The organism is Neorhizobium sp. 05N33, from assembly GCF_056397445.1.
The window spans coordinates 452,880-568,222 of the sequence record NZ_JBFTNK010000001.1; the positions used below are offsets into that span (position 1 = coordinate 452,880).

General features: G+C 60.3%; 93 protein-coding genes and 2 pseudogenes (2 of these 95 cut by a window edge). 42 read left to right on the top strand and 53 right to left on the bottom strand.

Translation table 11 applies throughout. The features are described 5' to 3' along the window. The 4 genes in view from AC1DLT_RS02210 to AC1DLT_RS02225 are tightly spaced (at most 44 nt apart) and all read right to left on the bottom strand, a layout consistent with a single transcriptional unit that may run on beyond the window. On the bottom strand, positions 1–458 hold the 5' portion of the coding sequence (locus AC1DLT_RS02210) for a 3-methyl-2-oxobutanoate hydroxymethyltransferase (protein WP_477485752.1). Its footprint begins 337 nt before the window's first position; only the first 458 of its 795 coding nucleotides appear in the window; it begins with the start codon at positions 456–458; its stop codon lies off the left edge, out of view. A gap of 25 nt (positions 459–483) precedes the next feature. Beyond that, on the bottom strand, positions 484–1,704 hold the full coding sequence (locus tag AC1DLT_RS02215) for an NAD(P)/FAD-dependent oxidoreductase (RefSeq protein WP_247032539.1): 1,221 nt from the start codon (positions 1,702–1,704) through the stop codon (positions 484–486). Between the two features lies 1 nt (position 1,705). After that, positions 1,706–2,020, bottom strand: a complete 315-nt coding sequence (locus AC1DLT_RS02220) for a MocE family 2Fe-2S type ferredoxin (RefSeq protein ID WP_046638479.1) — start codon at positions 2,018–2,020, stop codon at positions 1,706–1,708. A gap of 44 nt (positions 2,021–2,064) precedes the next feature. Next, entirely contained in the window at positions 2,065–3,156 is a 1,092-nt protein-coding gene (locus AC1DLT_RS02225; RefSeq protein ID WP_247032541.1) for a fatty acid desaturase family protein, read from the bottom strand. Positions 3,157–3,327: 171 nt separating this feature from the next. Here AC1DLT_RS02225 and AC1DLT_RS02230 point away from each other — a divergent pair, with 171 nt between their 5' ends. The 6 genes from AC1DLT_RS02230 to purU all read left to right on the top strand — a co-directional run bounded on the left by AC1DLT_RS02230 (position 3,328) and on the right by purU (position 10,085). Further along, the gene (locus tag AC1DLT_RS02230) at positions 3,328–4,359 is read left to right on the top strand and encodes a LacI family DNA-binding transcriptional regulator (protein WP_247032543.1); all 1,032 of its coding nucleotides are present in this window, start codon (positions 3,328–3,330) and stop codon (positions 4,357–4,359) included. A gap of 157 nt (positions 4,360–4,516) precedes the next feature. Then, a complete protein-coding gene (locus AC1DLT_RS02235) occupies positions 4,517–5,329 on the top strand; it encodes a TIM barrel protein (RefSeq protein ID WP_247032545.1) in 813 nt (270 codons plus the stop codon). A gap of 113 nt (positions 5,330–5,442) precedes the next feature. Then, positions 5,443–6,366 (top strand): sugar ABC transporter substrate-binding protein, encoded by a 924-nt coding sequence (locus AC1DLT_RS02240; RefSeq protein ID WP_247032547.1) that lies wholly within the window; start codon positions 5,443–5,445, stop codon positions 6,364–6,366. A gap of 63 nt (positions 6,367–6,429) precedes the next feature. Then, positions 6,430–7,983 carry a sugar ABC transporter ATP-binding protein gene (locus tag AC1DLT_RS02245; protein ID WP_247032549.1) on the top strand — a complete coding sequence of 518 codons (1,554 nt, stop codon included), beginning with the start codon at positions 6,430–6,432 and terminating at the stop codon, positions 7,981–7,983. A gap of 21 nt (positions 7,984–8,004) precedes the next feature. Then, the gene (locus tag AC1DLT_RS02250) at positions 8,005–9,087 is read left to right on the top strand and encodes an ABC transporter permease (protein WP_247032551.1); all 1,083 of its coding nucleotides are present in this window, start codon (positions 8,005–8,007) and stop codon (positions 9,085–9,087) included. Positions 9,088–9,200: 113 nt separating this feature from the next. After that, complete coding sequence (gene purU / locus AC1DLT_RS02255; RefSeq protein ID WP_247032568.1) at positions 9,201–10,085, top strand: formyltetrahydrofolate deformylase; 885 nt, start codon at positions 9,201–9,203, stop codon at positions 10,083–10,085. Between the two features lie 371 nt (positions 10,086–10,456). On the opposite strand, the pseudogene AC1DLT_RS02260 reads toward purU, so the two are convergent. The 3 genes and pseudogenes from AC1DLT_RS02260 to AC1DLT_RS02270 all read right to left on the bottom strand — a co-directional run. Continuing rightward, a pseudogene (locus AC1DLT_RS02260) lies at positions 10,457–10,684 on the bottom strand (PIN domain-containing protein); the annotation flags it as partial. Positions 10,685–11,580: 896 nt separating this feature from the next. Then, positions 11,581–12,963: an MFS transporter gene (locus tag AC1DLT_RS02265; protein ID WP_247032570.1), complete on the bottom strand. Its 1,383-nt coding sequence runs from the start codon at positions 12,961–12,963 to the stop codon at positions 11,581–11,583. A gap of 237 nt (positions 12,964–13,200) precedes the next feature. Beyond that, positions 13,201–14,148 (bottom strand): dihydrodipicolinate synthase family protein, encoded by a 948-nt coding sequence (locus AC1DLT_RS02270; RefSeq protein ID WP_247032572.1) that lies wholly within the window; start codon positions 14,146–14,148, stop codon positions 13,201–13,203. Positions 14,149–14,312: 164 nt separating this feature from the next. On the opposite strand from AC1DLT_RS02270, the gene AC1DLT_RS02275 reads away from it, so the two are divergent. Both AC1DLT_RS02275 and AC1DLT_RS02280 read left to right on the top strand, forming a co-directional pair. Continuing rightward, positions 14,313–15,344 (top strand): LacI family DNA-binding transcriptional regulator, encoded by a 1,032-nt coding sequence (locus AC1DLT_RS02275; protein ID WP_247032721.1) that lies wholly within the window; start codon positions 14,313–14,315, stop codon positions 15,342–15,344. Next, positions 15,229–15,507: pseudogene (locus AC1DLT_RS02280) on the top strand (transposase); the annotation flags it as partial. The gene AC1DLT_RS02275 and the pseudogene AC1DLT_RS02280, both read left to right, overlap by 116 nt. 272 nt (positions 15,508–15,779) lie before the next feature. On the opposite strand, the gene AC1DLT_RS02285 reads toward AC1DLT_RS02280, so the two are convergent. Genes AC1DLT_RS02285 through AC1DLT_RS02320 form a run of 8 tightly spaced genes read right to left on the bottom strand, consistent with a single transcriptional unit; the run spans position 15,780 to position 25,233 of the window. Beyond that, positions 15,780–18,134 (bottom strand): penicillin acylase family protein, encoded by a 2,355-nt coding sequence (locus AC1DLT_RS02285; RefSeq protein ID WP_247032575.1) that lies wholly within the window; start codon positions 18,132–18,134, stop codon positions 15,780–15,782. A gap of 26 nt (positions 18,135–18,160) precedes the next feature. After that, complete coding sequence (locus AC1DLT_RS02290) at positions 18,161–19,138, bottom strand: ABC transporter ATP-binding protein (RefSeq protein ID WP_040125367.1); 978 nt, start codon at positions 19,136–19,138, stop codon at positions 18,161–18,163. After that, positions 19,135–20,127: an ABC transporter ATP-binding protein gene (locus AC1DLT_RS02295; protein WP_477485753.1), complete on the bottom strand. Its 993-nt coding sequence runs from the start codon at positions 20,125–20,127 to the stop codon at positions 19,135–19,137. Before AC1DLT_RS02295 ends, AC1DLT_RS02290 begins: the two co-directional genes overlap by 4 nt. Before the next feature lie 9 nt (positions 20,128–20,136). Beyond that, entirely contained in the window at positions 20,137–20,919 is a 783-nt protein-coding gene (locus tag AC1DLT_RS02300) for an SDR family NAD(P)-dependent oxidoreductase (protein ID WP_477485754.1), read from the bottom strand. Positions 20,920–20,947: 28 nt separating this feature from the next. Then, positions 20,948–21,811, bottom strand: a complete 864-nt coding sequence (locus tag AC1DLT_RS02305) for an ABC transporter permease (RefSeq protein ID WP_477485755.1) — start codon at positions 21,809–21,811, stop codon at positions 20,948–20,950. Between the two features lie 10 nt (positions 21,812–21,821). Then, positions 21,822–22,742, bottom strand: a complete 921-nt coding sequence (locus AC1DLT_RS02310; protein WP_477485756.1) for an ABC transporter permease — start codon at positions 22,740–22,742, stop codon at positions 21,822–21,824. 18 nt (positions 22,743–22,760) lie between these two features. After that, complete coding sequence (locus tag AC1DLT_RS02315; RefSeq protein ID WP_477485757.1) at positions 22,761–24,254, bottom strand: ABC transporter substrate-binding protein; 1,494 nt, start codon at positions 24,252–24,254, stop codon at positions 22,761–22,763. 43 nt (positions 24,255–24,297) lie between these two features. Next, positions 24,298–25,233: a polysaccharide deacetylase family protein gene (locus tag AC1DLT_RS02320; RefSeq protein ID WP_477485758.1), complete on the bottom strand. Its 936-nt coding sequence runs from the start codon at positions 25,231–25,233 to the stop codon at positions 24,298–24,300. 111 nt (positions 25,234–25,344) lie between these two features. On the opposite strand from AC1DLT_RS02320, the gene AC1DLT_RS02325 reads away from it, so the two are divergent. Then, a complete protein-coding gene (locus AC1DLT_RS02325; RefSeq protein ID WP_040125876.1) occupies positions 25,345–26,103 on the top strand; it encodes an IclR family transcriptional regulator in 759 nt (252 codons plus the stop codon). A gap of 181 nt (positions 26,104–26,284) precedes the next feature. Here the strand turns inward: AC1DLT_RS02325 and AC1DLT_RS02330 are convergent, their stop codons facing one another. From AC1DLT_RS02330 to AC1DLT_RS02365, 8 genes are all read right to left on the bottom strand, one after another. Further along, on the bottom strand, positions 26,285–26,698 hold the full coding sequence (locus AC1DLT_RS02330; RefSeq protein ID WP_040125380.1) for a type II toxin-antitoxin system VapC family toxin: 414 nt from the start codon (positions 26,696–26,698) through the stop codon (positions 26,285–26,287). Further along, positions 26,695–26,943, bottom strand: coding sequence for a type II toxin-antitoxin system VapB family antitoxin (locus AC1DLT_RS02335; RefSeq protein ID WP_477485759.1), 249 nt, complete (start codon positions 26,941–26,943; stop codon positions 26,695–26,697). The genes AC1DLT_RS02330 and AC1DLT_RS02335 overlap by 4 nt, the downstream gene beginning before the upstream one ends. Before the next feature lie 410 nt (positions 26,944–27,353). Further along, on the bottom strand, positions 27,354–28,424 hold the full coding sequence (locus AC1DLT_RS02340; RefSeq protein WP_477485760.1) for an ABC transporter ATP-binding protein: 1,071 nt from the start codon (positions 28,422–28,424) through the stop codon (positions 27,354–27,356). Beyond that, positions 28,421–29,248, bottom strand: coding sequence for a carbohydrate ABC transporter permease (locus AC1DLT_RS02345; protein WP_477485761.1), 828 nt, complete (start codon positions 29,246–29,248; stop codon positions 28,421–28,423). Before AC1DLT_RS02345 ends, AC1DLT_RS02340 begins: the two co-directional genes overlap by 4 nt. Then, a complete protein-coding gene (locus AC1DLT_RS02350; protein ID WP_477485762.1) occupies positions 29,245–30,147 on the bottom strand; it encodes a carbohydrate ABC transporter permease in 903 nt (300 codons plus the stop codon). The genes AC1DLT_RS02345 and AC1DLT_RS02350 overlap by 4 nt, the downstream gene beginning before the upstream one ends. A gap of 73 nt (positions 30,148–30,220) precedes the next feature. Beyond that, positions 30,221–31,453 carry an ABC transporter substrate-binding protein gene (locus tag AC1DLT_RS02355; RefSeq protein WP_477485763.1) on the bottom strand — a complete coding sequence of 411 codons (1,233 nt, stop codon included), beginning with the start codon at positions 31,451–31,453 and terminating at the stop codon, positions 30,221–30,223. Positions 31,454–31,531: 78 nt separating this feature from the next. Next, a complete protein-coding gene (locus AC1DLT_RS02360) occupies positions 31,532–32,437 on the bottom strand; it encodes a sugar phosphate isomerase/epimerase family protein (protein WP_477485764.1) in 906 nt (301 codons plus the stop codon). An 11-nt stretch (positions 32,438–32,448) separates the two neighbouring features. Beyond that, positions 32,449–33,483, bottom strand: coding sequence for a Gfo/Idh/MocA family protein (locus AC1DLT_RS02365; protein WP_477485765.1), 1,035 nt, complete (start codon positions 33,481–33,483; stop codon positions 32,449–32,451). A 145-nt stretch (positions 33,484–33,628) separates the two neighbouring features. Here AC1DLT_RS02365 and AC1DLT_RS02370 point away from each other — a divergent pair, with 145 nt between their 5' ends. After that, entirely contained in the window at positions 33,629–34,645 is a 1,017-nt protein-coding gene (locus AC1DLT_RS02370; protein ID WP_477485766.1) for a LacI family DNA-binding transcriptional regulator, read from the top strand. A gap of 68 nt (positions 34,646–34,713) precedes the next feature. Here the strand turns inward: AC1DLT_RS02370 and AC1DLT_RS02375 are convergent, their stop codons facing one another. Then, complete coding sequence (locus tag AC1DLT_RS02375; RefSeq protein ID WP_040125877.1) at positions 34,714–35,157, bottom strand: MarR family winged helix-turn-helix transcriptional regulator; 444 nt, start codon at positions 35,155–35,157, stop codon at positions 34,714–34,716. Positions 35,158–35,180: 23 nt separating this feature from the next. Further along, positions 35,181–35,636 (bottom strand): MarR family transcriptional regulator, encoded by a 456-nt coding sequence (locus tag AC1DLT_RS02380; protein WP_477485767.1) that lies wholly within the window; start codon positions 35,634–35,636, stop codon positions 35,181–35,183. A gap of 94 nt (positions 35,637–35,730) precedes the next feature. Here AC1DLT_RS02380 and AC1DLT_RS02385 point away from each other — a divergent pair, with 94 nt between their 5' ends. The 4 genes from AC1DLT_RS02385 (at position 35,731) to AC1DLT_RS02400 (ending at position 42,083) form a co-directional block, all read left to right on the top strand. Further along, positions 35,731–37,596, top strand: a complete 1,866-nt coding sequence (locus AC1DLT_RS02385; RefSeq protein WP_477485768.1) for a chloride channel protein — start codon at positions 35,731–35,733, stop codon at positions 37,594–37,596. A 165-nt stretch (positions 37,597–37,761) separates the two neighbouring features. Next, the gene (locus AC1DLT_RS02390; RefSeq protein ID WP_247135151.1) at positions 37,762–38,019 is read left to right on the top strand and encodes a hypothetical protein; all 258 of its coding nucleotides are present in this window, start codon (positions 37,762–37,764) and stop codon (positions 38,017–38,019) included. A 273-nt stretch (positions 38,020–38,292) separates the two neighbouring features. Then, positions 38,293–40,719, top strand: coding sequence for a PAS-domain containing protein (locus tag AC1DLT_RS02395; protein ID WP_477485769.1), 2,427 nt, complete (start codon positions 38,293–38,295; stop codon positions 40,717–40,719). Positions 40,720–40,865: 146 nt separating this feature from the next. Beyond that, the gene (locus AC1DLT_RS02400) at positions 40,866–42,083 is read left to right on the top strand and encodes a GGDEF domain-containing protein (protein ID WP_477485989.1); all 1,218 of its coding nucleotides are present in this window, start codon (positions 40,866–40,868) and stop codon (positions 42,081–42,083) included. 90 nt (positions 42,084–42,173) lie between these two features. Here the strand turns inward: AC1DLT_RS02400 and AC1DLT_RS02405 are convergent, their stop codons facing one another. Together AC1DLT_RS02405 and AC1DLT_RS02410 are read right to left on the bottom strand one after the other, a co-directional pair. Then, positions 42,174–44,372, bottom strand: coding sequence for an alpha-amylase family protein (locus AC1DLT_RS02405; protein WP_477485770.1), 2,199 nt, complete (start codon positions 44,370–44,372; stop codon positions 42,174–42,176). A 131-nt stretch (positions 44,373–44,503) separates the two neighbouring features. Beyond that, a complete protein-coding gene (locus AC1DLT_RS02410; protein ID WP_247032645.1) occupies positions 44,504–45,634 on the bottom strand; it encodes a LacI family DNA-binding transcriptional regulator in 1,131 nt (376 codons plus the stop codon). A 277-nt stretch (positions 45,635–45,911) separates the two neighbouring features. Here AC1DLT_RS02410 and AC1DLT_RS02415 point away from each other — a divergent pair, with 277 nt between their 5' ends. From AC1DLT_RS02415 to AC1DLT_RS02440, 6 genes are all read left to right on the top strand, one after another. After that, entirely contained in the window at positions 45,912–47,528 is a 1,617-nt protein-coding gene (locus AC1DLT_RS02415) for an ABC transporter substrate-binding protein (RefSeq protein WP_477485771.1), read from the top strand. A gap of 169 nt (positions 47,529–47,697) precedes the next feature. Then, positions 47,698–50,277, top strand: a complete 2,580-nt coding sequence (locus AC1DLT_RS02420) for a hypothetical protein (protein ID WP_247032649.1) — start codon at positions 47,698–47,700, stop codon at positions 50,275–50,277. Between the two features lie 93 nt (positions 50,278–50,370). Next, on the top strand, positions 50,371–51,306 hold the full coding sequence (locus AC1DLT_RS02425; protein WP_040125405.1) for an ABC transporter permease: 936 nt from the start codon (positions 50,371–50,373) through the stop codon (positions 51,304–51,306). Further along, positions 51,307–52,200 carry an ABC transporter permease gene (locus AC1DLT_RS02430; protein ID WP_477485772.1) on the top strand — a complete coding sequence of 298 codons (894 nt, stop codon included), beginning with the start codon at positions 51,307–51,309 and terminating at the stop codon, positions 52,198–52,200. It abuts the gene before it with no gap. Then, positions 52,197–53,204 carry an ABC transporter ATP-binding protein gene (locus AC1DLT_RS02435; RefSeq protein WP_258719124.1) on the top strand — a complete coding sequence of 336 codons (1,008 nt, stop codon included), beginning with the start codon at positions 52,197–52,199 and terminating at the stop codon, positions 53,202–53,204. Before AC1DLT_RS02430 ends, AC1DLT_RS02435 begins: the two co-directional genes overlap by 4 nt. Continuing rightward, entirely contained in the window at positions 53,201–54,220 is a 1,020-nt protein-coding gene (locus tag AC1DLT_RS02440) for an ABC transporter ATP-binding protein (RefSeq protein ID WP_247032662.1), read from the top strand. Before AC1DLT_RS02435 ends, AC1DLT_RS02440 begins: the two co-directional genes overlap by 4 nt. A gap of 119 nt (positions 54,221–54,339) precedes the next feature. Here AC1DLT_RS02440 and AC1DLT_RS02445 read toward each other — a convergent pair whose 3' ends face one another. From AC1DLT_RS02445 to AC1DLT_RS02460, 4 genes are all read right to left on the bottom strand, one after another. Next, positions 54,340–55,935, bottom strand: a complete 1,596-nt coding sequence (locus AC1DLT_RS02445; RefSeq protein ID WP_247032664.1) for an ABC transporter substrate-binding protein — start codon at positions 55,933–55,935, stop codon at positions 54,340–54,342. Between the two features lie 35 nt (positions 55,936–55,970). Then, positions 55,971–57,083 carry a mandelate racemase/muconate lactonizing enzyme family protein gene (locus AC1DLT_RS02450; protein ID WP_040125415.1) on the bottom strand — a complete coding sequence of 371 codons (1,113 nt, stop codon included), beginning with the start codon at positions 57,081–57,083 and terminating at the stop codon, positions 55,971–55,973. 244 nt (positions 57,084–57,327) lie between these two features. Then, entirely contained in the window at positions 57,328–58,167 is an 840-nt protein-coding gene (locus AC1DLT_RS02455) for a MaoC family dehydratase (RefSeq protein WP_247032666.1), read from the bottom strand. A gap of 3 nt (positions 58,168–58,170) precedes the next feature. Further along, a complete protein-coding gene (locus tag AC1DLT_RS02460; protein WP_247032668.1) occupies positions 58,171–60,555 on the bottom strand; it encodes a CaiB/BaiF CoA transferase family protein in 2,385 nt (794 codons plus the stop codon). A gap of 178 nt (positions 60,556–60,733) precedes the next feature. On the opposite strand from AC1DLT_RS02460, the gene AC1DLT_RS02465 reads away from it, so the two are divergent. From AC1DLT_RS02465 to arfA, 7 genes are all read left to right on the top strand, one after another. Beyond that, complete coding sequence (locus AC1DLT_RS02465; protein ID WP_247032670.1) at positions 60,734–61,765, top strand: LacI family DNA-binding transcriptional regulator; 1,032 nt, start codon at positions 60,734–60,736, stop codon at positions 61,763–61,765. A gap of 249 nt (positions 61,766–62,014) precedes the next feature. Further along, positions 62,015–63,913 carry an ABC transporter substrate-binding protein gene (locus tag AC1DLT_RS02470; RefSeq protein ID WP_405029303.1) on the top strand — a complete coding sequence of 633 codons (1,899 nt, stop codon included), beginning with the start codon at positions 62,015–62,017 and terminating at the stop codon, positions 63,911–63,913. Positions 63,914–63,977: 64 nt separating this feature from the next. Beyond that, positions 63,978–64,985, top strand: a complete 1,008-nt coding sequence (locus AC1DLT_RS02475; protein ID WP_247032672.1) for an ABC transporter permease — start codon at positions 63,978–63,980, stop codon at positions 64,983–64,985. Further along, positions 64,982–65,842, top strand: coding sequence for an ABC transporter permease (locus AC1DLT_RS02480; RefSeq protein WP_247032673.1), 861 nt, complete (start codon positions 64,982–64,984; stop codon positions 65,840–65,842). The genes AC1DLT_RS02475 and AC1DLT_RS02480 overlap by 4 nt, the downstream gene beginning before the upstream one ends. Next, positions 65,842–66,909, top strand: a complete 1,068-nt coding sequence (locus AC1DLT_RS02485) for an ABC transporter ATP-binding protein (RefSeq protein WP_247032674.1) — start codon at positions 65,842–65,844, stop codon at positions 66,907–66,909. The genes AC1DLT_RS02480 and AC1DLT_RS02485 overlap by 1 nt, the downstream gene beginning before the upstream one ends. After that, a complete protein-coding gene (locus AC1DLT_RS02490) occupies positions 66,906–67,802 on the top strand; it encodes an ABC transporter ATP-binding protein (RefSeq protein ID WP_477485773.1) in 897 nt (298 codons plus the stop codon). Before AC1DLT_RS02485 ends, AC1DLT_RS02490 begins: the two co-directional genes overlap by 4 nt. 44 nt (positions 67,803–67,846) lie before the next feature. Next, positions 67,847–69,394, top strand: coding sequence for an arabinosylfuranosidase ArfA (gene arfA, locus AC1DLT_RS02495; RefSeq protein ID WP_405029304.1), 1,548 nt, complete (start codon positions 67,847–67,849; stop codon positions 69,392–69,394). A gap of 40 nt (positions 69,395–69,434) precedes the next feature. On the opposite strand, the gene AC1DLT_RS02500 is transcribed toward arfA, so the two are convergent. After that, entirely contained in the window at positions 69,435–70,361 is a 927-nt protein-coding gene (locus AC1DLT_RS02500) for an ArsR/SmtB family transcription factor (RefSeq protein ID WP_477485774.1), read from the bottom strand. A gap of 766 nt (positions 70,362–71,127) precedes the next feature. Between AC1DLT_RS02500 and AC1DLT_RS02505 the strand changes: the two genes are divergently transcribed. After that, the gene (locus tag AC1DLT_RS02505) at positions 71,128–72,045 is read left to right on the top strand and encodes a sterol desaturase family protein (RefSeq protein ID WP_247032677.1); all 918 of its coding nucleotides are present in this window, start codon (positions 71,128–71,130) and stop codon (positions 72,043–72,045) included. Positions 72,046–72,073: 28 nt separating this feature from the next. After that, complete coding sequence (locus AC1DLT_RS02510) at positions 72,074–73,477, top strand: hypothetical protein (protein WP_477485775.1); 1,404 nt, start codon at positions 72,074–72,076, stop codon at positions 73,475–73,477. Between the two features lie 22 nt (positions 73,478–73,499). On the opposite strand, the gene AC1DLT_RS02515 is transcribed toward AC1DLT_RS02510, so the two are convergent. Next, positions 73,500–74,429 (bottom strand): glycoside hydrolase family 16 protein, encoded by a 930-nt coding sequence (locus tag AC1DLT_RS02515; protein ID WP_040125433.1) that lies wholly within the window; start codon positions 74,427–74,429, stop codon positions 73,500–73,502. Between the two features lie 42 nt (positions 74,430–74,471). Further along, on the bottom strand, positions 74,472–75,611 hold the full coding sequence (locus AC1DLT_RS02520; protein WP_247032687.1) for a glycosyltransferase: 1,140 nt from the start codon (positions 75,609–75,611) through the stop codon (positions 74,472–74,474). 185 nt (positions 75,612–75,796) lie between these two features. Here AC1DLT_RS02520 and AC1DLT_RS02525 point away from each other — a divergent pair, with 185 nt between their 5' ends. Then, a complete protein-coding gene (locus tag AC1DLT_RS02525; RefSeq protein ID WP_477485776.1) occupies positions 75,797–77,443 on the top strand; it encodes a GMC oxidoreductase in 1,647 nt (548 codons plus the stop codon). After that, on the top strand, positions 77,427–78,440 hold the full coding sequence (locus AC1DLT_RS02530; protein ID WP_477485777.1) for an NAD-dependent epimerase/dehydratase family protein: 1,014 nt from the start codon (positions 77,427–77,429) through the stop codon (positions 78,438–78,440). The genes AC1DLT_RS02525 and AC1DLT_RS02530 overlap by 17 nt, the downstream gene beginning before the upstream one ends. A 44-nt stretch (positions 78,441–78,484) precedes the next feature. Here AC1DLT_RS02530 and AC1DLT_RS02535 read toward each other — a convergent pair whose 3' ends face one another. From AC1DLT_RS02535 to AC1DLT_RS02545, 3 genes are all read right to left on the bottom strand, one after another. Next, a complete protein-coding gene (locus AC1DLT_RS02535) occupies positions 78,485–78,778 on the bottom strand; it encodes a hypothetical protein (RefSeq protein ID WP_046607754.1) in 294 nt (97 codons plus the stop codon). A 140-nt stretch (positions 78,779–78,918) separates the two neighbouring features. Continuing rightward, the gene (locus AC1DLT_RS02540) at positions 78,919–80,253 is read right to left on the bottom strand and encodes a polysaccharide biosynthesis/export family protein (protein WP_309500813.1); all 1,335 of its coding nucleotides are present in this window, start codon (positions 80,251–80,253) and stop codon (positions 78,919–78,921) included. Positions 80,254–80,280: 27 nt separating this feature from the next. Beyond that, positions 80,281–81,399, bottom strand: coding sequence for a glycosyltransferase (locus tag AC1DLT_RS02545; RefSeq protein ID WP_247032701.1), 1,119 nt, complete (start codon positions 81,397–81,399; stop codon positions 80,281–80,283). 285 nt (positions 81,400–81,684) lie between these two features. On the opposite strand from AC1DLT_RS02545, the gene AC1DLT_RS02550 reads away from it, so the two are divergent. The 4 genes from AC1DLT_RS02550 to AC1DLT_RS02565 all read left to right on the top strand — a co-directional run bounded on the left by AC1DLT_RS02550 (position 81,685) and on the right by AC1DLT_RS02565 (position 87,479). Then, entirely contained in the window at positions 81,685–82,404 is a 720-nt protein-coding gene (locus AC1DLT_RS02550) for a sugar transferase (protein ID WP_477485778.1), read from the top strand. A gap of 289 nt (positions 82,405–82,693) precedes the next feature. Then, complete coding sequence (locus AC1DLT_RS02555; protein WP_477485779.1) at positions 82,694–84,724, top strand: glycosyltransferase; 2,031 nt, start codon at positions 82,694–82,696, stop codon at positions 84,722–84,724. Continuing rightward, positions 84,721–86,394: a Wzz/FepE/Etk N-terminal domain-containing protein gene (locus AC1DLT_RS02560; protein ID WP_477485780.1), complete on the top strand. Its 1,674-nt coding sequence runs from the start codon at positions 84,721–84,723 to the stop codon at positions 86,392–86,394. Before AC1DLT_RS02555 ends, AC1DLT_RS02560 begins: the two co-directional genes overlap by 4 nt. Continuing rightward, positions 86,391–87,479, top strand: coding sequence for a glycosyltransferase family 2 protein (locus AC1DLT_RS02565; protein ID WP_477485781.1), 1,089 nt, complete (start codon positions 86,391–86,393; stop codon positions 87,477–87,479). Before AC1DLT_RS02560 ends, AC1DLT_RS02565 begins: the two co-directional genes overlap by 4 nt. A 5-nt stretch (positions 87,480–87,484) precedes the next feature. Here AC1DLT_RS02565 and AC1DLT_RS02570 read toward each other — a convergent pair whose 3' ends face one another. Continuing rightward, positions 87,485–88,921: a lipopolysaccharide biosynthesis protein gene (locus AC1DLT_RS02570; protein WP_477485782.1), complete on the bottom strand. Its 1,437-nt coding sequence runs from the start codon at positions 88,919–88,921 to the stop codon at positions 87,485–87,487. 86 nt (positions 88,922–89,007) lie between these two features. Further along, positions 89,008–90,906, bottom strand: a complete 1,899-nt coding sequence (locus AC1DLT_RS02575; protein ID WP_477485783.1) for a hydrolase — start codon at positions 90,904–90,906, stop codon at positions 89,008–89,010. Between the two features lie 367 nt (positions 90,907–91,273). Between AC1DLT_RS02575 and AC1DLT_RS02580 the strand changes: the two genes are divergently transcribed. Continuing rightward, positions 91,274–92,692 carry an NAD(P)-binding protein gene (locus tag AC1DLT_RS02580; RefSeq protein WP_477481511.1) on the top strand — a complete coding sequence of 473 codons (1,419 nt, stop codon included), beginning with the start codon at positions 91,274–91,276 and terminating at the stop codon, positions 92,690–92,692. 7 nt (positions 92,693–92,699) lie between these two features. Then, positions 92,700–93,776, top strand: a complete 1,077-nt coding sequence (locus tag AC1DLT_RS02585) for a glycosyltransferase family 4 protein (RefSeq protein ID WP_477485784.1) — start codon at positions 92,700–92,702, stop codon at positions 93,774–93,776. A 21-nt stretch (positions 93,777–93,797) separates the two neighbouring features. Here the strand turns inward: AC1DLT_RS02585 and AC1DLT_RS02590 are convergent, their stop codons facing one another. From AC1DLT_RS02590 to AC1DLT_RS02635, 10 genes are all read right to left on the bottom strand, one after another. Then, positions 93,798–94,529 carry a hypothetical protein gene (locus AC1DLT_RS02590; protein ID WP_477485785.1) on the bottom strand — a complete coding sequence of 244 codons (732 nt, stop codon included), beginning with the start codon at positions 94,527–94,529 and terminating at the stop codon, positions 93,798–93,800. Between the two features lie 166 nt (positions 94,530–94,695). Next, positions 94,696–94,857 (bottom strand): hypothetical protein, encoded by a 162-nt coding sequence (locus AC1DLT_RS02595; RefSeq protein ID WP_157885335.1) that lies wholly within the window; start codon positions 94,855–94,857, stop codon positions 94,696–94,698. Between the two features lie 48 nt (positions 94,858–94,905). Beyond that, on the bottom strand, positions 94,906–95,127 hold the full coding sequence (locus AC1DLT_RS02600; protein WP_477485786.1) for an exopolysaccharide production repressor protein: 222 nt from the start codon (positions 95,125–95,127) through the stop codon (positions 94,906–94,908). A 287-nt stretch (positions 95,128–95,414) separates the two neighbouring features. Continuing rightward, positions 95,415–96,383, bottom strand: a complete 969-nt coding sequence (locus tag AC1DLT_RS02605) for an ABC transporter ATP-binding protein (protein ID WP_247035760.1) — start codon at positions 96,381–96,383, stop codon at positions 95,415–95,417. A 3-nt stretch (positions 96,384–96,386) separates the two neighbouring features. Further along, positions 96,387–97,397 carry an ABC transporter ATP-binding protein gene (locus tag AC1DLT_RS02610; protein ID WP_477485787.1) on the bottom strand — a complete coding sequence of 337 codons (1,011 nt, stop codon included), beginning with the start codon at positions 97,395–97,397 and terminating at the stop codon, positions 96,387–96,389. Between the two features lie 2 nt (positions 97,398–97,399). Next, positions 97,400–98,317, bottom strand: coding sequence for a dihydrodipicolinate synthase family protein (locus AC1DLT_RS02615; protein WP_477485788.1), 918 nt, complete (start codon positions 98,315–98,317; stop codon positions 97,400–97,402). A 10-nt stretch (positions 98,318–98,327) separates the two neighbouring features. Further along, positions 98,328–99,239: an ABC transporter permease gene (locus AC1DLT_RS02620; RefSeq protein WP_477485789.1), complete on the bottom strand. Its 912-nt coding sequence runs from the start codon at positions 99,237–99,239 to the stop codon at positions 98,328–98,330. Continuing rightward, complete coding sequence (locus AC1DLT_RS02625; RefSeq protein ID WP_477485790.1) at positions 99,205–100,164, bottom strand: ABC transporter permease; 960 nt, start codon at positions 100,162–100,164, stop codon at positions 99,205–99,207. Before AC1DLT_RS02625 ends, AC1DLT_RS02620 begins: the two co-directional genes overlap by 35 nt. A 73-nt stretch (positions 100,165–100,237) precedes the next feature. Continuing rightward, complete coding sequence (locus tag AC1DLT_RS02630; RefSeq protein WP_477485791.1) at positions 100,238–101,824, bottom strand: ABC transporter substrate-binding protein; 1,587 nt, start codon at positions 101,822–101,824, stop codon at positions 100,238–100,240. A gap of 31 nt (positions 101,825–101,855) precedes the next feature. Then, a complete protein-coding gene (locus AC1DLT_RS02635; RefSeq protein WP_040125455.1) occupies positions 101,856–102,578 on the bottom strand; it encodes a FadR/GntR family transcriptional regulator in 723 nt (240 codons plus the stop codon). A 131-nt stretch (positions 102,579–102,709) separates the two neighbouring features. Here AC1DLT_RS02635 and AC1DLT_RS02640 point away from each other — a divergent pair, with 131 nt between their 5' ends. Beyond that, a complete protein-coding gene (locus AC1DLT_RS02640) occupies positions 102,710–103,663 on the top strand; it encodes a dihydrodipicolinate synthase family protein (protein WP_247035778.1) in 954 nt (317 codons plus the stop codon). Positions 103,664–103,680: 17 nt separating this feature from the next. Further along, positions 103,681–105,144 carry a sulfatase family protein gene (locus tag AC1DLT_RS02645; protein ID WP_477485792.1) on the top strand — a complete coding sequence of 488 codons (1,464 nt, stop codon included), beginning with the start codon at positions 103,681–103,683 and terminating at the stop codon, positions 105,142–105,144. 1 nt (position 105,145) lies between these two features. Here the strand turns inward: AC1DLT_RS02645 and AC1DLT_RS02650 are convergent, their stop codons facing one another. The 3 genes from AC1DLT_RS02650 to AC1DLT_RS02660 are packed head-to-tail and all read right to left on the bottom strand — an operon-like array spanning position 105,146 to position 107,944. Next, a complete protein-coding gene (locus AC1DLT_RS02650; protein ID WP_247035782.1) occupies positions 105,146–105,505 on the bottom strand; it encodes a hypothetical protein in 360 nt (119 codons plus the stop codon). Between the two features lie 10 nt (positions 105,506–105,515). Continuing rightward, entirely contained in the window at positions 105,516–106,745 is a 1,230-nt protein-coding gene (locus tag AC1DLT_RS02655; protein ID WP_247035783.1) for a flavin-dependent oxidoreductase, read from the bottom strand. A gap of 53 nt (positions 106,746–106,798) precedes the next feature. Further along, positions 106,799–107,944 carry a DJ-1/PfpI family protein gene (locus AC1DLT_RS02660; protein ID WP_477485793.1) on the bottom strand — a complete coding sequence of 382 codons (1,146 nt, stop codon included), beginning with the start codon at positions 107,942–107,944 and terminating at the stop codon, positions 106,799–106,801. Positions 107,945–108,039: 95 nt separating this feature from the next. Here AC1DLT_RS02660 and AC1DLT_RS02665 point away from each other — a divergent pair, with 95 nt between their 5' ends. Then, positions 108,040–108,972, top strand: a complete 933-nt coding sequence (locus AC1DLT_RS02665; RefSeq protein WP_477485794.1) for a GlxA family transcriptional regulator — start codon at positions 108,040–108,042, stop codon at positions 108,970–108,972. 32 nt (positions 108,973–109,004) lie between these two features. On the opposite strand, the gene AC1DLT_RS02670 is transcribed toward AC1DLT_RS02665, so the two are convergent. Continuing rightward, entirely contained in the window at positions 109,005–110,927 is a 1,923-nt protein-coding gene (locus tag AC1DLT_RS02670) for a methyl-accepting chemotaxis protein (protein WP_477485795.1), read from the bottom strand. A 347-nt stretch (positions 110,928–111,274) separates the two neighbouring features. Between AC1DLT_RS02670 and AC1DLT_RS02675 the strand changes: the two genes are divergently transcribed. Continuing rightward, positions 111,275–112,315 carry an SMP-30/gluconolactonase/LRE family protein gene (locus AC1DLT_RS02675; RefSeq protein WP_477485796.1) on the top strand — a complete coding sequence of 347 codons (1,041 nt, stop codon included), beginning with the start codon at positions 111,275–111,277 and terminating at the stop codon, positions 112,313–112,315. A gap of 714 nt (positions 112,316–113,029) precedes the next feature. Next, on the top strand, positions 113,030–115,343 hold the 5' portion of the coding sequence (locus tag AC1DLT_RS02680; RefSeq protein WP_477485797.1) for an autotransporter family protein. Its footprint extends 44 nt past the window's final position; 2,314 of the gene's 2,358 nt are visible here — the first part of the coding sequence; the start codon lies at positions 113,030–113,032; the stop codon falls past the right edge of the window.

Sequence of the window (115,343 nt, forward strand, 5' to 3'; positions counted from 1 at the left end):
GCACCGGCCTCCTCGATGGCCTTGACGGCATTCCAGATCGCCATCGCGCTGTCGGCCGTCTTGCCGACCGCCTTGAAGCCACCGGTCCAGGTTGCCTTCGAGGGAATGAGGCCGACATGGCTGCAGACGGGAATACCCTCTTCCCTGAGCCCCCGGATGATCCGGAGGCTCGCCGCGCAATAGACGGCGTCGCCACCGGCGCGCATCGCTTTGAAGGCCGCCCGCAGATATTCCTCCGTGGTGACGAAGTCGCCATATTCGAGCCCCGGCACGGCAAAGACGCTTGGCGCCACCTCCCGGAAGGCAGGCCCAAGGAGCGCCGGCGGCACGGAGACCATTTCAATCCCGGCCTTGTCGGCGGCTTCCGCCTCCTCGAGCGTGACGACACGAAGCATGCTGAGCTGGCGCTTGCCCTTGAGCGCCAGGATATCGGCAACGGTGGGACGGTTGGATTTCATCGGTGCATCCTTTGGCGCCAGGCGCTCACAGAAGGGATTTCAGTTTGACCGAAGGATCGGCGAGTGCAGCGCGATCGGGGCGCGTGCCCCTGGCGATCAGCATCTCGGCCAGTCGAATGTCGCGGGCGACGGCACCGCCTGGGCCAAGTCCGCTGGCTGCCAGCAATCCCCCATCCGCATCGAGGTGAAACAGGATCTCGGCCTCCGGCGACAGCGTCCGGCCGACGGTCGATGTCGCGCCGTCGGACAGGCCGGCTACCTGCAGCGTCAGGTCGTATTGGTCCGACCAGAACCACGGCACCGCATCGAAAGGTTCTGCCTCTCCCAGCATGTTGGCCGCCGCGACGCTGCCCTGTTCCTGCGCGTTGCGCCAGGATTCGAGCCTGACGCGCCGGCCGCCATAGGCGGCGACTGGAAAGGAGCAACAGTCGCCGGCGGCGAAGATGTGCGGGTCGCTGGTCGTCAGATAGCGGTCGACGGTGATGCCGTTGTCGATCGCAAGCCCTGCTTCTGCGGCAACGCGGGTGTTGGGCTGGGCGCCGATCCCGACCACGAGCGCATCGACCTTGATGTGGCGACCATCGGCGAACCCGATGGTGACGCCGCTCCGGCCATCGGCGATGGTCTCGATCCCCACGCCGCAGAGCAGTTCCACGCCTTCTGCCGTATGCCGTGCCTGCAAGGCGAGTGCGAGCTTTTCGGGAACGCCGCGCATCAACACACGCGGTTGCGCCTCAATCAGGGAGATGGCCGTGCCGAGTTTCCGGCCCATCGCGGCCAGTTCGAGCCCGATGAAGCCACCGCCGAGAATGGCCAGGCGGCCATCCTCCCGCATGTGGCGACGAATGGCGGATGCGTCCTCGAGGGTCCGCAGCACATGGACGCGATCGCTTGTGGCAAGGCCTGGGAATTGGCGCGGAGCGGCGCCGGTTGCGAGCAGCAGTCGTTCGTAGGATAGCATTTCGCCGGTTTCCAGCAGCAGCGCATGGCGTGCTGGGTCGATCAAGATAGCTCGCCGCCCTCGCAGGAAGGTGATCCCCGCCTCAGCAAAACGTTCGCTTGCGACAATCGCCCGGACGGTCCCGGCTTCCTCGCCCGCTTTCGACAGGGGTGGACGCTCGTAGGGGAGATGCGGCTCATCACCGATCAGCGTGACGGTCCCCCGGTAGCCTCGCTCCCGCAGGGCAAAGGCCGCCCGAACGCCCGCTTCGCCGGCGCCGACGATCACCATGCCTTTGTCACCCATCTCAGCCGACCTGGATGAAGACGCGGCCACCGTCGACCTTGACCGCATAAGTCTTGAGGTTGACGCAGACGGGGGCGCCCTTGGCTTGGCCGGTCTTGTAGTTGAAGCGGCCGTTGTGCTTCGGACATTCGATAATGTCGTCCATCACCAGTCCATCGGCCAGATGGACATTCTCGTGCGTGCAATGTCCATCGGTCGCGTGGAAACTGTCTTCCGGGCTGCGATAGACGGCGTAGCTCTTGCCGTCGTGATCGAAGCGGATGACGTCCTCTTCGTCGATCTCGTCCTTGTCGCAGACGTCGATCCAGGTGCTCATCGGGTTCTCCTCCCCTTTATGACTTGTCTTCTCGGACGCCGGTGTCACTCCGCCGCCGGCGCCATGGCGTCGCTGTGGAAGTCTTCGCGATAGGGCTTTGCCGTCGGCGGCAACTCGCGCTTCAGGAAGTAATCCTCGTTCCGGAGCTGGCGTAGGAAGGCCGGGATCATCTCTCGATAACCGTCGAGGATCGACGGGTTCGGTGCCGGCAGATCGTCCTTGATCATCGCGTGCAGCTTCGGCAGCGCGTGATAGGGCACCATCGGGAACATGTGGTGCTCCACGTGATAGTTCATGTTCCAGTAGATGAAGCGGCTGATTGGGTTCATGTAGACTGTGCGGCTGTTTAGCCGGTGGTCGGTGACGTTGTCGGCAAGGCCACCATGCTGCAGCAGGCCGGTCATGACATGGTGCCAGGCACCATAAAGGCGCGGCATGCCGATCAGCATCAACGGCAGGATCGAATTCACGGCGATCGAAAGCGCAACGGTCGCCACATAGATCGCGAGCCAGATGCGTGCGACGCGGATCGCCTTCGGCTGCTCCGTCTCCGGAATGACGATCTTCTCTTCGGCGCTGATGACCCCAAACGCATTGCGGACCATGTCGATCACCGCATGCCAGGCATCCAGCAGGCCGAACAGATTGAGGATCAGCCGCAGGAGATCCGGCGGACGCATCACCGCGATTTCCGGATCCCGGCCGACAATGACCGTATCGGTGTGGTGCCGAGTATGGCTCCAGCGCCAGGTCACCGGATTGCGCATGATCATGAAACAGGCGATCTGGTAGACAACGTTGTTCATCCACATCGTCTTGAACGCCGTGCCATGACCACATTCATGCCAGCGGCTATCCGAGGCGGACCCGTAGAACACGCCGTAGGCGAGGAAGAAAGGGATCGCCCAGAGGCTGCCCCAGAAATAGATGCCAAGCCCTGCAAAGACGACCATGCAGCCGAGCCAGATCGCCGTGTCCCGGAGGGCTGGCCCATCCTCCCGCTTCATCAATTCCTTCATCTGCTTGCGCGGGACCTCGGTATGATACCACTGCGCCGCCGCGAGCCCATTGGCCACCGCTGCCTGCGCATCGCGTCCAAGCAGGCTATAGTCACGCTTTGCCGCTGTCCTCGCCATTGATCTCCTCCATCGGTTTCGATGCGGTCGCCATCAAAGGCGCCGCATGGAATCTGATCTTGAGGATTATCGTTGTTCTGACGGATCACAATCCACGGATGATATATTCTATCAAAGTCTATCATTTTTGATTTATTCCATGATAGAAAGATCTCACTTGAGGAGGAACAGATGGGATCAAGACCAACGATCACGGATCTGGCCAAGGCTGCGGGAGTGAGTGTCGCAACCGTGGACCGCGTGTTGAACGGGCGCCACAAGGTGCGCGAGGACACGGCGCGGCGCGTCTATGACGCGGCAAACGAGATCGGCTTCCATGCCGTCGGATTGCTGCGGCAGCGCGTGTTCGAGGGCCTGCCGCAATACCGGTTGGGCTTCATCCTGCAGAAGCCCAACCACCATTTCTACCAGAGCTTCAAGCGGGAGCTGGAGATCGCCGTCCAAAACCATCCCGGCATTCGCGGCGTGGCGCAGATCGAATTCTGCGCCAACCAGACGCCGAGCGAACTGGCCGACAAGCTGAAAGAGGTTGGCGCCAGGAATCAGGCGGTCGCCATGACATCCCCGGACTATCCGGCCCTGACGGTGGCGGCGGAAGAACTGAAGGCAAGAGGCATCCCGGTATTCTCACTCCTGTCTGATTTCGCCTCCGGCATCCGCGAGGGCTATGTCGGCCTCAACAACCGCAAGGCCGGTCGGACGGCCGCCTGGATGATCACGAAGGCTGCGAAAAGCCCCGGGAAGGTGGCTGTTTTCGTCGGCAGTCACCGCTTTCACGGTCACGAACTGCGCGAGATCGGCTTTCGGTCCTACTTTCGCGAACACGCTCCCGATTTCGAGGTTCTGGACACGCTGGTGAACCTGGAAACGGTCGAAATCACCCACGAAGCAACGCTGGATCTGCTGCACCGCCATCCGGATCTTGTGGGTTTCTATGTTGCCGGAGGCGGAATGGAAGGCGCCATTTCCGCCATCCGAGAAGAAAAACTCGGCGGCAAGCATGTTATCGTCGTCAACGAACTGACGCCAATTTCCCGCGCAGCGCTGGCTGATGAGATCGTGACCATGGCGATCGCGACACCGCTTGCCAATCTGTGCCGCGAACTGGTCCAGCTAATGGTCGAGGCGGTGGATACCGGTCCCGCGACGGCGCCAGGCCAGACTTTCCTGCCGCTCGAAATTTACGTGCCGGAAAACATCTGAGCTGCGATGATGGAAATCCATCATATCAATCCGCAAATTCTTTCATGAATGAAACGGAATATTGCTATTTCCTCTTTGACCAACGCCACGAAACCTGATGACTTCATTCAGCGGGACGGAGGAGGAAAGCCGGCCGCGCCAAACTTCGGGAGAACTCATGGCCGCGCTTACCTTCGCGCTCAACCACATGGTTGCGCCACACATGCCGCTCGGCGTTTTTTTCGAACTGGGCATATCGCTCGGTGTTCGGCAGTTCGAAATCCGCAACGATCTTGCGGGTAATGCCATTCTCGACGGGACTTCGCCCGAGACGGTCAACGACCTGGCAAAGGCGCACGGAACCGAAATCATTTCGATCAATGCCCTGCAGCGCTTCAACGAATGGACGCCGGAGCGGGAAGCGGAGGCCACGGAATTGGCCGCTTATGCCGCTGCCTGCGGCGCAAAAGCCCTGGTCCTCGTGCCTGTCAACGATGGAAGCGGCAAGCTGGAGGGAGAACGTCAGGGGAATTTGCGCGTTGCGCTCAAGGCGCTGAAACCTATCCTGCGGGCCAATAACCTCATCGGCCTCGTGGAGCCGCTCGGCTTCCAGATCTGCTCGCTTCGCTCCAAGAAAGAAGCAGCGGAAGCGATTGTCGCGATCGATGGCCGCGAGAGCTTCAAGCTGGTTCATGACACGTTTCACCACGTGCTCGCTGGCGAGCCGGACATATTTCCGGACTTGACGGGGCTGGTCCACATTTCAGGCGTCGATGATCAGGAAGTCAGCATCGACGCCATGCGAGACCCGCATCGCGTGATGGTGACGGCACGGGACCGGCTGGACAATATCGGTCAAATCCGTGCGCTCATCGACGCTGGTTATTCCGGCCCGCTGTCGTTCGAACCGTTCGCGTCATCCGTTCACGCATCGAGCGATCCGCAAACGATGATCCGCAGCAGCATGGAGCTGATCCGGGACAGACTTTGACGTCTTCACCGATCCGGTGGGAGTGACCGGATTGGTTCGTGAGATTGCCTTCGGGGAGGAGGCGACCGGCATTTTTAAGGTGTTCGCCGGGCACCGTTTCAGAGGAGGAAGAGATGAAGAAACTTTTGGCGAGTGCCGTGTTCGGCGTCCTGATGGCATCGAGTGCTTATGCAGGCAATATTGGCGTGTCCATGGCCAATTCCGACACGTTCCTGACGGTTCTGCGCAAGGGCATCGAGAAGTCTGCAGCCGATGCGAAGCAGCCTGTCCAGATCGAAATCGCCGATGATGACGTTCAGAAGCAGCTTTCCCAGATCCAGAACTTCATCGCCTCCAAAGTCGATGCGATCATCGTCAATGCAGTCGACACCACGGCAACGGCGCCGATGACGAAGCTGGCGAACGATGCCGGCATCCCGATCGTCTACGTCAACCGGATGCCGGCAGACGTGGACAAGCTTGGCGCCAAGGGAGCATTCGTCGCCTCTGACGAAGTTCAGTCAGGCACGCTGCAGACCAAGGAAGTATGTCGCATCCTGGGCGGCAAGGGCGATATCCTTGTCATGGTCGGTGATCTTGCCAACCAGGCTGCCGTCCAGCGCACCAAGGACGTCCACGACGTGATCGCGACGCCGGACTGCAAGGGCATCAAGATTCTCGACGAGCAGACCGCGGTATGGGATCCGGTCAAGGCGCAGGACCTGATGACCAACTGGATCGCGGCCGGTCGCAAGCCGGCGGCTGTCATCGCCAACAACGACAACATGGCGATCGGTGCGATCAACGCCATGAAATCTGCCGGCTGGGATATGAAGGACGTGGTCGTTGCGGGCATCGATGCCACCCAGGAAGCACTCGCCTACATGAAGGCGGGCAATCTGGATGTATCCGTCTTCCAGGATGCCTTCGGCCAGGGCTCGGGTGCCGTCGCCGCGGCCATAAAGCTCGCCAAGGGTGAGAAAGTGGACGCCAAGGTCTGGATCCCGTTCCAGCTCGTGACGCCTGAAAACATGGCCAAGTTCACGGCGAAGAATTGACCGGAGACGGGCCGATCCGCTGCCTTGCGGGGCAGCGGATCACTCTCGTGGAGGAGGATCACCATGTCGGCTGAACGCATCATCAGTCCGCAGACCATGGAGGCCGTTCGCAGGAGCGGCGCTGTCCCGGGCAGCAAATATCTTCTGGAAGTCGAGGACGTGCGCAAGGAATTCCCAGGTGTCGTTGCTCTGGACAATGTGCAGCTGAAGCTGAAACGCGCGACGGTGCATGCCCTTATGGGCGAGAACGGCGCCGGCAAGTCCACGCTGATGAAGATCCTCGCCGGCATCTACACGCCCGACAGCGGCTCATTCAAACTGCGTGGCATAGACATCCGCCTCAAGAATCCGCTCGACGCGCTCCAGAACGGAATCGCGATGATCCATCAGGAACTCAATCTGATGGCGCCCATGACCGTGTCGGAAAACATCTGGATCGGTCGTGAGCCGCTCGGGCGTTTCGGTATCGTAGACCACGCCGAAATGAACCGTCGAACGGACGCGCTGTTTAAGCGCCTCGGAATCGAGATCGATCCGGAAATCAAGGTCGGCAAGCTCAGCGTGGCCAACCGCCAAATGGTCGAGATCGCCAAGGCCGTATCCTTCGATTCCGACGTCCTCATCATGGACGAACCGACATCGGCCCTTACCGAGAGGGAGGTGAACCACCTCTTCCGGATCATCCGCTCCCTTCGCGAGGAAGGAAAGGGCATCATCTACATCACCCACAAGATGAACGAACTCTTCGAGATCGCTGACGAGGTCTCCGTCTTTCGTGACGGCAAGTATGTTGCAACCTGCAATTCCTCGGAGGTGACCCGCGAAGACATCATCCGCATGATGGTCGGGCGCGAGATCACTCAGATGTTCCCAAAAGAACCGGCGCAGATCGGCGACGTCGTGCTGTCGGTAAAAGGGCTGACGCTGAACGGCGTCTTCCGCGACGTGTCCTTCGATCTCCGGGCCGGCGAGATCCTCGGCTTTGCCGGCCTCGTCGGCTCGGGCCGGTCCAACGTCGCGGAGACAATCTTCGGCGTGACCCCTGCAAATTCCGGGACGATCGAACTCTTCGGCAAGCAATTGACCGTCTCCTCGCCGTCCGTTGCCATGGCACATGGCATGGCGTTTCTGACGGAGGATCGAAAGGAGACCGGCTGTTTCCTGCTGCTCGACATCCAGGAAAACGCCCAGATGGCGGTGCTGCAACAGCGCTATGTGCAGCTCGGTTTCGTACAGCAGGACAAGCTGCGGAAGGCGGCCACCGACATGGCCAACCGCCTCAGGGTCCGCACGCCCGACATGCGGGAGCCGATCATCAACCTGTCGGGTGGCAACCAGCAGAAGGTGCTGATCTGTCGCTGGCTGATGACCAATCCAAAGATCCTGATCCTCGACGAACCCACCCGCGGCATAGATGTCGGCGCCAAGGCCGAAATCCACCGGCTGGTCTCGCAGCTCGCGGGCCAAGGTGTGGCGATCATTATGATCTCGTCGGAGATGCCGGAGGTGCTCGGCATGAGTGATCGCATCGTCGTGCTGCACGAGGGGCGGGTCACAGGCATCCTGGACAGGGCCGAAGCCGATCAAGTCAAGATAATGGAGCTGGCGTCGCGCTGACGACACAGTCGGGAGGATATCATGTCTGATGCCATCAACGAACTGGGGGAGACCTCCAAGACGGGCTTGAAGAAAATTCGGCGACTTCCGCCGGAATTCTCGATCCTGGCAGTCCTGATCGGGATCGCCCTTATCTTTGAAGTGATCGGCTGGTACGTCGTGGGCGAAAGCTTTCTGGCGAACAAGCAGCGCTTGTCCATCATCGTCCTGCAGGTGGCCGTCACTGGGATTATCGCGGTCGGCGTGACGCAGGTCATCATCACCGGCGGCGTCGATCTCTCGTCCGGCTCCATGGTCGGGTTTATCGCCATGGTGGCTGCGAGCTTCGCTCAGACCTCGTTGAATGCCCGCGCCGTCTTCCTGCAACCCGAATACGCCGCATTCGGCCTGGACTGGTTCATCGATTCCAGCCCGTTCTGGCCGCTTCTGGTCGGCGTGCTGCTCGGCGCATTCCTGGGTTTTCTGAACGGCCTTCTTATCGCCAAGACAGGCATTCCGCCCTTTATTGCCACGCTTGGCATGATGGTCTCAGTCCGCGGCCTTGCCAAATGGTATACCGAAGGCCAGCCCGTCGCTTTGCTCAACGAAAACTTCGCCTGGCTCGGCCAGAGCTTCAGTCTCTGGGGCTTTCCCGTCCCGCGAACGGTCATCGTCTTTTTCGTCGTGGCGATCATCTTCCACATCGGATTGTCCTATACCCGCTACGGCAAGTTCACCTATGCCATCGGCGCCAACAGCCAGGCTGCGCGCGTCTCGGGGATCGATATCGGCAAGCACCTGATCAAGGTCTATGCGGTGGCCGGCCTTCTCTCCGGCCTCGCCGGCGTCATGCTCGCTGCCCGCGCCCAGTCCGGCCAACCGAACATGGGCGTCTCCTTCGAACTCGACGCCATCGCCGCGGCCGTCATCGGCGGCGCTTCGCTTTCCGGCGGCGTCGGCCGGATCACCGGGACGGTAATCGGCACGATTATTCTCGGTGTGGTGACCTCTGGCTTCACCTTCCTCAAGGTCGGCGCCTATTACCAGGAGATCGTCAAGGGCGCGATCATCGTCGCAGCAGTCGTCATTGACGTGCACCGCCAACGCAAGAAATCCCGCGCCTGAAGGACCTCCCCAGGCGCAGAGGCGGTGCCGGTTCCGAGCAACCGGCGCCGCCTCCCCCATGCACCCGTCTTACAACTGAGATGACGCCGTCACAGGCCATTCACGAGATGACCATGAAGACCTATGTTTTGACCATTTCCTGTCAGTCGACCCGCGGCATCGTCGCTGCAGTCTCCGGCTATCTCGCCGATCAGGGCTGCAACATCGTGGATTCATCCCAGTTCGACGACCTCGGCACGGGCAAGTTCTTCATGCGCGTCTCCTTCATCTCCGAGAAGGAGGCCAATGAAGCGAAGCTCGCACAGGGCTTCCCCGCTATCGCCGAGCGTTTCGGCATGAACTGGAGCCTGCATGATGCCGCCAGGCGGGAGAAGGTCCTGCTGATGGTATCGCGCTTCGGTCATTGCCTGAACGACCTGCTCTACCGCTGGAAGATCGGCGCACTGCCGATCGAGATCGTCGGCGTCGTCTCCAACCACTTCGACTACCAGAAGGTCGTGGTCAATCACGATATCCCCTTCCATCATATTCCGGTGACCGAAGCCAACAAGCCTGAGGCCGAAGCGCGCATCATGGACCTCGTCAAGCAGACCGGCACCGAACTCATCGTGCTTGCTCGCTACATGCAGATCCTGTCCGATCAGATGTGCCAGAAGATGTCCGGCAAGATCATCAACATCCACCACTCCTTCCTGCCGTCGTTCAAGGGCGCCAATCCCTATAAGCAGGCTTTCGAACGTGGCGTGAAGCTGATCGGCGCCACCGCGCATTACGTCACCGCCGATCTCGACGAAGGTCCGATCATCGAGCAGGACACCGTGCGGGTCACCCATGCGCAGTCTCAGGAAGACTATGTCTCTCTCGGCCGCGACGTCGAAAGCCAGGTGCTGGCGCGCGCCATCCACGCCCATATCCACCACCGCACCTTCATCAACGGACATCGCACCGTCGTCTTCCCGGCAAGCCCAGGTTCCTATGCCTCCGAGCGCATGGGCTAATATGACCGTTGTCGTCGACCGAAGGGCGGCGTCCTTGGTGATTGGAGCAGAAACCTCTGCCGAGACGAAGCTCGAGACTTCTGGCCACAGCAAACCAGGTCTCGCTCCGCGCCTGTCACGCTGAAAGGCTGCCAGGTGCCTTGGGTCTTCAGGAAGTTCCGCAGATCAGCCAGCGGGTAAAACGGGAGCGAGACATCGCACGGTGACTCCGGATTGCGCCGTGGTCAGCCCAGAAGAGGTCGTTGCGAAGCTCGTTTGTGAGCGCCCTCGTCGACACTGGGGCCTGATCGCTGCGACCGGTCCCTACTCTTATATGCACCGCGTAACGAGCTCAGATGCGATAGCAATGCTGACCACAGCAGAAGATGGGTCTAGGCCGGCGTGTCCCACGGGTTCACGAGTGCCACTTCCATATCCTTGAAATCCTTGATGTTGCGAGTCACCAGCTTCATACGTCGGGTGAAGGCTGTCGCTGCAATATAGGCGGCATTGATCGGTCTGGGGTTGGGCACATGCCATTGGGCGGCCTTGACGGCTGCCGCCTCGTCCAACGGCAGAATACGGCCGGAAAATGCTTTGAGAACTGTGTTTTCCAGCCTCCAAACGCAGATTTCAGCAACTCGCGCGTCATCCGCCCGGGAGAATTGCCGCCCAATGCCGATCCGTCGAATGATTCTGATGGTTAAGTTCACCGCCTATCTCAAGCCAGCATCACGAGCGTAATCGGCGCAGGAAGCATCGCCTGTGGAAGCCGAGGTGTTCTAACGACAATATAGCCGTCTCTTCCAAGCCCGTACTTGTTCCCCGTCGGCTCGCTCTCTAAGCTCATTCCGGGTGGACAACAGGACGGACGACATGATGGGCCCACGGGAGCAACTGATTAGCTGCTTGAACGAAAGAGGTTCCATGGTGATGGTTATAGAGGCTACACGGCAAGCTGATCCCTCTGCCGGCGACCAGGCGCCCCCAACGGTTATTTACTATACGTCCAATGGGTATCTCGTAGAGCTTCTGTCGGATGGAACGTTCCAGGTCGCTCTTACGCGCGAAAAACTGACACGCATTGAATGATCGAGCGTCGCTAGTTTCTCTTCGACCCGTCGCCGTTTGCTTGACGCCGTGATCCGGCTCTTTTGCGAAGGAGCTGTCGGCACTGACGGCAACATCGCGGAAGCCGGCGTTGGCCAAATCGACGTTCTACAATCATTTTCCGTCCAGTATGGACCTGAATGACGATTGGCAAATTTTACCATTTGGAGCGAGCTAGCGAATCTTTCCGGACGGGCGACCGGGATCTTGACGTCGTAAGCCGTGCCGAGTTCGTGGTTCGGGAGCCGCTCGCGCTGCCTCGGTATTTACGTCGGACGGCGAAGCAATCTAGGGGGTAAAACGATGACCAGCCCGTCCGAAGCTGCAACTGTGAAAGATCAAGGCCCGTGCGATCCTCGCCGAGCCTTTGATCCCTACACTTATTCATGGCTAGCGCATCAGGGCATCATGGCGAAAGCTCCTCCAGAACCTGACCCTTGGTCTCGACCGCGAAGAGGGCCGTCACCAGGGCGCCAACGAGAAGGATCGCTGCGAACGCGCCGAAGACATATTGGATGCCCATCGACGACATGACCCAACCCACCGCGATAGGGCCCGCGGAGGATCCGAGACGAAGCCAGGCGCTGCCTGTCCCCGTGCCAATAGCACGAAGGCGGGTCGGGTAGATTTCCGCGGAATAGAGGTAGAGCGAGAAAGTCACGGTCTGGACGATGGCGTAGGCGAGACCGGCCAGGATCAGGACCTGTGTTGCCGACGTCGCACCCAGCCAAGCGAGGATGACAAGCGGGACCGGTGCGATCAGAAGGGCACCGGTGTACCAGCGCTTGCGACCGACCTTGTCGATGAGCAATGCGCAGATAACGGCCGCGATCACGCCTCCGACCGAAGTGATAAACCCGTATAGGATACTAGTTTCCAGCGGCAGGTTGAATGTCTGCCGATAGAGGGTCGGAAGCCAGGTGATCGTCCCATTGGCGACCATATAGGCACAGAACCACATGGCCCAGATCGACAGTGTGCGCTTGAGGTAGATGCCCTGGAAAAGTTCGCGCCAGTCCGATCGACGACGAATGGGGGCGGCTACGATTTTCGGTTCCGGCAGCTCCTTGCCGGCAGCACGAGCGCTGTTCTCCAACTTGGTGACGATCCGGTCGGCTTCCTCATAGCGGCCGTTGGCGGCGAGCCAGCGAGGTGATTCATTGAGGAACCAGCGCAGCGGGATCATGAGGACGGCCGGGATCAGGCCGACGACGAACATCGCCTTCCAGCCATAGGCTGGGACCATGAAATAGCCGATCAAGCCTGCGCCGACGAGGCCGAGCAGAAACATGACCTCATACAGCAGGAAGAAGCGGCCCCGCCCCTTCGAGCTGATCAACTCGTTGATATATGCACTCGCGACCGGAACTTCTCCACCGGTTCCGATGCCTTGAATGAAACGCAATGCCATCATCATGCCGGCACCGGCCGCAAAAAGGCATGCGACGTCCATGCTGACGAAGAGCAGGATGGTGAATAGCAGCACTTTGAGACGGCCGATCCGCTCGGCAAGCCAGCCAAAGCAAATGGCGCCGATCAACTGCCCCAGGTAGCCCATCGACAGGATCATGCCCGTCTGTCCCGGGGTCAAACCCCATTCGCGGACAAGAACCGGCATGGCATAGGCTATGGCAATGACGGTGTAGCCGTCAAAGAATGTGGCTGCGCCGACGATATTTCGAGCCCAGAAGACCTCCCGGGTCACTGGCAGCCGTTCTAGGCGGGCGCTGATTTCAGCTTGGGTATCGACGGCCGGCGACGGCGCGGCCATCCGTTGTTCGATATTCATGTTTCCTCCCTCTGCCCGGCCTACTCTCCCAGCCTGGCGTCGAACCTACGCGTTGGATGTCTTAAACTTCGGGACCCTTTGGCATGGTGTCGCTGTGGATCCGGAAGGCATGGCTCTCTCATCGGCTAATCAGGCACCAGCGTGACAGACGGTGCGACCGCGGCCCATCACTCCCCGATGCGGCCGCAATCCCCTCCTCGTAAGAAGCCCCCGCTTGAGAGGCGGGGGCGTCCTCAGTCACTCGGCTGCCAGAAGCTGCTCAACCCGGCCGATACCGGCAGCATCAAAGGCTGCAAAGATCTCCGCTTCGGCCTTTTCGCCGAGGTTCTTCAGAGGCTCCCTGATCGTGGCATGGTCAAGCACGCCACGGTGGACAAGCCCAAGCTTGAGGGCGACGGTGCCTTCCATATGGGAACCACGGTGGTAGACGGCACGGGTGACTGGAAGGAGACGTTCGAAGATCCGGCGGGCTTCCGGATAGTTCTGCGCCTTTCCTGCCTTGATCAGGTCGATCAGCAGCTCCGGTGTGATATTGCCGTAGCCCACAAGCAGGCCATCGACATCGAACATGGTCGGCAACAGCCATTCGTCATGGCAGCTCAGGATCTGCAGGTTCGGGTTGGCCTTCTTGAGTTCCGGGATCTCGACATACCAGCGCTTCATGTTTCGAACGCCATTTTTGGTGGCGACGACGCCATCCTGCGTCGCGATAGCAAGCTGGGTGTCCAGGTCGTAGGAAGCCTTGGTGGCATCCGGGTACTGGAACAGGATGCACTGCAGGCCTGATTCCTGCCAGATCGCCTTGTAGCGATCCTGCGGGGCGCCTTTCTGGAAGCCGAAACGCAGCCAGCCATGGTTCGGATAGACAAGAGCACCCGTCGCGCCGGCAGACTTGCACTTCTTGGCTTCTTCAGCGGCGACCTTGGTACCCTCGCCGGTGATGCCAGCAATGATTGGAACCTGACCATCGACGGCTTCGACATAGGTGCGGATGAGCTTCAGGCGCTCTTCCTCGGTCAGGAACGTGCCTTCGCCGGCATGGCCAAGGATAACGAGGCTCTTGACGCCGTCCATGCCGGCAAGCCATTTGGCAATACGGGCATTGGCCGGATAATCGACCTCTCCGTCGCGGGTAAACGCGGTAACGGGTGCCGGGCTCAGACCTCTCAGATCCATCGTTGGCATAGGTTTTCTCCTCCTAGATAGCCGCTGTCCGCCTTTGCGATCAGCGATGGGATCGTTAATGGGAACGTTCCCACTATCGTTTCCGATTTTGCTGGAGTCAACATTTTTTTTGTTGCATGGTTGGCGCGTTGACCGCGAGAACGCCGCAGATGGAAAAAAGCGAAATGGATTCAAAGCCCGGAGAAGTGAGCCGTCAGACACGGGTGACCATCCTTGATGTCGCGTCGGCAGCTGGCGTTTCGAAATCGACGGTATCGCGCATCCTCGATGAACGACTTCCCCGATCCGACAACGAAACTTCGCGCCGCGTCCGGAAAATCGCCGAAGACATGGGTTATGTCCGAGACGTCTCCGCAGCGAGCCTCCGACGCGGCAACACGATGACGGTTGGCGTGATCGTGCCCCGGCTGACCGATACCGTCATGGCAATGCTTTATGAAGCCCTGGCAAAAGCATGCAGCAAAAGTGGGCGCTTTGCGATTGTCGCAACGACGGATGACAAGCCCAAGGCCGACAGACTTGCTGCGGAGTCTCTTCTGAAACGAGGCGTCGACGGCTTGATCCTTTCGACTGCCCGCGAGGATGACGATTTTCCTGACGAGCTCGCGGCCCGGGGGGTACCTTTTGTCCTGGCGTTGCGCACCGATGGACGGAGCCTGTCTTCGGTGGGCGACGACAGGCTGGGCGGATATCTGGCGACGCGCCACCTCCTGGATCTCGGTCATCGTCGTATCGGAGTGATTGCCGGTCCTTCATATGCCTCCAGCTCGCGCGGGCGCGTCGAAGGCTACAGGCAGGCACTGCAAGAGGCCGCCATCTCGCTCCGCCCGGATTGCATTGTGCCGTCGACCTTCGGGATCGACGCCGGAGCGGATGCGGCCCTGCAGCTCATGCGCCTCAAAGATCGCCCGACGGCGATCTTTGCCGTGAACGACAACACCGCAATCGGTGCTCTTTCCGGCCTGTCACGCCTCGGGATATCCGTACCCAACGATGTTTCAGTCGTCGGATACAACGACATCCCGATCGTCAATCATCTTCCGACACCGCTCACGACACTGCGGGTCCCCTTCGAGCAGATTGCGTCAAACGCTTTGGACCTGCTCACAAGCGGCACCATTTCAGCTGACGAGCGAATCCGTATTTCGGCTCCGACCCTCATACCCCGAAAATCGTCTGCGAAACCCTGCTCTTGATGGGATTGAACCAGCGATCTGCTCCCATATGAGCGTCTTCACCCAAATTGCCGTGGCCATGTTGACAATCGGCTGCCCGTGGCGGGATATGCATGAGCGATACGGAAAGTGGAATTCCGTCTATGTTCGGTTCCGTCGCTGGGCCGAGCAAGGGGTGTGGGACGCGCATCGCTACGACAAGACCAAAACATCATTCGCGGCATTCCTGGCGATCGCCACGGCGAAGATTTGGCTCCCCCACTTTGTCAACATGACCCAAATCGGCGTTGATCGGTGCGGAGCAAAGACGGTTATTCTCAAATTAACTGCCAAACGACGCCACCGAAATTGACGATCGCATCGTCTTTATAGATTAGGACGGGCGATCCAGGCTTGATCGCGGTGAGCTGTACAAGCCTCACTAACCGGGAAGCTCCCCAGCTCCCTCCCGCCGGCTTAAGCCGGCAGAAGTGTGATGCGGTGGGTGGTTTCCGGCTCGATGCGGGCGTCGCTATAGAGGAGCGGCACGTATTCACCTTTCGACCAGGCGTGGGCAAGGTCGCCGTAATGCGGCGAACGGGGATCACCGGACTGACCGGGTGTGTTGATGCAGACGCTATTGTCCCAGTCGCCGACATCCATGACAAGTCGGACGGACGCGCCCGCATTGACGCCAAAATCACCCATCCGGTAGCCGGCATGCATGGGCGTCGAACGGCTGCCGCCGACAGGCAGCGGGCCGACGTTCCAGTCGGGATCCCCTTCGGTCTTGATGCGGCTGGTCGCGTGTTCGAAGAGCGCGCGGTGCAGGTCGCCCCAGCGCCAGGCCGACGGATTAGGACCAAGCCGGATTTCGCAATCGGCAAAGCCGGCGGAAAGTGTCGAAAGCAACATCGTGTCGCGGTCGGCGGCGTCCCAGAGCGCGCCGGGTTCGCTGAGAAGTACCAGCATGCGGTCGACATCGCCGGGCAGCAGCAACTGGCGGACGGTCGGGTTCGGTGCGAACCTTGCCAGCAGTGCCGGTCGCAGGTGCTTCATCCACCAGACTTCGAACAGTGCAGCCGCCGCACTCCCCGCTTCGAGACGATAATCCCAGCCGTTGAAAAGCTTTAAGGCATGTTCCTGCCGGTCATCCCGCGGTTGACGGCTGGCAACTTTTTGAAGCACGGCGCAGATGGTCGCGGCCGGGCGGGAATAGACGTCGGTCTGCAAGGCCATCGAGGCCTGCAGCGTGTGCTTCGGGTCTGCACCCAGCACCGATTTGATACGCAGGGCGCGGCTGACCTCCGCCCATTCGTGTCCGATCGACGGGGCTCTCGGATCGCGATCGGGAGGCAGGTTCATCTCGTTTGCCGAAGCGACGAAACCATCGGCCGGGTTATAAGCACGCGGCAGTTCGCCGGCGGGCAGGAAGCCGTCCCATTCGTGGCTGCCATGGCCCGGCACGGGCAGCAGCCCTTCCCAGTTGCGGCGCACCGGTGTGAAACCGGCGGTGAACCAGCCGATATTGCCGTCCACATCGGCGCTGACATGGTTGACCGAGGGCGTACCCCAGGACCCGAGCGTCTGCGAAAACGCCTGCACCGAACCGCTGCGCATATAAGACAGGCTGCCGAGATATGCGGCCGAACCGGGCGACAGCCAGACGGAGCGGATGGCGATGACCTGACGGATCTTCCGGTTTTCGTGGAGGATCGGGCCGTGGCGGGTGAAAGACAGCGTCATCGGCTGGTCGGGATGGCCCTTGACCGCGAAACTCTCCTCGATGCGGGTGATCTTCTCCCAGCCGTCGGCGTAACGATATTGTTCCGGATCGCCGTCCTTGGTCGCGTAGACATAGACGTCTTCCTGGTCGGCGCCGAAGATGGTCAGGCCGAAGGCGGTGCGGTCGTTATGGCCGAGCGAGATGCCGGGCGCGGTCGGCTCGCCGGTGCCGATGGCATTGAGGCCCGGCGCTTGGAGGTGAACGAGATAACGTAGCGACGGGACTGCGTGCGCTCGGTGCGGATCACTTGCGAGGATCGGCCGGCCGCTTTCGGTGCGCGAACCGTGGACAGCCCAGTTGTTGGATCCCTCCTCCGCGATCGCCTGAACGATATCGCCGAGATCGGTGACCTCAGTCCATTTCCAGACGTCGTCCAGCCCTGCCGCAAGCCGGGCCTTGTCAAAAGTGACGGCCGCCGTGGCGAGCTTGAAGAGGCGGGTCGCGGAAAGCGGAATATCGGCGAGCGAAATCCCCTCCTCCGGCTTCGGCGAGACCGGTGGATCGAGCTCGAAGCGCAGCAGGTCGGTCTCCGCATCCGCAAGCGCCATGATATTGGCGCGCAGGATTTCGGAAATGCCGTTGCGGGTCAGCGCATGGCTGCGGATCCGCACCACATCGGCCGCCTGCCAGCGTGACGGCCTGGTGCCGAAGATGGCGAATTCTGGCGGCAACCGGGCCGGCTCCGCTTCGCAAAGCGCGACATAGGCATTGATGCCGGCGGCGAAAGCGGTGCAGATCGCTTGCGTATCCGGCGCATAGGAGGTCCACTCCGGCGCCATGTCGCCGCGATAGAGGAAATGCCGGGCGGCGTGGTCCTGCGCCAGGTATCCGGGCCCGAAGTCGGCGGCGAGAAGACCGAGGCCGCGCTTGCGCCACAGGTCAAGCTGCCAGAGCCGGTCGCGGGCGGCGTTGAAACCCTGGACGAAGAACAGGTCCTTGTCGCTTGCCGCCTTGATATGCGGGACGCCCCAGCGGTCGATGCGGATTTCTGCCCGGACATCGAGGCCAGCCAGCCGGAGGGTTTCGTGTGCCTTGGCGTCAGTCATGTCAGTCTCTCATGCGCGATGGCTTCTTAGGCGTGGTGACAAGCGACGCGCGCGCCATCGGCACGCGGCGTCAGTTCCGGCCGTTCTTTCAAGCAGATTTCGGTCGCCAGCGGGCAGCGTGTATGGAATGCGCAGCCGGACGGGATGTTTGAAGGACTTGGCAGTTCGCCGCTGAGGATAAAGCGCTGCTTGGCGCGCTGCACCTCCGGATCGGCCTCCGGCACGGCCGACATCAGCGCCTTGGTATAGGGATGTTTCGGATTGGCGAAAAAGGTATCACGGTCGGCCATTTCCACGAAGCGGCCGAGATACATGACGACGACCCGGTCGCAGATATGCCGCACCACGCCGAGGTCATGGCTGACGAAGAGATAGGAAACGCCGGTGCGCTTCTGCAGCGCCACCAGCAAGTTGAGGATCTGGGCCCGTACCGAGACGTCGAGCGCCGAAACCGGCTCGTCGCAGATCAGGAGATCCGGCTCGAGGGCAAGTGCGCGGGCGATCACCACGCGTTGGCGCTGGCCGCCGGAGAACTGGTGCGGATAGCGGTCCGCATGTTCGGGCCGCAAGCCCACCTGCTGCAGCAGCGTCGCGACCCGTTCCTTCAGTGCCCTCCCCCTGGCGACGCCGCGGACAATCAGCGGTTCGCCGATCGTGGCCCCGACGGTCGAGCGCGGATCGAGAGACAGCGCCGGATCCTGAAAAATCATCTGCACCTTGCGGCGGATATCATTGAGCTGGCGGCGATTGGCGCCGACCACTTCGTCACCACTGATGCGGACGCTGCCGGAGATCGGCGCTTGCAGGCCGACGATCGTGTTGGAAAGCGTCGACTTGCCGCAGCCGGATTCGCCGACCAGCGCCACGGTCTCGCCGCGGGCGATATCGAGGTCGACGCCATTGACGGCCTTGACCACCGGGCCGGACTTGCCGAGCAGGCCACCTCGGCCGCCAAAATGCACCGCGACGTCGCGGATTTCGAGAACGTTCTTATGATCGCTCATGCCGCCACCTCGTGGATTTCCGCCAAGCGGTCGATATGCCAGCAGGCGGAACGATGGCCTCCGCCGCAATCGAAAAGCGGCGGTTGTTCGGTGCGACACTTGTCGGTCGCCAGCGGACAGCGTTCGACGAAACGGCAACCGACGCCGAATTCGTTCGGCGTCGGTACCGTCCCCTCGATGGTCGCGAGGTCCGCCTTCGGCGCATCATCGAGCTTAGGCACGCTGGCAAGCAGCAGGGCTGTGTACGGATGCTTCGGCTGCCGGAAGAGATCGTGCACCGGCGCGATTTCAGCGATGCGGCCGGCATACATCACCGCCACGTCGTCGGCGATGTCGGCAACCACGCCCATGTCGTGGGTGATCAGCACGATCGCGGTGCCGCGGTCGGCGACCAGCTTCTTCATCAGGTCGAGGATCTGCGCCTGGATGGTGACGTCGAGCGCGGTGGTCGGCTCGTCGGCGACCAGCACGCGCGGGCCGCAGATCAGCGCGATCGAGATCATGATGCGCTGGCACATGCCGCCGGAGAGTTCGAACGGATATTGATCCAGCCGCCGGGTCGGGTCGGGAATGCCGACATCGACCAGCATCTGCCGCGCCTTCTCGTAGGCCTCTGCCTTCGAGACGCCATGGTGGACCCGATAGGCCTCGGCAATCTGCGAGCCGACCGTCGTCAGCGGGTCGAGCGAGGCGCTCGGTTCCTGGAAGATAATCGAGATGTCCTTGCCGCGCGCCTTGCGGAACTGCCGTTCCGAGAGGGCGGCGAGATCGGTGTTTTCGAGCATGATCCGGCCGGCGGTGCGTATGGCGGCCGGCGGCAGCAGGCCGAGCATGGCATAGGAGGTCAGCGACTTGCCGCAACCGGATTCCCCCACCAGCGCCATGACCTTGCCGGGCGCGACGGTGAAGGAGACGTCGTCGACGACGTTGGCGCCACCGATATCGATGGTCAGCCTGTCGACGGAAAGCAGCGGGTTGGCGGCGTCCATGATCTCTCCTCAGCCTGCCGTCTTCGCCCGTTCGGGGCGCTTGTAATTGCCGATCGAATTGCCGCCATCGACGCTGATCACGGCGCCGGTGATGAAGGCGGCCTTGTCGGAGCAGAGATAGGCGATCGCGCCCGGCGCATCCTCGGGACCGCTGGCGCGGCCGAGCGGAATGTTCTTCAGCATGTTGGTGACGTATTCGTCGGAAAGCTCGCTCACTTCGCTGCCCGGCGCAAAGCCTGGCTCGACGACGTTGACGCGAATGCCGTATTCGGCAAGCTCCAGAGCAAAACCCTTGGAAAGCCGTTCAATCGCCGTCTTCGAGGTGCAATAGGGGACGGAATTCTGGTTCATTTTGCGGGCGGCACCCGAGGAGATGTTGACGATCGAGCCGGCCTTGCCTTCCGCGATCATCAGCTTGGCGAATTCGCGCGACAGCACGAAGGGCGCCCGCAGGTTGACGCCGAAGACGCGGTCCCAGTCGGAGAATTCCATCTCCAGCAGGCTGAAACGGGTATAGATGCCGGCGTTGTTGACGAGAATGTCCGGTGCCTTCCATTCCCTCTTCACGAGATCGACGAGTTCGAGCATCGAGGCGTCGCTGGTCAGTTCGGTCGCGTGCAGCAGCACCTTGGAGCGGTCGAGGCCGAGCTCGGCGACCGCCTTTTCCAGGCCGTCCATGCGGACGTCGCTGAGGCAAAGCCTTGCGCCTTCCCTGGCGAAATAGGCTGCGGTCCAGCGGCCGAAGATGCCGGCGGCGCCGGTGATGACGATGGTCTTGTTTTCGAATTCCATGACTTAAAACCTCAATGCGCCAAAGGGTTCAACGCGAACGGGAACGCGGGTCGAGCTGGTCTCGCAACCAGTCGCCAAGCACGTTGACGGAAAAGACGAGCAGGAAGAGACAGGCGCCCGGAAAGGCGACGATCCACCAAGCCCGCTCGATATATTGACGGCCGACGCTCATGATCGAGCCCCAGCTCGAGGCCGGCGGCTGGATGCCGAGGCCGAGGAAGGAAAGGCCGGCTTCCATCAGGATCATCAGGCCGAATTCGGCGGTGGCGACGATCAGCACCGGTCCTGCGATATTCGGCAGGATGTGGTGGAAGAGAATGCGCGCCGCGCCAGCGCCCGCAAGTTCCGAAGCCTTGATGAAGGGCAAGTTCGCCACCTGCAGCGTCTGGGCATAGGCGACGCGGGTATAACGCGGCCAGCGTGTCAGGCCGAGCACCAGGACCAGCTTCAGGAAGCCGGGTCCAAGCACCGCGACGGTCAGCACCGCCAGTAGGATTGCCGGGATCGACATCATGATATCGACAAGGCGCATGATGAGAATCTCGATCTTGCCCCGGAACCAGCCGGCGATCATGCCGAGCGTCACGCCGACCAGCGACGAGACGACGACAGACAATACGGCGACCGACAGCGAGACCCCTGCCCCATAGAGCGTGCGCGACAGTAGATCGCGGCCGAGATCGTCGGTGCCGAGCCAGTAGGTGATGCCGCGCATCTCGAAGCCTGGCGGCTTCAGGCGGCCGAGCAGGTTCTGCCGGTTGGGGTCGGCTGGCGCCACCCAGGGTGCGAAGATCGCCAGAAGCACGATCACCAGGAAAATGATCGATACGATGACGACCGAGATCGGGACCCGGCGAAGGCGTTGGCGGAGGGCGAGGACGGCGGTGCTCAAAGCCTTCTCCTTATCGGACCAGACGGATGCGCGGATCGACGAGCGCGTAGACGAAATCCGCGATCACGCTGGTCAGCACATACACAAATGAAATCAGCAGCACGATCACCTGGACGACCAGGAAGTCGCGCGACTGGATGGATTGGATGGCAAGCTGACCGATACCCGGCCAGGCGAATACCGTCTCGACGATGACGGCGCCTGCAAGCAGGTTGCCGATCTCGAGCGCGGCGATGGTGATCACCGGGATCGCGGCATTGCGCAGCACATGGCGGAAAACCACAGAGCCGAGCGACAGGCCGCGGGCGCGCCCTGCCCGCACATAATCCTTGCCGAGCTCGTCGATGATCGAAATCCGGGTCATGCGAGCAAAGGTCGACATCGAGATCGCCCCAAGCGCGATCGAAGGCATGATCAGCGAGGCGAAGTCGCCGGAGCCGGAGGTCGGCAGCCAGCGCAGCGTCACGCCGAAGAAGAAGATCAGCACGATGCCTGACAGGAAGGTCGGCACGCTCTGGCCGGTGACGACGATCGCCGTCAGCAACCGTTCGAGCCAGCCGCCGCGCCGGGTCGCCATGATGATGCCAGCAGGAATGCCCATACCGATCGCCACCACCAGCGCGCCGGTGGCGAGCATCGCCGTATAGGGCACACGCGAAACGACGATATCGAATGCGGGCACACGCTGGACGACGGAAATGCCGAAGTCAAAATGCGCAAGACCGCCCAGATATTCCAGGTATTGCACCCAGATCGGCCGGTCGAAACCGAGCTGGCTGCGCAGCTGAGCGATCATCTCGGCCGACGCGTCCTGCGGCACCAGCAGCAGGGTCGGGTCGCCCGAGAGATGCATGACGACGAAGACGATGGTGAGAACGCCGAAGATCGCAATGATTGCCTGTATCAAACGCTCGACGGCGTATCTCAACATGATCTTGTTACCTGTCCTTTACTGCTGCCAGCTCATGTCCATGACGAACATGGCTTCGTTGGCGGTCGGCTGCCACTTCAGCTTCTTGGCGGCTCCATAGAGTGCATAGGCCTGATAGAGGCCCATGCCCGGAACGTCGTCCTTCAGGACCTGATAGGCCTGTTCGTAGAGCTTTAGACGCTCCTTCTGGTCGAGGATGACGCGTGCCTTGTCGACAGCTTCATCGAACTTCGGGTTCGAATACTTGGCCCAGATGCTGCCGGTGCGGAACAACGGGAAGATCACGCCGTCCACGTCCTGGCAGGCGCAGGACCAGGCGCCGAAGGCAAGGCCGCCGGCATTGGCCGGATCGCCCTGGCGGCGCTTCAGGAAGGTCGCCTGGTCGCTGGACGAGATCTCCACCTTGAGGCCGGCCTCGTTGACCATCTGCTGAATGGCTTCGACGGTGGCGCGGCTATAGGCAGGCGAGGTTAGGAATTCGACTGTCGCACCTTCGGCACCGGCGGCCTTCACCAGTTCCTTCGCCTTGTCGAGATTGTATTCGTATCCCTTGACCTTGTCGGTGTAACCGAAGACCGGTTCGGCACCGAGCACTTCCACCGGTTTGCCGTAGCCTTCGAGCAGGGCTTCGACGAGCGCCTGACGGTCGATCGCATAGGCGATCGCCTGGCGGACGCGGACGTCCTTGGTAACGCCGCCCTGGGCATTGATGAACAGGTAGCCGATGCGCTCGGTCGGAACCGAGAGGACCTGCGAATTGCTGTCGTTCTTGATGCTTTCGGCCTGATCCGGCGGCACGTCGCGGACGAGGTCGGCCTTGCCGGTCTTCAGGTCGGCGATGCGAGTGGAGACGTCGGGCACCGTGCGAAAGACCACCTTCTGGAACGGCGGCTTGGCGCGCCAGTAGCTCGGATAAGCTTCGAGCTCGGTCTGGACGCCCTTCTGCCAGTTGGCCATCTTGTAGGGGCCGGAACCGAGCGGCTTCAAGTTGAATTCCTGGTCGCCGACCTTTTCGACATAGGCCTTCGGCACGATCGAGAGCTTGACGAGCTGGGCAAGCAGCGCCGGATAGGCGGACTTGGTGGTCATCTTGACCACGGTCGGGCTCACCGCCTCGGCCTTGGCGATCTGGTCGAACTGTGAGAGCTGGGGGCTCTTCAACTTCGGATCGATGATGCGGTTGATCGAGAAGGCGACGTCCTCGGCAGTGAGTTTCGTGCCGTCCTGGAAGGTCACGTCGTCGCGAATCTGGAATTCGATCGTCTTGTCGTCGAGATATTTCCACGACTTGGCGATCTGCGGCACGATCTCGCCCTTGACGTCGCGCGTCAGAAGGTTGTCGAAAATATTGCGGTAGATCGAGTAGCTGTCGGTGTTCCACTGCAGATGCGGATCGAGCGTTGCCGCATCGTTCGGCAGGTCGATGGTCAGCGTGTCCTTGGTTTGCGCAAGCGCGGTCGACGCGGTGAGCGCCAACAGCACGGCGGCGATGGAGGCTATTCTGGCAGACATGTTCCTTACCCTCATTGTTGTTGCTGCTGTATTTGAGAACTGTTTATGCCCCCTTCTCGGCGGTCTTGAGTCCGGCCTCGTCGGCACAGTAACGCGCCAATTCCGCATGGGTGCAGAACCAGACGTCGCCCTTCGACTTGGCAAGCCGGATGATCTCTTCCAGAATGAAGATGCGCGACCGGTGGCCGACGTGATGCGGGTGCATGGTGAGTTGGAACAACCCGCTCTCTTCCCAGGCGACTTCGAGTTCGCGGGCGAAGATGTCGAGAACCATGGCAGGGCCGCCATAGGGTCGCGCGCCGGTCATCCGGTCCATCGCCACATAAGGCGCGTCGTCGCGGATCCATTCGACCGGAATTTCGACCACACCGGTCGGCTCGCCGTCCTCCAGAAGCTCGTAGGGCTCCTCGTCGGCCATCAGCGAGGAATCGTAGAGAAGGCCCATCTCGCGGGCGATCTTCAGCGTATAGGGGCTGAAATCCCAGGATGCGGTTCGCATGCCGACCGGGCGGATGCCGGACAGGCGTTCGAGTGTGTCGGCGGCACGGAGCGCCAGATCGCGTTCGGTCACCTCGTCGAGCCGGGAATTGAACTCGTGGATCCAGCTGTGGATGCCGAGCTCGTGGCCGGATGAGACGACAGTCTTCACTTCGCCCGCATTGATCATCGCCGAGACGGCCGGCATGAAGAAGGAGGCCGGCACCGAATATTTTTCCAGCAGGCGCAGGATGCGCGGCATGCCGGCGCGGGCGCCGTACTGGCCGCGGCTCATTGTGCCGAAGGAGGCTCCGCCATGGCGCAGTTCCATCGTCTCGTGATCGGAATCGAAAGACAATGCCACTGCCATGCGCGCGCCGTTTTTCCACTTCGCCGGTCTCAGGCTGCGCCCGGCACGTACCTTCTGAACCTTTTGCTGCCAGACACTATCCGGCCAGGTCCAAGGTTCGGAGGCATCGTTTTGCTTATTCGGCGCATTCATGAGATCGTTCATCCTTATCAGCGCGACACTCGAAAACATGAGTGGCTGCTTTCTAGGCAGAATTGTTATGAGCCGATCCGATAACCATCAATGGGGGTCTTGTTCACATATATGAACTCCGAAATCAAAAGTGCCGGCCGGATTCTCGATCTCCTGGAATATATGGCGTCCCGCCGGGAAGCGGTGCCACTGGCCCAGATCGTGCGCGATCTTTCTTTCCCGAAGAGCAGCGCCCACGGCCTTGTCCAGACGCTGGCTGCCCGTGGTCATGTGGTCCAGGACGATGCCGGCCGCTATATGCTCGTCGAGGCGAGCCGGCACGGCTTTCCGTTCAGACGCCATGAAGAGCCGTTGGTCGTGGTGGCAAAACCGTTCATGGAAAAACTGCGCGACGAATCCGGCGAGACCATCCTGCTCGCGACGATGAACGCTCATTGCGATATCCGCCGGCTGGCGAAATGCGTCAGCCGGCATCGGGTTCGCTATGACGTCAATCTTGACGCAGCAATCGCCGCCTATTGCACCGCGACCGGCCGCGTGCTGCTCGCCTTCACGCCGAAGGAGGCGCTGGAGCACTATCTCTCCCGCGTCCAGCTCCTCTCCTATACCCGCTATACGGTGACCGATATCGAGCGCATCCGCGAGATGCTCGTGAAGATCCGCAGGGATGGCTACGCACTGAACGACCAGGAATTCGTCACCGGCTCGACCGGCATTGCCGCGCCGATCTTTGACGGCACCGGCGCGGTCGCCGCAGCGCTTAATCTCGGCGTTCCGACCGTGCGCTATAATGAGCGACGCGAAGGCTTTCTGCTGATGGTGCGCAGTGCGGCGGACGATATCAGCCGGGCGCTCGGTTATCGCCGCTGACGTTTATTCCACCGGGGATGATGGAAAGCGCTGAAATCCTGCATCATTTGGAAAGCTACACTCTTTCGTCCGAGCATTTTGGAACAAACGAAGCCGGCCTTCGAAGTTGCCACTTTATCTGGCGGTGATCAAATGACCCGCGCGGCAAGGTTGGTTATGAAGGCTCACCCGCTCGAACGGGTTAAAAATCCCAAGGGTTGAGGAGTACGAGACCTGTCGTTTCAAAGTCCTTAAGATTGCGCGTGGCCAAGCGCCCTCCGTTAACACGAGCTATTGCAGCGATCATTGCGTCGGGTGCTGACATTGCGTGCCCCCGACGAGCCGCCTGCCCCATGATCTCACCATAAGCGAGCGCCGCTTCTTCTGTGAGACCAAACATCCGATCGGCAAACCGACGACGCCATTCCGCCAGCCCTTGTTCCAAACGCTCGGCCCGCTGGTCCGGCCTAATCTTTTGAATGCCGAAAGCAATCTCGGCAATTGTCACAGTGGGCAATGCCAATTCCGCGTCGAACCGAACCAGCCAGGCCATGACGGCTTGGTGAGGATCCTTCCGCAAGGTCTCCGAGACAACGTTGGTATCGAGAAATATCAAAGCTCGATGCCTTGGTGAGGACTACGGCTTTCACGGATGAGGGTATCCAGGTCAATATCGGTGGCAGCTTGCGCGTTGACCCGCGGGTAAAAGGTCACCGCCGGTTCGCGACCCGCCTCGCGTATCTCGTAGGCTTCAAGCGCGCGTTCGACCACTTCGGCAATCGAACGATTCTCACGGCGCGCGAGCCGATGAGCCAGATCCCTTGCCTTGGAGCTTCGAACAGAGAGTTGTGGTGCGGCCATTACAGTCTCCTTTGCGGGAAATATAAGCTCATCGCGTGCTGCCATCAAGATGGCAGATGCCGGCGTGCCATCCACGAGACACCTTGCCTTCGTGGAAGGAGCAATCAGCGGTGTGCGCGATTGAACTTGCTCGAATCCGGACCGCCTCTGGGAATTTTCCGCCACTGGCGCCCGATTATACCTCCGCGCAGCGAGAGCTCAGCAGGGTTCCGGAGATCCTGCATGAGGAGTTCGAGGCTTTATCGGGGCAAGAACAACATGCCGAGCTCTCCTGATCGAAGTGGGCAGGGCGATGGATGCGTTCTCATTTGCGCTCAGCTCAGTCAGCCTTCAATACTTGGCTACACATCCCATGAACCGGCAGTCGGTACCCAGCGGCAATCGACGCACCCGATAGCGAGCCGGCACGATCATTTGAGGCTCTGCTCGGTCGCGGCGTCGAACAGATGGACGTTGCTTGCAGCAAATGTCAGCCGAACGGTTTCGCCCGCCGCCACTACGCTCCTGCCGTTCAAGGCGATGACAATCTCAGGCGTGGTGGCGGTGGTAATGAACGTTGCCGCGCCGGTCGTTTCAACTGTCGCGACATCCACCTTGAAGCCGACGGCATCGGCCGCGGCGAGAGTGAGATGCTCCGGGCGGATGCCGACGATCAGGGCACGTCCAGCCGGCAGCGGGCAACCGAGATCGACGGTTTGCGGTTCGGCAAGATCGAGAACCAGGGCTCTTCCGTCAGGCGTCGATCGCGCCGGAATGAAGTTCATCGCCGGCGATCCGATGAAGCCGGCGACAAAGCGATTGGCCGGGCGGTCGTATAAATCGAGCGGCTTGCCCTGTTGCTCGATAATGCCGTTGCGCATGACGACGACATGATCTGCCATCGTCATGGCTTCGACCTGGTCATGGGTCACATAGACCGAGGTCGCGCCGAGGCGGTCGTGGAGCGCCCTGATCTCCTTGCGCATGTGAACACGCAGGGCTGCGTCGAGGTTCGAGAGCGGTTCGTCGAAGAGGAAGGCTTGCGGATTGCGGATGATGGCCCGGCTCATCGCGACGCGCTGACGTTGCCCCCCAGACAGTTCCCGGGGATACCGGTGGAGCAGGTTCGACAATCCGGTGATGGCCGCCACGTCGGCTGCCGCCCTTTGCCTCTCTGCCTTTCTGACCCCGTTGATCTTCAGGCTGTAGGTCAGGTTTTGTTCGACCGTCATATGCGGGTAGAGCGCATAGGACTGGAACACCATGGCAAGATCGCGCTTTCGGGGCGGCACCCCGTTCATGCGTTTTCCGGCGATGACGAGGTCGCCGCTCGATATGGTCTCGAGCCCCGCCAGCGAGCGCAGCAGCGTGGACTTGCCGCAGCCGGACGGGCCGACCAGCGCGACGAACGAGCCCTTGCGAATGGAAAGATCGATATCCTTCAGGGCATGATAGGCGCCGTAATATTTGTTGACGGCCGAGAGTTCGATTTGGTGGGTCATTTCAATGCTCCCGATGTGAGCCCGGACACGATGCGACGCTGCAACAGAACGAAGATGGCAAGGATGGGCGTCACATACATGGTGGCGTAGGCCATGATGTTGTTCCACTCGCTGGTGTTCGGCCCCATGAAGGAATTGAGCCCGACGCTGGCGGGCTGGAGCTGGATGTCCTGGATTATCGACTTGGAATAGACGAATTCGCCGAAGGCCTGCATGAAGATGAGGATGGCGCTGACCAGAATGCCGTTGCGCGCCAGTGGCAGAACGATGTTGAAGAAGGCGCCGATGCGGGAATTGCCATCGACCAGCGCCGCCTCCTCCAACTCCATCGGCACGGCCATGAAGGTTGCGCGCACGAGCACGACGAAAAAGGGCATGCTTTTGGCGGTAATGGCTAGGATAACGGCAAAGCGCGGATATTCGAGCAGGCCCACTTGCGAAAAACCCACGAAGATCGGCGTTATCATCAGCGAGGCCGGCAGAACCTGAAACATCAGGATGAGGAAAAGCCCGATATCCACCCAGACATTGCGGTAGCGCGCCAGCACATAGGCACAGCCGGTGCCCAGAAACGCGATCAGGGCCACCGCACCGAAGGCAATGACCGTTGAGTTCCACAGGTAGCGGCCCATGTTCCGGCTTTCCCAGACATAGGTGAAGGTCTGCCATTGGGCAGAGGAGGGCCAGAATGTCGGCGGTGTGGCGAACATTTCCGAGCCGCTTTTCAGCGCCGTCAGATACATCCAGTAGAGCGGGAAGAGATAGACGGCCGCCATCACCACGGACAGGGCAAGCAGCAGCCGGTTTCGCGCGATTTCACTCATCCGCGCACCTCATGGCGTGTGGAACGGACATAAACGGTTGCGGCAAACATCACGAAGACGGTCATGATGACGGAAATGGTGGCTCCCTTGCCGAAGTCGTACTGCCGGAAAGACAGATCCCAGGCCCAGTATTGCGCGACATTGGAGGAATTGTTCGGTCCGCCATCGGTAATCGCGGCAAACAGATCGAATTGCTGCAGGGTGAAGATCAGCCCGAGCGCGATGATCGCGCCGATGGTGGAGCGCATCATCGGCAGGGTGATGGTCCAGAAGCGCTGCCAGGCATTGGCGCCATCCATTTCCGCCGCCTCGTAGAGATCGGCAGGAATGGCGGCAAGACCGGTGGCGAGCAGGATCATGTTGAAGGAGGTGCCGAGCCAGATATTGGCCAGAATAACCGCCCAAAGCGAGAAATTCGGATCGGACCTCCAGAAGATATTGCCGCTGACGAGGCCGATTTGCTGCAACAGAAAATTGAGCACGCCAAAATCCCCGGACAGGATCCAGTTCCAAATGGCGCCGACAACGAGACCGGGCATGACCCAGGAAACCAGAAAGAGGCCGCGCAGCCAGGACGCGCCGGGAAAATTGATCCAGAAGAACAGGGCCAACGAGAAGCCGACGAGAAACTGTCCAGCGATCGACCCCACCACGAAGATGACCGTGTTCTTGAGGATGGATAGGGTTTCAGGCTCGGTGAACAGGTCGACATAGTTTTTGAAGCCTACGAAAGGCCGGATGACGCTGGCCAGGCTGAACATGTCCACTTCCTGAAAGCTCATCAGGATGTTGTAGAGCAGCGGAAGCCCTGCCAGTGCCAGGAGAAACGTGAAGGGCACCCCGACCAGAACAAGGTCGAAACCGCGGCCATCCGTTACGCTGGAAAACACTCTTTTCATCGAAACCTCGCTGGAGCCTGCATGACGGCCCGGCGGATGGGTGCCGGGCCGTCGTCGCGGGAGGGTGGCTGTCTCAGCCGTCGATCGACTTGATCTTCGCAGCCGCCTGATCGAGCGCGGCCTTCGGCGCCATCTGGCCTGTCAGGGCCGCCTGTATCGCGTCCTGGATGGCTTTCGAGATTTTCGGCCATTCCGGCGAAGGGCCACGGGGTTGCGCATATTTCAGCTGTTCCACGAAGGTCTTGAGCGCTGAATCCTTCAGGGCATTGCCCGTGGGCGGAACAGGAAGGTCGGACCGGGCCGGAAGCTGGCCGAAATTCTTGTACATGGTGGCATCCTTGGAAGCGAAGAATTCCAATGCCTTGAAGGCCTCTTTCGGATGTTTGGTGCTCGAAAAGATCGCCCAGTTGAAATCACCCATGGCGGATGAACGCTGAGCGCCCTCGCCCGGCACCGGCAGAAGAGCGGTGCCCCATTGGAATTTGGCATCGCTCAACATCCGGTCGATTTCCCATGGACCGGAAATCGCCATGGCCGCATTTCCGGCATTGAAGGTGGCTGTCGAATCCCATTGGCTTCGGGTGAGTGTATCCGGTGAGGCCAGCTTTTCATCCAGCATCTGTTTCCAGATAGTAAGCGCGTTGACGGCACCTTCGCTGTTGATCGATTTATAGTTGGCGCCGCCCATCTGCGCCCAGGGCAGGAACTGGAAAGTGCCCTCCTCGTTGGCCTTGGCGGAAAAGGTGATGCCGTAGACGTTCTTTGAAGGATTGGTGAGCTTTTTCGCCGTCGCCACCAGGTCGGTCCAGGTCTGCGGCGGCTTTTCGGGATCGAGACCTGCGGCCTTGAAGAGATCCTTGTTGTAATAAAGCGCAATCGTGTTGGTCGCCTTCGGCACCCCGTAATATTTGTTGTCCCACATCACCGATTTCAGCGGGCCGGGAAAATAGTTCTCCGGCTTGATGACCTTCGATTGCTGGATCATGTCGGTGAGATCGAGAAAAGCCTTGCGGGAGGCGAACATCGCATGGTTGGGATTGTCGATGGCAATGATGTCGGGTGCCTTGCCCGTGGAATAGGCGCGCATGGCCTCGCTCACCACGTCGTCGAACTGAAGCTGGCGATATTCGATCTGGATGCCGTTATTCTGCGCGTTGAATTCCTTGATGAGGGTCGGCGCGGGCTGGATATCGCGGTCCAGCGACCAGAGGACGAGTTTCACGTCCTCCGCTCTGGCGCTTATGCCGGCAAGTGAGACACTGGCTAGAGCCAATGCAATGGAAATCATAGTCCTGCGGATACCCATGGTTCTCCTCCTTCTTGGTTATCCTCAATTCTCATCCGGCTGGCGCAGAGCTCCTTCTATGGCCAGCCGGCCTGCGCATCAGACCGGATCGACGACGAATGTGCCGCCCCTTGCCTGTTTCAGATGGTTCAGGGCGTGGATCTGCCCCGTCATTTCCAATGCATCCCGATAGACAGGATCATGCCATCCCTCGATGTCGATGGAGCCCGACCAGCCGGCCAGCCGAAGTTCCGAAATAATATCGGTCCAGTTGCTGTCGCCGAAACCGGGCGTGCGCATGAACACGAAGGGATGTTTTCCGAAGATGCCGTGCTCGCGGATCACGTCCCAGCGGATGGTGGCATCCTTGCCGTGGACGTGGAAAATCCGCTGCGCCCATTTGCGGATCTGCGGCAAGGGCTCGATGAGATAGACCATCTGGTGGCAAGGTTCCCATTCAAGCCCGATATGCTCGTCCGGCGTCTCGTTGAAAATCAGTTCCCAGGCATCCGGATTATGGGCGATATTCCAGTCGCCGGTCGCCCAGTTGCCGTCCATGGCGCAATTTTCAAAGGCGATGCGGATGCCCTTGTCGGCCGCGCGGCGGGCAAGCTCGCTCCAGATTTGCCGGTAACGCGGCAGGCTTTCCGTCAGCGGCCTGTTGCGGATGCGCCCGGTGAAGCCGGCAACGCAGGTGGCGCCGAAGTGATGGGCATTGTCGATGCAGTCCTTCCAGCCCTGGAGCGTCTGGAGATCGAGTTCCGTTTCTTCCAGGGGATTGCCGAACATGCCGACGGTCGAAATGGTAATGTCCCGCGCGCCGATCGCCTCGCGGCAACGTTTGCCAAGCTCGGCGATGTCCTGGCCGTTGGTGGTCTGCCAGAAAAAGGGCTGGAAACTTTCAAAGCCCATATCGGCGATCTGGGAAATCCGCTCGGCCGCCTGGCCCTTGGTGGCGCTGATCATCGTGCCGATGCGGATGGAATGGTTTCGCTGTCCGGTCATAGTGCTGGCCCTTATGCTGCGAGGTCGATGGTTTGCCGGGATCTGGCGCTTTCGATCGCCCCAAACACCATGGCAAGGCTCTTGATGTTGTCCCAGCCCACTGTTTCCGGCACGCCGCCGGTTTCGATGGCTGAGAGGAAATCGGCGATGACGCTGGCATGGCCGTGGGTTTCCTCCTCACGGGCGGGCGGCAGAACCTCGATCGGCGTCGCGCCGCGCAGCAGTCCGCTATCGCTTCCCGCAACGGAGGCGCGGAAGGTGTCTTCTCCGTCCCAGGTCAGCATTCCATTCGAGCCGACGATGCGCCATTCGCTTTCCCAACTGGTGCGCTGGCCTTCCGCGCACCAGGAGCCGCGATAGGTGAAGACCACGTCGTCGGTGAGCTGAAACACCGCATTGGCGCTGGCGCCCTGGGCATACCAGGAGCCGGGTGGATTTGTTTCCAGGCAGTAGACGGAAAGCGGCGTCTTACCGGAGACGAAACGGGCCGCATCGAAGGTGTGGATCGCCATGTCCAGAAGCAGGACATTGTCCATCTGCTCGCGGAAGCCGCCGAAATGCGGGGCAATGAAGAAATCGCAATGGATCGCGGTGATCGCGCCAATCGCGCCGCTTTCGACAAACCGCCGCATGCGTCGCACACCCGAAATAAACCGCCGGTTCTGCACGATGGAATGAATGCGCCCGACAGCCTCTGCGGCGCGGATCAGGTCTTCCGCCTCTTCCATCGAGGTCGCCATGGGTTTTTCGCTCAACACATGGCATCCGCGGGAAAGCGCGGTCTTGACGACAGAATGGCGGGCGGCGGGAATGACGACGTCAAATACAATGTCCGCGCCGGTTTCGCTCAGCACCGCGGCGAGATCGGATCCGATAGAGACCGGCTGAAGCGAAAATTCGGCGGCCAGCGCCTGCGCAACCGAGAGGTCGAGATCGACCAGACCCACGACGGTCAGCGCCTGCCGCAGCGCCGGCGTGGCCTGAAGCGCACGCAACCACCCTTTGGCCATTGCTCCGCAGCCACACAAAACGACCTTGTATGTCACCAACTTCCTCCCATGCAAATGTTTACGGCACGACACCTCCTGTGCATCCGTAAACGTTTACGGTACTATGAACGCATCGATTTTTTTGTCAATACTGCTTCCGAAAACGATTACGGCCTTATACCGAACCCTCAAGAGGCTCCCTGTGACAGGCATCCGCCAACTTGCCGATTATCTGGATATTTCCATTGGCACCGTATCCCGCGCGCTCAATGGAAAGGCGGATGTGAATGCGGAAACCCGCAGGCGCGTGCTGGAGGCGGCGGAGAAGCTGGGATACGTCCCTAACCAGTCGGGCCGCTCGCTGCGCAAGGGCTCGACCGGCGTCGTGGGCTTCATGATGCAGACCGGGCCGGAAATCAACAGCCAGGGGGATGCCTTCTTCATGAGCGTTTTCGACGGGGTGCAGACTGTGCTTAGCCGACACAAGCTGGATCTCGTCGCCCTGCTCTGCTCTTCCAACGAAGATCCCTATGCCTATCTGCAACGCACCGTGGCGCGCGGCTTTGCCGATGCCATCATCCTCTCGGCCACCCGGCGCAACGATGCGCGGTTCGAACTGCTGCACCGGCACAACATTCCGTTCATCTCGCTTGGCCGCAGCCTGACCGATGTCGGCCAGCCCTTGATCGATCTGGACTTCGAGGGGATGGCGGAGGTCGCGATAGAACGGCTGGTCAAGGCGGGCCACAGAGATATCGGGATCATCTGGCCCCATGGCGATCTCAACCTGGGTTACGTGTTCGCCGATCGATGCCGCGAGGTGCTGGCAGACCATGGACTTACCCTTAACGAGGATCATATCTTCCGGGCAAAACCGAGCGAAGCGGGGGGCTATGCAGTAGCCCATGAGATCGCCTCCAGATCTCCACGCCCGTCGGCAATCGTACTGGTCAATGAGATCCTGGTTACAGGGCTCTACAAGGGGTTCGAGGACGCTGGCGTTAAGCCGGGCAAGGACATTGCGATCATCGGTCGCTACAGTCCCCAGGCTCAGTACCTCTCTCCGGCCCTGACCTGCTTTACGCTGTCTCTTCGTGATCTGGGGATCAGCCTGGCCGAGCATCTGCTGTCAGTCATACCCGACTATCAGTCCCATTACGTCGGACAGACATCCCGCGTGATCTGGCCTATGACGTTGATAGAGGGCACAAGCGGCTGAACGGCCTCAGTCTGCGCCGCTGTCTCCGGCCATTGCCGAACACCAAGTGCGTTCAGGCCGATTTCTGCCTACTCGTCGTCGGCAGATGCCAATGGCATCTTTTCGAGTTGAGAGAGCAGCGCCACCAGCTTCGGTGTCATCTCGCGGATTTCCACGATATGCGCTTCGCTTAGGCGGCCTAGCAGTTCCTCGGCCTTGTCCGTTAGCCGAACGGTCTGGCGCCGTCGATCCTCCTGATCCACCTGTCGCGCTGCGAGCCCTCCGTCAACAAGCCGGTTGATCAGTTCCGTCGCAGTATGAGGGGCGATGATGAGCCGTTCGGCGAGCATTCCGACCGTCATCGGTTTGCCGTTGCGATTGCCTTTTATCGCCAGAAGCGCCTGGTGCTGCTGGGGCGGCAATCCTTCTACCTGTGCGGCGGATGCACTGAAATCCATGAACTGCCGAAGCGCATAACGAAGGTCGGCGAGCGTTTCGTAGTCTACCTGCCTGAGCCTACTGAGCTTCTTCATCTGCTCTCCGTTTTCGTCAGCAGTCAAAGCATCCATGTCATGCGCTGCATCTTCTGGCGGTCCTGCAGGACCCGGAGCGCCTGCATCAATTCCGGCGCCATCTTCCGGATCTCGAATAGATGGGCACTTGCCAGTCGGTCAAGGGCATCTTCCGCCTTGGGCGTAAGACGAATAACGTGTTTGGCGCGACCCACCGTTGACGGCCCTGCCTCGACATAACCTTCGTCGATCAGTTGCTGAATAAGGTCATCCACCAGTCTACCGGTCATCAGGAGGCGCTCGGCCAGCATCCGCGCGGTCATCTGTCTGCCGCTCGGCAAGCCCTTTATCGCCAGCAGCGCCTGATGTTGCTGGGGCTTAAGACCGAGCTTATCCGCCTCTTGCGCGCTGAACTGCCGGAACCGGCGAATGCTATAACGCAAGTCGGCGAGTGCTTCGTAATCTCCCGCGGTGAGACGTTCCTGATGCTTCATAGCCATATGTGCTCCCGGATTTACGGCTTGATTTACATCGTATCACGATATATTCGACATGCTCAAGCCACGCCCGTTTCCGACCCGCCAAAGGAAAGCCATGTCGCAGCATCAACCCGGCAACCGACCGCACGACTTCACAGGAGGACTTTCGAGGCGCGAGGCAGGAGACTTCACCACCGACAAGCGCGTTCTCGTCCTGGTCGGGATGTCGATTGTCGTGGGCACCGGCGGCGCGTTCGCGGCATGGTGTCTTGTGAGCCTGATTGCGCTGGTCACCAACATCGTCTGGTTCGGCCATATCGGCATAGAACCGGCCTCGCTCGCAGGCGTGCCGCGGTCCCCATGGATCTTGCTGATTCCTCCCTTGGGAGGATTTGTCATCGGCCTGATGGCCCGCTTCGGGTCAGAGAAGATCCGCGGTCACGGCATTCCCGAGGCGATCGAGGCGATCCTTATCGGTGGCAGCCGGATGTCGCCTAAGGTCGCGGTGCTGAAGCCGCTGTCGTCGGCGATTTCGATCGGAACGGGTGGCCCGTTCGGCGCGGAAGGTCCGATCATCATGACGGGCGGAGCAATCGGATCGCTGTTCGCGCAATTCTTCCATATGAGCGCCGCCGAACGCAAGACGCTGCTGGTGGCGGGGGCAGCGGCTGGCATGACGGCTATTTTCGGTTCGCCGATTGCAGCGGTCATGCTCGCCGTCGAACTCCTTCTGTTTGAATGGAAACCTCGCAGCTTCATCCCCGTTGCCGTCGCAGCGTGCGTCTCGATATGCTGGCGGCCGATGTTGTTCGGCACGGGGCCGCTGTTCCCGACGCACTATGACATCGCTCTGCCATGGTGGGGCATTTTGGCCTGTGCCGCGATCGGCATCGTATCGGGTCTGCAATCCGGGCTGCTCACCACTCTGCTCTACAAGATCGAGGATCTCTTCGAAGAGCTTCCGATACACTGGATGTGGTGGCCGATGCTCGGCGGCATCGTGATTGGCGTCGGGGGGTTGATCGAACCTCGCAGCTTGGGCGTCGGCTACGACATTATCGACGGCCTGCTCAACAACAAGTTGCTCGCCTCGACCGTCCTGACCATCCTCGTGGTCAAGACCTGTATCTGGCTATTCGCGCTGTCTTCCGGGACCTCCGGCGGGGTCCTCGCCCCTCTCCTGATTTTCGGCGGCGCCCTTGGCTGGCTTGTCGGTCTGGTTATGCCGGGTCACGATCCTGGCTTCTGGGCCTTGCTGGGCATGGCGGCGATGATGGGCGGGACGATGCGCGCGCCGCTGACGGGCACGTTCTTCGCGGTCGAGATCACGGGGGATATAAACACCTTGGTGCCGCTTCTGGCAGCGACGGTGGTCGCCTATGCCGTGACGGTCCTGCTCCTGCGCCGTTCGATCCTGACCGAGAAGATTGCGCGACGGGGGCAACACATCACCCGCGAATACGGCATCGATCCGTTCGAATTCACAAGGGCCGGTGAGATCATGATCAAGGAGGTGGACACGCTGCCGGCGACAATGACGGTAAGGGACGCCTGTGACCTCTTTGCGTCTCCGCAAAAAACCCACCGCATTTACCCCGTGATCGACAGCGCCGGGCGCTTGGCGGGGGTTGTGTCCCGAGGCGACGTACTTGGCTGGCAGGGGAAAGCCGAACTGGCGGAGCAAACGCTTGCCGAACGGGTTTCGGACGCTTCGGTCCCGGTTTGCCATCCGGAAGACACGGTCGGTTTCGTCGCAGATGTAATGCTTTCGACCGATGCCGGACGGGTTCCGATCGTCGATCCCGTCAGCGGAAAATTGTGCGGGCTCGTTGCGCGAAAAGATCTTCTGCGCCTGAGAAGTTTGCTGCGAACCTCGGAATTCGAGCGACGGCCATATCTTTCGACGACGACGCGAGATCGCCCGAGCATGGCCAAAGACACCGGTGGTGGACAAGCCGCGCAACGAAAAGAAATTGATTGAACCGTTGGCCACTTCGGCCCGATCAATGCCGCGTTCGTGTACATGTCCGCTCGTGAATTTCTTGATATACATCGCCTCACGACATACATTCGATGGGTGAGGAGAACGCCACGTTTTAGCATCCTCCTCCTCCTCCCCGGCATCCATTGATGAGGAGCATAAGGTATGAGCGACCACAGGAATGTGCCCAGTGTTTTGCAACGAATGACTGAAGATGTTGAGGCCGGCTACGGCTCCACCGTCCTATCTTCGCCGACCGCAAAGATGGATTTCCTTCGTGCCCAACTTGCTCAGCGAGGTCTGGCTTCAGAACGCATGAGTTGGAGATTGCTTCTGCTCGAATGGCAATACGATCTCGCGGTTCTCTTCGGGAATCTCGGTGATTGGATAAGGTATATCGATCGGCGCTTCAAATCCGACTGACGTATAGAAGTCTTCGGCCTGATTTTCGAGCTTGCCATATCGATCTCAGCCCCGACGGAAACCGCGCGCGGATGCGGCGGATTTCGGCAATAGGCTGTTAAGCCTAAGGATATCGCGACACGCCTCTATAAGCTCTCCTTAATAGTCGATACGTATTGTAGGCCTGCGACAGATCAGCGGCGGAATGGTAGGCGATCTTCATTGGCGACAGCATTTCCCCTTCGGTTACACTCGTCTTCACTGCCCGCGGCTCCGGATGGAGATGCGGTTTCGATGGCAATTGCCCAAAACACCGCTCATCGACGGACGACAGTTCTTGTCATCGGCGCAGATGCAGCCAAGCTGGATCTCAGTCAGCTGCCGGTGGAAAACATTGAGATCTCGGTTGTCTCCCCATGCGACACCCTGGAGAACCTACAAACAGTCGTGGAGGCGTCACACCCTCACCTTATCCTGCTCGACATCACATTTGCAGATTTGTGCGGCGTCCAGACCTGCCGCAGCCTGAAGCTTAGTTCGGGGACATCTGAAATACCGGTGATCCTGGTCACTCCTGAGGGCGATATCGAAGGACGGATCGCCGGGTTTGAGGCGGGTGCGGTTGACTGTGTCTCAAGCATGATCGACAGCAGGGAACTTGGCGCGCGCGTGAATGCACAGCTGGCATCAAGCCGCGGCCGCAAGCAGATTCTTGGCCACGACCAACAGCTCCGCATCGCACTCGCCAGCATGAGCCAGGGGGTTTGCCTCTTCAACGCCGACGGCACGCTGGCGCTGTCCAACAGTCGCTACGCCGAGGTTTACGGCGTGGACCCAGCCATGATCCACCCTGGGCAGTCGCTCGAAGACATCCTAAAGCTGCGGAACGAAGTCGGCGCCGTCCCGACGATGTCCACGGAGGAATATCTCGCATGGGCGGAAGACACGAACGCCGCGGGGTCGTCGCAGGTCTGGGTAAAAGAACTTAGATCGGGCAAAGTCATCCGAGGCTGCCATCAGCGCACCGCCGACGGGGGATGGGTGTCGACGCATGAGGACGTTACCGAGGCGCGACTAGCCGAACAATCCCTTGCTCAGGCTCATGCCCAGGCCGAACACGCAGAGCAGGAGGCGCGGGCAGCGCATGCGCGCTTGCTGGCCGCCTTCGAAGTCGTTCCCGAAGGCTTGGCATTGTTCGATGAAGACGATCGATTTGTGATGTGGAATCGCCGCTACGAGCAGCTTTACGCCGATAGCGGCGCGCCCCTCGTCAAAGGCATGGGTTTCGAGGACAGACTTCGCAGCGGGCTGCAGCGTGGTCAGTATCCCGACGCGATCGGCCGTGAGGAAGAATGGCTGGCCGATCGGTTGGCCCGTCACGCAGAGCCGAAGAGTGCTCATGAGCAGCGCCTGCCGGGGAACCGCTGGGTGCGGATCGAGGAAAGACGCGTCTCGGGTGGCGGAAGCGTGGGGATTCGCGTCGACATCACCGATCTCAAGATGCGCGAGGCTTCCTTCCGGCTATTGTTCGAAGGAAACCCTTTGCCAATGTGGGTTCAAGACCGGGAGAGCCTCCAGTTTCTCGACGTCAACCAGGCGGCTCTTGATCATTACGGCTATGATCGTGACCTTTTTCTTTCGATGACACTCTTGGACATCCTTCCGCCGGAGGATTGGGAAAGAATGAGGGTCGCGGCCACCGCCGCAGAGCATGGCCGCGAAGCCAATCGGTCTCAGCGGCATCGGACCGCTCGCGGAGCCGAAATCGAGGTCTTTATCTACTCAAGCCAACTCGCCTTCGACAGTCGTCCGGCGTCGCTGATTGCCGCTGTCGACGTCACCGAGCGGAAACGGGCGGAACGGGCGCTGCTTCAGCACCGCGATGATCTCGAGGAAACAGTGCGCAGCAGAACCGCAGAAATCGCGCGCCAGGCTGCGGAACTCGAACGGATGCTTGATCAAGAGCGGCAGGTCAACGAGTTGCAGCGGCAATTCGTTTCGATGGCGTCTCACGAATTCCGGACGCCGCTTTCGATCATCGACGGCGCGGCGCAGCGTCTCGTCCGCCGCAAGAACGCGGTCACACCGGAGTTTATCGGTGAGAAGACGGAGCAGATCCGCGGCGCAGTTTCGCGAATGCTTGAGTTGATGGAAAGCATTCTGGCGGTCGGGCGCTTGGATCACGGTTATATCGATATCGTTCGCAAGCCATGCGCACTGGGCGACATCATCAGGACCTGCAGTGCGCGGCAAGAGAGCATACGCAAATCGCACCGGTTCCTGCTCGATCTGGAGCGGCTTCCCTCGACCATTTATGGCGACGGTGCGGCGCTGGAGCAAGTGTTCACCAATCTCTTCTCAAACGCCGTGAAATACGCGCCGGACTCTCCGAACGTCTATGTCACGGGGTGGCAGCAAAACGACTGTGTCCAGATTACCGTTCGCGACGAAGGCATCGGCATCGACGCGGATGACTTGCCGAAGATGTTTGGACGTTATTTCCGAGCGAGAAGTTCGTCCGGCATCGCTGGCACGGGTATCGGCCTGAACCTGGTGAAGCAGGTGGTCCAGTTGCATGGCGGCGAAATTCACGTCGACAGCGTGAAGGGCGAAGGAACGGTGTTTACAGTCAATCTGCCGATCGCGCGGCCCGAGCAGATGGAGGCGGACACGGCCGGGACGATCGACCGGACAAACCTGCCGATCGAGGCCCAGGCGTAAAAGTAAACTGGCGACCCGAGTCCGGTCGGCTCGCTAGCCCGTCTTGTCCCCAGTCATCTGCACCCTAGATCCGGCACATGGACGCCAAGCGAATTACAGGTTCTACCAAATCGGCAACAGCGTCTTCGCGGAAACCTCTGCCGAGGCTGAGTCCGGCCATAGTGGAACAGGTCGAGCGCCTTCTCGGCGGACGCACGCGGGATATCCGGCTCAATGGGGATCTGGCCCGGCTTTTTCGCGAACGTTCCTGGCCGCAGACTGCCAAGATCATCCGCGCGTGGATGATCTGGGTTATCGTGCTCGACGTCCTGACGTTGGGCCTCTACGCAATCCTGCTCCCGACCGAAACCGTGATGACGATGCTGTGGCCGGCATCCCTCCTTCCTCCCGCAGCTCTTGTCGCCGCGATGGTCTTCCTGCGACCGCACGCTTTATGGCTGCAGGGCGTTATCATTCTCTCGGCAGTCTTTCTCATCCTCCTGTCTGTCGCTTTGGTCGGTGTTCACGCGGGTGGCGAGTTCTACGAGCGCCATCTGACCATCATGCTTTTTGTGGCGGTCACCGCCGTCATTATATTTCCCATTCCGCTTGGTTGGGCGATGGCGATCAGTGCTTTTGCTCTCGGTATCTATTTTGTTTTTCAACTGCACAATCCGAACATCCAGGTGGGAAGTGCTCTCGCCGGAACGCTGTTTTTCGCGAGCGGTGTCGTAGCAACCATCGTTGCCCGACGCACCGCAACGATCCTCGCTCACAAGACCTTCCTGCTCGAGTTACGAGATCGAAGTCGCCTCGCGGAGCTAACTGACGCCAATTCCCAGCTGGAACTGCTGGCACGAACCGACCCGCTGACCGGCGTCGCCAACCGGCGTTCGATGATGGAGACGCTCCATCAGTTCTGGAATGCCGACCTTAGACAAACGAGCGGTGCGGCGATGCTGATGTGCGATGTCGACGACTTCAAACGCCTCAACGATAATCTCGGGCATGCCGAAGGCGATCGATGCCTTGTGAAAGTCGCCGGCATCATCCAAAGCAGTATGAGAGACGAGCGAGACCAGGTCGCCCGTTATGGAGGCGAGGAATTTCTCGTCTTCCTCCCGGGCGCCGACGAACAGGAGGCCAGGGTGATCGCCGAGAGAATCCGCAACAGAGTAGAAGCTGCGTCTCTTCCAAACCCCACCTCTCGCGTCGTTCCTTATGTCACCGTCAGCATTGGAGTGGCGATATTGATGCAAGATTGCGGGCTGGTGTCGGCGGAACATCTTCAGCGCCAGGCGGATGCGGCCCTCTACCTTGCCAAAAAGGCCGGCCGCAACTGCCTGGTGGTCCATTCTCCAGAGACCGGCCAGGCCTCCGATTGACCTGCCGGCTCCCCGTATCGGGTCTTCAAATCAAAGACCATGAAGGACGATTGGCGCCGCCCCGACGGAAGCCTGCGGTTCCGGATTTGGCTATGCCGGATCGAAGTCGATAACCGCGACTTCGTGATCCGCGATGGCCGGCACCTCGAAAACAAGCTCGGTGCCCTGCTTTATGGCCGGAACAGAGCGGCCGCTTACGGTCAGGCGGATGTTAGAGGATATTATTCTCGAGCCGATGCGCAGGCGGACCGTGATCGGACCAACGGGCAGAAGTTCGTCCTGTCGTCCCGGCATCTTGGCCATGATCAGGCGGTTGTTGAGATGCAGGATATAGCGACCTTGCTGCTCGTAAAGCGCCGGGCTTATGACACCGTGCCCACCTTCGAGCGACACCAGTTGCCGATCACGGAGAGCCCAACGAACAGCGTTGGCGATGATCGTCGCATGTTCCGGATGCTCGTCGCGGGCAAAACACCGGTCGAGATCGCCAACCAACCAGATCAGCTTGCTGCCGCTGGCCGGTTCGCGGAGCGTGATCATCGGCAGATCCGACCGGGGCTGGCGCATCCAGGAGGTTTCCGGCGGATAGATCGGGAATTCGGGAACGAAGGTCGCCAGGACCGCCACGTCATCATCGACGCCGACGACGGGAAGGAAGCCGCCGAACGGGATCGTGTCCGTTCCTTCCAGACCGCTTAACAGCGGATGACGTATTCCGACGGCAGCCGGTGCGGCGTTATCCATCGGGCCATAGAGGGCAGCCCGCAGTTCGGGGACAAGGCGGAGATAGGTATGTCTTGCGGCAACCTCGATATCCGGGTTGGCGAGCTCCTGTCCGCCCCGTGACCCGCTACCACGGTGCACGCCAAAAAGATCCGCCAGTGCAAAATCTCGCCTCTGATCGCCTGAAACATCATAGAGGCTGGTTTCCGACGTGGCGATTACCGAGCCACCCGCTTGCGCGAATGCCTTTACGGCGTTCACCTGATCGTCCGACATCGCGCCGAGATTGGGCAGAATGAGGACGCCGACGCGGCCGATCGCACCAGCCACGTCATCGGCGTGGATCGGCAAATAGGTGACCCCGGCGCGATCGAGGGCACGGATCGCTCCCCTGTAGGGGTTCATCGTGCGGTCGTTGGCTTTGTCCTGGCCGTGAAAGTCATGGTTGTCCTGCGACCACACCACGCCCACGTCGGCCAGCGGCCTGCGATTGAGAAGAATATCCTCATTGGCTTCATGCCAGGAGAAGATCGGCTCTGCGCTTTTGTACTGGCGCCGGTCTTCGTGGAGTGAGCCGATATGGTGCCACCACGGCTGGATGCCCCCGGCAAAGCCGGCCGACGACCATAACCTCACCTCTGCCGCGGGCATGCTTGCGAGCCGGAAGGCCGGGCTTCCGAGCTGGTATTGCGGCATGCTTTCCGGAATGAGCTTTTCCCAACCGCCCACTTCATGCAGCCGCTTGCCCGCTTCCGTATTGTCGGCAAACCCATCCACGGGATTGCGGCGCTGGTGGTCGAGCATGACGATTTCGGTGCGCGCGAGAATGGCTTTCAGATCGATGAAGCGCGAACTGTTGTTCAGCACGTCGCCGCTGATCATGCCCATCCACCGGCAATGTTTGCCGCCGGCTTTCATCGTGACGGAGTTGTTGAGTTCCCAGATGTCGGTGCGGCGCTGATAGTTCCAGCGCACCCATCGCCGATAACGCTCGTCGGACCAGTCTTGAGCAGACGGCAGATCGATGCCGGCATGGGCGCGGAACTGCTCTGCGCAATGCCGGCAATGACAGATGTTCTTGCGCGGAATGCCGGCCCAGCTGTTGTCGGCAAAACCGTCCGGATTGCTGTGTTCGATAATCTCCCGCATGACCTGCGGCAGATATTCCCAGTAATAGGGCGAATTGATGCAGGTGATGTATTTGTCCGCCTGACGATATGGCTTTCCGGTCGCGTCGACACAGATCCAATCCGGATGAGCGCGGTAAAAGTCTTCCGCAACCCGGTTCGAATCCATGCGGGCTATCACCTTCAGCCCCGCTTCCCGTGCATCCTTGACGATTTCGCCGTAGAGGTCCCTTTCCCCAAGCGTGTGAGCGCGATGATGAAGCGGGAAAGCGGAAGGATAATAGGCAACAATGCCGCCGGCATTGACGATCACGCCTTGGATGCGCGTGTTTTTCCAGTGGGCCCGCCACCAGGCGCCATCGTAGCGATCCGGATCGATCTCGACCAGGTTGGTCTGTCCCCAACGTGTTGTGGTTCTGTACCAGGGTTCTTCAGCCATTAAATATCCTCCCTTGGCCTGCCGGCTTCCTCTGCGATCAACCTCTTGTCTGCCGATCCGCGCGGCGCCTCCTCGACGCGATTGCTCAGATCATATCCGTCCACCCAACAGGTGTTTCGCGCGGCAAGGGTTCAGCGATCGTCGCCTGCAGTACGCGTCTGTTGGGGAGCGGCAGCATCGTCATCCCGCACCGGTTGCGCCCTGCGATCGGTGCTGGCTCGCTTGACGATGTCGAACCCGACGTCAACGATGCGCTCATCGTCCGGCTCGCCGTCCAGCTGTCGGCGCAGGGCAATCACCGCGTCGTGTCCGACGGTCCAGCGATGTGTTCTGACACTCGACATGGCGGGCGACGCCGCCTCCATGAAATCCTCGTCGTTGAACCCGGCGATGCCGAAATCATTCGGAACCGACAAACCGCGGGCCTGGCACTCGAAGAGAGCGCCAAGCGCCAGCACGTCGTTGTTGCAGAAAACCGCATCCATACGGGGCTCGCTGTTCCAAAGCTCGCTAAGCAGTTCCCGACCCATTGCGGGCGTCGAATATTGATGCTTGTCCCAACTGCCCCGCAGCGCCAGCGCACCAAGATCACCGGCTGCGTTCGTCAATCGCGGATCGAATATCCCGGCATCCTCGAGCGCTTCGACGTAACCCGACAGACGCCCCTTCGAACGGCTGTTCATCCAACCGCTGAGAAAACCGATACGGCGATATCCGACTTCGATGAGATGTTGGGTCATCGCCTTGGCGGCGTTGTGATGGGAAAATCCGATGATCTTGTTGACCGGATTGTCGGACAGATCCATGATCTGGATCACCGGGCAGTTGGCTTTTTCCAGCATCCGCCGGGAAGCGGCATTCTGGTCAATGCCCGAGACGATCAGGCCGGCCGGCTTGTGTCGGAGAAGTTCAGCCAGAAGTCGCTCCTCCTCGTCCAGATCGTAACGCGTGTTGCCGACCTGGATGTGTAGCCTCGTATGGCCTATCCCGTCATAGATGCCGCGCAGGACATCCGCGAAGATGTGCTGGGTCAGTGACGGAACGAGAACGCCGACCACATCGCTGCGGGTGGATGCCAGGGCCCTCGCATTGAGATTGGGAACATAGCCAAGCTCGCGGACGGCGGTATCGATCTTTTCCCGAAGCATATCGGACACCAGCGATGGATCACGCAGGGCCCGGGAGACCGTAATCGCTCCCACACCTGCCAGTGCGGCGACGTCGGCTATCGTGGGTCTACCGTCAGTCCGGCGTTTCGACATCTAAGGCTCCATCAAGTGAATGTCCGACGGCGTCGCATCTGCAGAGATGTTTGCCGCACGGCCATGTTTGCGATGGCCGGGATGTTATCCGCGTTGCCCGAGGTAATCCATTTGCCCTGCCGGACCTTTCGGCCTTTGTCTCCGCGCATGCTAAAAAATCGCTCTTCAGTGCTTGACGATCCGTCGATGGCAGCGCTACCATCGGATTGCATTGTTCGTCAACCGTCTTGTGCCGTGGAGGCGGAACAGGGTTCGGTACGCCCAGGGAGGGAGTGACATGGCAATATCTCGGCGCATGTTTATCGGCCGCACGGCTGCAACCATTGCTGGTGCAGGCATAGCGACCAGTTTGAGCGGCTCTGCTTTCGCACAGGCATCAGACACGCTGCGGCTGGCCTTTGCCGCCCGCGGCGTACGCACCATAGATCCGGCACGTTCGATTCAGGGCGCCGACGAATGGGCCATCATTCATATCTTCGACAAACTGGTCGAAGTGCCGCTCGGGCATTTCCCGACCAGCGTCGCCGAGGTCCAGCCAAGCCTTGCGACCAGCTGGTCGGTGACACCGGACGCCAAGAGCTGGACATTCCAGCTTCGCCAGGGCGTGAAATTCCACAAGGGCTACGGCAACCTGACGTCAGACGATGTGAAATTCACGTTCGATCGCCTGCGCAACGACAAGGCACTGGGCGGCAACCGCGTCCTGTTCGACAATATCGCGGACGTCAAGGTGGACGGTCCGGCGACAGTGATCTTCACCCTCAACCAGCCGGACCCGCTGTTCATCATGGGCCCGCTCAGCCATTATTCGTCGAGCATCATTTCCCGCAAGGCGCTTGAGGAAAAGGGGGCGTCGGCCTTCGAAAAGGATCCTGTCGGAACCGGGCCTTACCAGCTCGCCAGCGTCGAAAGCGATCCCTCACAGGGCGTGAAGCTGACCGTCAACAAGGACTATTTCGGAAACGCGCCGGCAACTCCCAATCTTCAGATCCGCTATATCGCCGATACCACGGCCCGGACGCTGGCCCTGTTGTCCGGCGACGTCCACATGATCGAAGGGGTGCGCGCGCCGGGCTGGGTGCCGTCGATCCAGCAGCGGAATGCCAAGCTGCATTTCGATGTGGCTTCACCGGGCAGCTTCTTCACAGTGTCCATGAACCTGACTGTCAAACCTTTCGACGATATCCGCGTTCGGCAGGCGATTGCCTATCTGATCAATCGCGACGAACTCGCGAGCGCCATGGCACCGGTCAGCCAGCGCACGTATGGCCTCAATCCGCCGTCGTTTCTCGGCGGTTTCACCGCCGATACCATACCGGCGGCCGTGCGCTACGACCACGATCCGAAAAAGGCCAAGCAACTGCTGGCCGAAGCAGGCTTTCCGAACGGGCTGTCTTTCAACGCCTATACCTCGCAGCGAGAAGACTATTCCTCGGTGATGCTGATCATCCAGGAACAGCTTCGCGCCGGCGGCGTGGAGATGAAGCTGGACATCAAGGACCACACGGCCTTCCATGCCGACCAGGCGAAGGGCACCAATACGATGTTCCAGCGCTCGGCAGCCTATCCTCCGGTCCCGACCCAGGCGATCATCGAGCAGCTGACAGCCGCCGCTGAGGTCAAATCCGACGGCTCGGGCGGTCCGAACTTCAGCCACTACGGCGTTGCCATTCCCGGCATCGACGACATGCTGAAGAAAGCGATGCAGGAGCCCAATCTCGAGAAGCGTGTGAAGCTGGTCCAGGAGATCGAGGTCAAGTTCCTGACCGACATGCCGCTCCTGCCGATCAGCGACAACGGTTATCTGGTCGTGCGCGCGGCCAATGTCGACCTCGGTTACGAACTCAAGTCGGGTTACGCCCACTGGCGTCTGACAAGAGCGAAAATCGGCTGATCGACGCCGCGTGACTTCCAAACGACGACGCCGGCCGGGAACCCTTCCCGGTTGGTCCGACCATGGCCAGTTCAAGACATTCGTTTGCCGGGACGGCGAAGGCCGCGGAGCGCAGGCAATCGCCGCCGCATGCAACGACGAATGGTTTCATATTTCTAAGGATGACGTTATGACTGCACCGACTTCGGTCACCATTGTTCTGCCAGATGCGGATGACGCCGCGTTTCATCCGGTCCGTTGGGCAGCGACCGAACTGCAGGCAGCCCTTGCCCGCCGCAATGTGCAGGCTCAAATCGCAAGCGCCGCACAATCGGGAACGAGCATCACCGTCTCCGGAGCTGGTCTCCCCGGGAACACCGACATGGCGGTCGACCTGCCGGAGACACCGGAGAGCTTCGTTCTTACCCGGCAAGGTGATTGCATCTCGGCCTGGGGCTCCGACATCCGCGGACTGGTCTTCGCTTTGACCGAACTCGCCGACCGTGTGCAGTTTGCGTCCGGAGTGGATCTCTTCGAGGGAACCTACCCCCTTGTCGAGCGGCCATCCGCCCGCGTGCGCAGCATGAGCCGGATGTTTTGCAGCGAACAGGAAGACAAGGTCTGGTTTTACGACCGCCAGCAGTGGCGCGATTATCTCTCGATGCTCGCGACAAATCGTTTCAACCGTTTCTCGCTCGCGCTCGGCTTCGGATACAACTACCCTTATCACAACCCCTGGATCACCGACGTCTACTTCTATTTCCCCTATCCATATCTGCTCGACCTTCCAGGCCATGACGTGAAGGTGGTGGAGCTGCCGGAGGACGAGCGCGAGCGGAACCTCGACATGCTCAAATTCATCGGCCGGGAAGCCGCCAGGCGCGGCCTTGAATTCCAGCTTGCGCTGTGGACCCAGCGATATGATTTCGATGACGTACCACGCGCCAACTATACCGTCCGCGGCGTCACCAAAGACAATCTCGCACCCTATTGCCGCGACGCGATCACCACGCTTCTGAAGGAAGTACCGGAAATCACCGGCCTTACTTTCCGGGTGCATGTGGAGGGTGGCATCGCCGAGGGCGAATACGGTTTTTGGGAGGACGCGTTCGCCGGCGTTGCGGCTGCCGGCCGGCCCGTCGAAATCGACATGCACGGCAAGGGTCTCGACCACAAGATGATCGGGATTGCCCGTGACAGCGGCATGCCAATCGCCGCCTCGCCAAAATATCTCGCGGAGCATATGGGACCGCCCTACCACCAATCGGCAATCCGCGAGAAGGAATACCCGCCGGAGGTTGCTCGCAGCGAACGGGAGCAACTGAGCGAGGGGTCGCGAAAATTCCTGCGTTACTCCTATGGCGATCTGCTGACGGCCGACAAGGACTACAAGGTCATCTACCGCATCTGGCCGGGCACGCAGCGCGTGCTCCTGTGGGGAGATCCCGAATTTGCAGCCGGTTACGGCCGCAGCTCGATGTTTGCCGGGTCGGACGGCGTGGAATGGTGCGAGCCGCTGGGCTTCAAGGGCCGCATGGGGACAGGCATTCCGGGCGGACGCTTCAACTACCAGAAACAGGGCTATGCCACGCGGTACGATTGGCAGAAATACGACTATCAATATCGGGTCTGGGGTCGGTTGCTCTACAACCCCGATGCGCCGCGCGAAAGCTGGATGCGTTATCTCCAGCAGGTCTGCGGCGATGCCGCCGAGGAATGCGAAAAAGGCATGTCCTGGGCAAGCCGTGTTCTGCCGCTGGTCACTCTCGCGCATGGGCCATCCGCCTCGAACAACCACTACTGGCCGGAGGTCTACACCAACCTTGCGCTCGTCGAAGGCTCCGGTCGACGCGCCTATGGCTTCGACATGGAAGGTCCGGTTCGGTTCGGCAATGCACCGACATTCGATCCAACGCTGTTTGCCAATGCCCGTGAATATGCCGAATTGCTGCTCGCCGGAGAACCGTCGCATCGCTTTACGCCGCTGGATGTCGCCGATTGGCTGGACGAGATGGCAAATGGCTGCGAAAGCGAAGTCCTGAAGGCCAACAGCACATCCAGCTTCGGCAGGATTGCCGTCCAGAGAATGCTCGTCGATATCCGGATCTGCGCCGGACTGGCGCGGTTTTTTGCAGAACGCTTCCGGGCAGCATGCTGGGCTGAACTGTTCGTCGCCACCAAGGTCACGCCGTTGATGGACCGCGTTATCGACCATGCAAGACGTTCACTGATGGCATGGGAAAAGATCGCCGATATCTCGCGCGATCTTTACGCCGATGACCTTACCTATGGTCCGCAATCATGGCTGCGTGGATCCTGGCATTCGAGGTTGCCGGAAATGCAGGCGGAAGTGGCCGATCTGGAGTCGCTCCGCGGCGGCGGTTGCTATGAGAGCGTTGAGGCGAGCCCGAAGGCCGCAGCGGCAATCGCCGCGCTGGAAGCACGTTTTCCGGTTCTGTCCCGCCCCTCCGGCGTGACCGGTGCGCCGACCTTCAAGCCGGGCGCCGATTTCGAAGTCCGGTTCGATGGAAAGGCGGAAAGTGAACCGACACTACACTACCGTCGCATCAACCAGGCAGAACGGTGGAAGTCGCTTCCGATGAAGGACAAGTCCGGAGGTTTTGCCGCCACGGTGCCGGGCACCTACACGCAGTCGCGATATCATCTGCAATATTTCGTCAGCTTTCGGCAAAATGGGCGCTCTTGTCTGTCGCCGGGATTGCAGCCGAACCTGTCCAACGAGCCTTATTTCACGTCGTTACAAAATTGAGGCTGGCTGTCGGCGGTTTGCTGCGTGAAAATAGCGTGTTCCGGAATGCGAGGAGGCAGGATCGGAACCGCGACCAGGGAGGAGGAACACACCATGGCGCGATATTTGCTGCTGAGACTGGCCGATGCCATTCCCACGGTTCTGCTTGTGCTGACGCTCGTCTTCATCGCCATGCGCATCTTGCCCGGCGACCCGGCGATCGCGGCCCTGGGGGACATGGCAACACCCGAACAGCTGGAAATCTTCCGCGAGCGGATGGGGCTCAACGCCCCGCTGTGGATGCAATATTTCAGCTTCCTGTGGGGGATGCTGACGCTCGACTTCGGCACGTCGTTGATGAACAACCAGTCGGTGCTCAGGCTGATTGCCTATAACCTGCCCTACACGATCGAGCTGACGATCGTCGCCATGATCATGGGGGTCGGCGTCGGGATTCCACTCGGCGTGCTGGCCGCGACACACAGGAACAAGGCACCGGACGCCGCCGTTCGCGGATTCTCGCTACTGGGCTACGCCGTCCCGGACTTTTACCTCGGCGCCCTGCTGCTGATCACCTTTTCGCTGAACATGGGGTTATTTCCGATCAATGGCGGCGGCGAAGGTTTTGTCGACCGCATGCATCACGTCTTCCTGCCGGCCTTAACGCTTGCCATGGTCAAGGCCGCGTTCATCGGACGACTGACGCGAACCTCTCTGCTGGAGGTGTTCGGCAAGGACTATATTCGCACCGCACGTGCCAAGGGCGCACGGGAACGCCGGGTCATCTACCGGCACGGCCTGCGCAATGCGATGCTTCCGCTCACCACAGGTATCGGCCTCAGCATGCTTGCGACCCTGTCCGGGTCGGTCGCGATCGAACTGGTTTTCAACCGGCCGGGGATCGGCAAGCTGCTCATCAGCGCTATTGCTGAACGTGACTACGCGGTCATCCAGGGCGGTGTTGTGATTTTCGCGCTGTTTGTCGTGCTCATCAACCTCCTGATGGATCTCGTTTACATCGTCGTCGATCCCAGAATCCGGGTGCAGTAAATGGTCGTCACCACCGAAAACTCCCAGCGCTCCTCACCCTTGCTTGCCCCGGAACCGAAGCCGCTCAGCCAGATCGGCTATACGCTGTTCTCGCGCCCCTCGACCATCATAGCGTTCGTGATCGTGCTGATCTTTATTGTAGTGGCGATCTTCGCGCCGCTCCTCGCACCATACGATCCGCTTGCCCAGAGCATCCTCAAGATCAACCGGCTCCCCTCTGCCAGCAACTGGCTCGGCACCGACCAGTTCGGACGCGACGTGCTCTCGAGAATGATCCACGGCTCCCGCAATTCGTTGATTTTCGGCCTGATTTCTCCGGTACTGGCGGCGATCTGCGGGACTGTCCTCGGCGTCGTCGCAGGGTATTTCGGCGGCATAATCGATCGGGTGATCTCGCGCCTGATCGACCTGCTGCTGGCTTTCCCCGAACTGCTGCTCGCCATCATGATTGCGGCGGTGCTGGGTGGCGGCTTCTGGAACGTCATAGCAGTCATCACCGTCGCCTTCATTCCCGGCTTCGCCCGCGTGGCCCGCGCTTCGACGCTCGCGGTCAAGCAGGAGCCCTATATCGAGGCGGCCACTGCAATCGGCCTGCGGACGCCGGTCATCATCTTCCGTCACGTCATTCCCAATATCGCAGCACCGATCGTGGTCCTGATGACACTCTGGGTCGCCTCCGCGATCCGCCTTGAGGCGTCGCTGAGCTTCCTTGGCATCGGCACCCAACCGCCGAACCCGAGCTGGGGCAATATCATCCGCGACGGCCTCAACAATCTCTTCGGTTCGCCATGGCCGATCATCGGCGCCGGCTTCGCTATCACCTGCGTCGTCCTCTCGTTCAACCTTCTGGGCGACGTTGTGCGAGACGTGCTCGATCCGGAGATCTCCGAATGACGGTGCCCCTCCTGAAGGTCGACAATCTTGCCGTCGAATTCGGCCCGAAGGCCAACCCGATCCGGGTGGTCGATGGCGTGAGTTTCGAAATCCCACCCGGAGGGGCGGTCGGAATCGTCGGGGAATCCGGATCCGGCAAGTCGATCACCTCGCTCTCCATCCTGCGGCTGATCTCCGAACCGCCGGGACGCATCGTGCAAGGCCGTATCGAATTCAACGGGGTCAACCTGCTCGACCTCCCGCGCTCGAAAATGCCCGAAATCCGCGGTCGGGACATCGCGATGATCTTCCAGGAGCCGATGAGTTCGCTGAACCCGGTCATGAAGATCGGCGACCAGATCGGCGAGGCGGTCATGCTCCACGAAGCAATGACCAGCGAGCAAAGGCGCGCGCGTGTCATCGAAATGCTGGGACTGGTCGGCATACCGGATCCGGCCGGGCGGGTGGATTCCTATCCGCATCAGTTCTCCGGCGGAATGCGTCAACGCGTGATGATCGCCATGGCATTGGCCTGCAATCCGAAACTACTGATCGCCGACGAACCGACGACGGCGCTCGACGTCACCATCCAGGCACAGGTTCTCGACCTGATGCACAAGCTGCGTCGCACGCTGAACACCGCGGTGCTGCTGATTTCGCACGATCTCGGCGTTATTGCGGATGTCTGCGAGCGGGTGGTGGTGATGTATGCCGGCAGGGTTGTCGAGGAAGCGGATGTCCTTTCGATTTTCCGCACGCCCAGTCACCCCTATACGCGGGGATTGTTGCAATCGATCCCGCGGCTCGACGACGACCGCGATCGTCTCTACCAGATCCCGGGATCGGTGCCGCTGGCCGGATCGATCAAGACAGGCTGTCCTTTCTACGAGCGATGTTCCTTGCGCATTGAAAAATGCGCAAGGGAAATGCCGCCGATGTTCTCCTTCGGACCGGACCAACGGGCGGCATGCTGGGTGACCGCCGGACAGGCGGATGCAAAAAAGAAGGAGGCATCCCTGCAATGACCGATCCCATCCTTCGCGTCGAAGACCTCGGCAAGACGTTCGGTTCCGGCCTCGGCTTCAGCCTCGGGAAGCGGGCCGACGAGGTGCGTGCCGTCGACGGCTGTTCCTTCTCGGTCAATCACAGCGAAACGCTGGCGCTTGTCGGCGAATCCGGTTGCGGGAAATCCACCCTCGGCCGCCTTCTGCTGCGGCTGATCGATCCCACAGCCGGCAGGGTCCATTTCGACAATACCGAGCTGACCGGGCTGGCGCCCGCACAGATGCGCGACATGCGCCGCCACCTGCAGATGATCTTTCAGGACCCTTACGGCTCGCTCAGCCCCCGTCGCACGGTGGCCCAGATCATTGCCGAGCCGCTGGATGTGTTCGGCCTGGTCAGGTCCCGGCGCGACCGGCGGGAACGCGTTGCAGACCTGATGAACCAGGTGGGGCTTTCCCCGAGCTTCATGGACCGCAACCCGCGGCAGTTTTCCGGCGGCCAGCGCCAGCGCATCGGCATGGCGCGCGCCATCGCGGTCGATCCGAAATTCATCGTGGCCGACGAACCCGTCTCCGCTCTCGATGTCTCCGTCCAGGCGCAGATCATCAACCTGATGCAGGACCTTCAAAGGAAGAAGAACTTCTCCTTCCTGTTCATCGCCCATGACCTTGCTGTCGTTCGCCACATCGCCGATCGCGTGGCGGTCATGTATCTTGGCCGGATCGTCGAGATCGGGCCGAAGAAACAGATCTACGGGATGCCGCAGCATCCCTATACGCAGGCGCTGTTATCGGCAGCGCCTGAACCGGATCCCGAACGCAAGGGCAAGCGCATCATTCTGGAAGGCGACGTCCCGAGCCCCAAACGCGTTCCGCCAGGCTGCAGTTTCCATACCCGTTGCCCGATCCGCCAGGAGATCTGCAGCATCGAGCGACCGCCGCTGCGCGAAGTCGCACCAGGCCAATTGGCGGCCTGTCATTTCGCAAAGCCGTTTCCCATCCCGCTCACCAGGCCGTCTCCGGCCATCCCGGCCTGACGGCGCGTTACGGCAAGTCTCAGGACGGATTGCCGTCATGTTCCGAGCAGCAAAACGCCATCCCCCGCAAGTGCGACGCGCTTGCGGGGGATGGCGGATTTGGAACTCGATCGACGACGTCAGGCGGTCTTGGTGGCGCGATGGAAACGCCAGCGGGCGTAACCGCTCTTGACCGGATAGCCGAGGTTGACGCGCTTGTTGCGAGCCACGGTGAAGGAAAGGCTCGATAGCGCGATCAGCGGCAGATCTCGCAGGACCTGCAGCTCGATCTTCTTGCAGAGTTCGAGATAGGTGTTGTAGTCGGTCGCCTGCAGGGCCTGGCTCAGCAGATCATCGATACCCGGCATCACCACACCGTAGTGGCTATAGGCACCGCCGCCCTTGCCATCCGGCTTGGCTTCCGATTTCGACGAAAGCTGCTGGAAATAGAGCTGGGTCGGGATCGGCGGATAACTGGACGAGTGCATCGCAAGCGTATTCTTGTCGCTGCGATTATCGGCGTGATAGGCGGTATGATCGCCGATCTTCAGGTTCATGCGCATGCCAACACCGCGCAGCTGTTCCTGCACGATCAGCATCGTCGACGCATAGTCTTCGCGCTGGCTGCAATTGCTGTCGAAATCGAAGCCGTTGGGGAAGCCCGCTTCCGCCAGCAGCGCCTTCGCCTTTGCCGGATCGGGCTTGTACTGCAATTCCGGCGGCAGGTCCTCCGTCTTGAAACCGGCCGGGAAAAAGTCCGGCTGCAGACCGGCCATGAACCCGCCCATCGGCTTCAGCGCGTCGGCGACAGCGTGACGGTCGATCGCATACATCAACGCCTGGCGGACCTTGAGGTTGTCGAAAGGCTTGCGTTTCAGGTTGATGTGGAGCGTGTTGAACGACCCCGGCTGCGTCATGTCGAATTGCAGGGTCGGGTCACGCTGAAGCATGGAATCCACCCAGCCAGGCGCGCGGACGGCCTCGATCATGTCGACATTGCCGGAGAGAAGCGCCAGTGTCCGGGCAGTGGTATCGGCGATGAAAACACATTCGACGCCGGCGATCTTCGCCTTGGTTCCCCAATAGCCCTCGTGGCGCTTCATGGCTTCGCCCCACTCGCTGTCAAAACGGGTGAGTTCATAGGGACCGGTTCCCACCGCATCCGTCATGAATTTCTCAGCACCGATCTTGTCGAAGGCTTTCTTCGAAACGATCGATGTATTGTTGGAAAAGATCGTCGTACCCAGCAGGTTCACGTCCGGCGTCTTCAGGACGACGTCGACCTCGTACGGCCCCTTTGCGACCACATCGGCGACATTCGACATGATGGTCTTATTGGTGCCATCGGCCATAGCGCGCTTGTAGGAGAAGACGACATCCTCCGACGTCATCTCACCGTAACCCTTGTGGAACTGCACGCCCTGACGCAGCTTGAAGGTCCAGGTCTTGGCGTCCGACGACGATTTCCATCCGGTCGCGAGCGTCGGCACGTACTTGTCGGGCGTCGTGGCGAAATCGCCATCTTCCGGCCGGACGAGTTGTTCGTACATTTGCTCCGTCGCCCAGTTGTCGGAACCCTGTGTGGTGAAGTTGGGGTCGCTGGTGCGGGGGCCGCCCGCAGCAATGCCGATGCGAATGACATCGGTGCTCTTCTGGGCATTGGCGGTGCTGGGGATACCCGTCGCGCTCAGCGCCGTGGCGGCTGCCGCCAGTTCAAGAAATTCTCTTCTGTTCAAGCTCATTATCTCCTCCCAAAGACAAGCTTCGCTTTTCAGCTTCGCCGTTTGTCCAATTCGGCGTCGTGGATCACCAGACCGAGACCCGGACCGCTCGGAACTTCGAATTTTCCATTTGACGGTTTTGGCGGATTGGCAAACGCACCATGCATGCGCGTCGACGGATCGGCGAATTCCGCCGGCTTCGTCAGATGCATGATGGTTGCCAGAACGTGCAGGTTGGCAGCGTGTGCGATGGTCGGCTGGGTCTGATGCGGCACCAGTTCGACGCCGTATGCGTAGCAGATCGCAGCACATTGCATCAGCCCGGTGATGCCGCCCATCTTGATGATGTCCGGCTGCACCATGCGGACACCGGCATTGATGATGTCGATCAGTGCCTGGGTGGTGTAGGTCTGCTCCGCCGCCGACACGGTGATGTCCAGACGCTGCGCGACCTCTCCCATCGCGCGCACGTTATAGTGTTGGACCGGTTCCTCGAACCAGAGGTAACCGAGCTCCTCCAAAGCCCGGCCCACCCGGATCGCTCCACCGACCGAATATTGATTGTTGGCGTCGAAGGCGAGCGGGAAATCGTCGCCGACCAGCTTGCGCACTGCCTTGGCCTTGGCGATATCGCCCGGAATGTCATAGTCCTGCCGAGTGCGGTCGCCGTCCCAGCGGATCTTGATGGCAGCGGGCGTCTCGGATTTCCAGCGCGCCTCGACCGCCTTCACGGTCTCGTCGACGGTGCGTCCGGCATTTCCCCCGATCGAGGCATAGAACGGTATTTCCGTGCGCCAACCACCGCCGAGCAGCTTGAAGACCGGCTGGCCGAAATATTTGCCCTTGATGTCCCAGAGCGCAATATCGAGAGCCGCGAGCGCACCAGTGACGGCCCCTTCCGGGCCAAGCTTCACATATTTATGCAGCAGCTTGTCGTAGAGGACCGCATGGTCCAGAGCGTCAACGCCAACCAGCGAAGATGCAAAATCACGAACCACCCCGAGCGAGTGCTCGCCACCCATCATCGGCGAGGCCTCTCCATGCCCGACAATGCCGTCGGTGGTCGTCACGCGGACGATGGCGCTACGGCGACCCGGCGGCTCGTTCGGTTCCCAGCTAACCTGGAAAGCCTCGATGGATTTGATCGTCGTCGCCGTCGCCACTGCGCACCTCATTAAAACGAAATCACCCGGTCAAAGCCGGTCCCAAAATCTCGATAGGAGCCATGTCCGTCCATAATGGCCGTTAGCCCGATGCCGACATGCAGTTCGCTGACATCGTACGCCCCTCCCCGGCCGCATCGATCATGTGACCGACTTGATGCCGTCACCCTCTTCCGTCGTTGCAGCATTGCGCAGTTTGCATCCGTATGCAAGCGCTGCTTTCCGAAAACTATGGTTGAGGCAGTCATGGGCCGGGAGTGTCATAGGCATAGATCTGGGTGCGCCGAAAGCGCGCGACGAGAAGCCCATCCGCCAGCAGGAATTCCTCGGTCCCAAGATAATGCTTGCCCTTGCGCTGATAGACCTGGGCGACCTGCCCTACCGTTGCAAGCCGCTGGCCGGGCCTGACCTGCGCAAAGTGCTGGGTCTCGATCTCCGTCAAGACGACCGGCGAGGGAAACCGGAAACTATTATGCGCATCTCCCATCGCAAGACGCATGGCGCAGCCGGAGTGGACGATGCCCTCACGCTTGTAGAAAGGTTCGCCCTCTCCAAAAGCGCGCAGAGATGCCTCGAAATCACCCTGGGTCAGCACCCGGTTGGCCGTGGTCAGTGACATGCCCGGACGGAGGCTTCCCACGTCGCCTTTCGAGGGAACCGCCGGTCTCGGAATGGGCGCAAACGCCGATATATCGGACACGACCGGAGCCGCGTCAGGCAGGCCGACCCAGCCGCTGGCCACCTCTTCGCCCCCCTCGTTGGTCACCGAAACCTGCGCACGGCTCATGGTTGCGTCGCCCTCCAGGATTCCGGCACGGATGAGGAGGCGATCGCCGTTATAGACGGGCCGGCGAAAGCGAGCACCCATGCCGCCGCGTCCCGTCCAGGCCTCTCCCCAGGCCTGCAGTGCGACGCGACTTATGTGACCGTAAACGAAAGCCCCCGGAATGAGCGCAGCCTTGTAACCCCGCGCCCGGGCGACAACATCATCGTGGATCGTGCCGATATAACGCGGGTCGTTGTCGAGTTGGATATCGACAGTCAGATCTCTGGGGAAAACTGGGGGCATATCGTCCTGATCCATCCATCAACCGTCCGGAAAAGGGACCGTGGCCATAACGTCGCCTGCCGAAACGCGGTCGATTTCAAGGGCAGGCAGGGCGAGGATATCTTCGAGGACGTACCGATTGTCTCCGCCGAACTGCGGGGCCGGGCGGCGCTGGCTGCCCGGCGTCCGGCTGAGGTGGATCGGCAGGCCGGGATGACGATGCCGCCCGGCATCCGGATGATCGAGCTCCGTGAAGAACCCCCGATGGGCAAGATAGGTGCTGGAGGCGACATCGGCGGCATTGGCAACCGGGGCGGCGGCGACCCCGGCATATTGAAGAAGCCTTGCGACCGCGTGCTTGTTTCGCACAGCAGTCCACTCGGACAGTATCGCAGTCAGTTCCGTTTCGTGGCGCTTGCGTGCCGCAAGATCGGAGAACCGTGGGTCGGTTGCGAGCCCAGGATGCCCGATGGCGGAACAGAGCGCCTGCCATTGCGCCTGGTTTTCGGCAGCGATGACCACCCATTGGTCTTCGCCCCTTGCCGGAAAAGCGTCATGCGGCGACATGTTCGCAACGCGGTTGCCATCCGGGAGGGGGTCGACCCCGCTCTCGGCCGCCAGCAGGAGTTCCGCGCCGATGAACTGCATCGCCGCTTCGACCTGAGGCACCTCGACATACTGGCCCCTGCCCGTCCGGTCCCGATAATGAAACGCCGTCAGGATCGCCGCAGCCGCGTTGAAGCCGCCGATCGGATCGAGGTAGGAAGGCCCGCTGTTTTCCGGCTGCCCACCCGGATAGGCCATCATTGCCGACATTCCGGTTGCCATCTCCATGGTTGGCCCAAGCGCCGCGTATCCCGACATCGGGCCGCTGCCTCCGAAAGCAGGGAGCTCCGCAACGATGATGTCCGGCTTGATTGCGGCCAGGCTTTCGTAGTCGAGCCCGAGTTTTGCGAGCGTGCCGGGCCTGAAATTGCAGATCAACATATCGGCGACGGCGACGAGCCGGCGCAGCGTACTGCGCCCCTCCTCCGTCTTCAGGTTGAGGATGCAGGAGAGTTTGTTGACATTCTGCGAGTTGAAGAGAAAGGACCGGTCGAACGGGCGGGCGCCCGGTTCGCCATCCGGAAAATTGATCGGGTTCGGCCTCTCCTTGTTGAGCCGCCAGGAATTCACGCGGTTCGGTGATTCCACATGGATTGACTGCGCACCGAAATAGGCAAGGACCCGGCCCGCCATCGGGCCCGCCCAGGCCGTGGTGATCTCGATCACTCTCAGACCATCGAGCGGCGGCACTTTTGAAGATCGCGACGATTGCCGCGGCTGCCGGCTTTTGGCCTCCCAGACCGCAGGATCGATCTTCAGCTCCCCAAGTGCGGGCGCGCCGGATCTGACCACGCGCGGCGTGGCGCTCAAGCGGAACGGCGGGCCAAGGATCAGCCGGTCCTCGACCTTTTCCCAATAGTGTCGGCCGTTCAGGTGACGGTTATGGATCTGCTCGGATGGACGATAGGCTTTTGCGGCAATGACCTGGGCTTTCTGCAGCCGATCCACCAGGTCCTCAGCAGACCAGTTCTCGACCTTGTCCTGGATGATCTCGTAAAGGGTATCCCAATTTGCCCGCCGCACCTGGGGTTCGGAAAAGCGCGGGTCGGTTTCCAGAGGGAGCAGATCGAGCGCGGTGCAGACCGCGCGCCAACGGTGATTGTAGATCCAGATGCAAACCCAACCATCGCGGCACTTCACTTGCCCTGCCGGGATCGTCTGGTCCTGCCTCGTGTGGATCGAACCGTTATAGATGTGACGCATGACATAAGGGAAACACATGGCCGCAGCGGTTTCGGCGGCATCGATCGCCACGATCTGGCCGAGACCGCTGGAATGGCGCTCGTGCAAAGCCGTCATGATGCCGATATAGGCCGCCTGCCCTGCGGCAAAGGATGCACGCTCGCCGACGCCATAGAGAGGTTCCCGCCCGTAGGCGCCATTGTTGTTCATCATCCCGGACAGGGCCTGAAGAACGATCTCCGGCGCGCGCCACTCCTTCAGCGGCCCGTCGCAACCAAAGGCGGTGACACAGACCGCGATGCAGGCGGGATTGAGGCGCACGACCTTCTCCGGATCGAAATCCTCCGGCAGGATGGCGATGTCCGCCCCGCAAAGCATGGCGTCCAACGTCTCCTGCCCACCAGTGCCTGTTCGATCGATGACGACGGAATTTTTGCCGCTGTTCAGATGCCAAAATCGCAGCGAGAGGGTCGGATCGGTCAAGGAAAACGGCGGCATATGCCGGATAGATGAGCCTTCCGGAGGTTCGATCAGCATTACCTCGGCGCCGAAATCCGCCAGCAGCCGCGCGCAAAACTGTCCCGCCAGGGTATCCGAAAAATCGACGACCCGCAGGCCGTCCAGGGCTTTGGACATCCGCGTCTCCACCATCCGATTGTCTGGTCAGGTGTTCTCCCGACCGATGCCGAACCTAACGCGCGTTGCATACGGATGCAAGATCAGGAACTGTCTCAATTTTTCATATTGATGGCCGGCTGTTTGAGGCATAGTGAGAAGCGCGCATCGGTTGCAGCCAAACCAAGGGGAGCCGTCATTGAGCAGGAATGAGACCGCCAGCGAAAAAAGCAGACGCAAGCCGATGACGGCGCGTGAACTCGCCCGCATGCTCGGCGTCAGCCAATCGGCGGTCTCACGCGCCTTTACGCCGGGCGCGAGCATCGCCCCCGAGTTACGCGAAAAGATCGTCCGTTTTGCCGAGAACGTGGATTACCATCCCAATGCGATTGCAAGCATGCTGTCGAAGAGCCGCACGAATATCGTCGGCATCGTCATCTCCGATATGCAGAACCCGTTCTATCCGGCGCTGATCGAGCAGCTATCGCGTGCCCTGCAGCGCATCGGGCTGCAGAGCCTGATGTTCAACATCACCAGGGGCAGCGATCTCGAGGAGCAGCTTTCGGCGCTGAGGCGCTACAATGTCGATGCGGTCATCATCATCTCGGCGACCATCCTGTCCGGCCCGACGCTCCAGTGGGCAACCGACGGCAGGGCCGCGATCCTGATCAACCGCGTGGCGGAAGACACCGAACTCAGTTGTGTGATCTGCAACAATGCCGAGGGTGCGCGGGCCATCGCCGACCATTTTCATGCTATCGGCCGCCGTCGCGTCGCCTATGTCGCAGGCCTTTCGCACACAACAACCAATCGGGAGCGGCAGAACGCCTTTATCACCCGCGTCGCCGAGCGTGGCATGACGCTTTCCGCCCTGATCGATGGCAATGAATACAGCTACTATGCCGGAAGGTCCGCTGCGCTCGACATTCTTGCGCGAGGAGAAACTGACGCGATCTTTTTTGCCAACGACATACTTGCGGCCGGTGGCCTCGACGCGCTTAAGGAAAGCGGTGTACGCGTGCCCGAAGATATCGCTGTCGCAGGCTTCGACGATATAAGCATGGCCGCCTGGCCGCATTACGATCTAACTACGTTCCGTCAGCCGATCGATACGATCGTCGATGTGGCGGTGACGATGCTGGAGAACGGTTCATGCGCTCCGGGCCAACCACCGGTCATCCGCCGCATTTCCGGCGAGCTCATCAAGCGGGGTTCGACCGGCGTTTCATAGGAATAGTCGGCGACAGACCTCGCGGCATCGCCGAAGGTAACCAGCGACTGACAGTCGGGGGCAACCGATTTTTGCACAGCGTACCACGCTCGCGAGCCAACTCCCGGGTCTCGAGCTCATCGGCTGCCGACCGAATATATCACGAAACATGATACAAATCACGAAAACGGTTGACTTTCCGCACCGCCCAGGCAGTATTCGTTTAGTCGGGTAGCCGATCAGCACGCTGGAAACTGGGAGGAATACGGCATGCTTTCGAGAAGGACATTTATGTGGCTCGCGGGGACATTTCTCGCGACCAGGCCGGCGCTTGGGCAAGTGCCAAGCAACGATTTACCCCGAGAACAGCTGCTGATTCTCGAAAACCCTGAAGGAACGATCAAAAACGCCGGATGGTTTAACATTTGGGCCATCAATGCCGGCGGGCAGACGACGGGTCTCCACCAGAACATGATGGACACCTTCTGGTACATCGATCCCGACCACGGTGTCGATGGTGTCTGGGACAATTCGCTCGCAACAGAAAAGCCGATCTATAACAAGAATTTCACGGAGATGACCGTGAAGCTCCGCTCCGGCATCTTCTGGAGCGATGGCGTGGAGTTCACTGCGGACGACGTGGTGTTCACGATCGAGACCCACATGAAGACCAGCGGCCTGCGCTGGAGTGCACCGGTTCAGATCAACGTCGCGGCGATCGAGAAGAAGAGCCCGACAGAAGTGCTCTTCAAGCTCAAAAAGCCCAATTCGCGCTTTCATGCACTGTTCACGGTTCGCTGGAACGCCATGTGGATGATGCCGAAGCATGTGTTTGAGAAAGCCGGTGACGTTCTCAAGTTCGACTTCAACCCGCCGGTTGGGCTCGGTGCCTATACGCTCCACAATTTCGACCGCGGCGGCAAGTGGTTCATCTGGAAGAAACGCGAGGATTGGAAGCGGACCACGGTCGCCCGGTTCGGCGAACCCGGCCCCGGCTATCTAGCCTATATTGACCCGGGACCGCCCGAAAAACGGGTTATCGAGCAGCTCAATCATCGTCTCGACGTCATCCACGATCTGTCCCCCGAAGGCATGTTCACGCTTGCCAAGGACTCGCCGTCCTCGGTCAGCTGGTTCAAGGGGTTTCCCTATGCGCATCCTGACCCGACCCTGCCTGCGGTCATCTTCAACCATCGGCTGGAAAAATTCCAGAACAAGGACGTCCGCTGGGCGCTGGCGCTGCTGATCGACATCAAGGCTGTCAGCATGGCTTCCTATCGAGGCGCCGCCACCATCTCCGCAATCGGCGTGCCGCCCACCGGTCTTTATCCGAAATACTATTTCGAACCGATGGAGCAGTGGCTGACGGGTTTCGAACTCGACACGGGCAAGCGGAAGATCAAGCCCTACGACCCGACGACGGGCAAGCAGATCGCAGACATGCTGCGCCCGTCCCTCAAGGACCAGATACCATCGGACCCGGCTGATATAGCGACCGCGTTTGGCAAGGGATGGTGGAAACCTGATCCGGAGGCGGCAACCGAACTTCTCCAGAAAGCCGGCTTCACCAAACAGGGCGAGCGCTGGTTTCAGCCGAACGGGCAGCCATTTTCGGTAAAGGTCATGGTCGAAGGCGATCTCCGGCCGGTCATGACGCGTGCCGGATCGATCATCGCGCAGCAATGGCGGCGTTTTGGCATCGATGCGGTTATCGACGTCGCCCAGGGAACGATGATTGACCGGCGAGGTGTCGGCGACTTCGACACCTTCATAGGCTGGAGCGTCGAGACCTGGGGCGGTCACCCGGACCTGTCGTTCTTCCTCGACAGCTGGCATTCCCAGTTTGTCGTCGACGTCGGCAAGGTGCAACCGCCGAGAAACTGGCAACGATGGGCTGAACCGAGGCTGGACAAGATCATCGAGGAGATCCGCACCATCGATTTCGACGATCCGCGTGGGGTCGAGCTCGGTCTCGATTATCTGAAGTTGGCCACCGAAGAGATGCCGATCATTCCGCTCATGGCCTACAACGTCTTCACGACCATGGACACGACGTATTGGACCGGCTTCCCGAGCCTCGCAACCAAGCCTTACACGGACCCGGTCCCCAACTGGGGCAACACTAAATACATGATGGTCAATTTGAAGCCGACCAAGCCGGCAAAGTGAGAAACTGCCGCCCGGAGCCTCCAAGGCACCGGGCGGAGACCTCATCCCGATATACGAGGCATCAATGCGATCCTACGCCATCTATGTGGCCAAGCGCATCCTACAGTTCGCGCTGGTCGTTTTTGTCGGCATCAGCATCACGTTTCTGATCACGCATCTCACGCCGATAGATCCGGTCGAGCATGCCGTCGCACAAGTGAGCACATTTGGCTTTTCCAGCCCCGAATCCATTGAGCTTCTTCGGCAGTCCCTCAAGGAACTCTACGGCGTCGGCGACAATCTGTGGGAGGAGTATCTCATATTCTGGCGACGACTGGCGATGCTCGACTTCGGCCCCTCGCTATCGGCATTTCCGACGCCCGTGAGTGAACTGATTGGAAGAGCCATCCCCTGGACGATCGGTCTGCTTACAGTGTCGACGCTATTGAGCTGGTTTATTGGCAATGTCCTTGGCGGACTGGCAGGCTACTACAGCCGCAATCGCATCCTTCGGGTCCTCGGCATGATCATGATGGGGCTCCATCCGGTACCCTACTATATTGTTGCCTTCGTTCTGTTGATCGTCTTCACATTCCTCTTGCCGATCCTGCCGAGCAGCGGCGGCTACGAGATGAACCTCCGGACTGGATGGACGCCGCAATTCGTGGGCAGCGTCCTGATGCACTCCATTCTGCCTTCGCTCTCCCTCATCCTTGTCGGTGTCGGAAGCTGGTTCATGGGAATGCGGGCGCTGGTCTCGAATATCGTGACCGACGACTACGTCACCTATGCTGCGCTCGCCGGCGTACCGGACAAAAAGCTCGTAACGTCCTACGTCATGCGCAATGCATTCCTGCCGCAGATCACCGGCCTTGCAATGTCGATCGGCGCGATCTTCAACGGCGCGGTGATCACCGAACAGGTCTTCGGATACCCGGGGATCGGGCGCCTTCTGGTTGAGGCCGTCCATGCTGCCGATTATTCGCTCGTTTTGGGCATCACCTCGATTGCCATCATCGCAGTTTCGGCGGCCGTCTTCATCATCGACATCATCTATCCCCTGATCGACCCGCGCGTACAGGTGAGCCAATGATTGCCGTCCTCAGAGACCTGTTCCGCTATAACGGCGAGTTCGCAATCGGATGCGTGATCATGGCGATCATCCTCGGCCTTGCCGTAGCTTCCTTTTTCTCGCCATACGAACCGATCGACTCCTACGTTGTGGCCTTGGATGCGCCACCGTCGCTGGAATATATATTCGGAACCAATTCGCGCGGTCAGGACATCTTCTGGCAACTGACCTTTGCGATCCGCAATACCCTCGCCTTCGGCTTCATCGTAGCGCTCATCAGTCGCATACTCTCCCTGACGATCGGACTGATCTCCGGTTATGTCGGCGGGATCGTCGATCGCATCCTGATGTCGATCAACGACACGTTTATCGTCATTCCACTGTTCCCGCTTCTGGTCCTGCTCTATTTCGTGTTGCGTGACGACATGACCTGGTTCGTGCTGGCACTCGTCATGGCGGGCCTCGGATGGGCCTATGATGCGCGGCTTATTCGATCGGTCATGATAAGCCTCAGAACCCGTGAATTCACCAACACCAGCGTTTTTTCCGGCATGTCGATGCCGAGGATCGTCACGCAGGAACATCTGCCCTATGTGCTGCCGATCGTCTTCTCGACTTTCATGAATAACATGAACTGGTCGATCGGGCTCGAAGTCACGCTTGCAGTCCTGGGCTTTACCGATGTCGACACACCGACCGTCGGCGGCATGATCTTCTGGGCCAACCAGCACAGTGCAATGGTGTCCGGAGTCTGGTGGTGGTACTTCTTTCCCACCCTCTTCGTGACGTTGACGTTCATCGGCCTCTTCCTTCTGGCCATCTCGATGAATGAATACATCGATCCGCGCAGCCGGCTCGATCGGATGGGGAATTCCTGATGACGCAGATCCCCGTCTCAGCCGGCAACGGACACGCGCACGTCCTGGAAACGAGTAATCTCCGCGCCTACTACCGGATGAAATATTTCGGGATCGACCGCGAAGTAAGAGCTGTCGACGGGATCTCGATACATGTGCGCAAGCACGAGATCTATGGCATTGCGGGCGAATCCAGCTGCGGCAAGACCACGTTCATCAAAGCGATCGCGGCTGCGATCAGGCCCCCGTTGGAAATTGTTGGCGGGCAGGTGAAATACAGCTTCATCGACGATGATCTCTATGCACTGCCCCCGGCACGACGTGCAGCCATTCGCTGGCGCCACCTCTCTTACATCCTGCAAGGGTCGATGAACGTACTCAATCCCGTTCGTCGCATTCACAAGACGTTCGAGGATTTCGCGTTCCGGCACATGCATTTGCCACGCGCCGAATTCGACCAGGAGGTGCGGCGCCATCTGGAGCGGCTGCGCCTTCCTGCGGAGATCCTCCGGTCCTATCCGCACGAACTCTCGGGCGGGATGCGGCAGCGCGTTTGTATTGCCCTCGCTACGCTTTGCAGGCCGGAGTTCATCATCGCCGACGAACCGACGACCGCGCTCGATGTCGTCGTCCAGAAAGACGTCCTGGCGATGATCCGAGAAACACAGCATGAATTCAACTCGTCAATGATCTTCGTTACCCACGACCTGACGGTTCATGCAAACATCACGGACAGGCTCGGCATCATGTACGCCGGCCGTCTTGTCGAAGAAGGGCGAACCGCTGACGTTTTTGCCAATCCCTTGCATCCGTATACGGCCCATCTGATTGCCAGCTTGCCGACGATCGGCGACAGGCATACACGCGACGGGCTTCATGGAACCCCGCCGAACCTGGCCGATCCTCCAAAAGGGTGCCGTTTCCATCCGCGATGTCCACTGGCGATGGAGATCTGCCGACACGAGAACCCGGCCCTTACCACCCTCGCGGAAGATCACAAGGTGGCATGTTTCGCAGCGAGTTCGGACGTCCTGCCGACACCTGACGAGAAGCCGAACCAGCCCGAGGAATTGGAGACCGAGCGATGACGGCTCCTCTTCTGCAGCTCGACGGCGTCTCCAGGCTCTACAAACGAGGAGGCCTGCTTGGCCGTCAGGAATTCCGGGCCGTCGACAATGTATCGTTCTGCCTGGAGGGCGATGAGCCTCAAGTCTTCACGATCATCGGCGAATCCGGAAGCGGCAAGACGACGCTTGCGAGGATGATCCTCAACATGGTCCGGCCAAGCGCCGGGACGATCTTTTTCAAGGGCCGCGACCTGGTTTCGATCCGCGGGACTGGAGCGCGGCGAAGGTTCATGAAAGAGGTCCAGCCGATTTTTCAGAACCCCTTCGAGGCGTTCAATCCCTTGAAACGCGTCGATCGCTATCTGTCCATGACGGCAAGAAACTTCACCGACGCCCGTTCATCCGCACAGCTGGAAGCCGTGGCCGACAAGGCGCTGAACAATGTCGGCCTTTCGATTGCCGAAGTGCGTGGGCGGTTTCCTCACGAGCTCTCCGGTGGTCAGCTCCAGCGGGTGGCGATTGCCCGGGCGCTGATCCCCGGCCCTTCGATGCTTGTCGCCGACGAGCCGGTTTCGATGGTCGATGCCTCGCTGAGAATGTCGATCGTCAATCTGTTTCGTGCACTGCGCGATGACCTCAAGGTTTCGATCATCTACATCACGCACGATCTTGCGACGGCCTATTACGTGAGCGACAGGATCATCATCATGCGCAAGGGTGAAATCGTCGAAAGCGGCGACGCACGCTCGGTCCTTGATAACCCCCAGCATCCGTACTCGCAGCTCCTGAAGTCCGCCATCCTGTCTCCCGACCCGAACGGTCGCGGCGTGCTGACCGGCGACAGCGCCGCATCTCAGCAAGCGCGCGCATCGCCGGATTCGTCGATCGAAGAGACAGAGCTGCAGTCGCATTAGCGGCGAATTACCGTTTCCTGAAGCAAAGTGAGATTTGAGAGATGATCAAGGCCCAAGCCCGGTTCGACCGGGACTTTATCATTGGTGACACCGACAACCGCCTGTTCGGCGCGTTTGTCGAACATCTTGGCCGCTGCGTCTATGGCGGCATTTTCGAACCCGGCCATCCGACGGCCGACGAAAAGGGGTTCAGGCGGGATGTCCTGGAGCTCGTGCGCGAGCTCAATCCCACCATCATGCGTTACCCCGGCGGCAACTTCGTTTCCGGTTATAATTGGGAGGATGGAGTGGGGCCGGTGGAGCAGCGCCCGCGCCGCCTCGACCTGGCATGGAAATCCGTCGACACCAATCATTTCGGAACCAACGAATTCATGGACTGGTGCCGGGTGGCCGGTATCGAACCGATGTTGGCCGTCAACCTCGGCACGCGCGGGCCAGACGAAGCCCGCCATCTGCTCGAATACTGCAACCATCCTTCCGGCACCCATCTTTCTGAGCTTCGGAAACAGCACGGCTGGGAAAAACCGCACGACATCAAATTCTGGTGCCTGGGCAACGAAATGGACGGCGGTTGGCAGATGGGGGCGAAAACGGCCGACGAATACGGCCGCATCGCGGTGGAAACCGCAAAGATGATGCGGATGACCGATCCGACGATCGAACTGGCGGCCTGCGGATCTTCCGGACGAAAAATGGCGACCTATGGCGAATGGGAGAGGATCGTCCTCGAACACACGTTCGACCACGTCGAGTTCATATCGCTGCACACCTATCTCAACAACTATGCCGACGACACGCCGTCGTTCCTGGCAAGTCCCGACCTGATGGACAGCTTTATCGAGGAGGTGGTTTCGATCGCCGATGCCGTCGCGGCGCGACGTCGCTCCCACAAGCGCATCATGCTGAGCTTCGATGAATGGAACGTCTGGTATCGCACTCGGCGCGGCGAACATAACCGCGTGAAGGAAGGCTGGCCCGTCGCCCCACCCATCCTGGAGGAGGAATACGACATGCAGGATGCGCTTGCCTTCGGCGGCGCATGCATCTCACTCCTCAATCACGCCGATCGCGTCAAGGCCGGATGCCTCGCCCAGCTTGTAAACGCCATCGCCCCCATCATGACGGAAACCGGTGGACCGGCCTGGCGGCAAACGATCTTTTGGCCCTTCTCGGACTTCAGCAATCTCGGCAGGGGCAGCGTCCTCAGAACCCGCGTCGATACGCCGACCTATGCCACCCGCTACTACGACCCCACTCACACGGAAGACCTGTACGACAAGATCGACTCGGTTCCGTACCTCAAGTTCTCGGCGGTGCATTCGGAAGAGAACAAGACAGTCACCCTCTTCATCCTGAACCGGCACCTTTCCGACGATATGCAGGTTGATATCGCGGCAACCGGCTTCGGCGGGCTCAAGCTGCAGCGAGCACATTCGCTGCATCACCATGATCTCAAGGCGAGTAACACCAAAAATGCGCCGAACACCGTGGCGCCTCGCGATCTGAAGGACATAGAGGTGACGAGTGACAGTGTCACGATCACCGTCCCTCCGGCGTCATGGAGCGTCGTTCGGTTCAGCGCTTCCCTGTGAAACCGAAGTCGAAGACGGCCCGTACAGGCCCCATCCGCCGTCAGGCAAGATAGAGCCGCATGATGATGTCCTGGTCGTAGTTGCCGAAGCCGCGACCGAATATGTTGATGCCCCCCGGATGGGGGGCATTCTCTTCTATGCCGATTTTCATCCTGATCGAATGATGCTCGGCCAAACCGATGTCGCCGACAGTGACATTGGAGATCGATACGCCGTCGATAAATGATCCCTGCTTGGTGACGCGCCAAGTCTTCAGCTTGCCGTATTGAGAACCTTCAAGCTTCCACCACTGTGGCGTATAGACCCCGCGCTTGTCGCCATAGTCGCCGGGTGACGTCCAGGTCCCGATGCGATGCTCGTTGATCCACAGCGTTATGTCGGAAGGCCAGTTGACGTTCGTGCCGGGCACTTCCGATGAAAGTTCCATCGAAAATTCGATGGCCTCGACCGCCGAGTTAACAAGCTTGGCATTGTTCGGAAATTTGTATTCGACATTGCCGCGGCCGAACCAGATCAATGCCGCTTGCACCCGCCCGGGGTCGAGGAAGAAATCCGGAACATCCAGCAGCCCGATGACGCCGTCTGGCGAGCAAAGTCCGCAGGGTGCGGAGACTTCGCAGCTCGTGTAGAGGCCCAGAGGCATCGCAACTTCGATCTGGTTGTTTCTCGTTGCTTTCTCGGCGGTATCGAAACGAACGATGATTTCGTCGTATTTGGCGCTGCAGACCTTCTGATTGCCCTTGGTCGCCTTGACAGAATAGGTCTCGATGAGACCCGCCTCTTCAAGGGTCAGAATGTTCACGGCAACCGTCGACTGCGGCAGCGACAAGGCCGCGCTGATTTCATTGACGTTGAGCTTGCCGCGATCATGGAGAAGCTGAAGAATGTTGACCCGAATAGGTGAAGCCAGGCCCTTGAGAACCAAGCTGCCGGTATTGGCCGAGACGGTGAGAAAATTGGGCTTCATGCTTCATGATCATGCAGTTGCCCTCCCTTTGTATCAGAGATTTTGATTTACTAAGAGCAAATTTTTCGAAGACCGGGCGATACTCTTGGTCAGCGGATGATCTGGGCGTTTTACAGACGCCAGCCCGAGTAGCTTCACAGAACCACTGTTCCCGATCGCGCGAAAGTAGCCGATCCTTCCGCAATTCTGCAAAATACGTCTTTCGGAGGATGGACAGGCTGGCTTCCGCAGAACGTCGGCAGGATCGTCTGCCATTTGCCCAACAAACCCATGGAAAGCCGCTCAAGGCTTAAACCTTTTGATCCTGTTGCCAGGACGGCTCAACGCGATACCATCCACCGGCGATACGGAGATAACCTAGGGCTCGGCTCGGAAAACGACCGACCTTGGGTTTTGCCGTAACTTACGAAGCATGGCGAAGGCTCGAGCCTTGGGGCGGATAGGGCACGAGCCTTGGAACGGATCGTCCGGCAGTTCGTCGCTGCGTTGCATGCCTTGCCACCCATAGCGACCATACACAGTCCCCCAATGCGTCCTGACGTGAAGCACGTTCGGCTCCACGCAACGAGTGAAAGGGATCACGATGGAAAATCTACAGGCATATTTTCTGAATTTTCCGCAGTTCGCCGTCACGTGGGGGATTTTCTTCGGGGCGGGCTTGCTGAGCTTCTTCTTCCTGCTGTGGAGAGACCACTCGGACTTTTCATTCAGGGAAATGTTCGAGCACTGCGTGCCTTTCAATGTGCTCACATCGAAGAGTTTCCACATGGATGTCATCATCTATGTCTGGAGAAAGTTGACGGATCTCGTTTTCGTCGCCCCAGGGCTCGCGGTCACGGCTCTGGTATCCAGCGCGACGGATTTTGGTCTGCGATCCGTCTTTGCCGATTTTTCACCGCTGGGTATCAATTACGTCGTGACGTTCTCGTGCACGATCGTGATGCTGATTGCCGCCGAGTTCGCCGATTACCTGGTGCATTACCTCGAACACAAGGTGCCCGCCCTGTGGGAGCTGCATAAAGTCCATCACTCGGCCGACTTCCTCAACCCCCTGACATCCAAGCGCGGCCACTCGTTCCCGCTGGTCTATGGTGGGATCGCCGCTGGTGTGATCACCGGCACATTTGCCGGGCTGTTCATGTTCCTGTTCGGCATCAGCCTCGTCGAAGCCGTCGCCCTGCGGGCCGTGGCGAGCAAGATATTCACCATCTGGACGCTCGATCCCCTCAAGCACTCGCATATTCCGGTCAGTCTGGGTTGGTTCGACCGGTTCCTGATCAGCCCCCACATGCACCAGATCCACCACAGCAAGGTCGAGCGCCATTGGGACAAAAATTTCGGAACCAACCTTTCGATCTTCGACTGGATGTTTGGAACCGGCTACCGGCCTGAAAGAGGAGAGAAGGCGGTGTTCGGCATCTCCGGCTACAGCGACGCCTCATTGCAGAAATTCAATACGTTCAGGGGCGCCTATTTCGATCCGGTCCTGAGGAGCTGGAAGGCGATTGTCGCGCAGGTGCGCCCCGACGCCCGTGCCAAGCCTGGCGCCAAAAGGGACCCGCCGACTTTCATCATCGAGACGCAGAAGAGGACGGAGCAAGGCGCCGATACGGCCGGTTCGGCTCCGGCCGCCATCGGCCCACGATCTCCTTCGCCGGCATCAAATAGCGGAACGATCGGCTGATGGGCGCTGGCAACGACAGGTATCGCGCATGAGTTTGGAGCCCATCGGAATATTCACGCTCGTTCTGGGGCTCTATTGCCTGTTTGCAGGATACCATACGAGCATCGTCGTGTTCATCGGCCTTTCCGTTTTCGGTGCTGCAGCCGCGATCCTGATCGGATCCGCAAACATCCAGCCGGCGCACCTTTTTCTCGCATTCCTTGCCCTCAGCGTCCTGACCTATCGAGACAAGTTCAACATCGCGCTCAAGGCACTGTCCTTCCCCAAGCCCGGGTTCTGGCTGGCGTGTCTGCTGATCTACGGAACAGCGTTGGGTTTTTTCGCGCCGCGCCTGTTTGCCCGCATGACGGACATCATCCCGCTCGGCGTTTCCGAATATCCATCCACCGGCCGCACTGTGCCTTTGGGGCCGGTCTCCAGCAATTTCACCCAGGCGGTCTACGTTTCCGCAGATCTTCTTGCCTATGTCCTGATCCTGGCAATCGGATCCACCATGGCCGGCTTCAGGGCGATTACCGTCGGGGTTCTGGTATTCGCCGGCGCGAATGCCTTCTTTGCTCTGCTCGACATCGCGACCTATGGCACTGGGGCTCAGGACGTCTTTCTCTACATCCGCAACGCGCAATACACATTTCACGATGATGACGTCGTCGCCGGTGTCAAGCGTATCGTCGGCTCATGGCCGGAGGCGTCGGCATTTGCCGGCATCAGCCTCGCCTCAGTCGGGTTTACCGGCACGCTGTGGCTCTGCGGGCGCGACCTGAGATGGAGCGGCGCACTTTTCCTTGTCACGACCCTGCTGGTGATACGGTCCACGTCGTCGGCGGGCCTGTTGGCTTTGCCGCTATGTTTCGTGATCCTGTATATCACCGCCTTCTTCCGTTCCGGCGGGCAGTCCGGAACCCGGAACAGTTCGGCGGTCGTGTTGTTTGCACTGCCGCTGATTTGTCTCGTCGCATTGGTGATTGCCCTCAACGATGCGCTTTTCCGACAGCTCTACGACTATTTTGACCTGCTCATCTTCAGCAAGTCCACCTCGTCTTCCGCGGTCGAACGCGGTTCCTGGAACACCTATGGATACCAGAATTTTCTCGATTCCTACGGTCTCGGGGTTGGCCTCGGTACCTCCCGCACGTCGAGCTTCCTGTTCGCTCTGCTCTCCAATGTGGGAATACCCGGAACGATCATGTTTTCGCTCTTTGCGATTTCGGCATTCTCGAAACGGCGCGGGACGCCGCGCACCTTCACCTCGGATATCCGGCTTGCCGCGCGCAACGGCTGCGCCTGCCTGATGATCGGGGCCATGGTTGCGGGACCGACCGTCGATCTCGGCCTTGTGTTCTTCATCCTGGCCGGCCTTTCGAGCGCCGAGCCGGATGGCGAAACGCTGACCGCTCCGGCGGCCCGCTACATGACGGCAAAGGTGAGTTGATTGCGCACCGAAAGCTTGTCCGTCAGGCATAGACCCGGAAATAATCGACCCGCATGCGGGTGAGCGTGTCCGCGGGCAAGAGCGGCTGCGGATAAGGGACATCGGAACGCAAGGCAAGCGTGAGGACCGGCCAGAACACGTCCTGATCGGCGTCGAGTTGCGCGGAGCGGTTGATCGTCCAGACCGCCGGCATTCCGGTCTTGGTATCAACGATGGGCTGCCGCTCGAAATAGATGGTGCATTCGGTGTCGGTGACCAGCACCCCGTATCGGCAATAACCGGCGGTCATGTCGATTGGAGTGGGCACGCCGGTTCCTTCATTATGCTCGCCGGGTTGCCCCCATTCGTGCAGATAGGCCCCGTAGAGCGTCGGCTCCCAGCCCTTGTGCTCGACGACGTCGATTTCGATGCTCGTCTGAGGACGAAGGATGCTGCGTCCGTTCATCATCCAGAAAGCCGGCCAGCTCAGCGGGTGTCTCGGAAACAGCATCCGCGCCTCGAAATAGCCGCGCCGCCAGCCTTTGAGGACCGTGCCGTCGCGCTTGGCCGTCTGAATATTGCCCGATATCCACTGAAATTCGGCGAGGTCGTTGCCGTAATAATTGGGGACCTTCATCGGCTGTCCGATGTGTTTTGCGGCCACTTCCAACGCCTTGCCATCGCTCGCGTTCGGGTCGTCGACGATCGCATAGGGGTTGAAGCCCTCTTCGCCGCGATCTCTCGCGAAAGCCGAACGGCCGTAAAAGCCCGGATCGGAGGTCGTCGGCTTCGGACCGGCGCTCCAGGTCGACCAATCGAGCCTGGTGAAATTGTCCTCGAATATCAGGGCTCGCCCGCTGGTGGGGTCTTCCAGGCGCGCAGATGCCGCCGACCGCCAAACGAGACCGCCGGCGAGGCCCGCCGAGGCCAGGGCGCCGACGGCGAATGAGCGGCGGGACAATAACGTCGTCATGATCCACCTCACGTCGTTTCATTCAGGCTGGCCCGCAAAGACCTATGCCGCTGCCGCGTTCCGCAACGCGTTGGCATGCACCTCAAGCACCCGCTCCGGGCTGTAGCAGTCAATGAACTCCTGCCGAAAGCCGGCGTGGGCCTGCTCGGCACGCAGATTGTCGCAATAATAGATCATCGCGTTCACGAGCTCCTCGAGACGATCCACCGGCACGAGCAGGCCAAGCCTGCTGTCGACGAGGATGTCGCTCGGGCCGAATTCGCAATCCGTCGCGATGACCGGCAGGCCGAACCGCAAGGCTTCACAGATTGCCAGCGACCATCCCTCCCATCGGGACGTGGAGACATAGACGTCACTTGCCGCCAGCGCGGGCTGGGGATTTTCGGGATGATGCTCCAGGCTTACCACGTCCGCGAGGCCGCGACGGTCGATCTCGGCGCGCAGGGCCGCCTCCCCGTCTCCATAACCGACGATTTTCAGCAGGACATTGCTGCGTTTTTTCCTCAGCTCGGAAAACGCGGCCAAAAGAATGTCCTGGCCTTTCTGAAAGGAGAAGCGACCGATATTGATGAACGTGACGTTATCGTCGACGCGTGCTTGGCCGGCATCGGAAAGGTCAAACTTTCGCACCGGGTTCGGCACCCAATAATGCGGCCGCTTGCTCTTGAACATCGCATTGAATGAGGTGAGCTGCCGCGGCGAGGTTCCGAAAACCGAGGCGATCTTCGGCAGGAAAAGTGTCTTCATCAAGAGGAAGAGTATCTTGGCTTTGATATGGCTGCGCTCCAGCTTCGGATTGCCGTGAAGATGGACGGCAAACCGGCGCCGGATGCCGATGCAGGAGGCCATGCAGATCACCGTCGGCTCGATCTGCGGCACGACGATAAGGTCATAATCCTTGCTCGCAATGACCTTCCGGAAGTTGCGCATCAGCTCGATCCGGCTCGAAGCCACGCGGTCGATAATCGTGTAGTTCCTGCCCTCCGGGCGATTTTTGTGAACCGACGTGTAGAGGACGTCCACTTCGAAGTCGCTCCCGTACTGATCCGTCAGGCCGGAGCAGATCGTATCCACGACCCTTTCGATACCGGCGAAAGCGCTCGTACCCGGTTGGACGTAGAGGATCTTCAAAGGTGTATGGGCACTAAGTCTTTCGGAGTAGGGCATGGTTGCTATTTGCATATACCTAACCTCTTTGAATTTTCCGAAGACCATGTATAGTAAGGAAAATCCCCTACAAAAAACGTCGGAAACATCCCTGCTGAAACATTAAGTTAAAACTGGCGGAATACAAAGAAATTCTTCACCGCCTAGCGCAATAACATTGATACAATGTCGATGAGATTGCAACAGCAAAGGTTTTCTGGATGTCCGTCATCGAATTAAACGGGATTTCGGGGAAAACTGTACTTCCGCTACCAGCCTGCAACATCTGCATTGTCGGGTCAGGACCTGCCGGCACGACGCTTGCGCAGGAATTGTCGAATACGAACCTGCGCGTCACTCTTCTGGAGAGCGGCGGCATGGCCCGTGATCCCCTGATGGATGCGCTTGACGAGATCGACAATGTCGGTCGTCCGCGGGCGGGTGACCAGTGGTCCGTTCGCAATCGTATCGTTGGCGGAAGCTCCCACACCTGGGGTGGACGTTGCGGCCCCTTCGACGCCATCGATTATCAAGAGCGTCCTTGGGTTCCGTATTCCGGCTGGCCGATCGATGGCGCCGATCTCGAACCCTATCTGGCGCGCACTGCCTCCCATCTCGGCCTGGCTCTCGGCAATGGCTACAATGATGAACGGTTCTGGGTGATTGCCAACCGCCAGCGGCCGGCACCGGACCTCGATCCGGCAATCCTGATCCCTTTCTTCTGGCAGTTCAGCCGGGACACGGAAGAAGCTTACCCTTATGAATATATGCGCTTCGGTCGTCATGTGGCCAAACGGATCGGCCCCAATGTCACACTCGTTACCGGGGCGACCGTGCAGAGCGTCCAGGTATCGGCGTCGGGGGATGCCGTGCGCGGCGTGCGATTTGCGGCGGCCGATGGCCGCCAGCAGGTATTGACCGCATCCATCGTGATCCTGTGCTGCGGAGGCATAGAAAACGCCCGCATACTGATGAACTCCGACGAGACGAAACCTCATGGAGTGGGAAACGACCATGACCAGGTGGGACGCTATCTCATGGACCATCTCAGGGGTTCGGTGGCGACCTTTTCGCTGCCGGGTTCCGATGCTCTTCAAAAACGCTTTGGCCGATACAATGTCAGTCGCCATTTCTTTCGCGCCGGATTTCGGCTGAGTCCCGATATCCAACGGCGCGAACAGCTGCTCAACTGCGCCGGCTGGCTCGGCGAGGTGTTGGCAAAGGATGATCCCTGGGATGCCTTGCGACGCGTTGCGGGGCGCACTCCGAGACTGCCGCAGGACCTGTTCCATATCATCGCGAACAGCAATTTGATCGTCAGGGGGGTGAAGGACTTTCTGGGGGCGAAGAATGGGGTCCCGCGCAAGCTGACCGAACTCGACCTGCAATGCATGTGCGAGCAGGTGCCCAACCCCGATAGCCGCGTGACCTTGTCGGAACGACGCGATCGGCTGGGCATGCGCTTGCCGCGGGTGGACTGGCGCAGCCACAGCGACGAGTCCCGCACGATGCGCAGAATGGCGGAACTGGCTGTCCAGGAATTGCCAAAAGCCGGCCTGCCGGCGCCGAAGCTGGAGGAATGGGTCAAGGACGGCGCTGAAATTCCCTCGACATTCGTCGATGTCGCTCATCCGACCGGAACAACGCGCATGTCCATAGAGCCCAGGCATGGCGTCGTCGATGCCAACTGCGAAGTGCATGGCGTCAGTGGTCTCTTCGTGCAGGGCAGTTCTGTCTTCCCAACGGCCGGGCACTGCAATCCCACGCAGATGATCGTCGCACTGGCTGTTCGCCTCGCCGACCACATCAAGATGAAGCACACATATCGAGAACCAGTTCCGGTGGCGGCCGATGCCAGATCTGCTTAAGGCAAAGCCAGTTCTGGTGACCGGCGCGACGGGCAGGATCGGCAGGATCGTCGTCGCGGATCTGATCGAACGCGGTTATGCCGTACGTGCTACCACATCGAAGCCATTGGCGGCGGATAGGGACGAGGTTGACGATCTCCTGGAGTGGCGGCGATTCGACTTCATGACGGATGATAATTGGGACGGGCTCGTCAAAGGCTGCTGCGCGGTTCTGCACCTTGCGGCCGAGCTCGGCAAAATGGAGCGTATGCAACGGGTCAATGTGGACGCCACCCGGCAACTTGCGCAAGCCTGCGAGCGTCAGGGTATCGCCGCCTTCTGTTATGTCAGCACCGTTTCGGTTTACGGGAGTGGACGAAAGCGCCAGATTGAGGAGGCCTCGCCGGTATTGACCGCTGATCGGGATATCCCCTCGCAATACTGGGCTCTCGATTATGTTCGAATGTATGGGCGGACCAAACTGGCAGGCGAGCTTGCATTGCGCGCCGTTGCAAGACAGACCCGCTTTACGATCGTGCGGCCTGCGGTGGTCGTCGACATCAACCAGATCATCGGCATCCGTGACTGGAACCCGATCAAGCGACTGCTCGGCGCCCACCGCCATGCGCATCACATCTATGTTCGCGACGTCTCCGATGCGATGATCTGGCTTATCGTGCGTAGCCTGGCGGGACACGGCCAGCCGGGGCAGGTCGAGGTCTATAACCTCGCAGAGGACGACTGCCCCGACCCACGGCATATCGATTTCATGCGAAAGGCTTTCGCCGTCAGCCATGACCGACGCTACAGGAGCGTGCCGATACCGGCAGTCGCTGACTGGCTTCACGATTTCCTGAGATTTAGAACCCTGCCTTTGAGAAACCCTCTGTGGCGAATGCGCTTTTCCAACCAGCGCCTGAAGGAGGCTGGCTATCGCTTTCGTTACGGCATGGCAGATGCCCAACGGCTTGCGCTTTGCGCCCTCGAAAAGGGCGTCGAAAATAGAGAAGCCGGATGACGAAGCGCCGCGTGACTGCACTCACATGCCCGGTCTTGAGCTTCTCATTCTCCGGAGTATTTCGAATTCACGCCCAACGAGGATTGCTCTCGCTCGTTTACACGCCTGCGGACATAGAGAAGATAGAAGATTCCATTCATGGCGACACAACCCGCCTCAAGCGCCACTGCCACCAGGAACGCCCAGGTCAACGCATCGGATATCGAATAATCGAGAACAATTGCGGTTGTCGCCAAAACGATGACGACTGCCAGAACGACAAGCGTGAAGATCAAAATTGGCAATCGGGCTGCGCAAAGCAAGCCGATGATGAATGCAATGACCAAGACCCAAGTCATCAGCGTCCTTTGACCAGTTTCGTCTCCGGTATTTGAGAATTTTATTCTAACATGTGCTGAATGTCCCTAGCAAGCGGGAATCGACTAGCTTCCAGCTTCGAGCCGGATGGAGATTTTGTGCTCTGGGCTTTGCCTGCGGTTTAGAAATTCTTCGGCCGACTATCTCTCACTCGTCTTTCCACTCGCAGAACGTCGCCCGGCGACACGTCGTCGTTGTCACTGACGACCAGAGTCTGCATCGCTCCATTGATTGTTCGATTGACCTTGATGACAAACGCTGGCTCGCCGTCGGCTTCCAGCGCGGCAAGGGCGGCGGGAGCGCGCAACTCGATGTTCGCCAGAAGCGCACGCGCCGTTTTCGCCTTTTCGGAGTTGGCCGCCAATCGATCGCGCAGATCCACGGCCTCGGTGAGCGCGTCACCTCTGTATTTCTGGCGAAAATCGCCCATTTCCTGATCGAGCTTGGCGATATCCTGCTGCGTCTTGAGAATTGCAAGCGAGACATCCAGGCTGCGGCTTTCGAGATCCGCGACGCTTTGGTTTGCGCCAAGCTGCCGAGACGATACCGTCAAACCCTGGGACACCATCTTGTTGATGGCATTCAGATCCTTTGCCGCCATTTCGGTCTGCCTGGCGAGCGAGCTTTCCTTGAGCCGCAGAGTTTCGAGCTGGTTCGTGGCCAGAATCTTGGCCTGGCCAAGCCTGTCGAGCTCCGTGTTCATCAGATGCTGCCGGGTCTCGAACAATGCCTGCTCATCCTGCATCACGCGCGCCAGCGCCGGTCGGGAGGCTTGCGACGTCAGATCCTGCGGGAACGAGACCGTGGTCGCGCCGGCCAGAAGCGCCTCGACACGCGCTTGACGCGCCAGAAGGCCATAATGTTCGAATTCCAGTTGGCCGAGGTCTCCGTGACTGACCAGCGCATCGCGCTGAAGAGCGAGCATTTCAGGATCTCCCTGCCCAAGCCCGCCAGCCATGCTGATTGCCTGGATCACCGTCAGGCCGGGGACGTAGCCGTATTTCCCCGGCTTGGACACCAGGCCGGTGACGAAGAATGGCCGATAGACCGAGACCTCCACGGAAGCATTGGGCCGCTTCTGCAAGCCGACCTGTTTCTGAAGCTGTTCCCCGATCAGGCCTGATACGTCATCCAGCGTCTTGCCGGCGACCTGAACGGTGCCGATGATCGGAAGCGATAACGTGCCTGCAGCGGAAACGGCGAATTCGCCGGTCAACGGCACCCATTCGAACGCCACTCCGGCATTCGGCCGCCATTCGAAAACCCGAATTTTAAGAACGTCCTGGGGGCCGAGCGTGTAGTCGGCCGCACCTGCCGGAATGCCCGGAAAAAAAACCGCAAACCAGGCCATCAGCACCAGGAGAAGCTTGGCCAGGTAACAGAGCCGGGAGGTTGGTGCGGCCGATGCACTGACATCCGTCGCAAACGGGCACTGCAAGAAACTCAGTTGCTGCATCCGGTCACTCCTGTTTCTCCAGTTGGCTTACGCTATTCGCACGTCATCCCAGATCGGCCCCTGCCCGGTGAGATGATTGGCGTAGGACCTGAATTTGTCGATGAAAACCGACGTCCTGAAATCCTGCGCCCGCGCCACGGCATCGGCGGGATTGAGATCCATTTTATCGAGACGTTCCACGGCATCGATGACGGCCTCGACCGACTGGATGGGGAAAAATACACCGGTCTTGCCGGCGACGACGGTTTCTGTCGCTCCGCCCCGTCCATAAGCGATGACAGGGCGACCGCTTGCCATCGCTTCAACAGGCACGATGCCGAAATCTTCCTCGCCCGGAAATACCAGTGCCCTGCAGCGTGCGTAGTGGTGCTGAAGGACATCGAATGGCTGGGCACCCATGATCGTCACGGTCGGCCCGGCGATCTTGCGCAGGCGAGCCAGCATTTCGCCGCCGCCGATGACCACCAGCTTCGCCTTCATCTGGTTGAACGCTTCCACGGCAAGATCCGGGCGTTTGTAACTCACCAGTTCCCCGGCCATCAGATAATAATCCTCGAGGTCGCAGGTGGCGACCGGTCGAAAAGCCTGGGTATCGACGGGCGGATGGATGATCTGCGCATCCCTGCGGTAGTAGCTCTTCACCCGCTGCGCCACCGTCGTGGAATTGGCGATGAATTCATCGACACGGCTGGCCGCCGCGACATCCCAGGTCCGCAAATAATGAGCCAGCGGCGGCATCATCATCCGCGTCAACCTGCCGGAGGTTTCATAGTACTTATTGTACATGTTCCAAATGTATCGCATCGGAGAATGACAGTAACAAATATGGATAGCCGGCGAGGTAGGTATTACTCCTTTTGAGGGTCCCGACTCGCTACTAATGACGAGGTCATACCCGCTGAGGTCCAGCTGCTCCAATGCCATGGGCATCAGCGGCAGATATTTTTTGTACATCCGCTTCGCGTAGGGCAGGGAATCGATGAAGGTCGTCTGGATGCGATGCTTCCGGATTTCTGCTGAAATTACAGCAGGATCATACACATGGGTGTAGATATCGGCGCCCGGATAAATCCGGCAGAGCGCCTCCAGGACCTTTTCACCGCCCCGCATTCCGACCAACCAGTAATGGATGATTGCCACCCGCATGAAGTCTCCCCAATGACCGAGCAATAGGCCAAGTTCTTTAGCCATTGCAGCAATTTGGCTCACGCTCTAGATCGAAAGAAGTAAATATAATTATCTACCCCAGAATGTGCAGTTTAATTCGCACATATATCGGTAAATATTACGATACATTCCATGATTGCCTAAATAGTGCGCCGCAATAAAAGTATTGTCAAATGAAATACCAAGAGCTAACGTGGTGTGGATGCCGCTATAGATTGTCTGCCCATACCCTTTCGTCTTTTTCCTAGAGTACGGAGCCCGCAGATGAATGACATGAATGTCAGTGGTAATTTGAATGCGATGAACGGCACGCATCTTCAGGCACCCGAACAATTCGCTTTCCCGAGGATCGGAAACGAGGCCTCTCATCGCCTCTCAGTCTATCTGAAACGGGCTCTCGACACGGTCATTTCCCTTATCGCCCTTATCGTTCTCATGCCGATGATCGCGATGCTGATCGCCCTGCTTTATGCCGTTCAGGGTCGCCCGATCTTCGTTGGGCACCGCCGGATTGGCAAGAATGGGGTGATGTTCCCCTGTCTCAAGTTCAGGACAATGGTACCCAATGCCGACGAGGCTCTGCTTCGGCATCTCTCCGCCAATCCATCGGACGGGGCGGAATGGGCCGCCACGCGCAAACTGAAGAACGACCCCAGGATTACGCCGCTCGGCGCCTTGCTGCGCAAGAGCAGTGCCGACGAGATACCACAGCTCCTGAACGTGGTACTCGGGCAGATGAGCATCGTCGGCCCGCGCCCGATCGTACCGAGCGAGGCGGAGTTCTATGGTCGCCACTTCGTGGATTACATCCGGGTTCGGCCGGGCCTGACTGGGCTTTGGCAGATCAGCGGCCGCAACGACATCAGTTACAACGCACGCGTCGAACTCGACATGCGTTATGTCCGGGAACAAAGCATCTGGGGGGATATCGTCATCATGGCCAAGACCGTCCCGGCGGTCCTGCGCGCACACGGCAGCTATTGATCAATCACCCGATCCCGCGGGGGCGGTTAAGACACGGCGGACGTTCCGCGGGATCGCGCGCATACGGCAGACGCAATGCAATAGCATCGAGGGATCAGCACATCTTGCAAGCCAGTTTTGAGATCGTAAGCATAAACTTTCAGCAAAAAGAGACCGCCATCTGCTTCTCGCTGCGGCCTCGTTTTTCGCAAACCGGAAAATTTGTAGATGGGCGGGGCTCCCTCGTCCACCGCCCTTGGTCTTTGGACATAGCGCCCTCCTTCCGCGCGAACCATGATGGAGGGCAGTCGTGAGCTCAATCGAGCACTGCGCCATCAACGGGCGGTTCCTGACGCAAAGTGCGACCGGCGTTCAACGTTATGCGATGAATGTCGTCAAGGCTCTCGACCGCACCTTCGGTCATGACGAGCGCCTGCCGATAATCGCGCCCGTCGGCACGCCGGACCCGGGTTTTGCCCGACTTCCGCTGATCACCTCCGGTGATTTCGGCGGGCACGCGTGGGAGCAGACCGTGCTTGCCCGGACTTGCCAGGGGCCGCTGCTCAATCTTTGCAATTCGGCACCCGTTGTTAAGAAGGATCAGATCGTCTGCATCCATGACGCCAACATTTTTGCCGCCCCCGAAAGTTATAGCCGCGCCTTCCGTATGGCCTACTCGCGGCTGCATCCGCTTCTGGTTCGACGGTCCGCTCGCATCGCCACGGTCTCCCACACATCAGCGCGGCAACTTGCCCGCTACCTGCCTGTCCGGCAGCAGGACATTGCCGTCCTTCCCAATGGCCATGAACACGCTCTCGAGTGGGACGCCGGGCTGGCGAAGGTCGCCCCGCAAATCGTCAGTGCCATAAGCGCAAGAGGCCGCCAATTCGTTCTGGCGCTCGCCTCCCGTGCCCCGCACAAGAACCTTGGCTTGCTGATGAAAGCTGCGGAGGCTCTGGACGACCTGGATATCGACATTGTCGTCGCCGGCGGAAGTGCCGGCATTTTTGCCTCCGACGTTCTCGAAAAACGGCCGAACCTCCTCCTCGTGGGGCGGGTGTCGGACGACGATCTTGCCTATTTTCTGAAACATGCACTTTGTCTGGCGTTCCCCTCCATCACCGAGGGTTTTGGGCTGCCCATCGTCGAAGCCATGGCCTTGGGTTGCCCCGTCGTAGCGTCCGACTGCGCAAGCATGCCCGAAGTATGCGGTCCGGCGGCGCTGATGGCCTCTCCCTTCCAGCCGGAGGCGTGGATCAGGCATATAGCGGCCCTGAAGGGCTCGGATCTGCTCAAAGGCGAGTTGCGCGGCCGGGGCTTGGAGCAGGTTCGCAACTTCTCCTGGACGAACACCGCAGCGGGTTATCGAGAACTGCTCCAGGACCCTGCGAAAGGCCTCGTTCCCCGTAAATCCTCCAATTCGACGGAACTCAGCCTGGCGGTTGTCATCGCCACGCGCGGCCGCCCGGCCATCGTCAGCGCGACGGTGCGCCATCTTCTCGCAACCCAGACGGTTCGACCGGATACGATGGTGGTGTCCTGCGTCGATACGTCCGACGTCGGCGACCTGGTCTCCGATCCCAAAGTGACGATCGTCACCGGAAAGGCCGGCCTTGCGGCCCAACGCAACCGAGCGCTCGCCAACCTGCCCGCCGGAACGGACGTGGTCGTCTTTTTTGACGACGATTTCGTCGCCCATAGGAATTGGCTGGCGTCCGCCCTTTGTGCGTTTCGCGATGAAAGCCGCCTCGTCGGGCTGACGGGGCACGTGATCGCCGACGGAATCAAAGGCCCCGGCATCCCCTTCGATGAGGCCCTTCGCCTTCTGGATCGCGCGCCATCCCCTGGTTCGAGGTGGCATGAGCCCTACAGTCCCTATGGCTGCAACATGGCCTTCCGCATGTCGGCCATCGGCGACGCAAGGTTCGACGAACGGCTGGTCCTGTACGGCTGGCTGGAGGATCGTGACTTCGCGGCCGCACTTGCCAGGCAGGGTGGACGCTTCGTCAAATCGGACGAGGCCTGCGGCGTACATATGGGCGTCAAGAGCGGCCGCGTTAGCGGTGAACGGCTGGGATATTCTCAGATCGTCAACCCGCTTTACATGATGCGCAAGGGCACCATGACGCTTGCGCAGGTTGCCGACCAGGTTCTGCGCAACATCACCAGCAATTTCGGCCGGCTGTTATGGGCGGAACCGTTTATTGATCGACGCGGGAGGGTCAAAGGCAATCTCATGGGCCTTGCCGATGTTTTGCGGGGGCGCCTGGAGCCTGAGCGTGCTGCTCGATTGCCAGTTTTCGACGCTCTTGCGCTGCGGACCGGAGGAAAGGCCAAATGACTTTCAACAGGCCCGGCCCTCTGGAGGACGCTTCCCGTCTGTGGCGCATGGATCGCGAACCGATGGGCAATGCCGGCGAGGGCCCACTCGCGCTGTTGCGCCTGATGATCGCGCTTGCGTGGCGCAACAAGATGCGGCTTATCGCGTGTACGGCGGCGGGGTTCCTGCTCGCCTTTCTTTATGCGAACTCTCTTCCCCGGGTGTACAATGCCACGGCAACGCTTCTGCTGGAGCCGCGGCAATTTGCTTCCGCCGGCCGCGACATCAGCGGGCAGCAGAACCTGGACCTGAACAGCGCCGAGAGCGAATTGCAGATCATTCGTTCGGAGCGGCTTCTATCCGCCGTGTTCGAAAGCCTTGTCCTTCAAGGCGACGCCGAACTCGGCCCCCGGCCGCCCAAGGAATTCAGCGGCCTGGCGGTTCAGGTGCAGGACACGATGTCGACGCTCGTGGACAATGGGTTGACGACGCTTGGGAAGACGTCGAGGCGGGCCGAGGATTCACTGGATCCGACCGCAGATCCCCGCGAAAACGCACGCCGCATTGCTTTTGCGAATTTCGTCAAACGGCTGAGCGCGCGGCGGGTGGGGCAATCTTACGTCGTCGAAATCGAATTCTGGTCATACAATCAGAACCTCCCTGCCCGCGTCGCAAACGCCATGGTGTCGGGATACATCCTGCAATCGATTGCCTCAAAAGAACAAATGGCCCGAGCTGGCACGGACACGCTGCAAGGACGACTGGACGCGCTGGCTATCCAGGTCAATGCTGCCCGGGAGGCAATGAGGAACGGCACGTTGCCGGCGGTGGCCACACCGGATGCCGATGCCCGGATCATCGGCGCCGCACTTCCGCCACTCGATCCCTCCGGCCCGCGCAAGACACTGATCGCCGCATTGGGTGGGCTGTTGGGGTTCCTGATCGGTATGTCGACCATAGCCATCAACGTGGCCTTTGATCGCCGGGTACGCGATGCGAAGGAACTCTCGCAGGAATCTGGCATTCCATGCTTGGCGATGGTTCCGGACACCGGAAAAACGGCAGGCATCGGGTGGCGTTTCGATAGCCCGGCGCTTCAACGATACGCCAGCGTCATTCGTGACTTGAAAACCTCCGTCGATGTCGCTTGCGCATCACAACGGCGGGAAAGAAACATCGTGATCGCGTTTATCGGGGCCACCGCTGCGACCGGCGTTTCGACCCTGTCTCTCAGCATGGCGCAGCTTCTGAGCCGAAGCGGCCACCATGTGACGTTCTTCTATTCGGGGCTACCGTCCATGGTCGAAGAGACATCCAGTTCTTCAACTTCCCTGGCCGACGTCGCAATCTCAGGTCTGAAGGCGGATCAGCTGTCGTTCGGCAATCTCGATGGCATTGCCACTCTGCCGATCCACTCGATAGAACCGCATATCAACATTTTTGCAGATTTCCGTCATTCCAGCGTGTTGCGGATTCTGGAAACTGCTCGATTGAAGGGAGATGTCATCTTCGATCTTCCGGCCCTTGATAACTCCCTGGATGCGCTGGCACTGGCATTTCATGCCGATGCCGTCTTGATCGTTGCAAAAAGCGGACGCACGACAATTGACGAGGTGAAGGACGTTCACAACCAGTTGCGGCGCGCTGGTGCGCCGGTGATCGGCACCGTAGTCAACAGGGTCAGGTCATGACCGCAGACCCCGTGACTTCCCGAGAAACACCTCCGCAGGTGCAGGACTCCTTCGGAGCTGAGCGATCCGCGGATGATCCGGAAGGCAGTATCTGCAAGCTCGCGATCATCATCACCTGCTTCAACTATTCGCAATTCATCCGGCGCGCGGTTGAAAGCGTCCTTTCGCAAAAGTGTAGGCAGTTCCAGATTCTCGTGATCGATGATGGTTCCACCGATGGTTCGTGGGAGGTGATCCGCGGATTGGGAGTGCGTGCGTTTCGGCTTGCAAATGGCGGTCAACGCAAGGCCTGTCTTTTTGGCCTTGAGCAGACACAGGCACCCTTCGTCCTATTCCTCGATGCCGATGATGAGCTCCTTCCCGAAGCATTGGAAGTGATCATCGCCAACCTGGACGACGGCGTTGCGAAACTTCAGTTTCCGTTGAAGCGGATCGATGGCGACGGCAATGTCATCAGCGGCCCGATACCCGAACTCCAGGCGTTCAGAGGGCGTGAACTGGCCGGGCGCGTTTTACGCACCGGTGTCTACGCGACGCCCCCGACCTCGGGCAACGTCTTTAGACGCGACGTGTGCGAGCTCCTGAAGGACGCCGACTATGACAGGGCAGTCGATGGCATTATCCTGTTCGCGGCTCCATTCATCGGCGACGTGGTGAGCCTGCCGCAGCCGCTCGGTCTTTACCGAGTCCATGACCGCAACGATTCCGGCTTCGGTGACGAATTGAATACGCAGGCTTTGCATCGGGATCTTCAGCGATTCGTCGCCAGGACGGAGCATCTGCGCCGGATCCTGCCAGGCTATGGCTATCGGTCCGGTCTCGTATCCACCGAGCACGCCTATTTCTATCGCGAGCGGCGCTTTTATCTTGCGGTGGCGGAGGATGAACAGGTTTCCTTTGCCAGCCTGTCTGGACTTGTTGGGCGACTGTGGCGGGACAAAAACCCGCTGCGGATGAAGGTTTCCATGACACTGTTCTTCACGGCCGTCAGTCTGCTTCCCAGAGATCGCGCCCGAAAGGCGCTTGCCTATCGTCTGGGCGCCGGGACCCGCTCGACGCGCGGGCTCATTCGGGCGCTGACCTGAGCGGATTAGCGATCGACCAGGTCAGGTCTTCCGGATGCAAGGGCAATCCGCATGCCCAGCCCGAACAGTGTCGCGATATAAGTGGCTGCGCCCGCGCCCGCTACCACGACAAGCTGTATCACAACGGGCAGACCGGACGCCGGCATTCCCGTTCGCAACCAGATGACGACAATTGCCATGACGGTAGCGGAAGCCAGAACTTTCCAAAGGTTCCGGATCTGCTGCCATGGCCCCAGCCCGAACAGCCGCCGTGCCTCGGCAATGTAGAAAACAGCCATGACGGAAGCGACCAGAATTCGGGCAATGCTCGCTCCATGGGCGGCAAACAGATAGAAGCCAATGGAGATCAGAACGACCCGGAAGCACAGGTCTATCGTATTGAGCCTGAAAATGACGGAGGGTCGATCGAGAGCGAGGCTCGCCGAATAGAGCGTCTGGAAATACGGTATCGGAATGACTGAAAGGGCGAGCAGGCTGAGATAGGGAGCCGCGTCGCTCCATTGCGCTCCGAGCAGGATAGCGGTCACGAGATCTGCCGTCAGGGAGAGGCCGACGCAAACGGGAAGCGAAATCAGCATCGCGAAACGGCTTGCCTTGAGGAAGGCCGTCCTCATTCGGTCTGCATTCGAACTGATCTGCGAAAAAGCTGCCATGACCGGCTGCAGCGCCGGACCGATTATGCTCTGGGTCGGGATGACGGCGATGTCACTTGCAACGGCGTAGCGGCCGAGCATGGCGCTGTTTCCGGCAGAGCCGATCAGGAAACGATCAAACTGCCAATTCAAGGCGGACACCAATTGCGCCGAACTAAACCAGCCGATAAAGCCGGCAAAATCCGGGAGCCGCTTCAGCGAGAAGGCAGGTCTGTAAGGGGCCACGGCATAAGAGGCCATGGTGGCGACAAATGCGGTGGTCACGAAATTGACGACGATCGCCCAATAGCCGCCTCCGGCAACCACGGTGATGACAGCGGCCGCAAAAGCGCAGAGCTTGCTGATCGTTTCGATCGCGAATGTCGGGCGGAATTCGAGCGCGCGGGCAAAATGCACCATGGCCGGGCTCATGAATCCCTTCGCGATAGGGCCGAGCGCCATGGCGGCGATCACCGGAACGAGCAAGGGATTTCCATTCATCAGCGAATACGGCCAGGTCGCAACCAGGAAGATCGCGGCGATCGCCGAACTTCTCAACACGCCGAGTGTGAAGCCGGTATCAAGGTGGCTCTTATCGAGCACCGGCAGTCGCACCAGTGCCTGGGTGACCGGAACCTCCAGAACCGTATCGATGACGACGACCAGCGCCATTGCGAGTGCCGCCAGTCCAAAATCCGTCGGGGACAACAGGCGGGCGAGAATGAGTACGTTGAAAAAGTCGATAAACCGCCCGACGAAGCGGGAAAAGACGAGCCAACTGGCACCTTTGAGAGCTGCGAACGCAAGCATTCTTCACCACGCCCCTGTCTCACCGCCGCTCCATGAACGAGGCGGCCTGCTTCTTTTCCGTCGTTGGTATTGTCCTCGAATGCTCTTCAACGGTTCAGTTTGGCCGAGAAGCCTCGAAGGACATGCGCCATTCCAACGGCGCGGAGCAAGGCCGGCTTCAACCGCGGAAATTCCTGCGCAATCGCTCCTTCGCGCCACAGCTGGGATTTCACGGCCATCAACTTGCGTGCCATTCCGGCCCGTGTCGTCGGCGCGACAGTCGCTATGAACTCACCTCGCCCGAAATCAACCGATCGGGGGGCGACACCCAAGGCGATCACATCCGCCTTGGACGGGTTTATGATCGCTTGCTTAAGTCTCAACCAGGCCCGATCCGCATCGCCCAAAACCTGAGCGCCGCTGGAGAGACCATCGATATAGCGTAGCGCGCCGGTGAGAAGCGGATTGCCAACGGCCGGATCGAGCCTGCCGAAGCGAATCTCTCCCGAATTGCCGATCACCGTGCCGTCATGTCCCATGCGGAGCGTTTTGACGGAAGGTATGGCCGGCTCAAAAAGGCTCTCGATGATGTGCCAGTACCGCAGGACCACTGTCCTCGTCTTGAAGGGATTGTAGAAGCGATCCTCCACCACGAGACCAGCCACATTGGGGAAATGGTCTTCGCTAAGCCCCTTGTAATTGCATCGCGCAAACTGCACCGTTTCGAAACGATGCTCCGGCAGCCCGGCGGACAGAAGCCTCTGGGTGCTGCCGTAGAGCCCGGTATCGCAGAGGATAATACGTTTGGCATCACCTGCGATTTGCGCGATATGAATCTTGAAGCAGTCATTCTGGCTGTCGATGTCTTGCGCGACGGCGCTGCCGGCTGTCGTATCGAGCATGCCGAAAAAGCGGCTCGCATCAAAAACCTGCTGCCACTGGTCAGGTAGATTATAAGAACCGTTGCCGAGCGCATGGGCAACGGCGGCGAAACTTGCGCATTCGAATTCGCGCGCCAGTTCATCGAGGACAGCCGGGCTCCTGGCCGCCACCGCCGAGCGGGCCGCAATCAGGCGCGAAATCAGGATGTTCTCGCGCTTCAACGAAAGAGGCAGGTCGAGCACGGACTGGAGGCGTTCGAAAGCTTCCCGTATGCCAAGTCCCCCGCGCGCGCAAAAGAGCATTGTCGCATCGCGGTCCGAACTCGCCTGCTGCCCATATAGCCATAAAAAGAGACAAAATTCTGCGACGATCGGACCGAATACATGTTCGCCGAAGTGAACCTGATCGCCGATTGGCGGTATGGCCCCGCGGGAGCCCGATCCAGTTTTGACTTGCCGCAGCCCTTCCGCCAGGGCTCCGTTGCCCCGTGAAACGAGCCGCTTGAGGCGGTTCTTCGGCATATGGATGGTCTGTATCCCCATGCTCTTTGGGACGAGGCAATCGGCGAGGAGGTCGTCACCGATGTGCAGGGCGCGCGAAGCATCCACGCGTTCAGCCTTTAGAACCAGAGAAAACAGGTCGCCCTGCCGCTTGCTAGCCTTCAGATCCGCGCTTGAATAGATCTCGTCCAGGAGGCCCGGGCCGTGAAAATGGTCGATGAGCTCGCCGACTTTTTCACCGGATAGCCCCGTATCGGTGATTGCCACGACCCTCACACCGGCTTGACGATGGCGCCGCAACAGCATGGCAAAATCACCATTCGCAAAAAGCGCCCGCTTTTCGACTTCAATCTCGATAGCGATCCGCTTCTCTATCACGGAACGCGACAGCCCGAGAATGGCGACTTGGCGGCTGATGACATCGCAAAGGCACACCTCGCCCCGACCGCCTCCCATGTTCAAGGCACGATATGCCATCTTTTCGGCAAGCAGCCTGGCCCGGATCAGTTCGTCGGGGCACATGGGCGAACCCTGGCCCTGCAGAAAACGGGCAAACATCTTTTCACCCGCAATGATGCGCGACCGCCGGGACAGGCCGTTGCGCAACAAAAGGGTATCGAACACGTCTGTCGCAATCAGCTCTATGGAATGAAGGGGCCGATTGAGATCGTCGAGGCTCCGTCGCGGCATCCAGCATACCCCTCGCAAATTACCGGAACCAGCGCGCCTTGACGGGCCAGCGCCAATCCAAATCCCTGATAGAAAATTTCCCCCGAACGCATCCGAAGAAGAACGCATTCGTACCGATGGCAGAGTGTAACAGACATAGACAAATGCCTTCAAGTTAAATTACTATATACCAATTAGTATATCTGCCAAAAATATCACCACTCCGGTATTTATTTGAACAATAACGAGGCACGCGCAATATATATTGGATTTCCCGTTCTGTAATAACTCGGAAGTACTAGATCAAACGATGGAGACCTGCATGCAGGAGGCGAAGTTCCCCACCCCTCAAAAGGCGGCCGATCTGGAGTATGATGCCATTGTTTTGGGAGCGGGGGTTAGCGGTCTCGTTTCAGCCGCCGTGCTGGCCAACCAAGGATGTCAGCAAATCTTGGTCGTCGATGAATACGGCCACATCGGCGGGAACCACATGGACTGGTCGACGAATGGATATACATTCGACATCGGAAGCCTGATTTTCCAGGACGATTCCCCTCTGCTGACGCATTTTCCCGAACTCCTCCCTCTCTATGTGCCGATCGAGCCTCGCTGGGGACGGTTGAATCCCCAGAAGATGGTCACGGATTATCCGATTTCGCTGCGCGACGACATTTTGCGGGCCGGCGTCAAGGGGATGATGCGCATCTTCGGGTCGGTGTTCTATGCGCGGCTGTTCCAGCGCGAAATGCGCAACGCAAGAGACTTTTCACGCTACTGGATCGGCGCCGAGCTTCTCCGGCGGTCCGGTCTGGAATCCTATATGCGGAGGTTTTACGGGATCGCGCTTGATCAGATCGATATCGATCTGGCGAAGAAAAGGATGCTGTGGATCAGCGAACATGCCTCGCTGGGCAACCTCGCCCATCGCCTTTTTCGTCGCCGACGCCAGGGTCCGACCAACAAGCAGCTCGCCCGCCCCAAATCCGGATTTGCGCCCCTTTACCGGCTCGCTCAACAAAACCTGGAGAACCGAGGGGTGCAATTCGCCCTGGGCGTCAAACCAGTCGCAATCGACCGATTGGAGAACGGCTTTCAATTGAGGCTGGAGGACCGGGTGATTACCGCAGGCCGGCTGTTCTCGACGATCCCGATCGAACGGGTGCAGGCCCTGTGTGCCATCGAGCGGCGCCACGTTCTCAATACCACCACCCTCATCAGCCTCTATTTCAGCTTCAGCGGAGAGCGTGGCTTTCAGCAGCCGATCATCTACAATTTCTCGCATGATGGTGCATGGAAGCGCTTGACGGTCTATTCCGACTTCTACGGCCAGGCCCATGGGCGGGAATATTTCGCCGTCGAAGTCGTTGCCGACCGACCGGACAGCCCGGTTGAAATGGCCGAATTGGATTTTCGGGCGCACGTTGCGGCGAACGGGCTGTTTCGAGGGGATCTGAAACTCGAAGGCGCCCAAGTCCTGACCAATGCCTATCCCGTCTACAGCCGGGACGCCGCGCGCCAGGCGGATGAAGCCATCGCTGCACTGCGTGCGTTTGGAATCCAGTCCTACGGACGCCACGGCGGGTTCAACTACCAGCCGACAGCCCGTGTCTCCACCCTCGATGCGGAAGCCGCTCTCGGATTCGAACGGAAGGTCTCTCAGCCGCCGGGAGCGGTCGAGACTTCTCCCCAGACGGAGCCGGCACCCTCGCCGCTTCTGATATCCTCTCCCACAACCCCGTGAGCCCACTATGCGGATCATGCATGTTCTGAACCACACCCGGCGATTGAACGGCAATGTGCATGCGGCTGTCGACCTTGCCTGCGCTCAGGTAAAGCTCGGCCACACTGTCTGCATGGCAAGCGGTGGAGGCGATTTCGGCGGATTGCTTGCACGCAACAGGGTGGAAACGGTTTTCGTCGATCAGCAGAGAAAGCCTCTCACCGTGCTCAAGTCGCTTTGGGCGCTGCGACGCCTCATCCGTGACTGGAAGCCGGATATCGTGCATGCGCATATGATGACGAGCGCTGTTCTCTCGGTCCCCGCCTGTCGTTTATCGTCAACGCCGCTCATTACCACTGTTCACAATGCATTTGAAAAAAGCGCCGTGCTGATGGGGCTTGGCACATGCGTGATTGCCGTTAGCGAAGCCGTCGGGAAATCGATGCAGGAACGCGGCATATCGGCATCGAAACTGCGCGTCGTTCTCAACGGCACAATCGGATCGGCGCGGTTCGAAGGGCGCGACAGGACGCCTGCGTCCCTTCGCAGTCCAAGCATACTTTTCGTCGGAGGGCTGCATCCCAGAAAAGGGTTGCCCGACCTCCTGGAAGCCTTTCGCCTGACGCACAAGCAATATCCCGACAGCCACCTTTATATCGCCGGCGGCGGGCCCTTCGAAGCCGCCTACCGGCAATTGGCCAGCGAAACGGGCTGCGCAAGCGCCATCACATTTGTCGGCGCCATCGACGAACCCTTTCCCTACATGTTAGGCGCCGACATCTTCGTCCTTCCCTCCCATGCCGATCCTGCGCCGCTCGTCCTGTCGGAAGCGCGTGAAGCGGCCTGTGCGGTGATCGGCACGGACGTGGATGGCATCCCGCAGCTGCTCGGTTTCGGCGAGGCCGGGATCCTTGTCCCACCGCGCGATCCGCAAGCCTTGGCAGCCGCTCTCTGCGACCTGCTGGCGGATCCCGAGCGGCTGGATATGTGGAAGGCGAGGAGCCAATTGCATATCAACAATCTGACGATCGAACGCGTCGCCCGCGAGACGCTCAGCGTCTACAAGTCCGCCCTGTCGCCTGGAGCCGAGGTCGTCCCGGCCTAGTCGGCGACGGGAAGTATCGGATTAACCTCGGCCGAGCTGCCGCTTCAGGTAACTGTCGGCGTGTGGATCGGCATAATGGAACAGCGCCGTCGCCCGCACAGCGCCTTCGTCGACAGGCTCATTCGTGTGGATGCTGCGATAGCCCCAGAACAGATAGAGATTGCCGGGAACCAACGACACATGCTTCACGCCCTTTCCGCCGGATGCGCGACTGCGCAGGATCCGCTGCGTGAGCGCATTGTCGAGGATCGCTTTGTCGGCGAGATTGAAGAGGTAATTCGATCGGATTCCGCGGGTATTGGGGATAATCAAGAAGTCGCCGCGCTTGCCGAATTTCGGGATTTCGATTGGTAGCAGTGCCGTGATCGCGTAGGAATCGTAGTGAAATATCAAGGAATGTTCCGCCACGCTTTTACCCGTGAGACAGCGAAGAATCTGATAGAATTTAACGTCGGGCGCAGGCCGGCCTAGACCGATGGAATAGAGGCGGGAAAAGAGAGCCTTGAATTCCGGGGAATTGCCGAGGTCGTCGAGGCCTGATCCCGCGAGCTCATCGCTTTTCAGCGAAATCGTCTGGCGGCCCTCGCGTGTGATCGTGGTGGAGACAAAATTTTGCATCTGGCTGAGATCTTCGGCTGCCAGGAAGTTGGGAGCGCAAAAAATTCCGTCTTTGTTGATTTCATGAGCGATGCCACGAACATCCCCATCCGATAGCGCAGACAGCCACTGTTTGGCATTGCTGAGATAAGACATGGCAGGCTCCGTAGCAGCACGCGATTCTGTCCTGGAACACATCAGGAGACACCAGGGTCAGGCGATCAACAGGATCACTCGGAAAACGAGCTGACTTGGCTGAAATTGCCCTGCTCCCCGCTATTGACGCCATCCGGCGACAACGGGGCGGGCCGACGGTCGAGACTCAATCGACCCTTCCGATGCGCAGACGCCGTCTGGGCAAAGCCGGCATGTGATCGTCCTGGTTTCCTTCCAACAGCAGCGGAGAGGTCATCCGCTCCGGATCAAGCAACCGCCACTCTCTTTCAAGCCGCAGCCTGATGGATATCCAGATGTCGCTCGTCATAACTCACCCTTCGATCAGGATAAAATCCGTCATTCCCAAAGAATCGACCTACGGTGATTTCCGCTTAAACTCGGACCACACCATGTAGAAGATACCTGCGAAATAGCCAACTTGCATCAAAATAAAGCACAACGAAGTATAAACCAATGAATTCAGGAAATTTCCTTGGTAATCATATGTAATTATACCAAAGACAATCGAAGCAATGGTCATCTGCGCCAACGCTGCTGGCGCCATCAATTTCACCGATTTTCTCAAGAGCAAGCTCATGCGCGCCACTCGCTTCGCTGGCCTTCCTAATGTGCATCAACACCCCATTCAGGCCATTGATGGTTCAAGGCTTCACCGCGTCCGCCCTTCGATGAGACAAGACAAGAATGCGGCTCCGCTTCGGAATTGGAAGCGAACAGCAAATCGCACCGGGAAGGAAGAAACTCTTTGTGATGATGCGCTACGCCCAATGACGTAAATCCACGTCGAAGTCTGGACCGCGTCGGACAAGCCAGACGCCGACAGGGGCCCGTTTTCATGACCAATGATTTGCCTGCCTTGCCGGATCAATGGAGATCATCACGGATGCAGGCCTTGAAGTGTCCTTTCCCCCCTTCTCTGAGTGGCGGCACGACGCTCGCACAGGCTTCAATCGCAACCGGGCAACGGGTCCGGAAGACGCAGCCGCTTGGGGGATTGGCGGGGCTTGGGATATCCCCTTTGAGTATCTGCCGGTTCGCATGCCGTGAAGGGTCGGGCGACGGAACAGCCGAAAGCAGGGCGCGCGTATACGGATGCTGCGGGCTGGCATAAAGCTCGCGGCTCGGCGCCATCTCCATGATCCGCCCGAGATAGAGCACGATCACCGTATCGGCGACATATTCGACCACCGCGAGATCGTGGGCGATGAACAGCATGGTCAGGCCGAGCCGCGTCTGCAGGTCGCGCAGCAGGTTGACGATCTGCGCCTGGATCGACACGTCGAGCGCCGACACCGGTTCATCGGCGACGATCAGCTCGGGCGCAAGCGTCAGCGCCCGGGCAATGCCGATGCGCTGGCGCTGGCCGCCGGAGAACTCATGCGGGTAGCGGGAAATCGCATCTGGCGGCAGATCTACCGAGGCGAGGGCCTGGGCAGCTTTTGCGGCCCGCTCCGATCTGCTGCCGATCCGCTGGATATCCAGCCCTTCCGTGAGGATTTCGCCGATCGTCATCCGCGGCGAGAGGCTGGCGAAGGGATCCTGGAAAATATACTGGACCCGCGCATGCAGGCCGCGGAGCTCGCGGCGCGTCAGGCTCGTCGTTTCCGAGCCTTCAAAACGGATACTGCCGGAGGTGGGTTCGATCAGTTGCGCGACCATGCGACCGATGGTGGTCTTGCCACTGCCGGATTCGCCAACCAGTCCGACGACTTCGCCACGTTTGATGTTGAAGGAGACATCCTGGACGGCGCGGACGACCGGCCCGCGGGCAAATGCCACCGGGGCAAAATCCTTGCCCAGCCGGCTCACTTCGAGCAGAAATTCCTGTGACATCGGTCAGATCTCCTGCCATCGGATGCAGCGGCTGAACTGTCCCTCACCGGCGTCCGCCAACGCCGGGTAGGCTTCTGAGCAGGCCTCTATGCGGTAGGGACAGCGGGGAGCGAAAGGACAGCCTGACGGCAGGTCCATGAGGCTCGGAACCGATCCTGCGATGGTCGGCAGCGGGGTGCCCGCCTCCCTGAGAAGGGTCGCGGTTCCAAGCTGCGGCACCGAACGCATCAGCCCCTTGGTATAGGGATGACGCGGATGGGAGAAGACCCGCGCCACGCTGCCGGTCTCGACAAGCGAACCGGCATACATGACGGCCACGCGGTCGGCGATCTCGGCAACGACCCCGAGATTGTGGGTGACGAACAACATGCCCATGCCGCGTTCCTTCTGCAGCCGCCCGAGCAGGTCGAGGATCTGCGCCTGGATGGTGACATCGAGGGCCGTCGTGGGTTCGTCGGCAATCAACAGCGTCGGGTTGCATGCGAGCGCCATCGCAATGGTCGCTCGTTGCCGCATGCCGCCGGAGAGTTCGTGCGGATACTGCCGGGCACGTCGGTGCGGATCGGGAATGCCGACATCCTCCAGCCGCTGGATGGCGTCCGACAAGGCCTCCCGATGAGATTTACCCATATGGATGCGGATCGGCTCGGCAATCTGTTCACCGATCGTAAAAACCGGATTGAGGCTGGTCAGCGGCTCTTGAAAGACGATGCCGATATCATTGCCGCGCACCCGGCGCAGGGTGTCGCTGCCAAGGGTCTGCAGTTCGACGACTTCGCCCGTCTTACGCTTCAGCCGCAGCGTACCCGCAGCGATACGGCCCACGCCGCGCGGCAGAAGACCGATGATCGACAGGCTGGTCACCGACTTTCCCGAGCCGGATTCACCAACCAGCGCCACGGTTTCTCCCGTCGCCACGGCCAGGCTCAGGTCCCGCACGGCGACGATCTCCCGATCGCCGATGCGGAACACCGTCGTCAGCCCGGAAATTTCTAGGATCGGCTCAGCGCTCATCGTCAATCCAGAAGCCCGGTTTGCCGCAGGATGCCGTCGATGACGGCCGCCTCTTCGTCGTTCAGGGATCGCTGCGGACGCGCCATGACATTGGTGTCGATAACCCCAAGCCTGCGCATGGCGGTCTTGAAGGCTCCCACTCCGGCAGAGCCCGCACTGGTCCGGCCCAAGCTGACCCAGACCATCTCGAAAAGCCGGCACAGGCGTTCCTGCTCCTGCCGTGCACCGGCAAAATCGCCCGCCTGGCAGAGATCCCACAGGCGGACATAGCCGTGCGGATCGACATTCCCGAGGCCCGGCACGATGCCGTGCGCGCCCATGTTCACCACGCTGTCGGCGACGATCTCGGATCCCGTCATGACGAAGAAATCCGGCAGATCGGCCGTGTCTGCCATGACATAACGAAGATTGCCGTCATCGCCGCTCGAGTCCTTGACGCCCACGATCGTGCCTTCGCGAGCAAGCGTCACGGTGGTCCGGCGTTCGAGCTTGGTATGGACGCAGACAGGGATGTCGTAGGCGATGACCGGCATGTCGACCGCCTCCCGGATATAGCGGAAGTGATCGATGGTCTCGGCCTGGTTTGTCCGGGCATAGAATGGCGCCGTGACGACGACCGCGTCGGCACCCGCCGACTGCGCGACCTTTGCATGGGCGATCACCCGCTCGGTTGTGGGATCGATCACGCCGACCAGGACGGGCACGCGCCCGCGAACCTGCTTGACCGCATGTTCGATGATGCTGCGGCGCGTGGCTTCGTCATGGAACACGACTTCGCTGGTCGAGCCGAGAACGAACAGGCCGTGCACGCCACCATCGAGCAGATGATCTATGACGCGCGTGAAAGAAGAATAATCCACCCCGAAAGTCGCGGTGAGCGGAGTGACGACGGGCGGAATGACGCCGGTAAAGAGGGGCATGTGCAACCTTTCACTTGAGTTCGGAGCGCGGATCGAAGGCATCGCGAAGCCCATCGCCCACGAAGTTGATGGCAAGAACGGTCACGACGAGCGCGCCGCCCGGAAACATCCATTGCCAGGGATAATTTTCGAGCACATGCGTGGCGCGGGCGGCGTTCAGCATATTGCCCCAGCTCGCTTCCGGGGGCGTGACCCCAAGCCCCAGGAATGAGAGACCGGCCTCCAGCAGGATCCCATTTGCCACCTGCAGGGTGGCGTAGACCACGAGAATATCGATCGTATTGGGCAGACCATGCCGGATCAGCAGGTGCCAGAGGCCGGCGCCCATGCCCCGGGACGCCACGACGAAGTCGCGCTCACGCAGTTCCAGCAACCGGGCCCGTACCATGCGGGAAAGAACCGGCCATGACAGCAGCGAAATCACGAAGATCGTCGGCACTATGCCGCTGCCGACGATGGAGGCGAGGACCAGAAGGAAAATGACCGGCGGCAACGTCATTGCGAGATCGACGAACCGCATCGTGGCACCATCCACGAAACGTCCGGCAAAGCCGGCGATGGCTCCGATGAAGAAACCGAGGAACGTGGAGATCGCCATGGATACCGTCGCCACCAGAAGCGAGATCCGTCCGCCCTGCAGCAGCCGCGCCATGATATCGCGCCCCACCCCGTCGCTGCCGAGCCAATGGGCCGACGACGGCCCCTGGTTCATCGCCAAAAGGTCGATGTCGTTGGGCTTGTGGAGCCACCAGAGATCGTAAGTGAGGGTCAGGACAAGGATCGGGATCAGAATGGCCAAGCCGACCACGGCCGCACCGTTCTCGAAAAAGCGGGAAAGTGCGCGTCGGATGGGACCGGCGGACCTGGCATGTGTCAAGCTCGCCATCTTATGCCACCTTGATGCGCGGATCGACAGCGGCATAGGCGATGTCGGTCAGCAGGTTGACCAGGATGACGCAGGCGCCAGTCAGCAGCGTAGCGCACATGATGACCGGGTAATCGCGCCGGACGACTGCATTGACCATCAGCAGACCCATGCCCGGCCAGTCGAACACGCTCTCGATGAAGATCGCGCCCCCGATCGCGATGCCGATGGTGGAGCCGATCAGCGTGATCACCGGCAGCAGGGCGTTGCGGACGGCATGTTTGACGATGACCCAGAATTCCCGGACGCCCTTGGCGCGCGCCGTGCGCACATAGTCCTGCGACAGCACTTCGAGCAGCGACGAGCGCATGTATCGCATGATCAATGCGCCATGGCCGATCGAAAGCAGGGTGGCGGGCAGGATGAGGTGCGCCAGCAAGTCACCGACGGAGAAAGGCGCGCCCGGCGTCGACATGCCGCCGGCCGGCACCCAGCGCAGATTGACCGCAAATACATAGAGCCCCAGCAGGGCGGTCAGGAAAGCCGGACTTGAAATTCCCACGAACGCCGCCGTCGAAAGTGAAAGATCGGCCAGCTTGTTGCGGCGGACGGCCGCAAAGATGCCGGTTGAGATGCCGACAACGACGGCGATGACAAGCCCACTGAACATCAGCAGGATCGTCGGGCCGATGCGGCTGAGGACAAGCGGCAGCACTCCTTCGCCATTATACTGGATGGAATAGCCGAAATCCCCCATCAGCGCCGCACCCAGCCAGGCGAAATATTGCACCGGCAGCGGCCGCTCGAGACCGAGCCGGGTACGAAGCATCTCGAGATCGGACGCGGAAATCGGCACAGACGGATTGACATAGGCATCGATCGGATCGCCAGGCGTCAGCCGCAGCAACGTGAAGATGAGAACCGTCAGGGCCAGCAGCATCAGCAGGCCGACAGCCGTACGGCGAAGGATGTATTGCAGCATGTTTTCACCAACAGGGTCCGCAGAGGATGCAGTCCGGCTTGCTCGCCGGACCGCATCCCGGCTCACGGGCACATCAAGGAGCGAGATTCCATTTTTCCGGATGGGAGACGTACGGGCCACCGCCTGGAGCGGGCGTCCAGAAGAAGTCCTTAAGCTTGCTGGACACGACCCCATAGCGGCTCGCCACCCACATCGGGGCCCAGGGAAGCGCAGCATTCATTTCCTTGCAGACCTTCTGCCATCTGCCGTCGGCCTTGGCCGGGTCGGTCTCCGCCATCGCCGTATTCAGCGCATCAGTCAGCGCGGGCATTTCGACGCGCATGATGTTGTTGCCGGACGGAGGTATCTGTGCGGCATTCAGCCCGACATTGAGCGATCCCGGATTGGGGCCGTTCTGCAGCCCCGCGTAGACCAATGGGAAATCCTGCCACTTTTCGCTTCGCACGATGCCGTTATAGCTCGGAACGTCGAGCGCGCGCGGAACCACGTTGACGCCGACCTGCGCCAGCATCGCCTGCACCGCCGCCATGACGTTGGCGACCTGTGGCGTATTGTAGTAGGTCAGCCACGGGATCGGCTTGCTGCCGTTGATCTTCTCCCAGCCCGCCTCCGCCAGCAGGGCTTTTGCCTTTTGCGGATTGTAGGCATAGTCGGCCAGATCCTTCGTAAGAAGCTGCGGCGCGACATAGCCGCAGTTGGCGAGTTTGGCGGCACCGCCGAACAGGCTCGAGACGATGGCGTTTCGGTCGATGGCGTACATGACCGCCTGACGGACGCGAAGGTCGTCCCAGATTCCGGCGCGGTGATTGAAGCCGATATAGTTCACCACGTAGGAATCGCCCTCGATGACCCGGAAACCGCCATTGCCCTTGAAGGTCTTGGCGTCGTCGGGTTCGGCGAAGGTGAACTGGATCTCTCCCGCCCTGAGGGCCGCGACGGCCGCAGCCGGATTGGCGAAATAGCGGTTGATCAGGCGATCCGCCTTAGGTTTTCCACCCCGATAGCCATCATAGGCAGCCAGTTCGACATACTGATCGCTGACATGCTTCACGAACTTGAACGGACCGGTTCCGACCGGCTGGGTGGACCACCACGGGCTCTTGGCGACCTCCTTGACGTTCACCGACGACAGCGCATGCTGCGGCAGCATCATCAGCTGCGACAGAACGGAGAGGAATGCCGAGTTCGGCTTGCTGAGCTTGACGACTGCCGTGTGCGCATCCGGCGTCTCGACCGATGCGATATCGGCAAGCCGCGCGGCAAAAATGCTGCCGCTCTCGGCATTCTTGGCAAGCTCCAGGGTGAACTTGACGTCCGCCGAGGTAAAAGGCGTGCCGTCATGCCAGTTCGTCTGGGCGAGCTTGAACGTGTATGTCAGGTTGTCCTGGCCAAGAGTGAACTCTGAAGCCAGAGCGCCGGTAAGCTTCGACAGATCGGATGTGTAGATGACCAGCGGCTCGAAATAGGTGTTGAGCCAGGTGAAGCCGGCTGTTGCAGTCAGCGGGTTGAAATTGCCCTGGAAACCGCCTGGACCCACGTCGAACCCGCCGACAATGGTCTTGCCCGTCTGCGCCTGGGCCGTCGCGGGCACCATTGCGGCAGTCGTGGCAAAAAGCAAAGCTCCCGCCGCCAGAAGGCGACCGAAATTCCGTCGATGCATGCTCTCCTCCTCTTTTATATTTCGACTATCGCTAAACCGGATCGACCTCCTCGGGCCGGTTGATCGCGATGACTTTCCGGATACCGGAATAGTGTGCGCTCAGGCGTTTGCGGCCCGCTTCGACATCTCTCGCCGCCACGGCTTCCGCAATCTCGTGATGATCCTGCCAGGTCGCCAGGGGCGTGGGACTTGCCAGGTTTGCGAAGCCCGAAGCCTTGTAGAAGGCGGACCAGAAGATATCGATCAGTGCGCTCAGCATCTTGTTGTTCTGGCAACGGAACAGAAGCTGATGAAATTGCTGGTCCTCCTCGGCGAAACTTTCGCCGCGCTCAGCGCGCTGGCGCATGCGATCGGTAAGGCGTCGAAGCTCGGCCACGTCATCGTCACTGATCATCTCGATGGTCTTGTCGATGAGGCCCGTCTCCAATACGCGACGAATCTCCAGCAATTCCTCTACATCACGCAGCGACGCCTGCAGCCCATAGGCGAGATTGTCCAGAAGCGGCGCGAACGAGAATTCCTTGACGAAAACGCCAATGCCGCGCCGCGTTTCGAGGATGCCGACGGATTCCAGCGCCTTGATCGCTTCGCGAACCGAATTGCGCCCCACGCCCAATTGGTGCGCCAGGAAAGTCTCCGGCGGCAGAGCCGCACCGGCCGTCAGGTCATTGTCCTCGATATAGCTGCGCAGGCTTTCCTGCACGCTGACATGCAGAAGCGGCGGGCGCTCAAGAGGTTTTATGGGCTTGGCCAATGCTGCTCCATGCACATTTCGACAATCAACATGATTGAGGTATATCGACTTGTAGGATATCTAGCAAGTCGATAAATGCAGAAAGCAGCTGAACAAGTCCGGGATCCGGCTGCGGCAAACGGGAGGTGGGTGTGGCAATCACAAAGTTCGAACGGCGGAATGACCGCTGGGGCCGCATTCGCGGAAATTGGGCAACGCTCCTGCTGCCGATCAATGAAGACGATTCAATCGATTTCCCGCGTCTGGCCGACGCGATCGACCGACTGATTGCCGCCAAGGTGGACGGCATCTACTCAAACGGCACCGCCGGCGAATTCCACAATCAGACAGAAGCGGAGTTCGACCAGATTCAACAATTGTTGGCAGACCGCTGCAGCCCCGCAGCGATGCCATTCGTCATCGGTGCGTGTCAGCCCGATCCCCGCATATCTCTGGACCGGGTGCGCCGGGCGGCGGCGCTCGAACCGGAGGCAATCCAGGTGATCCTTCCCGACTGGTGGCCGGTGACGGCCTCGGAGGCGACCGATTTTCTGCAGATGGCCGCTGACGCTGCCGGCCCGGTTCCGCTGGTGCTCTACCAGCCGCCGCATGCCAAGCGCGTCTTTACCCCGGAGGAACTGGCGGCAATCCTTGCGGGCGTGCCGCAGGTCGTGGGCATCAAGCTTGGGGATGGAGATGCATCCTGGTACGATCAGGCCCGCAAGCATCTCGATGCGTGGGGAATTTATGTCCCGGGGCATCATCTTGCGACAGGCGTCCAGCAGGACGTTGCAGTCGGGGCATTCTCCAACGTTGCCTGCCTGAGCCCGTCCGGTGCACAGCGGTGGACCGCGTCGATGGCCGACGATATCGACCGGTCGCTTGATATCGAGCAGCGGCTGCGCACCTTCCTGGATGACCACATAGCGCCCTTTGCCAGGGTGCACGGATATTCCAACGCCGCGTTGGACAAGCTCCTGGCCGCGATCGGGGGATGGGCGGAGATCGGCACCCGGCTGCGTCGGCCTTATCGCTGGATTGATCCGTCGGTCGTTTCCACACTGCGTGAGAAGGCCAGGATCGCCCTTCCCGAGATCATGCTCTAAAACGTCGAGGTGGCATCGTGACACGACCCAACATCCTGATGATCATGACGGACCAGCAGCGTCGGGATACGCTCGGCATCTATGGCTGCGACTGGATCCCGACACCTCACCTCGACCGGCTGGGCCGAGCCGGAGCGGTATTCGAGCACTGCACGGTCGACAATCCGATCTGCACCCCTTCCCGGGCGAGCATCTTCACCGGCAAGCCGGTGCCGGATCATGCGGTCCAGCGGGTGCATGACAACCTGCCGCCGGACGAAGTGCTGTTCACCGAACGGCTGCGGCGGGAGGCTAGTTATCGGACCGCACTTTTCGGCAAGCTGCATGTCAGCAGCCGCATTCAGGAAGAACGGCAACGTCATCCACATGACGGTTTCGATATCTACGAATGGTGTCTCGAGCCATCGGTTTCGATCGGGAGCCCCTTCAACGGCTATGCCGCCTGGCTTCGCGAGACGGCCCCGGATTTCCTCGCCGCCCTCCAGCGCAACGGCCGAAAGGAACTTCATCACCCCGAAGCGCAACACATGAGCAAGTGGGCGGCCGACCGGACCATTGCCTTCATCCAGTCGATGAAAGCAGAGAGGCAGCCCTTCTTTTGCCTGATGAGCCTGTTCGACCCTCACGACCCCTATGAGGATTACCCCCTCGCCTTCGGAAATTGCATAGATGCGGCGAAGATTCCGGAGCCGGTGGTTTCGCGCACGATACAACCCGGATGCGTCCGCCGGGAGCAGCAGGGTTCCTATCTCGGACGTTTCTCAGACTTCTCTGCGGAGGAGATCCGCAGGATTCGTCTCGGTTATGCCGCTTCCATAACCTTTCTCGATAAGCAGGTCGGCCGCGTTCTGGCGGCACTGGACGAAGCGGGGATGGCCGACGACACGCTGGTCTTATTCCTATCCGACCATGGCGATCAGCTTGGCGATCACGGGCTTTTCGTCAAGGGAGTTGCACTCTACGAACCTACCGTCGGAGTGCCGCTGCTGCTGCGTTGGCCGGGCCACGTCAACGCCGGCACCCGTTGCACCGCGCTTGCGCAAGGTCGCGACGTGGCGGCCACGTGCCTCGCAGCAGCAGGCCTCGATACGCAATCCTGCCCGGAAAGCGAGGATCTAGTGGCCATGGCATCGCGGAACGCGACGCGGCGCAGCAGCGCGATCTGCGCCTACCGCAACTCCGGTGTCAACGACAACGGCAGTTTCTGGGACCCGCCGATGCGGGCAACCATGGCACGGGACCAGCGCTTCAAGCTGACGCTCTATACGAGTGGAGGATCGAGCGAGCGGGAGCTGTTCGACCTTCAGACCGACCCGCAGGAGACCATCAATCTTTCCGGGGATCCTGCCTACGCCCCGACCGAACTCATGTTGCTTGGCGAAATCGCCGCGTTCCTGCAGGCGGAAGCCGCCGCGGCGGCACCGCGGGCGACGTCGTCCCTTCCCAATGCGGCTCAGCGGATGCAGAACAGGATTAAGTAGGTCACCACACAATTCGGCTCCTCACCAACCAGACAAGACCACAGACCAGGATCAGGATCATCACCGCGTGTATGACGTAATCGAGCGTCGTCTGTGGGCCGACGCCGACCGCGATGGTGAATGCGCCGACGAGCGTGCCCAGCAGAGCCAGGGACTGCGCGGAAATTGCCGCCACGCGGCTCCAGGGCCGGCGGAGCCTGACGGATAACAACCCGAGCAGCAGGATCGCTGCGATCACGGCTTCGGCGATCATTGCTTGCCTGTGCTCATGACCCTCGACGAGGAGGCCCGCGTGGGTCAGCGATGCAATCGCGTAGAGACACGTTTCGGCGAGAAAAAGCATTGCGGCGGTGGCAACCATGGAACCATCCTCACTGGCTCCGCCCACGAGCGAGCGAAGCGTAACCACGAACCGTTGCTTTACGTTCTTCGAACGAGGCCACGGTATCGATGTCGTCGAAACCGTCGGGCGCACGGGCCTCGATCATGTCGATGACCCCTTCGGGACCGCCCAGGCGGTTGGAGAGAACGATTTGCGACGTGACCGGCCGCCGTTCGGCATCGTAGCGGGAAAGGGCCGCCTCGATACCGTCCCCGGATTGGAGATGCCGTGCCAGGCAGCGTGCATCGAGGATTGCCTGGCTCGCTCCGTTGGAACCGACCGGATACATGGCATGGGCGGCATCGCCGAGCAGCGTGACCCGCTCGAACGACCAGCGGGGCAAGGGATCCCGATCGCAATTCGGGTATTCGTAGAAATTTTCGGTGGCCTGGATGATGGAGGCAGGATCAACGAAATCGAGGTGAAAACGGTCGCGCACGAAGGGCAACACCTCGTCCGACAGGCCGGACCGGCTCCAGTCCTCGCGGCGTAGTGGCGATGTGCCGGGCTCGCCCACCTTGGCCATCACGGCCCAGTTCGTCAGCCGCATTTCAGGCTCCGCAGGATCGGCTCCGATCGGATAATAGACGAATTTTGCGAAATTGCCGCCTGATATCACCATCGTCCGGCCATCGCGCCAGATCGGCCAGCGTGTGGCGCCGCGCCATAACATGATCCCGCTCCAGATCGGCGGCCCCTCATCGGGATAGAGCTGCGCCCGGATCGCGGAATGGATGCCGTCGGCGCCGATCAGCAGATCCCCGCGGGCCGTGCCGCGCCATCCATCCGTTCCGCTGAAATGAACCGCGACCCCATCTTCCGTCTGCTCGAAGCCCTCCACCCGGCAACCCATTCTGATGACGTCGGGTCCGAGACGAGCGATCACCGCCCTATGGATCACGCCGAGCAGCTTGCCGCGATGGATGCTGACCTGCGGCGCCTCTTGACCGGCGTCCAGGCCGCGCAATTCCTGCCACACGACCTGACCGAAACGGTTGGTATAAATCAGTTCCCGCACACGGATCCCTGCAGCGTCGAGGCCGGCCTGCAGTCCGAGATCGGCCAGCACCGCCACGGCATGCGACAGCATGTTGATGCCGACCCCGAGTTCACGAACCTCGCCGACGCGTTCGAAGATCTCGACCTCGATCCCGGCTTCGTGGAGTTGAAGCGCGGTCGTCAATCCGCCGATGCCGGCGCCTGCGATGAGAGCTTTCATGACTGGTCCTTTCTCGTTTGCGGGACGAGCGGCAGGATGTAAGCCGCGACGATCTATTGCGGCGTCACTCGTCTCCTGTATTCGAGCTGCATGGCCACGAAATCGGCCGTGTTTTCCCGATAGCGGTCGGCGATGGCCTTCAGCGTATCGTCCAGCGCCTCAGCCGGTCTGCGGTCCAGCGGCGCTGCGGGCACGCGCGTTGCCGACGCGTTCACCTCATCCGGAATGATGCGGATGCCGTTGCGGCTCTCCACCGCATCCGCGCTGGCTGCGAAGGTCATCACGCGCGAGCGGTATGTGCGCGACCAGGCATCCGCGACAAGCGCAAGCGACACCTCGTCCACGCCCTTCGACAGTTCGATGCCGAGCGTTTCGCGGCGCCAGAAGGCGAGCGAATTGCCGATCGCCGTCAATGCGAAAGGACGTGTGAACGTGAAGGCGCCGCTGTCGTGTCGCGCATCCCAATTCGCGACGCCCAGATCGGCCGCGACAGCCTCGGCTTTCTCCCGCCCGGCGATCGCCTCGATCAGCGTCAGCGACATCGGCATGGAGGCACTGATCCCCGTCGTCGTCGCAACGCGACCGTCAACGAGGAAGCGGCGGTCGGCGACATGGCGGATGCTCGGATGTTCCTTCAGCATGGCGTCCAGCGAATACCAGTGGGTCGTCGCTTTCCGGCCGTCGAGAAGGCCGGTGGCAGCAACCACTTTGGCACCGACGCAGACGCCGACGATCATCGCACCTTTTTCCGCCTGGCTTCTGATCCAGCGCAGTGCCGCCGGATCGTCCTCGCGGATCATCGCCGGGACGATGACGTAATCGGCGCCTTCCGGATGCTGGGCATCGAAATCCGCGATCGTCGCCTGCGGCTCAACCTTCAGCGCCGGATAGAGAACCATCGACCCGGGCTGCGTTGCTAGCGCCACGACATCAGCGACATCAGCGCGGCGCAGGATACCGTAGGGCATCAGGTAGTCGGTGATCTCCGTCCCGTCGTTGATGCCGACGATCGCGATCACCGGGCGGACGCGTTTGGACGGCTTCAAAGCCTCGATTGTGGCGCGTGTCTCCTCGCCGGGAATAGGCTTGACGGTCCCGGCCGACGACGCAGACGGCAGAGAGACTATCCAGCCCCCGGCGACCACCAGGAAGACCGCAGCAAGCCCCAACCCGCCTGTAAGAACAAACCGCCACGTCATGATAGTTTCGCCCGATCGATCGGTTGCCCTGTTTGCAGGGAAAGTTACCGCTGCTATCGTCTGACTGAAATGACATTAATCGGGCAAAAACTGCCATGGCTCGCACAGTTGCTCTCGTGGTGCATCCGGGTTTCCAGCTTCTCGATGCGGCCGGGCCGACCTCGGCCTTCGAAATGGCGGAGCGATTCCGGCCGGGCAGCTACGACCTGGTGCTGATGGCGCCGGGTGGTGGCGAAATCGAGAGCTCGTCGGGCCTCAAGCTGTCGGCTGCCCCGCTCCGGGATGGGCCTTTCGACACGGTGATGATCTCGGGCGGCGAGATCATCCGCTCCATGGAGGCCGTGCGCGAAATTCTCGAATGGCTGAAACGCACGAGCGCAAGGCGCGTGACGAGTGTGTGTTCCGGGGCCTATCTGCTCGCCGAAGCAGGGCTCCTCGATGGACGTCGGGCCACGACGCATTGGGGCAGTTCGCACGACTTTTCTCGCCGCTACCCGAAGATAGAGCTCGATGCGGAGCGTATCTATATCCAGGACGGTCATGTCTGGACGTCAGCCGGAATATCTGCCGGCATCGACCTGGCGCTTGCCCTTATCGAAGACGATCTGGGCGCGGATATGGCGCGCAGAACCGCCCAACAGCTCGTCGTTCATCAACGCCGGCCCGGTGGCCAGTCCCAGTTTTCAGCGCTTGTCGATCTTGGAGGGCACACGGGCAGGTTCTCGGCCTTGATCGGCTGGATGCGCGAGCATCTGGCCGACCAGCTGACCGTCGAGCGCCTCGCCGACCAGGCGGCGATGAGCCCGCGCAACTTTGCCAGGGCGTTTGCAGCCGAAACCGGCACGACACCCGCCAAGGCCGTCGAGCGCCTGCGGCTCGAAACGGCGCGGATGGCGGTCGAAACCGGCCACCTGCCACTCGAGCACATTGCCGAGGCTTCCGGTTTCGGCGACGCCGGCCGAATGCGGCGGGCGTTCCTGAGAAGCTTGGGACAGCCTCCGCAAGCGCTCAGGCGCGGCTACAAATAGCCTCGGACGCAGATAGTCGGTCAAGTGCGCGCCTAGAACTCCTGCCAATCGTTGCTGACCGCAGCGGCCGAGGAGCCGCCGGAGAAGGCGGTGGCAACCCTGCGGGCCAGATTGCGGGCAGGCGACGCAGCCGGCGTGTCGCGGCGATCGGCCGGGCGCGGAACGTGGCGCTGACCAGGCAGCTTGAACTGGGCCAGCAGTTCGTTGAGCGATGCAGCATCCCGGGCAAGACCATGGCTTGCGGCGGTCGATTCCTCGACCATCGCGGCATTCTTCTGCGTATCCTGGTCCATCTGGTTGACGGCTGTGTTGATCTGCTGAAGGCCCGAAGACTGTTCCTGGGCCGACTCCACGATTGCGTTGACGTGCCGGTTGATTTCCTGCACTTCCGCAACGATCGTTACCAGCGCCTGTCCGGTCTGGCCCACCAGCTGCACCCCGGCATTGACCTGCTCGTTCGACGTCGTGATCAGCGCCTTGATCTCCTTGGCGGCCTTGGCGGAACGCTGGGCGAGTTCGCGCACTTCCTGGGCAACGACGGCAAAACCCTTGCCGGCATCGCCCGCACGGGCCGCTTCGACGCCGGCGTTGAGTGCCAGAAGATTGGTCTGGAAGGCGATATCGTCGATGACGCCAATGATGTTGGAAATCTCGCCTGAGGACTTCTCGATCTGTTCCATCGCCTTGACGGCACGCTGGACGACCTCGCCGGAGTTTTCGGCGCCGCTGCGGGTGCGGGCAACCAGCGCACCGGCCTCCTGAGCGCGCTTGGTAGCGTCCTTGACGGTAGTGGTGATCTCTTCGAGAGCTGCGGCGGTTTCCTCGACGGAAGCTGCCTGCTGCTCGGTGCGCTTGGCCAGATCGTCGGCGGCCGCCTTGATCTCCGCCGAACCGGCCTGGATGCTGCGGGCATTCTCCGCCACCTGCTCCAGGGCCGTCTGCAGCTTTGTGGCCGAGACGTTGAAATCGTTGCGGACACCGTCCAACGTCGCGGTGAACTGCTTTTCGATGCGATAGGAGACGTTGCCATCGGACAGATGGCTCAGGCCCTCTGCCAGGTTGTCGACGGCAAACTTGATCTCGGCGGCTTCGCGCGTCTTCTGGGCTTCGCGCTCCATGCGGTCGCGCTCCGACAGGCCACGATTGTCTTCAGCTTCCCGTTCCAGGCGAGCTCGCTCCAGAGCGTTGTCGCGGAAGATGGCGACAGCCTTGGCCATCTCGCCGATTTCGTCCTTGCGGTCGAGGCCGTCGATGGCAGCTTCCGTCTGGCTGGCGGCCAGCGAAGCCATGCGCTCACGCAGGCGGGCCATCGGCGCGGTGATGCCCTTGTGGGCGATGGTCATGGACAGAACGGCGGCGATCGCGATGCCTAAAAGCATGCCGCAGATCGCATAGGTGATCGTGCTGGAGACCGATTGGCTCAACGTCTTGGCGCCATTGTTGAGGATTTCGGCCATGGCGCCGTTATTGGCGCCGAATTTCGGCGAGAGATCGACGATGGCCTGGTCGAGCTTGGCGGAAAGGGTACGGACCTTTTCCTGGTCGCCTGCGGTATGGGCCTTGAGAAGATCGTCGCCGACTGCCTTCAGCGCGTCCGCACCGGCAAGCAGTTCGTCGATCGCAGCCTTGCGGCTCGGCACCAGCGCCGGGATCTGGGTCAACCGGTCACGGGCGCCGGCAAATTCCTTGGAAAACCGGCCGGACAGATCCTGGAACGCCGCGCTTGCAGGGTCCTGGGCCAGCGCGCGGCTCAGCCATGTCGTCGCGGTCCACATGCCGGCGGCGCCGCGGGGTCCGAAGGTCGCCGCGTTACTTTCCTTCTGCAGGAAGCCGGAATAAGCCTCGTTGGCGGCGCTGAACCTGCTGGTGACATACATCAGGCCTGCAAGGGAAATGACCGCGAGGATGGCAATCGCCATGAGAAATTTTGTTTTAATCTTTAAATTCTTGAGCATCAGATACCTCAAAAAACGCTGAAACAGCGACAGTGCGTCGAAAAGTGAAAAATGCCGGAGCCGTGCCGGACGGTGCACATCATGCGCATGGTGATCGAACTTGATCCTCCGTTTTTCATAAGCGCTTTTTCATAATAAAATCTTACTCTTGCCGCAGCGCATCAAAGGCACATTCGGACTTTCAGGTGGTTTTCACCACTGCTTAACCAAAGGCTGCAGAAGGCAATCTTGTTTGTTGCGACGCACAATGGACTGCTTTTAATTGGAGGCGGACCATCGTCTCGGTTCCCCCGTCAAACCCGGCAAATTGATATGAAATCAACTATCCATAATCAAAGGACTTCAACGTGAATTTTTCACGCCGCAACATCATGACGCTTTCAGCGGCCGCCCTGGCAACCACCTTCCCGAAAATGGCATCTGCGCAAGCGATCGGCTTTACGCCGAACCCGATCTACCCCGATCCGGCTATCCAAATCCTCGATCCGAGCTTTGCGAAATATCGCATCGCCAGCAGCTCGCTCGAACAGGTCGCCACCGGCGCTCGATGGCTGGAAGGTCCGGTCTGGTTCGGCGATGGCCGCTATCTGCTTGTCAGCGACATTCCGAACAATCGGGTCATGCGCTATGACGAAGCCAATGAGAGCTGGAGCGTCTACAACGCCAACTCCAACTATGCCAACGGCCACGCCCGCGACCGCCAGGGCCGGCTGCTTTCCTGCGAACATCTGACGCGCCGGGTCACCCGCACCGAATATGACGGATCGATCACCGTGCTCGCGGACAACTACAACGGCAAGAAGCTCAACTCCCCGAACGATATCGTCTGCAAATCGGACGGCTCCATCTGGTTCACTGATCCGCCCTTCGGCATTGCCGGCGAGTGGGAAGGAGACAAGGCAACAGCGGAGCTACCGCACTCTGTCTATCGCATATCGCCGGACGGCAAGCTTGGCCTCGTCACCGACGAACTGAAAGGGCCGAACGGCCTCGCATTTTCGCCGGATGAAAAGAAGCTCTACATTGTTGAAGGCCGCGCATCGCCATTCCGCATAATCTGGAGCTACGATGTCGGCGCAGACGGCGTGAAGCTGTCGAACAAGACGGCATTGGTGACAGCCGACGACAACGGCGGTCTGGATGGCTTCAAGATCGACGTCGATGGCAATCTCTGGTGCGGCTGGGGGTCGAACGGCGCTGCAGGCGCCCGGCCCGAGGATCTGAACGGCGTCAAGATATTCAACCCGACCGGCAAGGCGATCGGCTTCATCAAGCTTCCCGAGCGCTGCCCGAACCTTGTCTTCGGCGGCCCGAAGAAGAACCGCCTCTATATGGCGAGCAGCCACTCGGTCTACGCGATCTACGTGGAAACCCGCGGCGCCGTTTAATCACCGCGACGAAATCCGAAGCGGCCGGCCGTCAGGTCCGGCCGCTTTCGTGGCCGTCGATGCGCCACGCTTTCCCCAGCAATCCGCATCGCCGCGCCGTAGCCTTGCTGCGCTCGTCAGCGGATCCCGAGCTTAGGCCGGACGCCGCGATATCTACTCCGTTTTTCCAGCGGAAAGCCCGAAAAACTCTTTCATATACCCCGCCGACAGCGGTCGGAGCTTCGTCAGATTCTTGAGAATCCGGACAGGCCGCTTCAGAACGTTCCTGTTCAGGAAATACATTTGGATCAAGCTGGGCGCCTTGCGGCACCAGGCGCCACGCGCCGGCCTTCCTTTAGGACCCCCTTTTTTGAGGGGTCAGTAATACTTTCTTAACATTTGTCTTTTCTTATCAAGCAGATACGAATCTTGATCAAATTATCCGAAATCAATTTCTGAGTGCATTTTAGGGGTTACGTTATGCGGACTGGCTGTGGGTTTCACGGAACCAGGAAACCGGCGCTGCTTTCGGGCGTCTGCGGGACGGCGCTGCTTCTGGGATGCCTCGCAACGCCGGCCTCGGCTCAGGTCGCTTCTTGGACCGGAGCGACAAGCACGGACTGGACGGATGCAAGCAACTGGTCGGGTGGAATCGCTCCCATCCCCGGTCAAACTGTCAACATTGGCGCGGTCGGCGCAAGTCGGCCGGACGCAGTTCTCGGCGTCGGCGGGCCCATGGTCGTCCCGGTGGGCGCCATAAGCGTGGGCGCAGCCGTAGGTGCGTCTGGCGCGCTCACGATTCAAAACGGCAGCCGTCTGACCAGCACGGGCAGCTCCCGGCTTGCGATTGTAGTCGGAAGCACTGGGACTGTCACCGTAACCGGCTCTGGATCGCAGTGGAACGTACCAATCGCAACTTTTTATGTCGGCTTTTCCGGTACTGGGACACTCAATATTGAGAATGGCGGGCAAGTTACGACAGGGTCAAATACCGTTCTTGGCGGTGGCGGCGGCCCCACTCTCTCCTCGGGCACCCTCAACATCAGCAGCGGCGGCACGCTACAGACGCTATCCCTTCGGGGCGGCCTCGGCGTGAGCCAGGCCAATTTCGACAATGGCATTCTGCGCGCCACGGCCGCCAACGCCACTTTCATCAACGCCTTTACCGGCACCGAGCTCAACCTGCTCGCCGGCGGGCTGACGATCAATACTGCCGGCTTTGCCGTGGGAACCGACGCGGGGTCCGGCTTCAGCGGCGTCGGCGGACTGACCGTCACCGGCGCCGGCGGCATTTTCAACCTGCAGGCAAACAGCATTTACTCGGGCGAGACGCAGATCGATTTCGGCAGCAGCCTCACGCTATCCGGCACCGGCGCCGTCGCCAATTCCAGCCGGGTCGTCGCCGACGGCACCTTCAACGTTTCGGCAGCCGCGGCTCCGGCGATCCGCAGCCTCGCCGGCGGGGGCTCCGTGCTGCTCGGCGCTCAAACCCTGACGATCACCAATGCCAACGACACTTTCGCCGGCGTCATCGGCGGCACGGGCGGTCTGACCGTCACCGGCGGCAGCCAGACGCTTTCGGGCGTCAACACCTATACCGGCGCGACGACGGTGAGCGGCGGCAGGCTTGCTGTCAACGGCTCGATCACCAGTCCGGTCGCGACATCCGGGGCCGGCATTCTCGGCGGCACCGGCACGATCTTCGGCGATGTGACCAATGCCGGCGTGGTGGCGCCTGGCAATTCGATCGGCACGCTGACGATCGCCGGCAACTATACCGGCACAGGCGGAACACTCGCGATCGAAACCGTGCTCGGCGGCGACGCCTCGCCGACCGACCGGCTCGTGGTGACAGGCAATACCGCAGGCACGACCAACGTCACGGTCGCCAATCTCGGCGGCGGCGGCGCGCAGACCGTCGAGGGCATCAAGATCGTCGATGTCGGGGGCACGTCGGCGGGCACTTTTTCGCTGCTCGGCAACTATGTGTTCGAGGGCGATCAGGCCGTGGTCGGCGGAGCCTATGCCTATCGGCTCTACCAGGGCGGGGTCAGCACGCCTGCCGACGGCGACTGGTATCTCCGTTCGGCCCTGCTCAACCCTGCAGGCGCCGCGATCGGGATGGTCTATGCGCCGAGCGTTCCGCTCTACGAGAGCTATGCCGGCGTGCTGCAGACGCTCAACGAATTCGGCACGCTGCGCCAGCGCACCAGCGGGCGGGCGATCGACGAGGGACAAGCGGAGAACGATCCTGCCAAGGCGATCTGGACCCGCATCGACGGCACGCATGCGCATTTCAATCCGAAAACCTCGACCACCGGCACCGAATACGATGTGGACACCTGGACGATGCAGGCGGGCATCGACGGAATGCTGCATGAAAGCGGCGCCGGCGCACTGATCGGCGGCGTCAGTTTTCACTTCGATACGGCCTCGGCGGACGTCTCCTCGCGCTTCGGCAAAGGCAATATCGATACAACGGGCTATGGTTTCGACGGCACCTTGACCTGGTACGGCAATAGCGGCTTCTACGTCGATACCCAGGCTGCTTTGACCTGGTACGACAGCAATCTCAAATCCTCGACCCTTAACGCCACGCTTGCCAGCGGCAATGACGGCTTCGGTTATGGCCTCAGCGTCGAAGCCGGACAAAAGATCGCCCTGACGCGCCAGTGGTCGCTGACACCGCAGGCGCAACTGGCCTATTCCTCCGTGCGCTTCGACCGTTTTACCGACGCCTATGGCGCCGTGGTCTCGCTGGACGATGCCGACAGCCTGACCGGCCGCCTCGGCATCTCGGCCGACTACGACAGCGACTGGAAGGACGCCACCGGACAGATCAGCCGCGCGAAGGTCTACGGCATCGCCAATCTCTATTACGACTTTCTCGACGGCTCGAATGTCGATGTCTCCGGGATCAGCGTCGCCAGCGAAAACCAGCCGCTCTGGGGCGGCCTCAGCTTGGGCGGCTCGCTCAGCTGGTCCAACGATCGATATGCAGTCCACGGGGAAGCCTTCGCCCGCACCAGCCTCAAGAACTTCGGCGACA

Excerpts from the sequence above, each read along its gene's own strand:
- AC1DLT_RS02610 (WP_477485787.1), bottom strand. The coding sequence starts at position 97,397 with ATGAGCGCTGAGCCGATCCTAGAAATTTCCGGGCTGACGACGGTGTTC.
- AC1DLT_RS02540 (WP_309500813.1), bottom strand. The coding sequence starts at position 80,253 with ATGCAGCAACTGAGTTTCTTGCAGTGCCCGTTTGCGACGGATGTCAGT.
- AC1DLT_RS02475 (WP_247032672.1), top strand. The coding sequence starts at position 63,978 with ATGCGATCCTACGCCATCTATGTGGCCAAGCGCATCCTACAGTTCGCG.
- AC1DLT_RS02440 (WP_247032662.1), top strand. The coding sequence starts at position 53,201 with ATGACCGATCCCATCCTTCGCGTCGAAGACCTCGGCAAGACGTTCGGT.
- AC1DLT_RS02490 (WP_477485773.1), top strand. The coding sequence starts at position 66,906 with ATGACGGCTCCTCTTCTGCAGCTCGACGGCGTCTCCAGGCTCTACAAA.
- AC1DLT_RS02605 (WP_247035760.1), bottom strand. The coding sequence starts at position 96,383 with ATGTCACAGGAATTTCTGCTCGAAGTGAGCCGGCTGGGCAAGGATTTT.
- AC1DLT_RS02285 (WP_247032575.1), bottom strand. The coding sequence starts at position 18,134 with ATGACTGACGCCAAGGCACACGAAACCCTCCGGCTGGCTGGCCTCGAT.
- AC1DLT_RS02350 (WP_477485762.1), bottom strand. The coding sequence starts at position 30,147 with ATGAAAAGAGTGTTTTCCAGCGTAACGGATGGCCGCGGTTTCGACCTT.
- AC1DLT_RS02670 (WP_477485795.1), bottom strand. The coding sequence starts at position 110,927 with ATGCTCAAGAATTTAAAGATTAAAACAAAATTTCTCATGGCGATTGCC.
- AC1DLT_RS02355 (WP_477485763.1), bottom strand. The coding sequence starts at position 31,453 with ATGGGTATCCGCAGGACTATGATTTCCATTGCATTGGCTCTAGCCAGT.
- AC1DLT_RS02230 (WP_247032543.1), top strand. The coding sequence starts at position 3,328 with ATGGGATCAAGACCAACGATCACGGATCTGGCCAAGGCTGCGGGAGTG.
- AC1DLT_RS02225 (WP_247032541.1), bottom strand. The coding sequence starts at position 3,156 with ATGGCGAGGACAGCGGCAAAGCGTGACTATAGCCTGCTTGGACGCGAT.
- AC1DLT_RS02300 (WP_477485754.1), bottom strand. The coding sequence starts at position 20,919 with ATGGAATTCGAAAACAAGACCATCGTCATCACCGGCGCCGCCGGCATC.
- AC1DLT_RS02265 (WP_247032570.1), bottom strand. The coding sequence starts at position 12,963 with ATGAATATCGAACAACGGATGGCCGCGCCGTCGCCGGCCGTCGATACC.
- AC1DLT_RS02380 (WP_477485767.1), bottom strand. The coding sequence starts at position 35,636 with ATGGCTATGAAGCATCAGGAACGTCTCACCGCGGGAGATTACGAAGCA.
- AC1DLT_RS02520 (WP_247032687.1), bottom strand. The coding sequence starts at position 75,611 with ATGCAAATAGCAACCATGCCCTACTCCGAAAGACTTAGTGCCCATACA.
- AC1DLT_RS02590 (WP_477485785.1), bottom strand. The coding sequence starts at position 94,529 with ATGTCTTATCTCAGCAATGCCAAACAGTGGCTGTCTGCGCTATCGGAT.
- AC1DLT_RS02275 (WP_247032721.1), top strand. The coding sequence starts at position 14,313 with ATGGATTCAAAGCCCGGAGAAGTGAGCCGTCAGACACGGGTGACCATC.
- AC1DLT_RS02315 (WP_477485757.1), bottom strand. The coding sequence starts at position 24,254 with ATGTCTGCCAGAATAGCCTCCATCGCCGCCGTGCTGTTGGCGCTCACC.
- AC1DLT_RS02310 (WP_477485756.1), bottom strand. The coding sequence starts at position 22,742 with ATGTTGAGATACGCCGTCGAGCGTTTGATACAGGCAATCATTGCGATC.
- AC1DLT_RS02390 (WP_247135151.1), top strand. The coding sequence starts at position 37,762 with ATGAGCGACCACAGGAATGTGCCCAGTGTTTTGCAACGAATGACTGAA.
- AC1DLT_RS02480 (WP_247032673.1), top strand. The coding sequence starts at position 64,982 with ATGATTGCCGTCCTCAGAGACCTGTTCCGCTATAACGGCGAGTTCGCA.
- AC1DLT_RS02460 (WP_247032668.1), bottom strand. The coding sequence starts at position 60,555 with ATGTCCAAAGCCCTGGACGGCCTGCGGGTCGTCGATTTTTCGGATACC.
- AC1DLT_RS02660 (WP_477485793.1), bottom strand. The coding sequence starts at position 107,944 with ATGACGTGGCGGTTTGTTCTTACAGGCGGGTTGGGGCTTGCTGCGGTC.
- AC1DLT_RS02615 (WP_477485788.1), bottom strand. The coding sequence starts at position 98,317 with ATGCCCCTCTTTACCGGCGTCATTCCGCCCGTCGTCACTCCGCTCACC.
- AC1DLT_RS02430 (WP_477485772.1), top strand. The coding sequence starts at position 51,307 with ATGGTCGTCACCACCGAAAACTCCCAGCGCTCCTCACCCTTGCTTGCC.
- AC1DLT_RS02345 (WP_477485761.1), bottom strand. The coding sequence starts at position 29,248 with ATGAGTGAAATCGCGCGAAACCGGCTGCTGCTTGCCCTGTCCGTGGTG.
- AC1DLT_RS02415 (WP_477485771.1), top strand. The coding sequence starts at position 45,912 with ATGGCAATATCTCGGCGCATGTTTATCGGCCGCACGGCTGCAACCATT.
- AC1DLT_RS02360 (WP_477485764.1), bottom strand. The coding sequence starts at position 32,437 with ATGACCGGACAGCGAAACCATTCCATCCGCATCGGCACGATGATCAGC.
- AC1DLT_RS02215 (WP_247032539.1), bottom strand. The coding sequence starts at position 1,704 with ATGGGTGACAAAGGCATGGTGATCGTCGGCGCCGGCGAAGCGGGCGTT.
- AC1DLT_RS02245 (WP_247032549.1), top strand. The coding sequence starts at position 6,430 with ATGTCGGCTGAACGCATCATCAGTCCGCAGACCATGGAGGCCGTTCGC.
- AC1DLT_RS02405 (WP_477485770.1), bottom strand. The coding sequence starts at position 44,372 with ATGGCTGAAGAACCCTGGTACAGAACCACAACACGTTGGGGACAGACC.
- AC1DLT_RS02435 (WP_258719124.1), top strand. The coding sequence starts at position 52,197 with ATGACGGTGCCCCTCCTGAAGGTCGACAATCTTGCCGTCGAATTCGGC.
- AC1DLT_RS02550 (WP_477485778.1), top strand. The coding sequence starts at position 81,685 with ATGAATGACATGAATGTCAGTGGTAATTTGAATGCGATGAACGGCACG.
- AC1DLT_RS02220 (WP_046638479.1), bottom strand. The coding sequence starts at position 2,020 with ATGAGCACCTGGATCGACGTCTGCGACAAGGACGAGATCGACGAAGAG.
- AC1DLT_RS02525 (WP_477485776.1), top strand. The coding sequence starts at position 75,797 with ATGTCCGTCATCGAATTAAACGGGATTTCGGGGAAAACTGTACTTCCG.
- AC1DLT_RS02325 (WP_040125876.1), top strand. The coding sequence starts at position 25,345 with ATGAACTCCGAAATCAAAAGTGCCGGCCGGATTCTCGATCTCCTGGAA.
- AC1DLT_RS02385 (WP_477485768.1), top strand. The coding sequence starts at position 35,731 with ATGTCGCAGCATCAACCCGGCAACCGACCGCACGACTTCACAGGAGGA.
- AC1DLT_RS02570 (WP_477485782.1), bottom strand. The coding sequence starts at position 88,921 with ATGCTTGCGTTCGCAGCTCTCAAAGGTGCCAGTTGGCTCGTCTTTTCC.
- AC1DLT_RS02295 (WP_477485753.1), bottom strand. The coding sequence starts at position 20,127 with ATGGACGCCGCCAACCCGCTGCTTTCCGTCGACAGGCTGACCATCGAT.
- AC1DLT_RS02505 (WP_247032677.1), top strand. The coding sequence starts at position 71,128 with ATGGATGTCATCATCTATGTCTGGAGAAAGTTGACGGATCTCGTTTTC.
- AC1DLT_RS02375 (WP_040125877.1), bottom strand. The coding sequence starts at position 35,157 with ATGAAGAAGCTCAGTAGGCTCAGGCAGGTAGACTACGAAACGCTCGCC.
- AC1DLT_RS02620 (WP_477485789.1), bottom strand. The coding sequence starts at position 99,239 with ATGCCGCTGTCGATCCGCGCATCAAGGTGGCATAAGATGGCGAGCTTG.
- AC1DLT_RS02665 (WP_477485794.1), top strand. The coding sequence starts at position 108,040 with ATGGCTCGCACAGTTGCTCTCGTGGTGCATCCGGGTTTCCAGCTTCTC.
- AC1DLT_RS02425 (WP_040125405.1), top strand. The coding sequence starts at position 50,371 with ATGGCGCGATATTTGCTGCTGAGACTGGCCGATGCCATTCCCACGGTT.
- AC1DLT_RS02290 (WP_040125367.1), bottom strand. The coding sequence starts at position 19,138 with ATGAGCGATCATAAGAACGTTCTCGAAATCCGCGACGTCGCGGTGCAT.
- AC1DLT_RS02560 (WP_477485780.1), top strand. The coding sequence starts at position 84,721 with ATGACTTTCAACAGGCCCGGCCCTCTGGAGGACGCTTCCCGTCTGTGG.
- AC1DLT_RS02410 (WP_247032645.1), bottom strand. The coding sequence starts at position 45,634 with ATGTCGAAACGCCGGACTGACGGTAGACCCACGATAGCCGACGTCGCC.
- AC1DLT_RS02515 (WP_040125433.1), bottom strand. The coding sequence starts at position 74,429 with ATGACGACGTTATTGTCCCGCCGCTCATTCGCCGTCGGCGCCCTGGCC.
- AC1DLT_RS02395 (WP_477485769.1), top strand. The coding sequence starts at position 38,293 with ATGGCAATTGCCCAAAACACCGCTCATCGACGGACGACAGTTCTTGTC.
- AC1DLT_RS02420 (WP_247032649.1), top strand. The coding sequence starts at position 47,698 with ATGACTGCACCGACTTCGGTCACCATTGTTCTGCCAGATGCGGATGAC.
- AC1DLT_RS02455 (WP_247032666.1), bottom strand. The coding sequence starts at position 58,167 with ATGGATCAGGACGATATGCCCCCAGTTTTCCCCAGAGATCTGACTGTC.
- AC1DLT_RS02240 (WP_247032547.1), top strand. The coding sequence starts at position 5,443 with ATGAAGAAACTTTTGGCGAGTGCCGTGTTCGGCGTCCTGATGGCATCG.
- AC1DLT_RS02235 (WP_247032545.1), top strand. The coding sequence starts at position 4,517 with ATGGCCGCGCTTACCTTCGCGCTCAACCACATGGTTGCGCCACACATG.
- AC1DLT_RS02565 (WP_477485781.1), top strand. The coding sequence starts at position 86,391 with ATGACCGCAGACCCCGTGACTTCCCGAGAAACACCTCCGCAGGTGCAG.
- AC1DLT_RS02340 (WP_477485760.1), bottom strand. The coding sequence starts at position 28,424 with ATGACCCACCAAATCGAACTCTCGGCCGTCAACAAATATTACGGCGCC.
- AC1DLT_RS02625 (WP_477485790.1), bottom strand. The coding sequence starts at position 100,164 with ATGCTGCAATACATCCTTCGCCGTACGGCTGTCGGCCTGCTGATGCTG.
- AC1DLT_RS02270 (WP_247032572.1), bottom strand. The coding sequence starts at position 14,148 with ATGCCAACGATGGATCTGAGAGGTCTGAGCCCGGCACCCGTTACCGCG.
- AC1DLT_RS02335 (WP_477485759.1), bottom strand. The coding sequence starts at position 26,943 with ATGGCCGCACCACAACTCTCTGTTCGAAGCTCCAAGGCAAGGGATCTG.
- AC1DLT_RS02595 (WP_157885335.1), bottom strand. The coding sequence starts at position 94,857 with ATGACGAGCGACATCTGGATATCCATCAGGCTGCGGCTTGAAAGAGAG.
- AC1DLT_RS02510 (WP_477485775.1), top strand. The coding sequence starts at position 72,074 with ATGAGTTTGGAGCCCATCGGAATATTCACGCTCGTTCTGGGGCTCTAT.
- AC1DLT_RS02655 (WP_247035783.1), bottom strand. The coding sequence starts at position 106,745 with ATGAAAGCTCTCATCGCAGGCGCCGGCATCGGCGGATTGACGACCGCG.
- AC1DLT_RS02600 (WP_477485786.1), bottom strand. The coding sequence starts at position 95,127 with ATGAGCTTGCTCTTGAGAAAATCGGTGAAATTGATGGCGCCAGCAGCG.
- AC1DLT_RS02320 (WP_477485758.1), bottom strand. The coding sequence starts at position 25,233 with ATGAATGCGCCGAATAAGCAAAACGATGCCTCCGAACCTTGGACCTGG.
- AC1DLT_RS02485 (WP_247032674.1), top strand. The coding sequence starts at position 65,842 with ATGACGCAGATCCCCGTCTCAGCCGGCAACGGACACGCGCACGTCCTG.
- AC1DLT_RS02585 (WP_477485784.1), top strand. The coding sequence starts at position 92,700 with ATGCGGATCATGCATGTTCTGAACCACACCCGGCGATTGAACGGCAAT.
- AC1DLT_RS02530 (WP_477485777.1), top strand. The coding sequence starts at position 77,427 with ATGCCAGATCTGCTTAAGGCAAAGCCAGTTCTGGTGACCGGCGCGACG.
- AC1DLT_RS02580 (WP_477481511.1), top strand. The coding sequence starts at position 91,274 with ATGCAGGAGGCGAAGTTCCCCACCCCTCAAAAGGCGGCCGATCTGGAG.
- AC1DLT_RS02535 (WP_046607754.1), bottom strand. The coding sequence starts at position 78,778 with ATGACTTGGGTCTTGGTCATTGCATTCATCATCGGCTTGCTTTGCGCA.
- AC1DLT_RS02250 (WP_247032551.1), top strand. The coding sequence starts at position 8,005 with ATGTCTGATGCCATCAACGAACTGGGGGAGACCTCCAAGACGGGCTTG.
- AC1DLT_RS02470 (WP_405029303.1), top strand. The coding sequence starts at position 62,015 with ATGCTTTCGAGAAGGACATTTATGTGGCTCGCGGGGACATTTCTCGCG.
- AC1DLT_RS02500 (WP_477485774.1), bottom strand. The coding sequence starts at position 70,361 with ATGAAGCCCAATTTTCTCACCGTCTCGGCCAATACCGGCAGCTTGGTT.
- purU (WP_247032568.1), top strand. The coding sequence starts at position 9,201 with ATGAAGACCTATGTTTTGACCATTTCCTGTCAGTCGACCCGCGGCATC.
- AC1DLT_RS02650 (WP_247035782.1), bottom strand. The coding sequence starts at position 105,505 with ATGGTTGCCACCGCCGCAATGCTTTTTCTCGCCGAAACGTGTCTCTAC.
- AC1DLT_RS02545 (WP_247032701.1), bottom strand. The coding sequence starts at position 81,399 with ATGCGGGTGGCAATCATCCATTACTGGTTGGTCGGAATGCGGGGCGGT.
- AC1DLT_RS02630 (WP_477485791.1), bottom strand. The coding sequence starts at position 101,824 with ATGCATCGACGGAATTTCGGTCGCCTTCTGGCGGCGGGAGCTTTGCTT.